This window comes from Acinetobacter sp. WC-743 (assembly GCF_000335555.1).
Lineage (GTDB): Bacteria > Pseudomonadota > Gammaproteobacteria > Pseudomonadales > Moraxellaceae > Acinetobacter > Acinetobacter bereziniae.
Genome location: NZ_AMFQ01000022.1, coordinates 1 through 115,343, shown reverse-complemented (window position 1 = coordinate 115,343; position 115,343 = coordinate 1). Strand labels below are relative to the sequence as shown.

104 protein-coding genes, 4 tRNA genes and 1 pseudogene (1 of these 109 running past the window's edge) are annotated in these 115,343 nt (G+C 39.0%); 39 read left to right on the top strand and 70 right to left on the bottom strand.

What is annotated here, in order from left to right; genetic code table 11:
- From ACINWC743_RS03770 to ispH, 8 genes are all read right to left on the bottom strand, one after another.
- Positions 1-1,058 (bottom strand): IS3-like element ISAba21 family transposase gene (locus tag ACINWC743_RS03770; protein ID WP_085947548.1). Its coding sequence is split into 2 segments (ribosomal slippage): positions 1-800 and positions 800-1,058, totalling 1,167 coding nucleotides; it reaches 108 nt to the left of the window's first position; the frame shifts between segments, so codons are not numbered across the junction.
- A gap of 63 nt (positions 1,059-1,121) precedes the next feature.
- Positions 1,122-1,598 (bottom strand): prepilin-type N-terminal cleavage/methylation domain-containing protein, encoded by a 477-nt coding sequence (locus ACINWC743_RS24730; RefSeq protein WP_009584401.1) that lies wholly within the window; start codon positions 1,596-1,598, stop codon positions 1,122-1,124.
- Positions 1,599-1,606: 8 nt separating this feature from the next.
- The gene (locus ACINWC743_RS03755; RefSeq protein ID WP_009584390.1) at positions 1,607-5,269 is read right to left on the bottom strand and encodes a PilC/PilY family type IV pilus protein; all 3,663 of its coding nucleotides are present in this window, start codon (positions 5,267-5,269) and stop codon (positions 1,607-1,609) included.
- 156 nt (positions 5,270-5,425) lie between these two features.
- Complete coding sequence (locus ACINWC743_RS03750) at positions 5,426-6,133, bottom strand: hypothetical protein (RefSeq protein ID WP_035300205.1); 708 nt, start codon at positions 6,131-6,133, stop codon at positions 5,426-5,428.
- On the bottom strand, positions 6,133-7,110 hold the full coding sequence (locus ACINWC743_RS03745) for a PilW family protein (RefSeq protein WP_009584422.1): 978 nt from the start codon (positions 7,108-7,110) through the stop codon (positions 6,133-6,135). The genes ACINWC743_RS03750 and ACINWC743_RS03745 overlap by 1 nt, the downstream gene beginning before the upstream one ends.
- Positions 7,103-7,588, bottom strand: coding sequence for a type IV pilus modification protein PilV (gene pilV / locus ACINWC743_RS03740; protein ID WP_034708077.1), 486 nt, complete (start codon positions 7,586-7,588; stop codon positions 7,103-7,105). Before pilV ends, ACINWC743_RS03745 begins: the two co-directional genes overlap by 8 nt.
- Positions 7,589-7,601: 13 nt before the next feature.
- Positions 7,602-8,036, bottom strand: coding sequence for a pilus assembly FimT family protein (locus ACINWC743_RS03735; RefSeq protein ID WP_009584409.1), 435 nt, complete (start codon positions 8,034-8,036; stop codon positions 7,602-7,604).
- A gap of 882 nt (positions 8,037-8,918) precedes the next feature.
- Entirely contained in the window at positions 8,919-9,869 is a 951-nt protein-coding gene (gene ispH, locus ACINWC743_RS03730) for a 4-hydroxy-3-methylbut-2-enyl diphosphate reductase (RefSeq protein ID WP_005035414.1), read from the bottom strand.
- Positions 9,870-10,003: 134 nt separating this feature from the next.
- Between ispH and gmk the strand changes: the two genes are divergently transcribed.
- The 6 genes from gmk (at position 10,004) to bfr (ending at position 14,985) form a co-directional block, all read left to right on the top strand.
- Complete coding sequence (gmk, locus tag ACINWC743_RS03725; protein ID WP_009584373.1) at positions 10,004-10,624, top strand: guanylate kinase; 621 nt, start codon at positions 10,004-10,006, stop codon at positions 10,622-10,624.
- Positions 10,625-10,736: 112 nt separating this feature from the next.
- Positions 10,737-11,018 carry a DNA-directed RNA polymerase subunit omega gene (gene rpoZ / locus ACINWC743_RS03720; protein ID WP_004718302.1) on the top strand — a complete coding sequence of 94 codons (282 nt, stop codon included), beginning with the start codon at positions 10,737-10,739 and terminating at the stop codon, positions 11,016-11,018.
- 210 nt (positions 11,019-11,228) lie between these two features.
- Complete coding sequence (locus ACINWC743_RS03715; RefSeq protein ID WP_004826400.1) at positions 11,229-13,340, top strand: RelA/SpoT family protein; 2,112 nt, start codon at positions 11,229-11,231, stop codon at positions 13,338-13,340.
- Between the two features lie 92 nt (positions 13,341-13,432).
- Entirely contained in the window at positions 13,433-13,816 is a 384-nt protein-coding gene (locus ACINWC743_RS03710; RefSeq protein ID WP_004826398.1) for a RidA family protein, read from the top strand.
- A gap of 197 nt (positions 13,817-14,013) precedes the next feature.
- On the top strand, positions 14,014-14,208 hold the full coding sequence (locus ACINWC743_RS03705; RefSeq protein ID WP_004718308.1) for a bacterioferritin-associated ferredoxin: 195 nt from the start codon (positions 14,014-14,016) through the stop codon (positions 14,206-14,208).
- Between the two features lie 312 nt (positions 14,209-14,520).
- On the top strand, positions 14,521-14,985 hold the full coding sequence (bfr, locus tag ACINWC743_RS03700; RefSeq protein ID WP_004826395.1) for a heteropolymeric bacterioferritin subunit Bfr: 465 nt from the start codon (positions 14,521-14,523) through the stop codon (positions 14,983-14,985).
- A gap of 401 nt (positions 14,986-15,386) precedes the next feature.
- On the opposite strand, the gene ACINWC743_RS03690 is transcribed toward bfr, so the two are convergent.
- The 17 genes from ACINWC743_RS03690 to tpiA form a co-directional block, all read right to left on the bottom strand.
- Complete coding sequence (locus ACINWC743_RS03690) at positions 15,387-17,036, bottom strand: PglL family O-oligosaccharyltransferase (RefSeq protein WP_009584376.1); 1,650 nt, start codon at positions 17,034-17,036, stop codon at positions 15,387-15,389.
- A 55-nt stretch (positions 17,037-17,091) separates the two neighbouring features.
- Positions 17,092-17,448 carry a type IV pilin protein gene (locus ACINWC743_RS03685; RefSeq protein WP_035300197.1) on the bottom strand — a complete coding sequence of 119 codons (357 nt, stop codon included), beginning with the start codon at positions 17,446-17,448 and terminating at the stop codon, positions 17,092-17,094.
- Positions 17,448-19,094: a PglL family O-oligosaccharyltransferase gene (locus tag ACINWC743_RS03680; protein ID WP_009584419.1), complete on the bottom strand. Its 1,647-nt coding sequence runs from the start codon at positions 19,092-19,094 to the stop codon at positions 17,448-17,450. Before ACINWC743_RS03680 ends, ACINWC743_RS03685 begins: the two co-directional genes overlap by 1 nt.
- A 50-nt stretch (positions 19,095-19,144) precedes the next feature.
- On the bottom strand, positions 19,145-19,501 hold the full coding sequence (locus tag ACINWC743_RS25180; protein ID WP_009584362.1) for a type IV pilin protein: 357 nt from the start codon (positions 19,499-19,501) through the stop codon (positions 19,145-19,147).
- 222 nt (positions 19,502-19,723) lie between these two features.
- Complete coding sequence (locus ACINWC743_RS03670; RefSeq protein WP_004826383.1) at positions 19,724-20,284, bottom strand: TPM domain-containing protein; 561 nt, start codon at positions 20,282-20,284, stop codon at positions 19,724-19,726.
- Complete coding sequence (locus ACINWC743_RS03665; protein WP_009584366.1) at positions 20,278-21,402, bottom strand: TPM domain-containing protein; 1,125 nt, start codon at positions 21,400-21,402, stop codon at positions 20,278-20,280. The genes ACINWC743_RS03670 and ACINWC743_RS03665 overlap by 7 nt, the downstream gene beginning before the upstream one ends.
- 78 nt (positions 21,403-21,480) lie before the next feature.
- Positions 21,481-22,071: a LemA family protein gene (locus tag ACINWC743_RS03660; RefSeq protein ID WP_009584403.1), complete on the bottom strand. Its 591-nt coding sequence runs from the start codon at positions 22,069-22,071 to the stop codon at positions 21,481-21,483.
- Between the two features lie 250 nt (positions 22,072-22,321).
- Positions 22,322-22,717: a ribosome-binding factor A gene (locus ACINWC743_RS03655; protein ID WP_004826375.1), complete on the bottom strand. Its 396-nt coding sequence runs from the start codon at positions 22,715-22,717 to the stop codon at positions 22,322-22,324.
- On the bottom strand, positions 22,717-25,425 hold the full coding sequence (gene infB / locus ACINWC743_RS03650; protein ID WP_009584374.1) for a translation initiation factor IF-2: 2,709 nt from the start codon (positions 25,423-25,425) through the stop codon (positions 22,717-22,719). Before infB ends, ACINWC743_RS03655 begins: the two co-directional genes overlap by 1 nt.
- Before the next feature lie 10 nt (positions 25,426-25,435).
- A complete protein-coding gene (gene nusA / locus ACINWC743_RS03645) occupies positions 25,436-26,920 on the bottom strand; it encodes a transcription termination factor NusA (RefSeq protein ID WP_004826370.1) in 1,485 nt (494 codons plus the stop codon).
- A 34-nt stretch (positions 26,921-26,954) separates the two neighbouring features.
- On the bottom strand, positions 26,955-27,479 hold the full coding sequence (gene rimP / locus ACINWC743_RS03640) for a ribosome maturation factor RimP (RefSeq protein ID WP_004826368.1): 525 nt from the start codon (positions 27,477-27,479) through the stop codon (positions 26,955-26,957).
- A gap of 201 nt (positions 27,480-27,680) precedes the next feature.
- A tRNA-Met gene (locus tag ACINWC743_RS03635) sits at positions 27,681-27,757 on the bottom strand.
- 103 nt (positions 27,758-27,860) lie between these two features.
- Positions 27,861-27,937, bottom strand: a tRNA-Met gene (locus ACINWC743_RS03630).
- Between the two features lie 75 nt (positions 27,938-28,012).
- Positions 28,013-28,089: transfer RNA gene (locus tag ACINWC743_RS03625), tRNA-Met, on the bottom strand.
- A gap of 45 nt (positions 28,090-28,134) precedes the next feature.
- Positions 28,135-28,219: transfer RNA gene (locus ACINWC743_RS03620), tRNA-Leu, on the bottom strand.
- 53 nt (positions 28,220-28,272) lie between these two features.
- Positions 28,273-28,614, bottom strand: coding sequence for a preprotein translocase subunit SecG (secG, locus tag ACINWC743_RS03615; protein ID WP_004826367.1), 342 nt, complete (start codon positions 28,612-28,614; stop codon positions 28,273-28,275).
- A gap of 9 nt (positions 28,615-28,623) precedes the next feature.
- Positions 28,624-29,418: a triose-phosphate isomerase gene (tpiA, locus tag ACINWC743_RS03610; protein ID WP_009584365.1), complete on the bottom strand. Its 795-nt coding sequence runs from the start codon at positions 29,416-29,418 to the stop codon at positions 28,624-28,626.
- Positions 29,419-29,696: 278 nt separating this feature from the next.
- On the opposite strand from tpiA, the gene pilB reads away from it, so the two are divergent.
- The 4 genes from pilB to coaE are packed head-to-tail and all read left to right on the top strand — an operon-like array spanning position 29,697 to position 34,178.
- Entirely contained in the window at positions 29,697-31,409 is a 1,713-nt protein-coding gene (pilB, locus tag ACINWC743_RS03605) for a type IV-A pilus assembly ATPase PilB (protein ID WP_035300190.1), read from the top strand.
- 27 nt (positions 31,410-31,436) lie between these two features.
- Positions 31,437-32,669: a type II secretion system F family protein gene (locus ACINWC743_RS03600; protein ID WP_009584381.1), complete on the top strand. Its 1,233-nt coding sequence runs from the start codon at positions 31,437-31,439 to the stop codon at positions 32,667-32,669.
- 2 nt (positions 32,670-32,671) lie between these two features.
- Positions 32,672-33,553, top strand: a complete 882-nt coding sequence (locus tag ACINWC743_RS25055; RefSeq protein ID WP_035300187.1) for a prepilin peptidase — start codon at positions 32,672-32,674, stop codon at positions 33,551-33,553.
- Between the two features lie 25 nt (positions 33,554-33,578).
- Positions 33,579-34,178, top strand: coding sequence for a dephospho-CoA kinase (gene coaE / locus ACINWC743_RS03590; protein WP_009584399.1), 600 nt, complete (start codon positions 33,579-33,581; stop codon positions 34,176-34,178).
- A 46-nt stretch (positions 34,179-34,224) separates the two neighbouring features.
- Here the strand turns inward: coaE and ACINWC743_RS03585 are convergent, their stop codons facing one another.
- From ACINWC743_RS03585 to ACINWC743_RS03575, 3 genes are all read right to left on the bottom strand, one after another.
- Complete coding sequence (locus ACINWC743_RS03585; RefSeq protein WP_009584402.1) at positions 34,225-35,145, bottom strand: DMT family transporter; 921 nt, start codon at positions 35,143-35,145, stop codon at positions 34,225-34,227.
- Positions 35,146-35,185: 40 nt separating this feature from the next.
- Positions 35,186-35,938, bottom strand: coding sequence for a 23S rRNA (guanosine(2251)-2'-O)-methyltransferase RlmB (rlmB, locus tag ACINWC743_RS03580; protein WP_009584411.1), 753 nt, complete (start codon positions 35,936-35,938; stop codon positions 35,186-35,188).
- Between the two features lie 143 nt (positions 35,939-36,081).
- Positions 36,082-36,405, bottom strand: coding sequence for a pyrimidine/purine nucleoside phosphorylase (locus tag ACINWC743_RS03575; protein ID WP_004718357.1), 324 nt, complete (start codon positions 36,403-36,405; stop codon positions 36,082-36,084).
- Between the two features lie 528 nt (positions 36,406-36,933).
- On the opposite strand from ACINWC743_RS03575, the gene recN reads away from it, so the two are divergent.
- The 4 genes from recN to ACINWC743_RS03555 all read left to right on the top strand — a co-directional run bounded on the left by recN (position 36,934) and on the right by ACINWC743_RS03555 (position 40,571).
- Positions 36,934-38,595, top strand: a complete 1,662-nt coding sequence (gene recN / locus ACINWC743_RS03570; protein WP_009584361.1) for a DNA repair protein RecN — start codon at positions 36,934-36,936, stop codon at positions 38,593-38,595.
- Between the two features lie 257 nt (positions 38,596-38,852).
- The gene (locus tag ACINWC743_RS03565) at positions 38,853-39,407 is read left to right on the top strand and encodes a YqgE/AlgH family protein (protein WP_009584387.1); all 555 of its coding nucleotides are present in this window, start codon (positions 38,853-38,855) and stop codon (positions 39,405-39,407) included.
- A complete protein-coding gene (gene ruvX, locus ACINWC743_RS03560; RefSeq protein WP_009584400.1) occupies positions 39,400-39,843 on the top strand; it encodes a Holliday junction resolvase RuvX in 444 nt (147 codons plus the stop codon). The genes ACINWC743_RS03565 and ruvX overlap by 8 nt, the downstream gene beginning before the upstream one ends.
- A 14-nt stretch (positions 39,844-39,857) precedes the next feature.
- Positions 39,858-40,571: an SDR family NAD(P)-dependent oxidoreductase gene (locus tag ACINWC743_RS03555; protein WP_009584368.1), complete on the top strand. Its 714-nt coding sequence runs from the start codon at positions 39,858-39,860 to the stop codon at positions 40,569-40,571.
- 53 nt (positions 40,572-40,624) lie between these two features.
- Here the strand turns inward: ACINWC743_RS03555 and ACINWC743_RS03550 are convergent, their stop codons facing one another.
- The 3 genes from ACINWC743_RS03550 to ACINWC743_RS03540 all read right to left on the bottom strand — a co-directional run bounded on the left by ACINWC743_RS03550 (position 40,625) and on the right by ACINWC743_RS03540 (position 43,997).
- Positions 40,625-41,635, bottom strand: a complete 1,011-nt coding sequence (locus ACINWC743_RS03550) for an HlyD family secretion protein (protein ID WP_005035363.1) — start codon at positions 41,633-41,635, stop codon at positions 40,625-40,627.
- A gap of 68 nt (positions 41,636-41,703) precedes the next feature.
- Positions 41,704-41,910: a DUF1656 domain-containing protein gene (locus tag ACINWC743_RS03545; RefSeq protein ID WP_009584428.1), complete on the bottom strand. Its 207-nt coding sequence runs from the start codon at positions 41,908-41,910 to the stop codon at positions 41,704-41,706.
- A 2-nt stretch (positions 41,911-41,912) separates the two neighbouring features.
- The gene (locus tag ACINWC743_RS03540) at positions 41,913-43,997 is read right to left on the bottom strand and encodes an FUSC family protein (RefSeq protein ID WP_009584405.1); all 2,085 of its coding nucleotides are present in this window, start codon (positions 43,995-43,997) and stop codon (positions 41,913-41,915) included.
- 495 nt (positions 43,998-44,492) lie between these two features.
- On the opposite strand from ACINWC743_RS03540, the gene ACINWC743_RS03535 reads away from it, so the two are divergent.
- Together ACINWC743_RS03535 and ACINWC743_RS03530 are read left to right on the top strand one after the other, a co-directional pair.
- Entirely contained in the window at positions 44,493-45,296 is an 804-nt protein-coding gene (locus tag ACINWC743_RS03535) for an IclR family transcriptional regulator (RefSeq protein WP_009584423.1), read from the top strand.
- 319 nt (positions 45,297-45,615) lie between these two features.
- Complete coding sequence (locus ACINWC743_RS03530) at positions 45,616-46,314, top strand: NAD(P)H-dependent oxidoreductase (protein ID WP_009584418.1); 699 nt, start codon at positions 45,616-45,618, stop codon at positions 46,312-46,314.
- Between the two features lie 44 nt (positions 46,315-46,358).
- On the opposite strand, the gene ACINWC743_RS03525 is transcribed toward ACINWC743_RS03530, so the two are convergent.
- Entirely contained in the window at positions 46,359-46,988 is a 630-nt protein-coding gene (locus ACINWC743_RS03525) for an alpha-ketoglutarate-dependent dioxygenase AlkB family protein (RefSeq protein ID WP_009584385.1), read from the bottom strand.
- A 127-nt stretch (positions 46,989-47,115) separates the two neighbouring features.
- Here ACINWC743_RS03525 and ACINWC743_RS03520 point away from each other — a divergent pair, with 127 nt between their 5' ends.
- From ACINWC743_RS03520 to ACINWC743_RS03505, 4 genes are all read left to right on the top strand, one after another.
- The gene (locus ACINWC743_RS03520; RefSeq protein ID WP_009584414.1) at positions 47,116-48,918 is read left to right on the top strand and encodes an ABC transporter ATP-binding protein; all 1,803 of its coding nucleotides are present in this window, start codon (positions 47,116-47,118) and stop codon (positions 48,916-48,918) included.
- 950 nt (positions 48,919-49,868) lie between these two features.
- Complete coding sequence (locus ACINWC743_RS03515) at positions 49,869-51,032, top strand: acyl-CoA desaturase (RefSeq protein ID WP_009584393.1); 1,164 nt, start codon at positions 49,869-49,871, stop codon at positions 51,030-51,032.
- A gap of 109 nt (positions 51,033-51,141) precedes the next feature.
- Entirely contained in the window at positions 51,142-51,471 is a 330-nt protein-coding gene (locus ACINWC743_RS03510) for a DHCW motif cupin fold protein (RefSeq protein WP_009584367.1), read from the top strand.
- A 78-nt stretch (positions 51,472-51,549) separates the two neighbouring features.
- Positions 51,550-53,007, top strand: coding sequence for a protein adenylyltransferase SelO (locus ACINWC743_RS03505; protein WP_035300202.1), 1,458 nt, complete (start codon positions 51,550-51,552; stop codon positions 53,005-53,007).
- Between the two features lie 46 nt (positions 53,008-53,053).
- Here ACINWC743_RS03505 and ACINWC743_RS03500 read toward each other — a convergent pair whose 3' ends face one another.
- Positions 53,054-54,676 carry a carboxypeptidase-like regulatory domain-containing protein gene (locus tag ACINWC743_RS03500; RefSeq protein ID WP_035300177.1) on the bottom strand — a complete coding sequence of 541 codons (1,623 nt, stop codon included), beginning with the start codon at positions 54,674-54,676 and terminating at the stop codon, positions 53,054-53,056.
- Positions 54,677-55,210: 534 nt separating this feature from the next.
- Here ACINWC743_RS03500 and ACINWC743_RS03495 point away from each other — a divergent pair.
- Positions 55,211-55,810: a L,D-transpeptidase family protein gene (locus ACINWC743_RS03495; protein ID WP_004824970.1), complete on the top strand. Its 600-nt coding sequence runs from the start codon at positions 55,211-55,213 to the stop codon at positions 55,808-55,810.
- A 21-nt stretch (positions 55,811-55,831) separates the two neighbouring features.
- On the top strand, positions 55,832-56,212 hold the full coding sequence (locus tag ACINWC743_RS03490; protein ID WP_004824971.1) for an MmcQ/YjbR family DNA-binding protein: 381 nt from the start codon (positions 55,832-55,834) through the stop codon (positions 56,210-56,212).
- A 203-nt stretch (positions 56,213-56,415) separates the two neighbouring features.
- Here ACINWC743_RS03490 and ACINWC743_RS03485 read toward each other — a convergent pair whose 3' ends face one another.
- Both ACINWC743_RS03485 and baeS read right to left on the bottom strand, forming a co-directional pair.
- On the bottom strand, positions 56,416-57,102 hold the full coding sequence (locus ACINWC743_RS03485; protein WP_004824972.1) for a response regulator: 687 nt from the start codon (positions 57,100-57,102) through the stop codon (positions 56,416-56,418).
- Positions 57,103-57,117: 15 nt separating this feature from the next.
- Positions 57,118-58,851: a sensor histidine kinase efflux regulator BaeS gene (gene baeS / locus ACINWC743_RS03480; RefSeq protein ID WP_035300174.1), complete on the bottom strand. Its 1,734-nt coding sequence runs from the start codon at positions 58,849-58,851 to the stop codon at positions 57,118-57,120.
- 138 nt (positions 58,852-58,989) lie between these two features.
- Here baeS and ACINWC743_RS03475 point away from each other — a divergent pair, with 138 nt between their 5' ends.
- Positions 58,990-59,610 carry a hypothetical protein gene (locus ACINWC743_RS03475; protein ID WP_009584408.1) on the top strand — a complete coding sequence of 207 codons (621 nt, stop codon included), beginning with the start codon at positions 58,990-58,992 and terminating at the stop codon, positions 59,608-59,610.
- 316 nt (positions 59,611-59,926) lie between these two features.
- Here the strand turns inward: ACINWC743_RS03475 and yjgA are convergent, their stop codons facing one another.
- The 9 genes from yjgA to mazG form a co-directional block, all read right to left on the bottom strand.
- On the bottom strand, positions 59,927-60,466 hold the full coding sequence (gene yjgA, locus ACINWC743_RS03470) for a ribosome biogenesis factor YjgA (protein ID WP_004824975.1): 540 nt from the start codon (positions 60,464-60,466) through the stop codon (positions 59,927-59,929).
- 2 nt (positions 60,467-60,468) lie between these two features.
- Complete coding sequence (locus tag ACINWC743_RS03465) at positions 60,469-60,738, bottom strand: HPr family phosphocarrier protein (RefSeq protein ID WP_004824976.1); 270 nt, start codon at positions 60,736-60,738, stop codon at positions 60,469-60,471.
- Entirely contained in the window at positions 60,735-61,586 is an 852-nt protein-coding gene (gene rapZ, locus ACINWC743_RS03460; protein ID WP_009584383.1) for an RNase adapter RapZ, read from the bottom strand. Before rapZ ends, ACINWC743_RS03465 begins: the two co-directional genes overlap by 4 nt.
- A 25-nt stretch (positions 61,587-61,611) precedes the next feature.
- On the bottom strand, positions 61,612-62,457 hold the full coding sequence (gene panC, locus ACINWC743_RS03455) for a pantoate--beta-alanine ligase (RefSeq protein WP_004824978.1): 846 nt from the start codon (positions 62,455-62,457) through the stop codon (positions 61,612-61,614).
- Between the two features lie 3 nt (positions 62,458-62,460).
- Positions 62,461-63,270, bottom strand: coding sequence for a 3-methyl-2-oxobutanoate hydroxymethyltransferase (gene panB, locus ACINWC743_RS03450; RefSeq protein ID WP_009584378.1), 810 nt, complete (start codon positions 63,268-63,270; stop codon positions 62,461-62,463).
- Between the two features lie 45 nt (positions 63,271-63,315).
- Complete coding sequence (gene folK / locus ACINWC743_RS03445; protein WP_009584386.1) at positions 63,316-63,801, bottom strand: 2-amino-4-hydroxy-6-hydroxymethyldihydropteridine diphosphokinase; 486 nt, start codon at positions 63,799-63,801, stop codon at positions 63,316-63,318.
- A complete protein-coding gene (gene pcnB, locus ACINWC743_RS03440; RefSeq protein WP_004824981.1) occupies positions 63,798-65,288 on the bottom strand; it encodes a polynucleotide adenylyltransferase PcnB in 1,491 nt (496 codons plus the stop codon). The genes folK and pcnB overlap by 4 nt, the downstream gene beginning before the upstream one ends.
- A 211-nt stretch (positions 65,289-65,499) precedes the next feature.
- Positions 65,500-65,973 (bottom strand): ComEA family DNA-binding protein, encoded by a 474-nt coding sequence (locus ACINWC743_RS03435; RefSeq protein WP_009584369.1) that lies wholly within the window; start codon positions 65,971-65,973, stop codon positions 65,500-65,502.
- A 7-nt stretch (positions 65,974-65,980) separates the two neighbouring features.
- On the bottom strand, positions 65,981-66,745 hold the full coding sequence (gene mazG, locus ACINWC743_RS03430) for a nucleoside triphosphate pyrophosphohydrolase (RefSeq protein ID WP_009584412.1): 765 nt from the start codon (positions 66,743-66,745) through the stop codon (positions 65,981-65,983).
- A gap of 106 nt (positions 66,746-66,851) precedes the next feature.
- Between mazG and ACINWC743_RS03425 the strand changes: the two genes are divergently transcribed.
- Positions 66,852-67,625: an SDR family oxidoreductase gene (locus tag ACINWC743_RS03425; protein WP_009584417.1), complete on the top strand. Its 774-nt coding sequence runs from the start codon at positions 66,852-66,854 to the stop codon at positions 67,623-67,625.
- Positions 67,626-67,824: 199 nt separating this feature from the next.
- On the top strand, positions 67,825-68,199 hold the full coding sequence (locus ACINWC743_RS03420) for a hypothetical protein (protein WP_035300171.1): 375 nt from the start codon (positions 67,825-67,827) through the stop codon (positions 68,197-68,199).
- Positions 68,200-68,286: 87 nt separating this feature from the next.
- On the opposite strand, the gene ACINWC743_RS03415 is transcribed toward ACINWC743_RS03420, so the two are convergent.
- From ACINWC743_RS03415 to cysM, 4 genes are read right to left on the bottom strand one after another with little or no spacing between them, the layout of a single operon-like run.
- Positions 68,287-70,593 (bottom strand): RelA/SpoT family protein, encoded by a 2,307-nt coding sequence (locus ACINWC743_RS03415; protein WP_004824987.1) that lies wholly within the window; start codon positions 70,591-70,593, stop codon positions 68,287-68,289.
- 27 nt (positions 70,594-70,620) lie between these two features.
- Positions 70,621-72,015, bottom strand: coding sequence for a 23S rRNA (uracil(1939)-C(5))-methyltransferase RlmD (gene rlmD / locus ACINWC743_RS03410; protein WP_009584404.1), 1,395 nt, complete (start codon positions 72,013-72,015; stop codon positions 70,621-70,623).
- Between the two features lie 8 nt (positions 72,016-72,023).
- On the bottom strand, positions 72,024-72,845 hold the full coding sequence (locus tag ACINWC743_RS03405; RefSeq protein ID WP_005033866.1) for a 3'-5' exonuclease: 822 nt from the start codon (positions 72,843-72,845) through the stop codon (positions 72,024-72,026).
- A gap of 56 nt (positions 72,846-72,901) precedes the next feature.
- Positions 72,902-73,822, bottom strand: a complete 921-nt coding sequence (gene cysM, locus ACINWC743_RS03400) for a cysteine synthase CysM (protein ID WP_004824991.1) — start codon at positions 73,820-73,822, stop codon at positions 72,902-72,904.
- 314 nt (positions 73,823-74,136) lie between these two features.
- Here cysM and ACINWC743_RS03395 point away from each other — a divergent pair, with 314 nt between their 5' ends.
- The 5 genes from ACINWC743_RS03395 to rsfS all read left to right on the top strand — a co-directional run bounded on the left by ACINWC743_RS03395 (position 74,137) and on the right by rsfS (position 80,253).
- Positions 74,137-76,941: an ATP-binding protein gene (locus tag ACINWC743_RS03395; protein ID WP_009584420.1), complete on the top strand. Its 2,805-nt coding sequence runs from the start codon at positions 74,137-74,139 to the stop codon at positions 76,939-76,941.
- Between the two features lie 220 nt (positions 76,942-77,161).
- The gene (locus tag ACINWC743_RS03390; protein WP_005033870.1) at positions 77,162-77,950 is read left to right on the top strand and encodes a crotonase/enoyl-CoA hydratase family protein; all 789 of its coding nucleotides are present in this window, start codon (positions 77,162-77,164) and stop codon (positions 77,948-77,950) included.
- Positions 77,951-77,988: 38 nt separating this feature from the next.
- On the top strand, positions 77,989-78,858 hold the full coding sequence (locus tag ACINWC743_RS03385; protein ID WP_009584360.1) for an NAD(P)-dependent oxidoreductase: 870 nt from the start codon (positions 77,989-77,991) through the stop codon (positions 78,856-78,858).
- A 97-nt stretch (positions 78,859-78,955) separates the two neighbouring features.
- The gene (locus ACINWC743_RS03380; RefSeq protein ID WP_009584407.1) at positions 78,956-79,750 is read left to right on the top strand and encodes a hydroxypyruvate isomerase family protein; all 795 of its coding nucleotides are present in this window, start codon (positions 78,956-78,958) and stop codon (positions 79,748-79,750) included.
- A 101-nt stretch (positions 79,751-79,851) separates the two neighbouring features.
- Positions 79,852-80,253 carry a ribosome silencing factor gene (rsfS, locus tag ACINWC743_RS03375; RefSeq protein ID WP_009584388.1) on the top strand — a complete coding sequence of 134 codons (402 nt, stop codon included), beginning with the start codon at positions 79,852-79,854 and terminating at the stop codon, positions 80,251-80,253.
- Positions 80,254-80,769: 516 nt separating this feature from the next.
- Here rsfS and ACINWC743_RS03370 read toward each other — a convergent pair.
- The 20 genes from ACINWC743_RS03370 to ACINWC743_RS03275 form a co-directional block, all read right to left on the bottom strand.
- Positions 80,770-81,993, bottom strand: a complete 1,224-nt coding sequence (locus tag ACINWC743_RS03370; protein ID WP_009584389.1) for an ammonium transporter — start codon at positions 81,991-81,993, stop codon at positions 80,770-80,772.
- A gap of 335 nt (positions 81,994-82,328) precedes the next feature.
- On the bottom strand, positions 82,329-82,976 hold the full coding sequence (locus ACINWC743_RS03365) for a 4'-phosphopantetheinyl transferase family protein (RefSeq protein WP_009584363.1): 648 nt from the start codon (positions 82,974-82,976) through the stop codon (positions 82,329-82,331).
- Positions 82,977-83,059: 83 nt separating this feature from the next.
- Positions 83,060-84,469: a ribosome biogenesis GTPase Der gene (gene der / locus ACINWC743_RS03360; RefSeq protein ID WP_009584395.1), complete on the bottom strand. Its 1,410-nt coding sequence runs from the start codon at positions 84,467-84,469 to the stop codon at positions 83,060-83,062.
- A 184-nt stretch (positions 84,470-84,653) separates the two neighbouring features.
- Complete coding sequence (bamB, locus tag ACINWC743_RS03355; RefSeq protein WP_009584396.1) at positions 84,654-85,802, bottom strand: outer membrane protein assembly factor BamB; 1,149 nt, start codon at positions 85,800-85,802, stop codon at positions 84,654-84,656.
- Positions 85,802-86,503, bottom strand: coding sequence for a YfgM family protein (locus tag ACINWC743_RS03350; protein WP_009584416.1), 702 nt, complete (start codon positions 86,501-86,503; stop codon positions 85,802-85,804). The genes bamB and ACINWC743_RS03350 overlap by 1 nt, the downstream gene beginning before the upstream one ends.
- A 30-nt stretch (positions 86,504-86,533) precedes the next feature.
- Positions 86,534-87,829 carry a histidine--tRNA ligase gene (gene hisS / locus ACINWC743_RS03345; RefSeq protein ID WP_009584421.1) on the bottom strand — a complete coding sequence of 432 codons (1,296 nt, stop codon included), beginning with the start codon at positions 87,827-87,829 and terminating at the stop codon, positions 86,534-86,536.
- Entirely contained in the window at positions 87,826-88,941 is a 1,116-nt protein-coding gene (gene ispG, locus ACINWC743_RS03340) for a flavodoxin-dependent (E)-4-hydroxy-3-methylbut-2-enyl-diphosphate synthase (protein WP_004825009.1), read from the bottom strand. The genes hisS and ispG overlap by 4 nt, the downstream gene beginning before the upstream one ends.
- A 21-nt stretch (positions 88,942-88,962) precedes the next feature.
- Complete coding sequence (locus ACINWC743_RS03335; RefSeq protein WP_009584380.1) at positions 88,963-89,751, bottom strand: helix-turn-helix domain-containing protein; 789 nt, start codon at positions 89,749-89,751, stop codon at positions 88,963-88,965.
- Entirely contained in the window at positions 89,742-90,545 is an 804-nt protein-coding gene (pilW, locus tag ACINWC743_RS03330; protein ID WP_004825013.1) for a type IV pilus biogenesis/stability protein PilW, read from the bottom strand. The genes ACINWC743_RS03335 and pilW overlap by 10 nt, the downstream gene beginning before the upstream one ends.
- A gap of 59 nt (positions 90,546-90,604) precedes the next feature.
- Positions 90,605-91,855: a 23S rRNA (adenine(2503)-C(2))-methyltransferase RlmN gene (rlmN, locus tag ACINWC743_RS03325; RefSeq protein WP_005033888.1), complete on the bottom strand. Its 1,251-nt coding sequence runs from the start codon at positions 91,853-91,855 to the stop codon at positions 90,605-90,607.
- Between the two features lie 176 nt (positions 91,856-92,031).
- On the bottom strand, positions 92,032-92,463 hold the full coding sequence (ndk, locus tag ACINWC743_RS03320) for a nucleoside-diphosphate kinase (RefSeq protein ID WP_004725878.1): 432 nt from the start codon (positions 92,461-92,463) through the stop codon (positions 92,032-92,034).
- Between the two features lie 142 nt (positions 92,464-92,605).
- Positions 92,606-92,806: a Fe-S cluster assembly protein IscX gene (gene iscX / locus ACINWC743_RS03315; RefSeq protein WP_004725877.1), complete on the bottom strand. Its 201-nt coding sequence runs from the start codon at positions 92,804-92,806 to the stop codon at positions 92,606-92,608.
- Positions 92,807-92,979: 173 nt separating this feature from the next.
- Entirely contained in the window at positions 92,980-93,531 is a 552-nt protein-coding gene (locus ACINWC743_RS03310; protein ID WP_004825017.1) for a phosphatase PAP2 family protein, read from the bottom strand.
- 30 nt (positions 93,532-93,561) lie between these two features.
- Entirely contained in the window at positions 93,562-94,848 is a 1,287-nt protein-coding gene (locus ACINWC743_RS03305) for a glycosyltransferase family 4 protein (protein WP_009584398.1), read from the bottom strand.
- Between the two features lie 86 nt (positions 94,849-94,934).
- Positions 94,935-95,771 (bottom strand): XAC2610-related protein, encoded by an 837-nt coding sequence (locus tag ACINWC743_RS03300; RefSeq protein WP_009584384.1) that lies wholly within the window; start codon positions 95,769-95,771, stop codon positions 94,935-94,937.
- A 105-nt stretch (positions 95,772-95,876) separates the two neighbouring features.
- Entirely contained in the window at positions 95,877-96,674 is a 798-nt protein-coding gene (locus tag ACINWC743_RS03295) for a tetratricopeptide repeat protein (RefSeq protein WP_009584426.1), read from the bottom strand.
- Between the two features lie 84 nt (positions 96,675-96,758).
- Positions 96,759-97,775 (bottom strand): ketol-acid reductoisomerase, encoded by a 1,017-nt coding sequence (ilvC, locus tag ACINWC743_RS03290; protein WP_004825025.1) that lies wholly within the window; start codon positions 97,773-97,775, stop codon positions 96,759-96,761.
- Between the two features lie 147 nt (positions 97,776-97,922).
- Positions 97,923-98,414 (bottom strand): acetolactate synthase small subunit, encoded by a 492-nt coding sequence (gene ilvN / locus ACINWC743_RS03285; protein ID WP_004825027.1) that lies wholly within the window; start codon positions 98,412-98,414, stop codon positions 97,923-97,925.
- Positions 98,411-100,138 carry an acetolactate synthase 3 large subunit gene (locus ACINWC743_RS03280; protein ID WP_009584413.1) on the bottom strand — a complete coding sequence of 576 codons (1,728 nt, stop codon included), beginning with the start codon at positions 100,136-100,138 and terminating at the stop codon, positions 98,411-98,413. The genes ilvN and ACINWC743_RS03280 overlap by 4 nt, the downstream gene beginning before the upstream one ends.
- Positions 100,139-101,301: 1,163 nt before the next feature.
- Positions 101,302-101,949 (bottom strand): TetR/AcrR family transcriptional regulator, encoded by a 648-nt coding sequence (locus ACINWC743_RS03275; protein WP_009584425.1) that lies wholly within the window; start codon positions 101,947-101,949, stop codon positions 101,302-101,304.
- 186 nt (positions 101,950-102,135) lie between these two features.
- Here ACINWC743_RS03275 and ACINWC743_RS03270 point away from each other — a divergent pair, with 186 nt between their 5' ends.
- The 8 genes from ACINWC743_RS03270 to ACINWC743_RS03235 all read left to right on the top strand — a co-directional run bounded on the left by ACINWC743_RS03270 (position 102,136) and on the right by ACINWC743_RS03235 (position 112,705).
- Complete coding sequence (locus ACINWC743_RS03270; protein WP_009584370.1) at positions 102,136-102,552, top strand: hypothetical protein; 417 nt, start codon at positions 102,136-102,138, stop codon at positions 102,550-102,552.
- Between the two features lie 371 nt (positions 102,553-102,923).
- A complete protein-coding gene (locus ACINWC743_RS03265) occupies positions 102,924-103,310 on the top strand; it encodes a DUF4124 domain-containing protein (RefSeq protein WP_005033900.1) in 387 nt (128 codons plus the stop codon).
- A 121-nt stretch (positions 103,311-103,431) separates the two neighbouring features.
- On the top strand, positions 103,432-106,068 hold the full coding sequence (gene leuS / locus ACINWC743_RS03260; protein ID WP_009584394.1) for a leucine--tRNA ligase: 2,637 nt from the start codon (positions 103,432-103,434) through the stop codon (positions 106,066-106,068).
- A 210-nt stretch (positions 106,069-106,278) separates the two neighbouring features.
- Positions 106,279-106,812, top strand: a complete 534-nt coding sequence (lptE, locus tag ACINWC743_RS03255; protein ID WP_004825039.1) for an LPS assembly lipoprotein LptE — start codon at positions 106,279-106,281, stop codon at positions 106,810-106,812.
- A gap of 4 nt (positions 106,813-106,816) precedes the next feature.
- Positions 106,817-107,809, top strand: a complete 993-nt coding sequence (holA, locus tag ACINWC743_RS03250; protein ID WP_004825040.1) for a DNA polymerase III subunit delta — start codon at positions 106,817-106,819, stop codon at positions 107,807-107,809.
- Positions 107,810-107,929: 120 nt separating this feature from the next.
- Complete coding sequence (locus ACINWC743_RS03245; protein WP_009584429.1) at positions 107,930-109,288, top strand: MacA family efflux pump subunit; 1,359 nt, start codon at positions 107,930-107,932, stop codon at positions 109,286-109,288.
- Positions 109,289-109,290: 2 nt separating this feature from the next.
- Complete coding sequence (locus ACINWC743_RS03240; protein ID WP_009584406.1) at positions 109,291-111,279, top strand: MacB family efflux pump subunit; 1,989 nt, start codon at positions 109,291-109,293, stop codon at positions 111,277-111,279.
- 22 nt (positions 111,280-111,301) lie between these two features.
- A complete protein-coding gene (locus tag ACINWC743_RS03235) occupies positions 111,302-112,705 on the top strand; it encodes an efflux transporter outer membrane subunit (RefSeq protein ID WP_009584410.1) in 1,404 nt (467 codons plus the stop codon).
- Between the two features lie 36 nt (positions 112,706-112,741).
- On the opposite strand, the gene ACINWC743_RS03230 is transcribed toward ACINWC743_RS03235, so the two are convergent.
- Both ACINWC743_RS03230 and ACINWC743_RS03225 read right to left on the bottom strand, forming a co-directional pair.
- Entirely contained in the window at positions 112,742-113,749 is a 1,008-nt protein-coding gene (locus tag ACINWC743_RS03230; protein WP_035300167.1) for a DUF6708 domain-containing protein, read from the bottom strand.
- 92 nt (positions 113,750-113,841) lie between these two features.
- Positions 113,842-114,825 carry a hypothetical protein gene (locus tag ACINWC743_RS03225; protein WP_009584364.1) on the bottom strand — a complete coding sequence of 328 codons (984 nt, stop codon included), beginning with the start codon at positions 114,823-114,825 and terminating at the stop codon, positions 113,842-113,844.
- A gap of 164 nt (positions 114,826-114,989) precedes the next feature.
- On the opposite strand from ACINWC743_RS03225, the pseudogene ACINWC743_RS03220 reads away from it, so the two are divergent.
- Positions 114,990-115,343, top strand: a pseudogene (locus ACINWC743_RS03220) (hypothetical protein); the annotation flags it as partial.

Sequence of the window (115,343 nt, the reverse complement as noted above, 5' to 3'; positions counted from 1 at the left end):
ATCTGCTTTAGCTTCATCTCTGGTTTTATAGTTGCAATGATGCACTAATTCATTCTTGAGTATGCCCCAGAAACTTTCAATCGGTGCATTATCGTAACAGTCCCCACGTTTGCTCATTGAACCTTGAAAATCACATTTTTCCAGTATCTTTCGATATTCATGGCTGCAATATTGGCTGCCTCTGTCCGAATGAATAATTAAGCCTTTCGTTGGTTTTTGATTACGAATCGCCATAGTCAGTGCATTGCAAACAAGTTGTGCGGTCATACGCTCATTTAAGCTATAGCCAACCACTTGTTTCGTGTACAGGTCTTTTACTGCTGCCAAGTATAACCAACCTTCAGCAGTCCAAATGTATGTAATATCGCTTGACCATGCAAGATTGGGCTTAGTCATTGAAAACTGTTGCTCTAGTAAATTTGCGTAGATCGCTCGATTATGATCACTCTTCGTAGTTCTTTTGAAACGCTTATGACGCTTACAATACAGCTGGTTGAGCTTTTTTATTTGACGTACAGCATACGTACTGATTTTGATACCTTGCGCTTGTAAATGCTTAGTTAATCGAATATAGCCATAGCTTTGTTTAGTTTCCTCATGAGCTATTTTGACCAAAATTGTCTGTTGATTTCGCTGAACCAATCTTTTATTCATGCCTCGTTTTAGCCAATCATAAAATCGTGACACTGAAACGTGAAGTAATCTAGCCATAAAGCTAATCGGGAATAAATATCTTTGCTGTTTCATATAGGCGTACCTTACTGACTTTCTTTCGCAAAGTACGCTGCTGCCTTTTTTAGAAATTCACGTTCCATTTCAGCTGTTTTGAGCTGTTGTTTGAGCTTTTTATTTTCTTCGAGTAAGGCATTTAGATCAGGTGAATATTGTTTAGTGCCTGCTAAGGTGCCAGTCTTTGCTTTATTATTCCAATTTGAAAGAGTTTGCATTGAAATGCCAAGTTGTCTGGCTGTTTCCGATACATTGCCTTGATTGGCTTCAATCAATTTTATTGCTTCAACTTTAAATTCTGCGGTGTAAGTCTTCTGTTTCTTGCTCATGGTAAACTCCTGATGAGTGTCTATAGTTTACCAAGTTAAAACCTCCTGTTTTCTCAGCACACATCACGGTTCTCCACTGTTTCCTTTGACACGTTCAACGGCAATTGCCCAACTCAATCCTTTTACGCTTGTAGAGTCAGGAGTTTCAGTACCATTTGCACCTTTCTTAATTGTCAAAGGTTGATGTGTAGTGCCATCAACCAGAGTCAATTTATATTTAGCATTATTGGTATCAACACCTATTGGTAATAAAAGCTGCCCTGTTGAAGGATTATAATGACTACTTATGACTGAATTACCATGCGCATCGGTATCAGTAAAACGATAAAGATAACTTGCATCGAAGCCCTTATAGCTAAAATTTTTTGATTTAAAACGTTCTAATTCTGCTGCAACCTTTTGTGCCTCCTGTTTTGCAATAGCCTCATCCTTACGTTCTATAAATTGCGCATAATTCGGAATCGCAATTGCAGCGATAATCGCCACAACCACCACCACGATGACAAGTTCAATCAGTGTAAAACCATATCGATTCTTCATGATTTCACCTATCTCATTTCATACCAGCGCAATTGCTGGCTTTTTGGAACAACATTAAACTTCTGACATTCAGGGGCATTCGAGGTTGCTGCACAACCATGGGTAGGTGCTCGAGGAACAACCAAACCAATATTGGTTGCATTATTATCAAAAGCCTGCCCAATTCCACCGCCTAATATTCCGGCGCCAATTTTGATTCTATTTGGCGTATTCACATTTGTTGTAGGAAATGGACATTTTCCTGTAGGTAAACAGAATTGGTAGATATATGAATCACCTTTTACCCCCGCACCACATGAACCACCAATACCAGCACCATCACGGTGGAATACATTAACATAGAGCATATCGTCTATAGCATAGAGTTCGTTCATTCCCTTATAGGCGCCAGAAATATTAGAAAAGGTATATTTCCAGCCACTGTTATTCGCTATCGCAATACCTGTCGCCATATTGCCATTTAGACTTGCTAAGCCGACATGTTCTGTCGTTAATGAATAATTTGACTGATATAAGTTACTGTTGGTGACATCTTTATCATAAACCACATATATACCATCAAATATTGCTACCTTATTACCTGATAAAGGTGAACTACGATTTCCAGAACTAAAAGCCACAGCTCCAATCAGACGATTATTTCCATCATCATGCACTGAAAAACTTGGCATCTCATAGAAACGCGGTACTGGATTGACTAGGTCTGAATGATAAAACAAGCGGACAACACGGGTTACAAAATCAGCTTTGGTGGTTGCGAGATTATTGAGATCAACACGAAAGGTCTGCCCCCGTAAATCACCAAAATAAAGATGATCCACCAAACCATCGCTATCACGGTCAATCGCATTGATTTGGCTGACCACACTGTATTTCATATTGATCGAGTTGGTGCTGGTATTTGTATAAGCTTCAGCACCCCTTGCCTCAGTTGAATTGGCACTCGTCCACCACAGTAAATCCCCGGTATTGGCGTCAAACATATATACACCAGCACCACCACCTACAGTATTGTTTTGCACATAATTTTCACTTTCATAACCAGTATCGTAGCCACCTCCCACAAACATGACTAATTTTTTAACTCCACCAAAATTCACATAAGCCAGTGTTGGCTTAGACCAACTTTGCCCCATATAGCTTAATGCAGGAACACTGACTGGCGTGGAGGAACCAGATTTATAAATTTTTGCATTCTCTGGATCAATATGAAATTTAAGACTAGGCTGCTCTAAATCAGACAAATCTAAAGCATAATAGCTTTTACCGCCCATCCGTAGCCCGCCAAACACCCACTGCAAACCTTTAAGTGCAAGGTTTTGGTCAGAACTTCCATCACTGGTACGGTCCGATTTATTGACCGTTAATGTTCCATCAGCTTTAGCAACGTATTGAGTATGTGCTGTCCACGGTGCATCGACACCATAAAACAAATTATTTTTTCCACCCGTACTGCTTGTTTCAGATAAAAAAGCAGTCTTTTGATTTTGCATCATTTCATTCGGCGCGAAAGCAAATTTCTCGATCCCCGTTTGCGCATCCACAACATGTAACAACCCTTGTGAACTACCAAACAGTAGATAGTCATCACGATTTGATGTGTCGATACTGCCAGAAGTGTATGTCACTTTCCCTTTTTGGGTGAGTAAAACAGGTTTTGAATGCATTATCGCCCCCACTTGACGTAATTCAGGTTGGGTGGGCAGATTCGCTAAGGTAACACCTGTTGCAGATTCACTAATATTGTAGCCCAGCACATTCAACCAATAATTTTTGTCAGGATCATTGGCAAATAATCCTGTTGCACCTGTACCAAATAAGGTTTCCACATTCACTTTTTTTAAGGTATTAGAATCACTTGCAGTATAAGGCGCAGCAGTGCTAATTTTACGATTGGTAAAAATTGTACGATTCATAATGGGTTGATTCGTGGCTGAAGTGCCTAAACCTAATGGCAGTTGTCCTTTCATACCATTCGTCCATAGACCATCTGCATCTTTATTTAACGAACCATTCGCCAAAATTAACTTTTTGGTTTTATCAAAATTATATAACTCACCATTATAAATATGATATTTATTGATATTTCCCAACCACAATTGAGTGGATTCCTGTGGTTTGGGGATAAATGCAGCATAATAACCAAATGGTTGGATACGTAAAGGATTTAAAGCATCTTTTGGCAAAGATGGTGAACCTGTCGCAACTGGATCAAAATCGGGTTTTACTTCATCCAAAAACTTCATCACACTTTCGATGACATCTGCAGTCGATTGAGCAGAATAAAACCCACCTTCCCCATAACCACCAACACCAGGTAAATCAGGATGTGATTTTTCACCCCAATTACATGCATTACGCGCATCAACATTTTGAATTAAGGCACAATTGTAATAATCCCGTTGCTGATTGGTTCGCTCTCCCTTACTGTTAATATAATCTAGGGAGCGTATAATCCGCTGATTTTCTGGTTTTGCTGCATCCGCGGCTCGATTTACATCAAATACTGAACCAAATCCAACCACGGCGGTTTTAATTTCAAGCCCTAAAGGGTTACGATCTGGTGCACTTGGTGACGCTTTTTGATTACGTAAGGCTTTGGCAAACTCACCCACCGCAGGCATCGCATGACCTGCTTGAGTGCCGTCTGGTAAGGTTCCTGTTGCAGGAACACTAAAAGATGCGCCTGCTGAACCTAAAGCACGTTGCATCACTGATACAGGATCATACGAACTATTCGGTTCACCGTCGGTAAAAAAGTAAATTCCGCGACCATCGCATTGTGTATTGTTTGTTGACAAAGGGCTGATATACCTGCCACCACTTTTAGAGGATGTTACCGATTTATGAAATCCTCGATCCCCTTTCTCCGCCAGAAATAAGCGCCCACTATACCCAAATAAATTAACTGTAGCGCCAGGTGTATATCCATTTGGAACCCATCCTGGGCTGAAATACCATCCATACCAATTGGCGCAGTTGGTTCCCGTCCATGCCCCACATATTAAATACCGACCATCAGTACTATTTGCTATAAAATATCCTGGATAGTTTAGACTACCCGTTGCTGTAGTTTCTCCTAACATATACGCCGCCACTTCGGCATAGGCACTGGCGGTAGGTGTGCCATTCCAGCCTTGAAAATTTGCAACCGCCGTTTTAATCGCTAAACGTTGTGCAGGCGTTAATGGTGCTGCGGGAACTACAATTTTTCCACTGAAACCGTCAGCAGCGGTATAGACATTGTTACTCTCGCTTTGTGATGAGAACTGACCTATTCCGATCGCCACGTTGTTTGAGTCAATTTGGTTACTGTCCATCAAGGTAAATAGCGCATCTTTTAATCGTGTTAAACGATCATAATATCGTGCAGTCGGGTTCCCTTGGATCGTGCAGTATCTTCTTGGGTATGAAGGTGTTGTATTTGACATTTCACTGAACCAAGAATTATAAACGGCCCCATCTGGTAAATCACAAGCACTCTGCCTGACCTGTTCAACACTCATACTTCCTGAAGTATCCAACATCATGGTAATGGTGGTCTTACCCCCAGTAGCATTACTGTAAATATCAATATCACTGGCATTTACAGATACACTTTGACAAATCGTCCATGTCATCATCATGGACACCGTTGTTGAAAATAATTTTTTTCGGTCAAAATTTTTCATTTACTGCCTCCCCTTTTTTTGTAGGCATTAAAAAGCTCAAATATTGTTAAGTTTGAATTCATTGCTGTGCGTTTTATGTTTCCAAATTCTGCGTATCCAATAGAGAGGCACTATTGCAACGATATATCTCTGATTTACTTTTCTATTTATCCATTCTTAAGGCACTAATTTCGGTTGCCCGCCCACCACATAGTCTGCATGTTGCATGTTATAGGGCACATCTAAAGCTTCAAAACATTCGTGTACGGTAGTGCCTGTCGCAGGTTTAATCGATGGACGTTTAAAGCAACTTTCAATCGCTGAACTTGAAGCACCAGAAAAACTCGGTAAAACAGAGATCACTGTTGCTCCAATATTATTTGTAGTCATTGGAATATTGCTTTGTCCTAGACTGGTGCCTTTTGGTACAGAGCCAAAAGGTACCGACGGAACCTTACTCTTGGTTAAGTACACCTGTGACAGTACAGCGGAACGACCTGTTGCAAACTGATTTGCCTTACAAAAACCATCAACACCAATTTTGGTAGTTTTGGTACCACCATCCGTAATAGCACTGGCTTTAGGCAGTGCAAAAAAAACGTTTTCCGATGCACGATAGCAAAAGGTAAGTTCATCATCGGCATTTTCCACGGCATTGAAATACGCAAACATACCATCCAGTGCCAATTGCCTTGCAACGTCTTTTGGGTTTTCAATATTGAATAACGCTGCATCAGAGTTCTTAAGTAATAATGAATTTACTTGGCTATTGGTTGCAATTTTCAAACCTAAAATACCTGACTTTATGGCAATCGTTCCCAGTATCGTGATAATCACCAAAATAATTAAAACCGTAATCAGTGTCGCACCTCGTTGACTTTTCATCATGATGCTCCCAATGTATTGCGAATGGCGACGACCTGATTTACAGCCTGCCTTAAATATTTTTTATTTAATGTTGCATCTCCAGACAAAGTGACATCCGTACCTGCAAGTTTGAAGGTTGTTTGAGTATTTAGGCTCGCTTCAGCCCCAATACCCGTTGTTGAACGTGACAAGATTCCCACATCAATCGAAATGACTTGTAAATACATTTCGGAACAGCCGTTAGGTGCCGTACAAGCTGAACGAATAACATCCATTGCAGCAAGATATTCATTGATTGTCATATAACGAAATTTATAACGGAGTTTAGGATTAGAATTTGTTGGATCATCCAACTTTTTAACCCCTAGACGAACTTTAAAAGCATCTACCCGTTGCATGATCTGCTGTGCCTGAGTATTTAGACCTGTAACTACAGTTGCACCACTTTTTGGATACTCACCAGCATCGCAATAGAGTGAATATGCTATGGGTTCACCTGCAGTTTGTTGTGGACTTTGCGCTAAATAATATCGTTGTACAACCACCTTATCCGAGGCATTGGTCACTTCTGCGCCTTCACAATTGATAATACGGCTTTCTTCAGGGGTATACTGGATCGTTAAACGATCACTTTTGCCTGTGGTATTGTCATTATCCTTTGATTCCAATGTGACCAAATCTGTTTCTAGAGCACTGACTGATTGTGAAGATGCGGGTAGATTTTCTTTTTTAAAAATAATGCCAGAGCCTTTGACCAAATTATTCACTTTCTGCGAAGAATCTGTATTTAGATTGGTCTGCCGTAAATCATAGGTCACTAAAGACAGACCAAAATTAGCATTTTGCTGCAACTCCCCCATGCCAAATTGTAGACCCAATGAACGTTGACTGCTTAGAAATACAGCAAATCCAGCAGCAACAATAAGCAATCCCAAACTTAGAGCTATCATGAGTTCAAGGAGGGTAAAACCTGAGGTATAACGGCGATCAGCCATAGTTATATACCTCCATGATGATACATTTGGCATTGGGTATATAGGCTGTACCATTGGTGCAATCTGTTGGGTTTGTGCCATCAGTTGCAGTTGTACGTTCCCATGCAACGTAAATACATTTACGCACGAGTGTAGTACCTTGACAATCTAATACATTGATACTCATCCCCATGCTATTGGCACGAGCTTTTACCTGCGCATAATCATATTGTGCCATTGCATCCACACTACAAAACGTAGTTGCACATTGAGTTGGTGGAGAAGTAACATCTTTATATTCAGACAAACCTTCCCGATTCATACGCATTCGTTCTGCCAAATCATGTGCGATATTGGTTGCCTGAACATGATTAGAAGCCTCATTACTGGCTGCGACAGCTCTCACCTGTAATGCCACAAACCCCAAAACTGCAATACTCAATAGTATCAAAGCCACCACAACTTCAACGAGTCCAGCTCCTTTTTGAATTTTCATTATGCTTTCCTCCCTATTAAGAAGTTGGACAACTTGTTGCTGTTTTTTTATAAAATACAGCGCCAGCTCTTTCTACATATACGTAGGATTTTAGTGAGGTGTTATTTCTATGTTGAAAGATAAAACACTGACCGTTTGTTGTAATCGTCGATTGACCTAAACGATTAAAAGTAACACTAGAATCTCCACTAGACTTTTCAACATAGGTCGGTGACCATTTTTTATAAAAGACTGCGGCATTGGCATCTAATGTTAAGACCTTCTCCGCTTGTTTAAAGATGGCTTCCGATCTTGTTTCAGCCAATAAATCTATAAAATTACGGGTATCCTTGGTGAGCTGATTGCTTCGAATCATCTGCATAAAGGAAGGTGCAGTAATCGTCGCAATAATCGCTAAAACAGCAATCGTCACGATCAGCTCAATCAAGGTAAATCCCCTGTTCTTTCGCATTAGTTCACCAACATAAGCAAAACCTTACTTGATTAAAAATCATAGCCAAAACACTTACAAAACCAATACAAGTTGGATAAAAGGTATTAAAAACCAGATGATCGAATTAATATATCTATTTGAAAATTAACACTTATTTTTTATTTTTATTGAAAATTTTGGCATATTCTTAGGCATTTTGTGTGCATACAAACAGCAGTATTAAAAAGCTATAAAATTGTCAAAATATTTTTCAAACTCGCGACTATATAGACTTATTTTCCATTTTTTTGAATTTAAAAAGCTTGCTTGTTTAACTGATAATTAACCTGTAAAACTCAGTGGCCTAATGAAGTAGAAAATGCCCATCTAATGAACTGAATGCGTTTATACAAATTGATAGAAGATTTGCCGATTCATTTATTTTTACTTCTCACTCACAGATAGTCTTTGTATTATGGGGTGACATGGATATCATCATATTGAGCAAAAATATATCAGTAAAAACAAAGTATTGTGTTATTTTCAGCGCAAGAATAATGTTAAATAAAAAATGGATGAGCAAAGTGAGACATCGCCTATGCAAGTCTATTTAAACTTTAGATGTAAAGTGTGGCAATGAAAACTTTAGTTCATGCAACAATATATTCATCACATTGATTAATTTAAATTATATTTTCATGTATGCGTTTTTCAACAGATTGACTATATCTTTAAATGTTGGAGCAAATGAAATAGGCGAACTCATATTAAATATTACCAGACGCCTACAACATTTAGCCGATCGGTTATCAGCATATGATATGTTAAATTGAAAAGTATACTTTCAATTTAACTCCAATCTATAGAATGACTTAGAGTTCTATACCTTTAGCTGGACAGAATAACTCAAAGCGATAGCATTTACGCTTGAGTTACATGAATCCGTAGCTCTTTTGGTAAGCTAAATGTGATATTTTCCTCACGACCATTGAGTTCTTGTGGTGCTGTTGCACCCCAGTCCTGCAAACGTTGGATGACTTGCTTAATCAAAATCTCTGGTGCAGAAGCTCCAGCAGTCACCCCAATTTTATGCTCAGGGCTAAACCATGCTTGTTGCAACTCATCTGCATTATCCACCAAATAAGCATGTTTCCCCATTCGCTCCGCCAACTCACGTAAACGATTTGAATTGGAGGAGTTTGGAGAGCCTACCACCAACACTACATCACACTGGGTTGCTAAATCTCGTACAGCATCTTGACGGTTTTGAGTGGCATAACAAATATCATCTTTTCGAGGGCCTTGGATATGCGGAAATTTATGACGTAAGGCATCAATGACTTTGGCTGTATCATCAATAGATAACGTAGTTTGAGTAACAAATGCGACTTTTTCAGGATGTTTAACGCTTAATGATGCAACGTCTTCTTCATCTTCAACCAGATAAATTTCACCACCATTTTTTTTATCATACTGTCCCATCGTCCCTTCAACTTCAGGGTGACCTTCATGACCAATGAGAATTGCTTCTGTGCCCTCACGAGCATATTTGGTGACTTCGATATGGACTTTAGTGACCAACGGGCAAGTTGCATCAAAAACTTTTAATCCACGACGTTCAGCTTCTTGTTGTACGGCTTTGGATACACCATGTGCACTAAAAATAACAATATTATCATCTGGAACTTCATCCAACTCATCAACAAAAATTGCACCACGTTGACGAAGATCATCCACCACAAATTTGTTATGTACCACTTCATGACGAACATAGATTGGTGGGTTAAAACATTCAAGTGCACGATTGACAATGGCAATTGCACGATCTACACCTGCACAAAATCCACGTGGATTAGCCAATACAATTTCCATAAAATCCTCGTTGCTCACTTCAATGGTTGGATATATTTTAGCGATTAAACACAAACAATGTGTAAAAACTATTTTGTTTGTCTGCGCTCTACTCTAAAATAGAGAAGATATTTTATCATATCAGGAAAAATATCATGTCGGGTCTATTGTTTGTCGTTTCTGCGGCTTCAGGAACAGGCAAAACATCTCTCGTGAAGGCGCTACTTGAACGTGTAAGCAATTTACATGTTTCTGTTTCTCATACGACTCGTGGTCAACGACCTGGCGAACTCGACGGTGTTCATTATCATTTCACATCTAAAGAAAGCTTTCTTGAACAAGTCAATCAAGGTGGTTTTATCGAATATGCAGAAGTATTTGGCAATTACTATGGTACTGCACAGGCAACAGTAAAAGAACAATTGGCTAAAGGTCATGATGTGCTTTTAGAGATTGACTGGCAAGGTGCTGAACAAGTTCGTAAACTTTTTCCTGAATCTAAACAAATCTTTATCCTCCCACCAACTCAGTTTGATTTACGTCAACGTCTTTCAAATCGAGGAACTGACTCTGTAGAAGTAATTGAGCACCGTCTCAGCTGTGCTGTTGAAGACATGCAACAATATGTTAATTTTGAATACATTATTATCAATGATGATTTCAATAAAGCTTTGCATGACTTAGAGTCTGTGATCAACGCCAATCGCTTAAAAATAGAGCAGCAAGCGAACCGCCATCAAGCTTTGATTACAAAGCTCATTACCCCACAAAGTTAATTTTTTGAGTTGAAGTTTATTCAATAAGCTTCGATTAAAACTTGAGTATGTGATGAAAGCATTTTATACTGCGTAGTCTATTTAAAAATTTTGTATCCAAACGAGAATTCCTATGGCACGCGTAACCGTTGAAGATTGTTTAGACCATGTAGACAACCGCTTTGAGCTTGTACTAGTGGCAAGCAAACGCGCGCGTCAATTGGCACGTCAAGGTATTGAGCCTACTGTTGAGTGGGACAATGACAAGCCGACTGTTGTTGCATTACGTGAGATTGCGATTGGTCATGTGACTAAAGATATTTTGAAACAACGTGATCAAGATTATCAAACATCAAGTCTTGACCTTGCTTTATCTGCAAACAATCTTAATCTTGAAGGCTTTTCTTTCCAATAAGATCAGCTTTTTCTAAAAGCCTAGTTTTTCAACTAGGCTTTTTTATTGCAGTCGCTTCTCAACAAAAATCGCCTATTGATCGACAAATTTCAAAATATTTGTTAAAAAAATAAATATTTTTTCGATCTAGAAATTGACAAGTCGCTCAATATGCTTTTCATTAAGCATTAGGAAAAGATTTCAAATTTGTAATTTAGGATAGGTGTTTTTATGCCAGGCCAAGAGGTCAGCCAAGCCAAGCAACAGCTTAACGTAATTATCGACGCTTACTTAAAACCAAGCGATGTCGAGCGGGTTCTTACGGCTTGTGATTATGCTGATATTGCGCATGATGGTATTACACGTAAAAGTGGTGAACCCTATATCCTACATCCGATTGCTGTGAGCTGTATTTTGGCGCATATGCGTATGGATGCTGAAACATTAATGGCAGCTTTGCTGCATGATGTCATTGAAGATACTGATTTTACCAAAGAAGACATTACCGAAAAATTTGGCAAGACTGTTGCAGAATTGGTTGATGGTGTCACCAAACTCAGCCATTCCAGTGACAAAGAATATAATAAAGCCGCATCTTTCCGTAAAATTCTCCAAGCCACCTTGCAAGACCCTCGTGTAATTATCATCAAGCTTGCAGATCGCTATCACAACATGACCACGCTCGGCGCTTTACGCCCAGATAAACGTGCACGCATTGCTCAAGAAACCTTTGATATTTTTGTACCTATGGCACGTCTTGTGGGTATGAATGAAATGGCAGATAACTTAGAGCATCTGTGCTATCAAAATCTTGATCTTGATATGTACAATGACGTCCAAGAGAATCTACTCAAAACCAAACCAGAACGATGTAAATATCAATCTGTTTGGGAACAAAATTTAGCTGAATTGCTGAATAATTATAATATTCAAGGGCGTATTAAAAAGAAGAATAACAATATCGAATTATTGCGCCATTTTGTTAAAAATGAAATTGATTTGCAAGAACTCACCCATAGCCATGCTTTTGAAATTATTTTACAAAGCATTGCCGACTGTGACCGTCTGGTCGATGCATTACGGGAAAACTTCCAAGTTTTAGACTATGAAGATCATATTCGTCGCCCACTCCCCGGTGGTAATCAATCGTTAATGATCAAGCTCAAAGGTGAACGCACTACACTGTCACTGACCATTCAAACTGAATTGATGCGTAAAGCAGCACGATTTGGTGTGGTCCTAGGAGAAAATGCACCGCAAGCTTGCCGTTCAGCAATTCAAGCATCCATGAAGAATCTAGATCTCTTGGTGGGTAATGAATGTGCTAAAACTACATTTAGCGACTTATTGGATTATTTACATCAAGAAAAAATTTGGGTTTATACCCCACATGGTCAATTGCACGAATTACCGCAAGGCGCGACTGCTGTTGATTTTGCCTATTCAGCAAGTTTGTTTTTAGGTAACCATGCTGTGGGTGCCAAAATCAATGGGGAAATTAAGCCACTTTCAACACCACTGGTCAGTGGTCAAGTGATTGAAATCATCACAGATGTATTGGCAACGCCAAACCCAGATTGGTTAAGCTTTATTAATACCCAAAAAGCACGACGTGCGATCCAAAATATTTTGCGAGATCAAGATCCTGATGAACAACGATTGGTAGGACAACAAGCATTAAACCGTGCTTTAAAATTGTTCAATCGTTCAATCAAAGATTTATCAGAAGCAGATTGGGCTGATCTGTTGGAATGGCGCCATATTCAAGATAAAGACACCTTATTTGAACAAATTGCTGTAGGTGATTTGCTTCCTCAATTGGTTGCCAATCATTTATATGCTCAATCGCAAAATACCGAAGAACATGCTTCAAATCGCTTAATCCAAGGGACAGATGGCGTAGATGTTAAATATGCACATTGTTGCAACCCTGTATTAGGCGATCCAATTCAAGGGCATTTATCACGTCGTGGTTTAATTGTTCATCGTGAGCGCTGTCATAACCTGTTGCATGAACAACATTTACATCCTGAAAATATCATGTTGCTCCATTGGACTTCTGAACAAGAAGACGATGTAAACTTCAATGCTTACTTAAGTATTGACTTGGTGCTCACTGATGAGCAAATTTCGGAATTAATTTATCTCTGCCGTAAAGCAAAAACGGGCGTCGAATCAGTGCGTACACACGAAGATAAAACTTATGTGAATATCGTGGTGAATAATCGCAAACAAATTGCACAAATCATTCGTGAGCTCCGTATGCAGTTTGGCTTCCCTCGTATCAGTCGATTGGCAATGCCCATTGCAATGAATGAAACACTGAAAGCAAAAGCATGCTAAATTAAGCTGTATGTTATTTATCGTCATTCATCGATGAATGGTGTCTCGTTTATGTGTCATGATGAAATGATTTAAAAATCAAGGAGAAATCAATGTCCCGCCAAGTGATTCATACTGAAAATGCCCCTGCTGCGATTGGAACTTACTCACAAGCGATCCTCGTAGACAATACTTTGTATCTTTCAGGGCAAATTGGCTTAGATCCATACAGCATGGAATTGGTTGATGGCATTGAAGCCCAAATTCGACGTGTTTTTGACAATTTAAAAGCGGTTTGCGAAGCGGCAGGTGGCTCCTTGGCTGATATCGCAAAACTCAATATTTTCCTGACAGATTTATCAAATTTCCAGTTGGTCAACCAAATCATGGGAGAGTATTTTGCTCAACCTTATCCAGCACGCGCTGCGCTAGGTGTTGCTGCATTGCCGAAAGGTGCATTGGTTGAAATGGATGGTGTGGTGATTATCCCGCAATAATTGCGAAAAAAGCGTTTTTAGCTAAGCAATTGATTTAAAATGTATTAAAAATATACAAAAAATACTACCGATCAGGTGGTATTTTTTTATTCAAAAAGCCAATCATGATCAGTCGTATTTTAAATAAACACTATTGACAAGTGATAATAATTATCAATAATATTAGTTATCGCATTTAACCGCTAGGTTGAGTTTTCATGTACGTATGCTTATGTCGTGGTATTACAGATCAAGATATTAAAGACGCTATGGCTAATGGTGCGGAAAGCTATCGTGAAGTGCGTGAATTATTAGATTTGGGTACCTGCTGTGGTCGTTGCGCACCTGAAGCAAAAAGCATTATCAATGAAGAACTCTCACTAATTGCTGCACGTATTTCTGTAGCAGCTTAGCAAAGCGATACCAAGAATTTCCCTATAACGATAATAAATAAGTTTTCTAATGATCTTCGGATCATTCTCCTCCCCCGCTTCGACTCAAAGCGGGTTCATTTTTTAAGATCGTTGCTCATCATAAAACGACATCCCTATTGTTTTTGATTGCGATTTTCATTTGCCGTTCTATAAATAACTCGTCAGCATCTCAAAAGTTGATTAATATAGACTGATATCAGATTGCCTTAATTACTATATTTCAATGACATCCTTTTGAGTGAAACATTTTGGATAGGATTTAAGGCAGAAATTTAGAATGGAGCTTTGACCATGAAAGGCAATCGTGACGTTATCAACCAACTCAACCAAGTGCTTTTTCACCACCTGACTGCAATTAACCAATATTTTTTACATTCTCGTATGTTTAATGATTGGGGAATTGAACAACTGGGCTCAGCTGAATATAAAGAGTCTATTCGTCAGATGAAGCATGCCGATAAAATTATTGAGCGTATTCTTTTTTTAGAAGGCTTACCAAACCTTCAACATTTAGGAAAACTGTATATCGGTCAACATACTGTTGAAGTTTTGAATTGTGACGTTCGCAAAGTAAAAGAAAATATTGAAGCATTAAAAACTGCCGTTGCATTGGCAGAAACACATTTAGACTATGTGACACGTGATTTGGTTCAAGAAATTCTAGAAAAAGAAGAAGAGTATTGGGATTGGACCACTACTCAGTTAGATCTTACTGAAAGTGTGGGCATCGAGAATTATATTCAAAGCCAAATGTAAGTTTGAGTCTGTAAAAAACCCCCAATTAACTTGGGGATTTTTTATTTCAAATACAAAATACGATAGTCAACTTATCAAAAAGCACATACACCGAAATATAAGCTTCATTTTGGATTAATGATCTGAATCAAATACTTGTTTTGGTCATTAAGCATGATTGAACATTTAAAGCTTTCACTGCCATACCTTACATTCAAAGTTTAAATATCTTTGCGTAGGCGATGCCTCACTTTTCAGAGATGAAAAGATGACAAAAATCTTTCGTTTAACAGGGTTCTTGCGCTGCAAACAAAGCAGTGCTTTGTTTTTGCTCATATACCCCTGCCCAACGGCGACATCCATGTCGCCCCGCGATAGGATAACCATCTATGATTCAACAATGCAAAAAGTAAAAAAGAATTTTATTTCCCTACAATAGACACAGGCAATAATTCCTGATAGCTTTTATCTTGTCCATGCAAAGTCTTTAAAATCCATAATTGATGCTCAGCTTCAGACTTTTTACCATTAAAAGCTAAGACCTGTGCATATTTATGAATATCATATGCAGACGCTAAATTCGCCACCATACGCCCCATAGACTGTAATTGTTGATCTGTCATTTTTGTATAAGGATTTAAACCAATCCACCATACACGCTCTTTAAACTGCGTCAGCAACCAAATATCTTGATTCATCACTGCTTGTTGTGAAGCACTTAAAGGTGTCTTTTTCGTTACAAAAACACTTTGTTGACGGTATAAAATATAGTCTCGATAAATCACACCGACCAATACCAGACCGATCACAATAATACTCACAATGATCGACGATTTCAGCTTCACTGTTGGTAGTCGAGGGTATTGCGCTTGAATCAGCCCCAATAGAAAACCCAAAGGCAGTAAAAAATAAGCATAGTGAATCGGATATTCTAATAATGCATGAATCAGAATCGCACAGACCATCAAACTGGCTGCAATTGAAACAGGTTCTTTAATCCCTTTATTCAACCAATATAACCAAAAAACGACATAGAGAATGATCAACCCACCCAGCGGAATACCATTCCAGATCAATAAATCTAAAATCACGTTATGTGCTGTTTTATACCATTCGTGCGATGGATATACATCAAAAGCAGCGATTTGTGCCATTCCTGTCTGATTCCAACCATAACCCAACCACGGCTTTTCTGAAATCGCAATCAAAGCTTGGTTCCACATATCCAATCGCAGATAGCCCGAACTTGCCCGCTCTACTACTGAAGACGCTTGTGCAATGTCTTGTGTTGATACCGCAGCAAGCCATTGATTAATCAGTGGTAAACTAGTGATAAGAACAACGAATACACCGCTCCATAGCAGCAGTTTTGCAAAACCAAAGCGTTTGGTTTGACCAAATTGCTTTATTGTTAAATAAATCAGTGTAAATAAACAGACTACCCATGCAGTACGGGATTGGGTTAATGCAATGGTCAATAAAAAGATAAATGCAGTAGGTACAAGCAGATAATTGGGTAAGATTTTCTTTTCATAAAAGTACAAGCATGCAAACACGCCCATACAAATAAATGTCGCTAAATTGTTGGGTTGAGCAAAGTTTGCATAGGGGCGATTACCATTGAGAAGATTGACCAAGGGTCTAAAATATTCATTGATATCCAACCATTGCGTGATTGCAATAAAGCTCGAAAGTATTCCACCCGTAAATACCACCAAACAGAAAATTTTAAATACCTGTTCTCTTTGACCTTTTTCGCCAGTTGCTAAGTTATAACCCACCACCACCATCAACCAAAACATGGCAATATAGGCTGTACAGAGTAGTGCATTACTCAGGTATAGAATCTCTCCAAAACCCCATTGAATCAGAGGAATTGTGAGTACAGGCAATATAAGTAATTGAGGTCTGGGTATTTTTAAATCTTGATGATAAAAAGCACTTAACAAAGCCAATGCTGAGAGAAAAGTCAGTGCTTCACTACCAAATGTCGTCCATGGCATTTTATGAATCGGCAAAAGCCAAGCAAGTAAAAGCAGTAAGGCTGAAAGGATATAAGGAATGGCTTTCATATGAAAAGTAAACAGAAAAACTGGGGCTATTATAACGCCTATAATACCGTTCTGCTTAATGAATGATAGTACAACCAGCACCCTTACTTAAGTCACAACGAATATCGACTGTAGATGAATGTTTACTTTTTGCCTCAATCACCAAGTTTGTTGTTGAATCATTCCATGAAGAAGCATCGGTGATAACCTCACATGCTGATGATTTAGGTGAATCAGGAAATGTATTTGCTTCAGAGACAAATATTATATAAAAAACACTATTTGCATAAGCTTTCGCTTCTGAAAGACATGCAGTTTGTTTCGCTTTCCGGCTATAATTATTATAAGCTGGGTAAGAAATTGCAACCAGAATACCCATTATTGCAACAACAATAATTATCTCTATCAGACTAAATCCATTATTTTTTTTCATCATCTTTCGCCATTTTCATTCACATGAATAGGTTGATTATTTTTTACAGATTTATATATATCATCATATGTATAATTTACATGATACAAATCATACAAAATCCTATAATAATCACTTGCCTCATCAAACCTACCATTAAGAATTAATATTTTAACAATATTGATAAGATTATACTCAGTAGGTGCCGTTTTTATAAAATTTTCATAATATTTAATCTTAGCATCAGACATGATAGATGGTTTTTTTTCAAAAACCCAATTTTTCATTACATCTAACCGATCTAAAATTAAAATATTTTCCTTTATTTCATTTTTTTCGAACTCTTCACTATTATAATTCACTATTATATATTTTATATTCAAATAATCTCTAACTATTGCGCCAAAAACAATAATTGATAAAATAAAAACAATTGAAAAAATATTCTTACTCAAGGGGAAAGTTCTCAAATTAGAATTCCCTCTTAACAAAAAACCAACTAAAAAAGATATAATAAATAAAAAACAAGCGTAATTTTGTGGAAACTCCAACAAAGCATGAACTATAAAGCTAACAATTATCAACTTAATAAAAACCATTTTCTGGTTATATTTTAAAAAAACCAACTTCAACAAATATAATGTATAAAATATAATAATACTTCCGATCAATATACCATTCCAAACTAGAAGTTCCAAAATAATGTTATGTGCACTTCTAGTCTGCTCACTATGAAACACAGTTGCAGAAGCGATTATCTGAGCATATGCTGTTTGATTCCATCCATAACCAAACCATGGTTGCTGATAGATTGCGACAAACATTTGTTTCCATATCCCCAATCTCAATGAACCAGTGGATAAACGATCATTTATATTCTGTGTAGATAATAAACCTAGACCAAAATCATTTAAAAAATTATTTAGATAGGGTATAGCAAACAAGAAAAAAAGAAACAATAATGAGAAAAAACAAACCGTCTTTTTTCGAATTAATCCATCATTAACAAAAATTAAAACCACACTAACTATAAGTAATTCCACCCAAGCCGCTCTTGAATAAGTCAATGCTATAGCAAACAAAATTAAAATAGAAAAAGTAGTTGCTGCTTTATTTGTAATCTTTAATTCTTTTAATAAAAAAAGATTACTCAACAACCCAAATACTAAAAAGGTTGCCATATTATTAGGTTGAGCAAAATTTCCAAATGGACGATCATGATGTAATGGCGCTATCAAAAAAATATTTTTTTCTAAACCAAACCACTGTAATAAAATAATAATCACACTTATTAATGAAGAGATTAAAATAGAGCCTGAAAGCAATATTAATGTTCTTTCTTTAAGTTCTATACTTGCAGTATTAAATCCAATTATCATTGATAAGAAAACACAAAATAAGTATGAAAAACATAATAAAGCTGTTTCAAAGTATAATTCTATACCCCAAAAATATTGAAAAAATGGTATAAGTGAAAAAAACAAAACAGGTAAAATTACTCTAGGAATAATAATATTTTTATCTTTAAAGAAAAAAATTAAGCAGAATAAGCTCAGAAAAGCACAAATCTCACTCACTATCATCAACCATGGATTAGCGTGGAAAGGGCTTAACCATGCACAACAAATAAACAATAATGAAAGTATAATAATTATTTTTCTTAACAAAACATTCTCCAAAAAAAAAGGCTCATAAATGAGCCTTTTTTGTTTTTAAATTATTGATTACCAGAAGTAGAAGATGCTGAACAAGAACCTGTTTGGTCACAAGTGATTGATGCATCTCCATTACCTTTAGCTTGAGCTGTTACACCAGTGAAAGTCGCTATTGTTTGACCACCAGTAATTTGTGTATTTTGACATGCTTTATTAGCAATCGAAGGAGCTGAAGCACCATCACTGAAAGCAGCTACTACTGCATTAGCAAAACCTTTCGCTTCAGCCAAACATGCACGGTTTGCAGATTTGATCGTATAATTTTTATACGCAGGAATCGCAATTGCAGCAAGAATACCGATAATCGCAACAACAATCATTAATTCGATTAGGGTAAAACCCTTTTGAACTGATTTCATAACATTTCTCCAATGTTTTTAAAAATTTATTAGCCTTTTTTCGAGCAATTTATGTGGCTGTTTTTGTGGAAAAAATCAACAACCAACTTACACACTTCGATTTTAGAGAGTATGTAACAGTTTACAAGTTTTTTTTAACATCTCATTTTTTTAAGTAATTAAACGTAAAAAAGTGACATTTCCTGTCACTCTTGTTTAAAAACATTTCATTTTTCTTTGACATTAATTCAGAATAATCGGCTGATTTGCCAATTCATTCATATTATCAGGTTTTTGTTGTTTGTAAAACAAATTCAATACTTTGCCTATTTCATTCACACCACTTTCTACCGCCAAACGATATTGTTTATTTTTTAATTGCACAATCATTTCATCACAAATCTGTTGCCACGTTTGCTGTGTAGTCGCCTGATGGATACCACGATCTACGACAATTTCTACAGCCTTTTCACACAAGTTTAAATAAAGTAAAACACCGCTGTTATATTCGGTATCCCATACCCCCAATTCGGCAAAGAGTTGTTGCGCTCTTAGACGCGTATTTTGATGATAGGCTTGATGGCTGGGGATATGCCCCTCGATCACCACCTGTATTTCACCCACATGACCTTCTTCGGCTTGTTGAACTGCTTGAGCAATTGCATGCTGATCTTGCTTGGAAAAGTAGCGCTTTGATGCAGGCATATAAAGACAATGCTTGAGCCAGCGTTTAAAACTCGGCTGTACTTTTTCCTGTAATTTTGGTTCAGTCAAAATTTCTGTTGTATCAGTTTTTGTTACCATGAGCCTGATGCGCCTCCCCCACCAAAACCACCGCCGCCGCCGCTATAGCCACCACCTCCACCAAAACTACCACCGCTGCCTCCACCACGCCCACCGCCAGAGAGAAACATTTGTAAGATCAGTTGAGCTAGAGAAGTGATCAATAAGAAAAACACACCAAAGCCTAAAATCAGGCTCATCACAATGCCAGAACCATATATCAGCCCAGCTGCTGTTGCTGTCACCCCAGCTACTGCTGCACTTAAGCGATTACCAACGATAAATGAAGCAAATATACCCACCACCAAAATAATCATTGCCGTAGTTAAGGTGCGATCCTTTGCTTCTTGCGCTTGTATTGCTTGGTTTTGTCGCTCTTTGAGCTCATCGGCAGCTTGTTGCGCAATTTCAGGATCTAAATTTAGAATACGTTCAATTTCTCCCACAGCAGCTTGTAAACCTTGTGCATATTGCCCTTGTTTAAATGCTGGAGAAATTTGATTGCGTATAATCCGACTGACCATAATATCAGGCAATACACCTTCTAAACCATAACCTGTGGCGATATGAATTTTATGGTCATTCACAGCAACAGCGATCAATAGACCATTATCTTGTTTTGCTGAACCAAGTTTCCATTGCTCTGCAACACGCATTGCAAAATCAAAAATACCTTCTTGCCCTGTGGTTGGAACAATAATAATCCCAATCTGTGCTTTGCCTTGACGATAAATGTTACGGATTTGTTGCTCTAAATTTTGCTTTTCAGCCACAGACAAAACATTGGCTTGATCAACCACGGGTTGATTCAATGTAGGGATATTTCTTTCTGTCTCACCCTCTGCAATATCATTGGCGACTTTTACTTGATTTGATGCAGAACTCTGTGACGTTTGTTGAGATGTGGCTGTCGGTTGATTTTGCTTTTGACCATCTACTGGTGATGAACCAAGCACATTTGGCAAGTTGGTATTTGGAGCAACTTTTCCTAGAACAATGGCTTCTTGTGCTTGTTGTTCATCTGTCACAGTTGCTGTTTCAGCCCAAACCTGAGATTGAACAGAAAGGATCAGCGCCAAAAGCACATAGAATAATGTACTGATTATTTGAATTGCTGATTTTCCTTGCCGTTCAAGCATAACACACCTTTGTTTAGATCATTGTTATCGCCTCATCTTATTTCAAACCGTGATAAAAATAAGATAGAAAGCCGATAATTAATTAAAATTCACTGTTGGTGCTTTCGATGCGCCTGCTTCAGCACTAAAGTTTGGTTTGGCTTTCATGCCAATCACTTTTGCAGTCATTGCTTGTGGGAACTGACGTACATAAGTATTGTAGTCTTGTACCGTCTGAACATAACGTGTTCTTGCTGTACTAATTCGGTTTTCAGTCCCCTCTAATTGCACTTGTAAATCACGAAATTGCTCATTGGCTTTTAAGTCAGGATAGTTTTCAGTGACGGCTAAAAGTCGAGATAATGCACCCGTCATTTGTGACTGTGCTTCTTGATACTTTTTAAACAATTCTGGATCGTTCAATACTTCTTTATCTACTTTTAAACCTGCAACATTGGCACGCGCCTCAGTCACTTCAGTTAAAACTTTTTCTTCATGGGTTGCATAACCTTTGACGACATTCACAAGGTTAGGCACTAAATCTGCACGACGTTGATATTGGTTTTCCACTTCAGACCAAGCCGCATTGACGGACTCATCTTTGGCTTGCAAAGTATTATAACCACAACCTGAAAAAGCCAAGGTACTCGCTAAAGTCAGTGCCACCAAACCATTTTTCATTGCATTCATTGCTCATTCCTCAGAGATATTTATTTGTATTTGTTGATATATCTGCATTCTATACAGTTTCAGGCAAAGTTTTGTTTACTTTCTGCTATCTATTCGCAATTAAGCTTTTTGGGAATGACATACATTTTTTAAGAAAAGTGCGTTAAGGCGAAACTACTCATTATTTTAGAATATAGTTTAAAGATGGGGCTTGATAACCATATTTCCTCAGATATAAGAAAGCCACCCTGAGGTGGCTTTCTACAAATACTTATTCTTCGTCTTTTTGCTCAGGTAAATCTTTTACTGCTTCTGCAATTAAACCAAACATATAGTTACCATAAGCATTGGTTTTATCGTAGTGAAAACGCAAACGAGGCGTTATACGTGTTTTGATCCGACGACCTAACTCGTGACGCAAGAAGCCAGAGGCTTTATTTAATACATCCAAGGTTTCTTTATTTGCTGCTTCACTTTGCTCATCACCAAGTTCACGCCCCATAACAGTCACGTAAACTTCTGCATAACCTAAGTCAGCACTGACTTTCACCGCAGAGATGGTCACAAGACCACCTAAGCGTGGATCTTTAAGCTCTTGACGAATCAGTTCTGACAACTCACGTTGTACTGTATCCGCCATGCGCTTAAGACGTTGACTACCCGCCATTAAAGACTCCGTTTAATCAACTGAACATCATATACTTCGATTTTGTCGAGCGCCTTGATGTCATTATAGCCTTTAACTGCAAGACCACATTCCATACCAGCACGAACTTCTTCAACAACATCTTTATAACGACGTAATGATTCAAGCTCACCTTGGAACACCACCACATCATCACGAAGTACACGAATTGGTTTATTACGATGTAAAACACCTTCAAGTACCATACAGCCTGCAGCCGCACCAAACTTACTTGAATGGAATACTTCACGTACTTGGGCAACACCCAGAATTGTTTCACGATGTTCAGGTGCAAGTTTACCGCTCATTGCAGCTTTAACATCATCAATTAATTGATAGATCACGCTGTAATAACGGATATCCAAACCATCTTCATCTGCCTTTTGACGTGCTGTGCTGTCTGCACGAACGTTAAAGCCAAGTAGAACAGCTTCAGAAGACTCCGCAAGACCAACATCAGACTCAGTGATTGCACCTACACCCGAGCTAATCACACGAACTTTAACTTCGTCAGTCGACAACTCAGAAAGTGCAACAATCAATGCTTCTAAAGTACCACGTACATCTGTCTTAAGTACCACATTGACATAAGGCACATCTTTTTTGCCCATAGATGCCATAATGTTTTCAAGACGCATCGCACTTTGACGCTCAAGACGTTTTTGACGTTCACGGTCTAAACGAGCATCTGCAACTTCACGCGCTTTCTTCTCATCATCAACAACAAGAACTTCATCACCAGCCATTGGTGCTTCTGGAAGACCCAAAATCTCTACAGGAATAGAAGGACCTGCTGACTTAATACGATTACCGTTTTCATCTGTCATCGCACGTACGCGACCATATGATGCACCTGCAAGCACCAAGTCACCAACATTCAAAGTACCATTTTGTACAAGAATAGAGGTTACAGCACCACGACCTTTATCAACACGAGCTTCAATCACAACACCTTGTGCAGCACCCTCTTCAGATGCTTTCAATTCTAGCATTTCTGCCTGGATTGAGATCAAGTCTAAAAGCTCATCAATACCTTGACCTGAATGTGCAGAAACCATTGCCACTGGAACATCACCACCCCATTGTTCAGGTACGATTTCCTTAGTGGTCAATTCATTCAATACGCGATCTGGATCTGCAGATTCTTTATCCATTTTGTTGATTGCAACAATAATTGGCGTACCTGCAGCACGAGCATGGTCAATTGCTTCTGCGGTTTGTGGCATTACACCATCATCTGCTGCAACAACCAATACCACGATATCGGTAGCTTTTGCACCACGTGAACGCATTGCTGTAAATGCTGCGTGTCCCGGAGTATCCAAGAAAGTGATAATGCCTTTATCGGTCGTTACGTGGTAAGCACCGATATGCTGGGTAATCCCCCCCGCTTCGCCTTGCGCCACTTTAGCACGACGGATACGGTCAAGCAGCGATGTTTTACCATGGTCAACGTGCCCCATGATCGTCACCACTGGAGGACGTGTGGTTTGTACACCACGTGCTTCTTCAGCCGCTTCAAGAAGGTTATCTTCTGCCTGTGTATCAGAAACAAGCACTGGATTGTGCCCCATTTCTTCAACGATCAATGCTGCAATTTCTTGATCAATGGCTTGGTTTTGTGTAACCAACTCACCCATTTTCATGAGCGACTTGATCACTTCACGGACTTTAACCGCCATTTTTGCAGCTAAATCAGCAACCACGATTGTTGAACCAATCTCAACATCATAGATTTGTTTTTTAACTGGTTTTTCAAAACCATGTTTGTTTGCTTGGCTTGATTTCAAACCACGTTTATGTGGATTATGGCTGAAAGATTGCTCTTCCTGACCACGACGTCCACCTTTTTTCTGACCGCGTGTGTCCTTAGTATTACCGCCACGTTTGATTTCGCGGTCTTCTTTTGCAAATGAGTCTTCATATGCCTGACCAACCAAACCTGCCGCCAAAGGTGAATCATCAACTACACGAATTGTGGTTGTTGTTTCATCAGAAGAATACTTAGACGCCATTTGACGCATTTGCTCAAGTGTACGTTGTTGTGCTTCTTCTGCTGACTTACGACGAGCCGCTTCCTCAGCAGCTTTTAATTGGGCTGCCTGAGCTTCACGCGCTCGCTTTTGTTCAGGTGTTTCAATTGTTTTTACCGTTGCTTTGGTAATCGGCTTGTTGGTCGATTTACGTTTAACAACCACTGCTGCTTTTGGTGTTTCTTTTGCTGCAGTTTGCTGTTTTGCCGCAGCACGCATTTTCTCTAAATTGGCTTTTGCAGAGCTTTCTGTTTTTTCAGCTTCATTTACCACAGGAGCTTCCTGTACTTTTGGTGCTGAATTCGCTTGCGCAGTGGCTTGAGCTTTTGCCAATGCTTCTGCTTTAATTTGTTCAGGATCTGGCTTAGTAAACGTATGTTTTTTACGAACTTCTACGTTGATGGTTTTAGCTTTACCTGAAGTACTCGCCACTTTCGCGGTACTTGTCGTTTTACGTTTCAACGTGATTTGTCCTGCTTGTCCCGCGTCTTGACCATGTGCTTTTTTCAAATGGTTCACGAGCACACTTTGCTGTTCAGTAGAAATTTTATCTTCAGCCTGCTTTTGAGGTAATCCAGCTTCACGCACCTGATCTAGGAGCTTTGTAACTGGGAGTCCTACACTGACTGCTAACTCTTGAATTGACTTATCCGTCATGTATTACCTCCTAGTTAAACCATGATTCACGTGCTTTCATAATCAATTGACCTGCTTTCTCAGCGCCCAAGCCTTCGATATCAGAAATATCATCCGTTGCTTGATCTGCCAAGTCATCGACTGTGATTACACCGCGTGCTGCTAAAGCCTGTGCAATTTCAGAAGTCATACCTTCCATCGCAACAAGTTCTGGACTTGGGTCCTGAATATCTTCTTGCTGTTTTAATGCATCAGCCAAAGCGGCTTCTTTTGCGCGACTTTGTAGTAATTCAACTGTATCTGCATCCAATTCGATTTCATCGAAAGTTTCCGCAGGTACATAAGCAATTTCCTCAAGTGAGGTAAAGCCCATTTCTACCAAAGCCATTGCGAGATCTTCTTCAATATCTAGACGTGTAACAAACATATCTAAATACTGTTGAGCTTCATTTTGTTGACGAGCACGATACTCATCTTCAAGCATCATATCTAACTTATAACCTGTCAGCTCTGATGCTAAACGAACGTTTTGTCCTTGTGAGCCAATTGCACGAGCAAGTTGATCACTGGTTGCAAAAATAATATCCGCTGTGTGGGCATCTTCATCAATCACGATACCCGATACATCTGCTGGCTCTAAAGCACTTGCGATATATTGAGCTGGATCATCAGACCACACCACAACATCAATACGTTCACCATTTAACTCTGATTGTACCGCTTGGATACGTGTACCACGCATACCAATACATGCACCTACAGGGTCAATACGATGGTCATTGGTTTTGACCGCGATTTTTGCGCGTACACCCGGTTGACGTGCTGCTGCTTTAATTTCAATGATTTCCTCAGAAATTTCTGGAATTTCTTTTTTCATTAAAGCAATCAGCATTTCAGGTTTAGCACGAGACAATAGTAACTGTGCGCCACGACCTTCACGATTCACATTATAAAGAATCGCATTCATACGTTGTTTTGGACGAAGAATTTCTTTTGGAATCATTTCTTCACGTGCCAAATATGCTTCTGCGTTATCACCTAAGTCAATGATAAAACCATCTTTGGTTTGTTTTTTCACTTCACCGTAGATTAACTCGCCCACTTTAGACTCATAAGCATCAGCAACCAATGCACGCTCTGCTTCACGAATTTTTTGTACAATCACTTGTTTAGCAATTTGCGCAGCAATACGACCGAAATCAATTGATGGCACTTCAAGTTCACGAATATCGCCGATCGACCATTTTGCAGGATCTACATCAGAAATCGCATCCTGACATGCTGGCATTTCGTGATCTTCATCTGCAACCACTTCCCACTGACGAAAAGTACTATAATCACCGGTTTTGCGGTCAATTTCTACACGCAACTGCGCTTCTTCCGAATTCGTTCCTTCGTAGAATTTCTTTTTAGTCGCTGCAACTAAAGCCTGTTCAAGTGCTTCAAAAATTGCTTCACGACTCACACCTTTCTCATTACTAACCGTTTCAACGACGGTGAGAATTTCACGTGCCATAAGTCACCTATTTATTCAGATTTCTATTTCTGGATTAATCCTGAAAGATCAAATTCGCTTTGTCTATGTTGTTACTGTCTATCTCAAGTACCTGCTGTTTTTCAACTTCGACTTGAATCATTTCATTTTCTAAATCTACAGCAACCAACTTGGCTTGGAATTTACGACGATTTTCAACGGCTGCAATCAAACGCAATGCAACTTGTTGTCCGATATATTTTTCTAACTGCGCCAACTGAAAGAATGGACGATCCCAACCTGGAGAAGACACTTCCAAAGCATATTCACCTGAAATTGGATCATGCACATCTAAGATTGCACCCACCTGTTGAGTCACACGCACACAGTCCTGTACACCAATACCACGACCCAACTCAACCTCACCATCTTCATTTATGGTTGGCTCAGCATTTTCAGCAACGTCTTTATCAATATAAATACGCAATAAAGAACGCTTACCTTGAGGAATGAATTCAATCCCCCAAAGTTCTACATCACAAGCTTGCACTGCAGGAGTTATTAAATCTTGAAGTGCTTGAGTTTTATTTGATAGCTTCATTTACTCTCGTCATATTTGTGCGATTCAATCGCTCACTGGACTTATTCAACTTACTATAGTGAAGCATGTCTTTTTGACCAATTGATGTCCACACCACACGATAGCCAATAAAAAAGGGCGTAATCGCCCCTATTATCGCACAGTAAATCGTAATTCACTATGCAAAAAGACCCACCTATCTGTGAGCCCTTTTTAGAAACTTGGTAGCGGGAGCTGGATTTGAACCAACGACCTTCGGGTTATGAGCCCGACGAGCTACCAGACTGCTCCATCCCGCATCAGCGTTGCAAAATTATATACAAGAACTTTGAATTTTTCAATCAATATTAAAACATTGATCATTCTATTTTCTTGCTTGATCAAGTTGCACCTTAATCAAAATGGTAGCGGGAGCTGGATTTGAACCAACGACCTTCGGGTTATGAGCCCGACGAGCTACCAGACTGCTCCATCCCGCAACAATACTGCAAATTCACAAATAAAATAGACTTTTGATCTACATTACCTTTAATTAAGTTGCATCTTAATTAAATTGGTAGCGGGAGCTGGATTTGAACCAACGACCTTCGGGTTATGAGCCCGACGAGCTACCAGACTGCTCCATCCCGCAACAATGTTTTTTTAGCCGCTAGCACCAACAATACTGGTTTATTGTTGGTGCGGAAGGGGGGACTTGAACCCCCACGCCCGAAAGCACTACCACCTCAAGGTAGCGTGTCTACCAATTCCACCACCACCGCAGCTGTGACGCATTCTAGTCGCATCCCTTAGAAAAAGAAAGGACTAATTGACATTATTCGCCAGTTTTTGGTGCAGTTGGCGAAGTTTCACCCGTATTTGTTGGTACAGGTGCAGTTGTTTGGGTTGTCGTTTGTACTGTTTTCAAGCCATAAGCATCTGTCGTTTGTTTTTTCGCAAAGACTGCTAGGCTTAAGCTGGTAATAAAAAATAAAGCCGTCAAAATTGCAGTTAACCGGGTTAAAAAGCTTGCTGAACCTGAAGCACCAAATACCGTAGCTGCGCCACCACCACCAAATGAAGCGCCTGCATCTGCACCTTTACCGTGCTGAACGAGAATAAGCCCGATCATTAAAACAGCCAAGATGATATGTACAACCAGCACAAATGTATGCATGCTGAACTCCTATTCTTTTGTATTAGCAAATGCTTGAGCAATTTTATAAAAAGACTCTGCATTAAGTGATGCACCACCAACCAGTGCACCGTTGATATCTGGACACGCAGCCAACTCTACTGCATTTTCAGCTTTCACACTACCGCCATATAAAATAGCCGTTTGTTGTGCTTCAACTGCAATTTGAGTTAAACCTTCACGAATTTTTGCATGCATCGCTTGAGCATCTTGTGGCGATGCGGTCTTGCCTGTTCCAATCGCCCAAATTGGCTCATAAGCAATAACAATATTGTGCCACTGCCCTGCTTTTACAACCGCAGCAAGATCACAAATTTGTTGTAAAACCACCTGTTCAGCTTGACCCGTCTCACGTTGTTCGAGGCTTTCCCCAACGCAATAAATGACAGTTAGCCCAGCATTCAGCGCATTGGTCAGTTTCGCTTTTACTTTCACAACATCATCACCAAAAATTTCACGGCGCTCAGAATGCCCAATCAATACATAATCAATCTGACTATCTTTAAGCAATTCCGCACTCACTTCACCAGTATATGCGCCAGTACCTGACATCTGAGACAAGTCTTGAGCAACAACTTTAACGGGTGAATGAGCATCTTGAAGTTGTTTTTGTACCGACAATAAAGCAATAGAAATCGGCGCAACCCCCAAATGACATTGTTGTTGTGTAATTGGGTTTTGTTGTAAATACTGTTTTAAGTCTTGTATGAGCTGTTGCGAATTCGCTTGCATTGGGTTCATTTTCCAATTGCCGACAACCCAAGGAATAATAGTCGAACTCGACATACATCTAACCTTTTATCGAAAATGTGCACATTCTACACGGAATTTAGATTTTTAAAGTATTTTTTCTTTATCAATTCGCACTTCTGTTCTAAAGTCTGTCAGTGAATATATGCGCTAGAAATATAAAACGTTTCAAAGATCGTCAACAAAAGTCAAATTGGCGCAAATTATGGTTAAAATATGTTTTTAGAAGAATACGTTTAATTCTAGATATTTTTAAGGATCATCGTATAATTTTATTATTCCAATTATAAAATTAAATTTAAAGTGTTTTGGGGATGTCTATGCAAAATGGTTCACCTAAGTTTTCGGGTTATATCCGTCGCTTAGTCGATGAAGGCTTTTTATCTGCTCAGCAAATGAAAGATGCCTTAACAAGTGCTCAAAAAAGTAAAACCCATTTGGTGCCTTACCTGATTGAGAAATTAGCGATCTCACCATTGCTGATCGCTGAAATGATCTCCTCCGAGTTCGGTGAGCCTATTTTTGATCTAGACAGTTTTAATCCTGAAATGTTGCCCAAGGACATTGTGGACGCCGGTTTAATCAGCAAACATGGGGTGATTCCATTGGTGCAACGCGGCAATATCTTATATGTTGCCACCAGCGATCCCACCAATATCGAGGCACTTGATGCGATTCGTTTTAGTTGTGGTCTAAACATTGAGCCAATTATCGTTGAACAACATAAATTAGACAAAGCTTTAGCCAAACATTTTACTGTAGAAGAAAGCTTTAATTTTGGCGATGAAGATTTTGATGTTGATATTATTGCAACAGATGAAAATGAACCCGCCGAGCTTGATGAAGAAACTGCTGAAGAAGAAGCGCCGATTGTTAAATATGTCAATAAACTATTGATTGATGCCATTCGAATGGGCGCCTCGGACTTACATTTTGAACCTTATGAAAAAAGTTATCGTGTTCGTTATCGTGTAGATGGTGTACTCAGAACTATCACCAATCCCCCTCTGCAATTGGCGAATCGTTTAGCATCCCGTTTGAAAGTCATGTCTCAAATGGATATTTCAGAGAAACGTATTCCTCAAGATGGGCGGATCAAACTAAAACTGTCTAAAACCAAAGCTATTGATTTCCGTGTCAACTCCCTGCCAACATTGTTTGGTGAAAAATTAGTTTTACGTATTCTTGATCCTTCCAGTGCCATGTTAGGGATTGATGCTTTGGGCTATGAAGAAGACCAAAAAGCTTTATTTATGGAAGCCTTAGAAAAACCGCAAGGCATGTTATTGATTACTGGTCCAACAGGTTCTGGTAAAACCGTATCGTTGTATACAGGCTTAAATATCCTCAATACCGAAAGTTCCAATATTTCAACCGCAGAAGACCCTGTCGAGATTAACTTGGAGGGGATTAACCAAGTAAACGTCAATCTAAAAGCAGGATTGACCTTTTCGGTCGCGCTAAAATCATTTCTTCGTCAAGATCCAGATATTATCATGGTCGGGGAAATTCGAGACCTTGAAACGGCTGAAATTGCAATCAAAGCAGCCCAAACAGGTCATATGGTGATGTCCACACTGCATACCAACAGCGCACCTGAAACCTTAACCCGTTTGCGCAATATGGGTGTGCCATCCTTCAATATTGCAACATCGGTCAATCTTGTGATTGCACAACGTCTTGCTCGGCGCTTATGCAACCACTGTAAAGCACCTATTGAAATTCCGAAACAAAGTTTGTTAGAACTGGGCTTTACTGAACAAGACTTAAACCATCCTGATTTACAGATTTTTCAGCCTGTGGGCTGTTCTGAATGTAGAGAAGGTTATAAAGGACGAGTCGGTATTTATGAGGTGATGAAAGTAACACCTGAAATTTCAAAAATTATCATGGAAGATGGCAACGCACTACAAATTGCAGCAGCATCTGAAAAATTGGGGTTTGATAATTTGCGACGTTCGGGTTTAAAAAAGGTTATGAATGGTTTAACGTCTTTACAAGAAATTAACCGCGTAACCAGCGAATAAATATAATCAATATTTAAGGAAATTGTTATGGCAGCTAAAAAAGCGCAAATGATGCCTACCTTTGCTTATGACGGGGTTGATCGTAAAGGAATCAAGGTCAAAGGAGAATTGCCTGCACGGAATATGGCACTTGCCAAAGTCATGTTGAGAAAGCAAGGCATTACCATTAAAACCATTCGAGAAAAGAAAAAGAATATTTTCGAAGGCTTAATGAAGAAAGGAATATCAACTTTAGATATTACCATTTTTACCCGTCAACTTGCCACCATGATGAAAGCAGGTGTGCCCTTGGTGCAGAGTTTTGAAATTGTTGCTGAAGGTTTAGAAAATCCTTCTATGCGAGAAGTGGTATTAGGCATTAAAAGTGAAGTTGAAGGCGGAAATACCTTTGCTGGCGCACTGAGAAAATATCCCCGCTACTTTGATAACTTGTTTTGCTCCCTAGTCGAGTCGGGTGAGCAATCAGGTGCTTTAGAGACTATGCTAGATCGTGTTGCGATCTATAAAGAAAAAAGCGAATTATTAAAGCAAAAAATTAAAAAAGCCATGAAATATCCAATCTCAGTGATTGTGGTTGCAATTATTGTCACCATTATTCTCATGGTTAAAGTTGTCCCGGTGTTTCAAGAGCTGTTCAGCTCTTTTGGTGCAGATTTACCAGCTTTTACTCAACTGGTGGTGAATATGTCCAACTGGATGCAGAAGTATTGGTTTATCTTTTTAATTATGATTGGCATCATTATCACTGCTTTTTTAGAAGCCAAAAAGCGAAGTCAAAAATTTCGCGATTTTTTAGATAGAACCGCACTCAAACTGCCTATTTTTGGAGATCTGGTCTATAAAGCGATTATTGCGCGTTATAGCCGTACCTTAGCCACCACCTTTGCGGCAGGGGTTCCCCTCATTGAAGCACTAGAATCTACTGCGGGTGCAACCAACAATGTGGTTTACGAACAAGCTGTGATGAAAATTCGTGAAGATGTTGCCACAGGTCAACAACTGAATTTTGCCATGCGTGTCAGTAATAAATTTCCTGCTATGGCAGTGCAAATGGTGGCGATTGGAGAAGAATCTGGTGCATTGGATGGGATGTTGGATAAAGTGGCTTCACATTTTGAAAGCGAAGTGGATAATGCGGTAGATGGTCTCACCTCAATGATGGAGCCCTTAATTATGGCAATCTTAGGTGTAATCGTTGGTGGTTTGGTGATTGCAATGTATCTTCCAATTTTCCAAATGGGTTCAGTTGTTGGCGGATAATGATGAACATATTCAACGATTTTTTAAACCTTCTGAATCAATCATCGACTGCACTTTATATTGTTGTCGGTCTAGTCAGTCTATGTGTCGGTAGTTTTCTTAATGTGGTGATTTATCGCACACCAAAGATGATGGAAAAGGAATGGCGCCAAGAGTGGCAAGCAGAATGTCAATTGCTTGCTGGTTCTCAACAGATCGTCATTGACGAAGAAAAACTGAGTCTGAGTCAACCAGCATCCACCTGCCCACAATGTAAAACACCGATTCGCTGGTATCAAAATATCCCCGTGATCAGTTGGTTGGCGTTACGTGGTAAATGTGCTTCATGTCAAAACCCCATCAGTATCCGCTATCCTTTGGTTGAACTACTGACAGCAATCTGCTCCTTAACCGTTGTTGCAGTATATGGACCAACACTGCAAATGGTGTTTGGTGTATTGCTGACTTGGGTGCTGATTACTCTGACCTTTATTGATTTTGATACACAATTACTACCTGATCGTTTTACCTTAACACTCGCGGCTGTGGGTTTAGGAATTAACTCATTTGAAATATATACCACGGCAAACGCTGCAATTTGGGGTTATATTATTGGTTTTCTTTGCCTATGGATTGTCTATTACCTGTTTAAAATCGTGACAGGTAAGGAAGGCATGGGTTATGGTGACTTTAAGCTTCTTGCTGCACTGGGTGCTTGGATGGGACCGTTGATGTTGCCTTTAATTATCCTACTTTCTTCGGTTGTCGGGGCAATCATTGGCATCATCCTGTTAAAAATTCGTAAGGAAAATATTCCTTTTGCTTTTGGACCTTATATCGCCATTGCAGGCTGGATTGCATTCTTATGGGGCGAACAAATCATGAAGATTTACTTAGGTCAATAATTTAAACATCAATGAGGATGACAACATGACTTTTATCTTGGGCTTAACAGGTGGCATTGGAAGTGGTAAATCCGCAGCAAGTCAATGGTTTGAGTCCCAAGGAATTGTTGTTGTAGATGCAGATATAGTGGCACGAGAAATTGTTGAAAAAGGTCAACCTGCGCTTAAAAAAATCCAAGAGGTATTTGGCGATTGGACTTTAACGGCAAATGGTGAATTGGATCGTCGCGCATTAAGAGAACATATTTTTAAAGATGCTAAGGCACGCCAACAGCTCGAGTCGATTACCCACCCTGCGATTCGAGCTTCAATCATTCAACAATTACAAGCAGCTAGCAGCCCCTATGCGATTTTGGTTTCTCCACTGTTGTTTGAAACCAATCAGCACGAACTGACTCAACGTACTTTATTGATAGATGCCAGTGAAGACTTACAAATCTTACGTGCATCGCAACGTGATGGACAGTCAATTGAACAAATTGAAAAAATCATTGCAGCGCAAATGCCACGACTTGAAAAGCAAAACCATGCAGATGATATTATTTTAAACGATGGTCATATTGATCATCTATATGCAAAATTAACACCCTTACATCAATACTATCTAGAGCTTGCAACAGCTTAATTCTGCACTATCACCTACCAAATCAATAACATGTAATTAAAAACACTCATTGATTATGTTTACTAATATCTAAACGTTGTTGCAAACTGTCTTTATGGCTAAACCAACGCCAAGGCTGTAATGCCCCAACTCCCATGCCAATTAAACCGCAGATCATTGCCAAACTTAATGGCTCATTTAACAAAGGCACCGCGATTATTGCCGCGATAAAAGGTGCAAGTGTTACGATACTGCCTGTCTTAAATGCACCAAGACGCTTAATCGCTTCTACATAGGCTAAGGTTGCCACGATCACGACAAACACACCATGAAAAAGTGTCTGCATCAATAAATGCGGTGTTGACGCTTGGTCCAAATGCTTTGGTAAAAATAATAGATAAATTGGTACATAAACGATAGCGGACCAGATCGCTACACCTGCCATAGAATGCCATGCAGAAAGCTTCCACTGACGCAGTAATACTGTAAAAATTCCCCACCAGATTGCACTGAGAAAAAATAACAAATCACCAAAACCAAATGCCACACCCGTTTGTTGATACATCAAGAAACTCATCATGGAGATCGCCAATAACATAATAATCAAACTGATCCATGTATGTTTGTCAAAAGGTTGGCGATAGAGCAAATAACCTGCTAAGGCAGTACATAATGGAATACAACCATTTAGAAAAATTGCGGCATGGGCTGCTGGTACAAAATGGAATGCACTATAAGAAGTTAAGCAATAAACAACACCACCGACCATAGCCAAAATAAAAGGTTGTTTTTTAAATAGAAAAGCGGTGTCTTTTTTATAAATTAAAATAGGCATCAAAATACAAAATGCCAAAGAAAAACGTAATGCGGTAATATCCCAAGGGCTGATATGCCAAAGCGCATTCAGCCTTGAGGTAATGGTAAATCCGCCCCAAATACACATGGTGATTGCCACATAAATGTAGCCTTGGGTACGAACAGTCATCATGATGTTTTCTCAAATACGATCAATCATCGCAATGATCGTATTAACTTGCTTGACGTTGGCGACATGCTTCGTACAATGCCATACCTGTCGCCACACTGACATTCAAACTTTGCAAATTCCCAGACATAGGAATAAATACAGTTTGATCACATTGTGATTGGGTAATTGGACGCAAACCCGTATCTTCGGCACCCATCACCACACATACAGGCGTTCCTGTAAAATCGAACTTGTGAATAGGTAAGGCATTTTCGTCTAACATGGTGCCCACCACACGAACATGATAATGCTCTTTAATATGACCGAGTGTTCGCGCTAAATTGGTCACTTGAATAAATTTCACTTTTTCAGCACCACCCGCAGCGACTTTACGCGCAGTCGGCGTCAATGTCGCTGAACGATCACGTGGTACAATCACGGCTTCAACCCCCATCGCTGCTGCTGTACGAATACATGCACCAAGATTATGAGGATCTGTGATGTGATCAAGTGCCAACAACAATGGTGAATCAGTGCTTTCTAAAAGTTGCTCAAGATCTTTTTCGTTCAACACAGGATGTGGGCGTACTGCCGCGACCACCCCTTGATGAAAAGGTTGTCCTGCAAGTTTTTCCAAACTATCACGACTGGCTTTTTGCACACTGATCCCAAACGGTTCAGCAAGCTGTAAGATACGTTGCAAACGCTGATCATCACGCCCTTTTAACGTAAATAAGGTTAAAACACGTTCAGGTTCCAACTCTAATAATGACTCCACTGAATGAACGCCATAATAATATTCGGACTTCGCCATGAACAACCTCATTAACAACAGGATGATAGAAATGAAAAATCCTGCAAAGCCAACTTTACAGGATTTTATTTGATGATTCAGTTTAACCGATTTAGCTGAGAAATTCTTTGCTTAATTTCAAAACACTCGCATTGTTACAGTGTTTAGCCTTCCAAATGACAAACGTAATCGAGTACATCATCTGTTTCAATTTTAAAACGGCTATTTCCAGGGACATAAAAAGATTGTCCGGCACGGAACAGCTCACTTTCTTCGCTGTCGGCAATCTTGACACGACATTCACCAGAAATAATTTCCATACGCTCTGGGACATGTGTTTCAAATGTTAAAGCTTCCTCAGTAGGAAGAATAACGCCTAAAGTCTTTTTTGTTCCGTCTTCAAATTGCACAGTGTGACTAATACATAGACCACCAAAATATACATTGGATTTTTTAACTACGGATACGTGATCGTACTGAGCTGACATGCGTATTCTCCAGATAATGCGCATTTATAAAAATTATGTTCGATGTAGTTTAATGTCGTGCTACAAACTAATCAATCGAAGATTTTATTGTGGTGGCTTCGCGCCTTTACAAATTGACATGGGTAATCGTCATCAGTTCATCTCTTCACTGAAGCTAAGCCTGAAAACGCAACTCTAATACAAGCAAAGGATATGCCTATTTTTAGTCTCAATTTGCGTTCGATATAAAGTGATTGAAGAATTGTGATATTTACTACTTTATCTTTAACTGTTCGAGGCTCCCTCACTTCTAAGGCATTATGAATGTCATGATTGGATAGATGGATAAAGCTTAGGTTTATTTAGAAATATTCCCTCAATACTCACTTTATACACAGTCTATCGATTGTTTAAACTCAAGACATTTTATTTTCAGCTTAAATCTATTTAAAATACTTAAAAATATGCCTATTAGAATATTTTCTGACTTGTGACTAAAACAAAACTTCACTATCTTAGAACTTCACCGTTCGCAGCTTGGATGCGTTTATGCTGACACACTTAAATCTGATCAATTTTGCTTTAGCGGATAATCTTGCCATTGATATTGAAAAAGGCTTCAATGTCCTCACAGGCGAAACAGGTGCAGGTAAGTCATTATTGTTAGATGCACTATCAGCCTGCCTAGGAGAGCGTACGGACACCAATTATGTGCGTTATGGTTCAGAAAAAGCAGATATTACTGCAGTTTTTAGTTATCAACCTGAAAGTCCTGAAGCAGCATGGTTAACCACCCATGAATTAGATGATGAATCTGGTGAAATTCATTTAAGACGTGTGATTTTTGCCACAGGTCGCAGTAAAGCATGGATTAACGGGCGTCCAAGTAGCCTTGCTGAACTGAAAGAACTAGGACGTTTGTTGGTACAATTATATAGCCAGCATAGCCAACAACAACTTTTGGAACCACCTTATCCCAAACACTGGTTAGATCGTTATAGTAATTTTTACCAAGCCGCTCAAGATGTTCGTGATGCCTATAGCACATGGCAAAAAAACATTCGCATTCATCAAGCAGCTATAGATGCACAAGCCAATCGCCTGCAACGTATCGATACTTTAAAACTGCAACTCGAAGAGCTTGAAGATGTGATTCGGGTTGACTACAAAGAAATAGAACAAGAATTTGACCGTTTAAGTCACCACGAACACATCATGCAAGATTGTGGATACAGCTTAAATGTGTTGGATGAGTCAGAACAGAATATCACCCAAGAAATTTCATCGATTATTCGTCGTCTTGAATCGCATGCGGGTCGTAGTGAGCAATTGTCAGAAATCTACAACTCTTTGATTAATGCACAAAGTGAAATCGATGATGCAACAGCCAATTTACGTCAGTTTATAGATCGTCAAAGCTTTGACCCTGAGCGTATGGATGAACTCAATAAGCAACTTGAAGTCTTCCATCGTCTGGCACGCAAATATCGTATTCAGCCTGATGAGCTTAAACAGCAATATGAAACTTGGCAAAATGAATTAGAACAATTACATCAACTTGAAGACCCTGAGACATTGGCAGAGCAAGTTGAACACGCCCATCAAGCTTTTATAGAAAAAGCGCAGTATCTAGATCAAATCCGTCGCCAAGCTGCTGAACCTTTAGCCAAACAACTGACTGAACAAGTTAAACAGCTGGCACTACCTGAGGCGCATTTCGAGTTTAAATTTGAACCTTTAGAACCTGTTACTGCGGAAGGATTAAGCTTTATCCAACTGCTGTTTACAGCCAATAAAGGCATTCCTCCTCAACCGCTCGCACGTGTTGCTTCAGGAGGTGAATTATCACGTATCGCACTTGTCATGCAAGTGATGAATGCTGAAAAAACCGAAGCTGAGGTTTTGGTTTTTGATGAAATTGATGTCGGTATAAGCGGTGGTACTGCTGAAATTGTTGGGCGTCTATTGGCTGGTTTAGGTCAACATGTACAGATTCTTTGTATTACCCATCAGGCTCAAGTCGCAGCACAATCAGACCAACATCTATTGGTGAAAAAGCTCCAAACTGACCCTGCAAGCAGTACCATTGTGGAACTTGAAGAAGAGCAACGAATTTTAGAGTTGGCACGCATGACCGGTGGTATTGAAATTGGTGAAACCACATTACAACACGCCAAACAACTCCGACAATTAAAATTCCAGCATTCGTAACAAATGCATTTATAGTGTCTATTGCTACTTCAATCATGATGTGAAGCGACCATATAAATGCTCCTCAATCGAGAAACATTTAACTTAAAGTATGTTTTTTTGATTAATTTTTCATCAAACCCATTGCAAAACCTCACTGTTTTTGTAGGCTTTTGAAATATTCACAACCTATTGATATTAATTGTGCTATTTATATAGTTATAGATTTTCTCAAAATTAAAATATTTAACCTGAGTTCGACAAGGAGCTGCATATCGGTGACCAAACAATATCTTTCTCATCGTTGCCTAATCGCCCCTCCTGATCTTGCGGATGATTTCTTTGCGAATACCGTAATTTATATTGCCCGCCATGATGAAGATGGAGCACAAGGGATTATTATCAATCGCCCTTCTGGCATTCAAGTCAAAGAATTGCTCAATGACTTAGACATCGCAGCAGATAATGTCCATCCACATGAAGTTTTACAAGGGGGTCCTTTACGCCCAGAAGCAGGCTTTGTTCTGCATACTGGACAACCGACTTGGCATTCTTCAATTGCAGTGGGTGAAAATCTTTGTATCACCACCAGTAAAGATATTTTAGATGCGATTGCCCATAATGAAGGGGTCGGGCGTTATCAAATTGCTTTGGGTTATGCCAGTTGGACTAAAAATCAATTGGAAGAAGAAATTGCTCGTGGAGATTGGTTGATTTGTGACTCAGATATGGATCTGGTATTTAATTTACCTTATACCGACCGTTGGGATGCAGCTTATCGTAAAATAGGCATTGATCGTACTTGGTTAGCTTCTGAGATTGGACATGCCTGATTTAAATTCACCGCAACTCATTATTGCATTTGATTTTGGTACACAAAAAATGGGCATGGCGGTGGGTTCATCTCTCATTGAAAGTGCAACACCGCTTGCACTTTTCCCGATGAAAGATGGCATCCCCAATTGGGATGAGCTGTTAAAAATCGTTAAACAACATCAACCAAATTTATTTTTGGTCGGCTTGCCGCTCAATATGGATGATTCTGAATCTGAATTATCAACCCGAGCACGTAAATTCGCACGGCGCATACGCCATCAAACTAATATTGAAACAGTTATGGTTGATGAACGTTTGACCACCCGTGAAGCACGAGATGAACTTGAACATTATCAAGCTCAGGGGCGTGCAAAAAAATTAGCCGCTGACAGTATCGCAGCTGCATTATTTATCGAAAGCTGGTATCGAAATCCTGAAGGGATTACGCCATAATTTGAGTCATTTAAATGTCAAAGACCTTTGTAATTTATGGTGTCAGTAAGGGCTTAGGGCAAGCCCTTTTACAAACAATTCCGCAAAGACAAGATCAGGTTTTTGGCGTTTCTCGTTCAAAACCTGAATCAGATCTGCCAAATTTTCATTGGATTTGTGCTGATCTTGCTCAACCTGAACAAGCAAGAGATACTGTTAAACATCAAATCCAGCGTCAAACGGTCGACTATCTGATTTACAATGTCGGTATTTGGGAAGAAAAAGCATTTGATACAGATTATGCATTTGAACAATGTTCAGATTTAGAAATTTCCAATTTAATTCAGACCAATATTCAATCCTGCATTTTGGCAATTCAGTCCTTACTAGAAAATTTACGCCTTTCTGCAAATGCCAAAATCATCTTAATTGGTTCCACATGGGGACTTGATAACCATTCTGGAAAAGAAGTGGTATTCTCTGCCACTAAATTTGCTTTGCGAGGGATTGTACATGCTTTACGTGAAACATTACGCAAAGATCAAATTGGGATTAGTGTTTTAAACTTAGGTTATTTAGCCACGGAATTTGATATCAGCACCCCCATAGATGAAGTAATTTTGCAGAGTGATGCTCAACTAATCCCTTTGCAAGACGTAGTGCTTGCCATTCAATTTATATTATCAACCAGCAAAGCAAGTTGTGTAAAAGAAATCGATATGCCTGCAATGGCAGATTTGAATCTATAAAAAAACCCATCATCTGATGGGTTTAAAATTTAAAGTTTAATGACTGAAATTGATCATTTCTTATCTTTTTCCAAAATATGTACTGTCACTGTACGCCCTGCAACAAATGCCAATGAATCATGCGGAACATCATCTAAAACAATTTTAACAGGAACACGCTGTGCTAAACGTACCCAACTGAACGTTGGATTCACATTCGCCAACAATCCTGAAGAAGTGGTTCGCTCACGGTCTTCAATCCCAGATGCAATACCTTGAACATGCCCTTTATATTTGATGGAATCACCCATTAACTGTACAGTTACTGGATCATTTAAATGAATTTTATTAAGCTTGGTTTCTTCAAAATAACCAACCACATACAATTGTTTTCGATCTAACAAGGCCGCAACAGCTTGACCAACTTTGACATAGTTTCCGACGCGTAAATCGAAGTTGGATAATGTTCCATCCGCAGGCGCCAATACCTCTGAACGTTGTAAATTCAGTTGAGCAAGGTGCACACTACTATTTGCAGCTTCAATCAAGGCTTTTTGTTGCTTGATACTGGCTTCTGCCTGTTGCACAGCAGCTTCAAGTTGTTGATGCTCAGCATGAGTTTGATCTCGTGTCGCAAACATTTGATCTTGCTCTTGTTTAGAAATTGCACCATCCATTAAATCCGAATATCGGCGTGCATTTTTATCAGCAAGATTAATGTTGGCTTTCGACTTCACAATATTGGCTTTTGCCTCAGCAAGTGCAGCTTCCGCTTCAGCAAGTCCAGATTGTGCTTTGGCGAGATCGGATTTGGCCTGCTCAACATCTAAAGCCTGACGAGCCACATCAATTTTAAATAACACCTGTCCCTTTTTCACCGTTTGGTTATCTTGAACCATCACCTCTGTGACTAATCCAGCAATATCAGACGATACCTGAATGACATCTCCACGAATACGACCATCTCGTGTCCATGGTTCAGCATTGTAATAATTCCAAATATGTCGTGCGCAAAGTATCGCAATAATGATTACAATAGCTAAGGATATTGGGCGTATTGCCTTACGTATATCAAACGTTTTCATTTCACAAATCCAATCATTAAACTTAAATTTTTAAAACCTGAAACTTTAAAACCAACAATCTATAGACGCTAAGTCGTGATCTGAATAAAAAACCAATGTATTGACCACAATAAAATCAAATAGGTACAGATATTGAAGATGCCTGGCAATGCAATCCATTCTTTTTCAACCAAGCGATCTGTACCAATACAAACAATTTTCCAAATCAAAAAAGCCACCACAGCTTGGATTAAAAATATTGGGACATAAACACCATAAATATTTAGCTCACCCATATTTATGCTCCAAGTAAAGGTATAGAAGACTGTCGCTCAGCCTGTTGAATATGACACATACTGCTTCGAATATTATTCACTGAAATTTCAATACGATGTCGAATGTCTTCATCACCAACAGCTTGCACATCATCGATCACTTGATCAAATTGTTGGATCAATTGCTGTTTTATATGATCGGTAGATTGGCTATGCTTTTTCTCCGTCCACCACCGTTCAAGCAAATCTTGTAATTTGACAATCGATCTTGTGCTTGCTGATTCTGGAGAAAGCTTTTGCACCAGCTCTTGTAAACGAGTTAAATCAATTGCAGCACTTGATTCAATTAATGCGTTATTAATTTCTACTTTGAGTTGTTCTGACTGAATCTGCTTGGTATTTAAAACACCAATACGATCGAGAATACTTCTTAAATGAATTCTAAAGCCTGTACCATAAGGCATCGTGATACTTTCACGCATCGCTTTATAGTGTAAGGTCAACATGCGTTTTACGGTCATTTCAGGTGACATCGAACGGACCATTTGCATGACACAAACTGAAATAATCGGTCCAATCACCGTTGCAATTGAAGCATCGAAAAAGGTGACTTGATCCATCATATAGCGGTTTTGTAAATTCAATCCCATGACAGTACTCATGATCAGCGGCAAACCCAGTGCATGTAAAGGTGGATGCAAATACAACATCACACAAAACATAATGAAAGGTGCCAATACGATAGCTAATTCCCAAAAAGCGGTCACATGAGGAAAAATGCCATAAGCATAAATAAAAACCAGAAATGCAGCATAAACACTGGCACGAATAAAAATTTTTAATGCAGGTACAGGATCATCCATGAATGTCAGAATACAGGCAGTAATTGCCGCCATCTCAGCCAACATAAAGCCCATTTTCCAACCGCTTAAAATCCAGAATGTACAAGCAAGTAAGGTGGTAAGAAATGCAGAAATTCCACCTCGAACAGCAACACCATAATCACGATGCAAACTTGGATAGGTGGTGGTTAATGGTGTAATGGATTCTGGTAAGGTGTTGTCTCCCCGTTGCATACATTGCCAAATCAATTTCACCGCACGAACATTTTGAATAAAATGACGAATATCCATTTTCAAACTGCCCAAAATAATGTGTTGCTCAGGAGATGCATGATCAACAATGGCTTGAAAATCAGACTCAAAATGCTCAGGTAAATGTTTTAGCTGATGTTCAAGAATGACACGTTCATTGTCTAAAAAGTCATCTACATTACGATGAAACTTTTGCAAATACGGACGATAGTTCAGATCAATTTGATCCAACTGTTTCATTCTTTCAGACATCGCGACCAAATTTGCCACCAACATTGTCACTTGATGCAATAGTTCCTGTAATGGCTTGGTCATCCCTTTAAATTTAGATGTTTCATAACTTAAATGCACCGCCATGGTATGAATATCAGTGGTGTCACGTGTGATATTTGCCAAGAGCTGAGTATAATTTTCAGAATGTTGAGCATCTGACAAAATAGAGTCAAATGCCTGTTTGGTGTCTTGCATGGTTTTAGATACACGCATTTGAATAACAGGTCCAATATGCATGGGAAATATCGTTGCTGAGACAACTGCACTACACACAACACCCAAGGAGATTTCTAAAAATCGCCCCACTGCCATATCAAAAATTGAAACCGTATCGATGTAAAAAATTGAGTTAAAACAAATAATAACTGCGGTATATCCTGCCAACATCACCACATAACTGCGTGGTGAGCGATCAATTAAAGACAAATAAAGACACAACCCTACCCAAGCTGCCAAGACAAAAGTAAATAACCACGGCGTATTGACCAAATGAGGCATCACGGCAATTGCAAAAATAGCCCCAAACAAGGTCCCTAAAATCCGATAAATACTTTTAGATGCCAGCATTCCCGAATACGGATTGGCAATCACAAAAACTGTACCAATCGCCCAAATGGGATAACTGAGGTTGAGTTCAAACGCAATATATAACGCCAACATGCCAGCAATAAATGTTTTAGTCGCAAAAATCCAATCCAGTTTATTGGGTCTAAAAGCCAATAGTGGTTTGATTAATAACATGTTTGCGACTCACGATGATTGAATAATGTTGGTTTTTGAGCTGTACGATTTATCTTTTGTTTTATTCACGACCAAAAAAACGCACTGCTTAAAGAAATAAACAGTGTGATGAATAAAAACTGAATAGAGGAACAAATTTAGGATTTTGCTCAGTACAACCATTGAGTAGAGAAAGACTCAATTGACAATGAAAATTTATGCTCAAAATTTAAACTATTTTTCAACAGATAAATTTCGTCATTGGATATTCATGTAGACAATTTTTTCAAAAAACATCAAATAAGTCAATAAAAATATCTTATTTTGATAATAAACCACAATATAGTTTAAATCATTGCTTAAATGTAGTGCATTTTCTCAAAATTAGCACTAAAGTAATAAATCTAGAATCATTTGCAATTACATTGCAAATTCGGCTGTTTTTTCTTGAACAATTTGTTATAAAGTAACATTAATTTTTTATTTTTTGATTCTCACTTATTGAGTAGGTCATCAATGGCACTTTCAAGTTTTGGCAAAATTCTCACCGTCTTAGATTTATTTTCGGTGTCTCGCCCAGTAATTAATGTCGATGTGATTTGTGAAGAGCTTGGTCTATCGAAACCGACCAGCTATCGTTATTTGAAAGAATTAGTGTCGGCTGATATTTTGCAACGTTTAAATGGAACCTCAGGTGACTATACACTGGGTCCTAAAATTGCAGTCATGGATTATATTTCTAGAACGACAGATCCATTGGTGCGTATCAGTAAGCCATTTATGCAGGAAATCTCAGAACGTACAGAACTGTGTTGCCTGTTGACACATTTAAATGATGACTACTGTATCGATGTTCATCATGAGGTTTATCGTGATGAAACGTTATTATCTTATGGGCGTGGTTGTCCTCGTCCAGTATTTATGGGTTCATCACCCAAAGTGATCATTGCCCATTTACCTAAGCAAAAAATTCATGACTATTACAATCGTTTTGCGACCCAACTGGCAGAGGTCAATTTTGCTGAAAATGCTGAAACCTTTATCAATAAAATGAAAAAAATCAAAAAACAAGGCTTCTATTTTTCGCAAGGTGAATTAGATCCTAATGTTTCAGGTCTGTCTATTCCCGTTAAATTCTCAAGCAAAGAAGCACCTTTAGCGCTTACTGTACTTGCCTCTAAAAATCGTTTTGAATACGTCAATACTCAAAAACTGATTGAAACCTTACAAGATTCAGCCACTCAAATCGAAAAACGTTACCAGGCTCTTTCTGCCAATGATCAACTTTCTGCCTTTCATCCACAAGAAGGGATAAATTGATAATTTAACATTTTGTAATGTTTTTCTCTATTGATAATGTTTTTACATTCTCATAATATGATTATGTTCTTCAGTAATCCATGATATTTTGGCATTGTTTTTTAGAAGACAATGCCTCCTCAGAGTAAGAAAGCCTATGCCCTTAAACATAGGCTTTTTTTATGCGTACTGGTTTATTTATGATTAGACCACTTGTATTAAAAATTTGATTTACCCTGATGACCTAAAAAAAATAATTCAGGTGATTGGCGAATCATGCTTTTTTAGAAATAATCCAAATATCAAACAATAAAATCATCATTATTTTTCAAGGACTGCTATGAATATTCTTATCGTTCACGCTCACCCTGAACCACTTTCGTTTACCACAGCACTAAAAGATCATGCTGTTGATACCCTACATAATTTAGGACATCATGTAGAAGTTTCAGACTTATACGCAATGAACTTTAATCCCGTTGCATCTCAAGCAGACTTTGATAGTCGAAGCAACCAAGAATATTTGAATTATGCTTTAGAACAACGTCACGCATCGAAAACCCATGATCTTGCACAAGACATTCAAATTGAAATTGAAAAAGTGCAAAAAGCAGATTTATTAATTTTCAGTTTTCCCATGTATTGGACTTCTGTACCTGCCATTTTAAAAGGATGGATTGATCGAGTCTTTGTTTCAGGTATTTTTTACGGTGGTAAACGTTTTTATAATCGTGGTGGTATGTTAGGCAAAAAAGCAATGCTCAGTTTTACCCTCGGTGGTCGTGACCATATGTTTGGGCAAAACGCAATTCATGGCGCTATAGACGATTTATTGCTTCCTATTCAGCGTGGCACACTGGCTTATGTTGGATTTGAGGTGCTACCTCCATTTATTGCCTATCATGTACCCTATATTACCAATGAAGCTCGCCAGCAATTATTACAACAATATCAGCAACATTTGCAGAATTTAGAACAGTTACAAGCTTTAGAATTTCCAAAACTAGAACAGTTTGATGACAAACTTTATCCACTTTAACAAGTATTCGTTGAGATAAAAAAACCATTATTTCGTAAATATCTTTACTGCGATTCAGTTGGATAAAAATAGCGAAAAGTCAAATTTACCCGTGGCTCCACCACACGTGTAGATTTGGCGAGCATATGTTTCCAATAACGTTGTGTCCTTCCTTGCATCACAATCAACTGTCCACTTTGTAAGCTTAAATCTACCTTTTCAGCTTTCCATTTGTGTTTGAAACTAAACTTTCGTGTTGCACCAAAACTCAGTGAGGCAATCACAACATTTCTTTCTGGCGACTCCAAAGAAGGTTCATCATCACTGTGCCAACCTACGCCTTGTGTGCCATTTTCATATAAATTGGCAAGACATGAATTATAAGTATACCCAGTCAATTGCTCAATATGTTGCTTTAGTCGGAATAATGCGGGATTCCAAACATGTGCCTGTTTTGCCATGCCTGAATAATGATATTGATAATGATCATCACCATACCACACCACTTTACGCTCAGTTTGATAATATTGCCCATGCAAATACACTTCATCGTGCTGCCAAGCCAAATGTTTTAAGAAATAAACTAAATATTTTTGACTCTGTTCATGGTCTAAGATCAAGCCAAAATCCTTCACTTCCCCATCACAAGGCAGTAAATTATCTTTCGCTTCAGGTTCAAACAGTTCTAGATTCATCGCTAAACAATCATACACATGTCTACTTAAAGTTTACTTTAGCGCTTCACAATTCAAAACACATGAAGTACTTGTGACAAAATTTATTCAGTTCTAGACTAAAAGCAAACCTAAAAAGCAAAAACTTATGAATTTATGGCAATTATTTCTAAAACTACGCCCCTTTGTACGTCCCTATCGCTGGCTCGTCATCGTGACCTTATTTTTAACCTTGGTCGGTTCACTGACTGCACAGGTCAATGCACTGACTCTTAAATATGCCGTAGACAGTATCAATCAACTGATTCAAGCAGGGCAAGGATTGGCGGATGGCTGGCATATCATTATCACCATTAGCCTTGTTTTATTGGGAAAGGAGGTCATCAATGCCATTGTGCAATTTGGGCAAAAGTCATTTGGTGAAAAGCTAAGGATTTTAATTTCACAAGACCTTTCGCAAGGAATCATTGAGAAATTCATTACCTATAGACTGGCTTTTTTCGATCAACAGAATAATCAAGCAGGCAAATTACAAACACGTATTGATCGTGGAGTCAGCTCACTGACTCGTCTTGTACAGATCTTTTTTATTGATATTTTACCGCTATTTAGCAGCGCAATTATCGCTTTGGCTTTAATGTATTATGCCAATTTTTGGGTCGGTTTAGTTGCTACCATTATTGTTCCTATTTACTTCTGGTTGACCTTTAAACAGTCGCAAAAACTGTCTGGTAAACGGCGTGCATTGCGCGATAATTTTGAAAAAAAGAATCAAGGCATTCTCAGTATTATCAATTCGATTACAGTCATTAAATCTTTTAATAAAGAAAGTGTTGAGTCAACCAAACAGTTGAATCTACAAAAATCACTCACCGAAAATCAAATGCAAACCCGCCAAACCAGCTATCTTTTTGATGGTTTGAAAACGTTTATTGAACAAGTAGGTGTGGTTTTCATCATCATTTTAACAGCTTATTTTGTGTTAGATGGACAAATGAGTATCGGTATGATCATGTACCACGTGTTGTTGTTTAATAATGTCTCTGCACCTATTCGTTCTTTACATCGTATTTATGATGAAATTAACTCGGCAATGATTTACTCCGAAAGCTTCTTTAATATTTTAGAAGCGGACAATGAGATCGAAGCCAGTGGCTCACAACAACCTAAAATTCTAGGCAAATTTGAACTTGAACATGTCGACTTTACCTATCCCAATGGTTATCAGGCTTTGCATCATATCAACATGACCATACAGCCTAATAAAATCACTGCATTGGTGGGCTTATCAGGTGCAGGAAAATCGACCCTGATCAGTTTATTAGATAAATTTTATCTTCCGAATGCAGGCTGTATCAAACTAGATGGGATTGATTTAGAAGAAATTGACACCCACTACCTCCGTGAACATATTGGTTTAGTGCTACAAAAAAACCATATTTTTCAGGGTTCTATTTTAGAAAATATTCGTTATGGCAAACCTCAGTCCAGTAATGAGGAAGTGATACAAGCTGCAAAAAAAGCTTCAATTCATGAACAGATTTTAAAACTGCCACATGCTTATGAAGCCGATGCCCTTTTATTATCAGGTGGACAACAACAACGTATTGCCCTTGCCCGTATGTTTCTTAAAAATCCACCCATTATCTTTTTAGATGAACCTACAGCAAGTTTAGATGCAATCGCGGCTGAACAAATTAAACAAAGTCTGGACGAAATCAAGCAAGGTCGAACGGTGATCATGATTTCACATAGTCTTTCGCAAATTATTGATGCTGACTACACTTATGTCATGAAGGATGGTCAAATTGTCGAGCATGGCGAACATCATGAGCTTTACCATCAAGATGGCACTTATAAAGAAATTTTTGATGCCATGGCAAAAAGTTTGAATATTGAAAAAATTGCTCAAACTTTTGAAGATGATACTGAGGAAGAAACACATAGCTAATAATAGTGATGAACTATTGTTCAAATCAGTGTATTTAAACATTCAGTATTCAATCGCACTATGATGAAAATAGTCTCGTTCTATCATTATGTTATACAGTTATTAAACAATGATTTGATTGAATAGCTTCAACCCTAAATAGAACAAGATAACCTGAGTTCGATAAAAATCCTTGATGAAAGATGATACAGCCAAACCGCCTGATTATTCATACAAGTGATTTGGATGATTCATTTATTTTGTACTTTTGAATCATAGATGGTCTTGCTATCGTGAGGCGACATGGATGTCGCCATGTTGAGCGGGGGTATGAGGATGTACCCCTCGCTCAACGAAAGATTTTTGTCATTTTTCATCTCTGAAAAGTGAGGCATCGCCTAAACTTTAGCACTAAAGCGTGGCAGTCTAAGCTTTAGATCATCAAAACAATCTATTGATCGCTTTCATTTTATTGATCAAGAGAAATGAAACGCTATTGATGGTTGCGCTTGCGGAGCTCCGCTCCTCATCCTAAAATTTGATGAAAACGCAGCAAGACTCCATAGAGATTTATTATTTTTCAATGAGTTGAGGATTTAATTACATCGAACTCAGGTTAAAATAAATTGAGTCGCATAAAATCAGATTTTCTTTACCGTGTTGGAAGTGATTTAACTCAAAACTTTCGTGCATTCAATCACGACCAAGTATGAAGTTGTGGCACTTATTCTGGGTAAAATTTTTTACGCACTTTTGACAATCAAGTACGACTTTTTAATCATTCATTTTTTTCGATCAAATCGCTAAAATCTGTGTTTTATTCTGTTACTGTTTTATACAATACAGATGTACACTAATACTAGTGAACATCTGTTCGCTCATGATACTATTCGTGAAAGTATAGCCTAGAAAAATGCTGAAGCTATGCGTTTAACTTTACCTAATGAAGGTTCTTAGGAGTGCTGTTGGAGATGAATGCTCCCCTACCCAAAGCCCCAATAAATTGGATCGGTGTTTTTGCTCTGGTATTCTTACCACTTGTGGCATTAATTGCGATTCCATTGTATGCCTACCATCATGATTTTAGTGTGGCAGCTTGGATTAGTTTATTCGTTTTACTCGGTCTCAGTAGTTTAGGCATTACTGCGGGTTATCATCGCTTGTGGGCACACCGTGCTTATGAAGCGACTTTACCTCTTAAAATTATTCTGATGATTATGGGAACATTTGCTGTTCAAAACAGTATTTTGTTCTGGGCTTCAGGTCACCGTACTCATCACCGTCATGTAGACGATGTTGATCAAGATCCATATTCAATTAACAATGGCTTTTGGTATGCACACATTGGCTGGATGTTACGTAACTATCCTGCTGCTGAATCAAACTATAAAAATGCACCAGATTTGTTAAATGATAAAGTGGTGATGTTCCAAGACAAATATTACATTCCATTGGTCATTGCAGTTCACGCAGCTATTCTCCTTCCATTGGGTTGGGCTGTAGGTGACATGTGGGGCGTATTGCTCTTAGGTGGTTTACTCCGCTTAATCATCAGCCACCATGTAACCTTCTTTATTAACTCTTTATGTCATATGTGGGGCAAACGTCCTTATACAGATGAAAATACTGCACGTGATAACTTCCTGCTTGCCATTGCGACATGGGGTGAGGGTTATCATAACTACCACCATATTTTCCAATACGATTATCGTAATGGCGTGAAATGGTGGCAATATGACCCGACGAAATGGTTGATTTGGTCATGCTCTAAAATTGGTTTAGCAAAAAATCTTCGTCGTATTCCGAGCTTTAATATTAAAAAAGCAGAATTAGCAATGAAGTTTAAATATGCTGAACAGGACTTAGCAATTTACGGTCACAATGTAAATGCTGACATTTTAGCAATGAAACAAAAAGTCTCTCAAGAATATGAAGCTTTCACCCATACATTAAACGATTGGGCAGCTTTAAAAGAGCAAGAGTTACAAGCTAAAAAAGCCTCGGTTGCGGAAAAAATTCACCAAATGGATGTCAAACTTAAAGTTGATTTTCAGTTGGTTGAGCAAAAATTGGCTTTCCACCGTGAGCGTTTAGAAACATTGATGCGCGGTATTAAAAAGAACGTTGTTTCTTAATCTATCGATCATCAAATCAGTAAAAATCCACATAAATAGAAAAGCTCCAACTGGAGCTTTTCTTTTGCCTAATTTTTATAACCATCTAAATCTAAACCGAGCAACTGACATGCAGATCAATAATATCCCTTTTGGCATCACCAACTGGACAGAGATTCCGACCACCCGTCACCAAGGTGAACAAGGTTTTGCACTTTGGCGAACTCAACAATTTGATCAAATTCGTGTTCGAATGGTCGAGTACTCAGCAGGATATTTAGCAGATCACTGGTGCTTGAAAGGTCATATCCTTTTTTGTTTAGAGGGTGAGTTATATACAGAACTTGAAGATGGACGTACATTTACTTTAACCGCTGGTATGAGTTATCAAGTTGCAGATCAAGCGGAAGCACATCGTTCTTCAACCACATCAGGCGCAAAGTTATTTATTCTCGACTAAATTAGTCAACATTCTCCCACAGCATTAAAATTTTGCTATATTGATCAAGTCATGATTTATCCAGTGCGATCAACTTCTATGTACTTCAATCCTCGTTATCCCACGTTGAATTCAAAACTATACCATGAGCAAATGCCCAACCCGCTCAAAGGTGCAAAAGCAGGACATTTTAATCTTGCACTCGCTGATGAATTACAATGGTCGGAGGAAGAAAAAGCACAGTGGGTGGAGATTTGCAGTGGACAAAAAACATTCCCAGAATTCCATCCTTTAGCGATGGTCTATGCAGGACATCAGTTTGGTCAATGGGCTGGACAATTGGGGGATGGGCGAGGTTTGTTGATTGCACAAATTCTCAATCGTCATCATCAAACCATTGATCTGCATTTAAAAGGCGCAGGCTCTACGCCCTACTCTCGCATGGGCGATGGACGAGCTGTACTTCGCTCAGTCATTCGTGAGTATTTGGCAGGTCATGCCTTAAATTCGCTTGGTGTCCCATCAAGTAATGCGGTAGGTTTTACCTCATCAACTCAAGGTGTTCAGCGAGAGAAGCTTGAACTTGGTGCAATGATGTTACGTACATCAGATTGTCACATTCGTTTAGGGCATTTTGAATGGATCAACCAATACCAACCTGACCTATTGCCAGAATTCACCCAAAAATGTATCGAATGGCATTATCCTGAGTGTTTGGAGCTTCAGCAAGCTGGCACTGAAAATCATATCTTGGCTTTTGCACGCAAAGTGATTCAAAATACAGCCATCATGATTGCCAAGTGGCAACTAGTTGGCTTTGCGCATGGGGTGATGAATACTGATAATTTAAATATTACAGGTTCAACTCTCGATTTTGGTCCTTATGGTTTTATGGAACGATTCCGTCCAAACTGGATCAATAACCACAGTGATTACAATGGACGTTACACTTATCAAAACCAACCTAGTATCGCACATTGGAACTTATGGAATTGGTTAAATCATTTAATTCCACTTGCTCAACCTGAAACAAAAGAAAAATTTAAACAGGATTTGGTCGAATGCTTAGAAGATTTTGAACCTACCTTTCTTAAGCACTATACAGATGGGCTATGTCAAAAACTTGGACTTCCAAACTTTCACAAAGACAGCTTTGACTGCGGTATGAGCTTTTTAAAAATTTTACAAAGCGAACAGCTTGACTATACCGATAGCTTTATACGTTTACAAAATAAGCAGTATGAAGCCATTCAAGATGATTGCCTAGATCGCCGTCAATTTGAATTATTTTTGACTCAATATGAAAGTATTCGTGAACATCAAGATTTAGATGCATTGGATGCTAATATGAAACTTGCCAATCCAGTTTATATCTTAAGAAATCATATGGCTCAAAAAGCCATTGAACTAGCTGAGCGTGATGATTTTTCTGAAGTTGATCGTTTATTTAAGTTACTCAGCCAACCTTTTACACGTCAAACTGATTTAGAAACCGCTGCAGATTTGGCTCCCTTAGCAAGTGATTTACCTGAAGTTATGGTGAGTTGCTCGTCTTAGATAAAAGCTCCCTAGAAATTTAGGGAGCTTTTTAAATTATGCTAAATTAACGCTGTGGAACATCTAACCAACGAGGTGATTGATAAGACATTTTCATCTTTTTCATCATTGGTGATGGTAATTCACTCGTCTCTCCTTCATCAGATTCGTCTTTTCCTTTAAAGAGCGGGAAAGTTCCTTGCGTTTTTTTGATTTGGATGTCGTCAATCATCCAACCTCTAAAACCATTGTATAAACCATCTTCTGTGCTGAACTGGAATCTTAATTTTACATTTGCTTGACCAGCAAATTCATCTAAAGATATAGGTTCTTGTTGTGATACCGCTGGCGCATTGTTAAAACCAAAATTAGTAAATGGTCGTGGTATTTTCGTCTCTAGGTCCACAACAGGGTCAGATAATGGATTTAAACGCGCAATCGTTTTATAGTTTTTTCCACCATCCGTGGACACTTGAATATCCATCAGATCAAATCCTTTATTATTTGGATTGACTGATTCAATTTCCCACCATGTTTTAAAATTTAAACTGATTGGTTTAGATACTTTGCTTAAATCAATGGATGGTGATGTCAACTGAGCATCATTCAGACTTACAGAGGTACCGCCATCTAATAATTTATCTGTCTGTTTTTGTTTACCAATAAAATTGCCTTGTTGAATATCACCAAACCAATATGCTTGAATACCTTGTGGCGGATTCGGTACAGCGCCTTGACTACTGTCATTGGGTGCTAAAAGTACAGATATATCCACTAATTTATTTTGAATACTATGACCTGTTTTGATTAAATTCCACATCGGTTGCTGTAAACTACTTTCTTTAGTCCACATATTTACTGTGGGTGAATCTTGCTCAAAAGTTTCTTTCCAAACGATATCATTTAATGGCTTTGTTATTGGTTTTAAATTCAAATGGTTACCAAAAGATGCTGAACTGTTGACTGATATTACTTTATATAGTGTTTCATAACCATCAGCACTAATCTGTAAGCTTGCATTTTTCAATGTCGATTCAAAATCTTTGGATACATTAAAACTTAGATTAAATTGACCTTTATCATTGGTTAAATCTGTGATAAATGCACCATTGGTTCCACTAGTACCAGACAAAGAAACTTGTGCATTTTTAATCGGTTTCCCATTATAGGTAACATACCCTGATAACGAACCAACAACTGCATCAACCTTTGCACATTTTATTTCCGCTTGTTCTTTTTTCGAACATGCGAAAGGTATCTTGAGTACAACATTTTCATTTGTATTTTTTGCTTTTAAGACGAAGCTTGTCATCACGGGTGACTCTGCTTCATTGACCAAAACAAAATATTGATCAGGACTTAAATTGTTGACTTTAATAAATCCTTGCTGATCTGTGGTGAGAACCGTTGTAGTAAAACTTTGCGCATCTGGTAATTTTTCATTTGATGCAAATATATCATTACTCTCAGAATAATTTATCCCTAAACTTTTTGCAGAAGCGATTTTTACTGCAAGATTAGCAAAGGGCTGGTTATTCGAATCTAAAATCTGAATACTATTCACATTCATTTGCTGTAGAGCAGGGTTCGTCGGCTTACCATTGTCCGTTTTAGAATCAGTGGAATCATTTCCACAAGCTGTGAGTAGCATCGTTGATCCAACGAGCACTGCGATTAGATTATTTCTCATATCATTAGCCTTGGATACTATTAATCCTTGTTGTTATTACATATTTAATTAAATCTACTCTTTAACATAGTTTGATAACGCCTAGAAATAATGATATTGGTGTGCTAAAAAAACTTTGCATTTAAGACATGATAAACTTGTAATTAACGTTTTTTCTGTGATAAACACCACATTTCATTATTTATATAAATTCTTTAAGTGATTAATAAAATTGACTTTATAAAATAATCTCAATATATTTTTGCTCGAAACCCAGATTTCAGAAATTAAACAATGTCAAAGTCAATAAGATTAATTGTATTTGCCAAAAACGTTCATGCTTTGAAGAAATTGAATGGCTCTATATAGTACAAATGTAGATGTATGATCTGTTTTTAAAGATTCCTAAGTGTAATTAGAGTTACCCACAATTTCTGTGGATAACCATGTGTTTATCCACAGGATAAATCCACAATCACAATTCAACTACAGCTTCCCAGTTTAATTTGGGTAAAATTTAGACAATACATTGCTTTACAACATTCTTAATTTAAAATGAATAAAAAATATCTCTTTTCAATTTTTGCTATTTTCATTGTGATGATCGCTGGTGGATGGTTCTATCAAAAATATAATCAATTTATTCCAACAGCAAATGCTGCCATACATGTCAAAAATTTATCACAGCAAGACATCACCCTTATTCGTCAAAACACTCCGATTACAGAGGTTAAAGTTTATAAGTCTGCTCGCATTGTCCAATTGATGCACCATGATCAAAAAATTCAAAGCTATCCAATGCGCTTAGGCTTTACCCCACAAGGTCATAAAGTACAAGAAGGTGATGGAAAAACACCTGAGGGACAATATATTTTAGATTGGCGCAATCCGAATAGTGCCTTTTATAAATCTCTGCATGTGTCTTATCCAAACCAGCAAGATCTCGCACAAGCCAAACAGTTGGGTGTTTCCGCGGGTGGTGATATTATGATTCACGGTTCTGCAACCACTTCACAAATCGAGAAAATGCCAAGTTTAATGAACTATTTACCTCGAAATGACTGGACATGGGGCTGTATTGCCGTTAGAAATGTTGATATGGATGAAATCTGGAAACTGGTGGATGATGGAACCATGATTCGCATTTACCCATAATTGAATTAAAAAGAGAACATAATGACTGGTGAAGAAATCCGAACTTTAGCATTTAAGATTGCGTCACATTTGCCTAAATCCGAACTTGACTATCCTTTTGGTGAGGATGTTCCTGTTTTTAAAGTGATGGGAAAAATGTTTATGTTAGGCTCTGAACTGCATGGCAAAAAACTGATTAATTTAAAAGTTGAACCTGATCATAGCGAAATGTTGAGAGATCTCTACCCCTCGATTCAGGTGGGCTACCATATGAATAAACGTCATTGGATTTCAGTCTATGAAGGCGAACAGATCAGTGCTGATCTGATTCAAGACTTGGTTGAAGGCTCTTATGAGCTTGTGAGCAAGAGCCTGACCAAAGCCCAAAAGCAGGTATTGGCGGTTTATCAACACATTAAATAATTAGCGGGCTTTGGATCGCACATTAGATCAACAGAGCTAACCTCTATCTATTCACGATTCAGTCAAAATTAGAATGTATCAATAAATATAAAGTTATATGTTTATTTTTCAAACATAACTTTTTACATTTATAAACATTTACCCACAATATCTGTGGATAAACCTGTGTTTATCCACAACGATGAACTTAAAATGTCGAAAACTTAATCTTCTGGATATTCAAAACGATAGCCTACGCCATAAACAGCTTGTACCCATTCATGACGATTTCCTGTTTCCGCTGCTTCAGATATTTTACGACGTAAGTTCTTGATATGACTATCAATAACACGGTCAGCAACATCAAAACTATCTGGGTTAATATGGTCTAAAAGTTGCGCTCTAGAATAGACTTGTCCCAAATGTTCGAGGAAAAGCTCTAAAAGACGAAACTCAGTTGGTGTTAAATTCAACGATTTTTGTTGATACCAGATGCGTTGTTGTGCTTTATCAATCCGGAATAAATCATTGGCTTCAGGTTCAGCTTTACGTTCTAAACGACGTAACACAGCTTGTACACGTGCAACCAATTCCTTAGGGCTAAATGGCTTACAAACATAGTCATCAGCACCCATATTTAAGCCCAACACACGGTCAATTTCTTCAGTACGCGCTGTGACCATAATGATCGGCAGATCGGTTTGTTCACGCACTTTACGACAGATCGTGAGACCATCCATACGAGGAACCATCAAGTCCAAAACCATGAGGCTTGGCTTACGTTGTTGAAAGCTTTCATAGGCTTCTTGACCATCATGAAACATACTGACTTCAAAGCCTGCCGCTTCTAGATAATCCCGCACCAATTGCGCAAGTTCAACTTCATCTTCTACCAGCATGATATGTTTCATGTTGTGCTATTCCTTTTAAACTTTCGTATGTTTTGAAAATGTCAATTTGCAACGCAAACCGCCTAAAGGTGAATGATCAAAAGTTAATTGTCCACCCAGTGCTTGCGCAATTTTACCAGATAAAGCCAAGCCTAATCCTGTGCCACCTGTACTACGCGTACGTGAATCGTCAACACGATAGAATCGCTCTCCTAAACGTGCAATCTGTTCATCACTCAAACCAAGCGGGCTGTCGTCCACAATGACACTCCAAGATTCAGCGTCTTGTTCAGTATGTACCTGAACTTCACCACCCGCTTCAGTATAACGAATACTATTCCCCAGTAAGTTGACCATAATTTGCTTAAAACGATCTATATCTAATTGTAATTTCGCCCCCTCACCTGTTGCTGAGGCATTGAGATTGGCTTGTTCAAACTTTGGTTTAAAATTATCAATCTCTTGCAAAACCACAGACCACGGATCAACTTCTGCAAAATAACATTTTAATTGCTGCGCTTCTGCCTGTGCTAAATCAGCCAAATCTTGAGTGAGTTTTTTCAAACTCGTCACCTGACGCAACATCGCAGCAAAATGTTCAGGTGTAGGTTTACGAATACCATCCTGCATTGCTTCAATTTGTGCTTGTAATACAGCCAATGGTGTTTTTAATTCGTGTGAAGTATCTGCGACCCATTGTCGACGAGACGTTTCATGCTGATCTAGAATCACTGCCAATTGATTTAATTCTGTTGATAAATCACCAAGCTCATCATTTCGTTTAATTGCAACTTGATGCTGGAAATTACCTTTGGTGAGTTCACGTGTACCATTAAGTAAGCGTTGAATTGGCGTTTTAAAATAGGTCGCTAAAAGTAATGCTGCAACCAAACTCGACAAGAATGTAAAAATATAGATCAGCACCAAATAGCGTTTTTGGCTACTAAAGAAATTGATGCTCGAAGCATCATCTTCATCCAAAACAGGTTTAAGCCCTAAGTAACCTACCACTTGTTCATTGACAATAATTGGGCGATAAGAGACTTGATCATCTGAAGGCTCACCCAATACAAACTGATGTTTGGCATCATATAAAGAAAGACGTGAACTCAATCCTAAACGGTCTGGCATGGATACAAACATCTTCTTGCCATTTTTTGGACTGACCATGCGCATTGGATCACGCATAGACGATTCTTTTCCTTCAGCAGGAGGGTTTTCTTGGCCTCCCGCGATATGCCCTTTGTCCATTGGAGGCTTAGCTTTGCGATCAGAAGGTTTAAATAAGTTTTGATTTGAACTGAGCGGAAATTTCAAACCTTCAAAAGGTTGATAGGCTGAAGGCAAGTTTTCTTCAAGAATTTTTATTTCTTCTTTGTCTAATTGGGATTTTGGCGTAGCACCTTCGGTCTGCCCCAAAGTTGCCATCATCGTATGTTCTTTAAAATAACGTTGCTGCAAAGCAATATCGTACTGACGACGTAACCACCACCGCGATAACTTGTCATAATCATCAGGTGCAGCATCACCTTCGATTTGTAAAATTTGCGCCTGAACTGCATTGCCCCAGTCTTGATATACACCATAAACATCTGCCAAATTCTCAATCAAATGATCAAGTTTTTGCATTTCGACATCAGCAACATATCTGGCAAAGTTTTTCTGCATGGTCCAATGCAATACACTCAAACTCACTGTCGTGATGACTAATGTCGTCAACAACACAGTGAGAAATAAACGTAAAGCGATGGGGACTCGGCGTATTTTCAAAACTGATCTCTCGTTTTTCTTCTCATTTCAATATTGTACCCAACACTTGCTTAAAATACTCTCCATTGTTTCTACATCATTATTATTTAATCTTTACTGTATCCACAAATATACAGAACATTCATTGGAGTAGTAACAATGAAAATGATCACAAAAATCACATTATTGTCAGCAAGTATTCTAAGTATGGGGGCTTTAACTGCCTGTCAATCTAATCCAGGTCCCAAAGACGGTCCAGAAGGTCGTCCAATGATGCATGGCGGACATCATAAAATGTCACCTGAGCAACGTGAAGAAATGAAAAAAATGCGTGCGCAACATAAAGAGATGCGCCAGCAAATGCAAAAAGCCTGTGACGGTAAAGCGATTGGTCAAACTGTTCAGGTCAAAGCTGGTGAACAAAGTATTGATGGAACATGTAATATTGTATTCAAAGCTGATCGTAAAGCGATGAAAGAAATGAAACATGATTTCCGTCGTGATGGAGAAGATCGTGGACGTATGATGCGTCACGATGGACCACGTATGAAAGATATGACAGATGAACAGCGTGCTCAAATTCAGCAGGAATTTGCGCAAAAACGCGCAGAGCGTAAAGCGCAATGGGATGCAATCCAAAAGTCTTGTGCTGGTCAAACTGATGGAAAAGCCATTCAAGTGAAAATCGGTGATAAAACTTTAGCTGGTCAATGTGTTGTGAAATTTCAACCCGATTTTAAAGCAGACCGTGCAATGCCGACCATGCCACCTAAAGTATAAAAGATATGTGGGATAAGACGGCGTAACTTGTTGATTATCCCGATCATAAAACCTGAATCTCAGCACTGAGATTCAGGTTTTGTTTTATAGACAAAACGCCTGGTTTTTCATACAAGTGATTTGATTTCAATCATTCAAAAATATATTCATCACATTAATTTTATTGATCAAGAGAAATTGTTTTTACTGTATGAGCTTTCAACAGATTGGCTATATAAATACCCCCTAATGGATTTTTCCTCGAAGCATCAGTCATATTTCATCTCTCATAAAAAAACGATCCTTTAGGATCGTTTATTCTATTTTAGCAATTCAATTACTTTGAATTGTCTGAAATCAATGCCACTTGTTGAGCGTAATTTAACAACTTCAGTTTTGAAGCTGCTAATTCTTCAGCAGAAGCCTGACGCGTAATATCACGGTGAATACGTAATACATGCTGACGTAAGGAATGCCCTTCTGCCGCATTATAAGACTTACAAAACTCTTTAATTGCAGGGTCACGTTGTTCAATCATACGTTCAACCCAACGATCAAGCTGTGCGAGCTTTTTAACGCCTTGTTTTGGCGTTAAATACGATAAAATTACAGCTTCATCTTCATTACGTAAAAGCTTTCCAATGCGTTGAAATTGACGACGGCGCGCTTCAAAAGATGTAATCAACTGCACATCTAATAAAGCCTCAATTAAGCGCTCTTCAACAGGTAAAGATTGAATTTGTTTTTTTGACAACTCAGCGAGTTGCTCACCTAAAGCAGCCATACGCTGTACAGCTTTTTTCTGTTCGGTTTTACTTGCACGCCCTTCTAAAGACTCAAAATCATCTTCAGTAAAACGTTGCGGACGACGTGCCACGATTATTCTGCCTCGTAAAATTTATCTGCAAAAAGTGCTTGAACTTCAGACAAAGCTTTTTCTTCATCTACACCGTCAATCACTAAACGCAAGGTTGTTCCTTTACCAGCTCCCAGCATAAGTAAAGAAAGGATATTCTTGGCATCAACCAACTTGTCACCTTTCCCAATTTGAATAGAACATTTAAATTTGGTAGTGACTTCGATGAGTTTTCCAGATGCACGCGCATGTAACCCTAATTTATTAATTACGTCAACAGTTGTGTCAATCATGACCAGTGCTTCATTTCTCTATGTAATACTTGAATGGTCCATTTCGACTCAAGAGCCTTTTTCAACCGATCCACAATATAAACCGAACGATGTTGACCGCCCGTACAGCCAATTGACACTGTAATATAGTGACGATGACCTTCCGCAAAAGCAGGCAACCACTTATTTAAAAACTGATAGATGTCTTGATACATCTCATTTGCTTGCTCGCTGGCTTCTAAAAAATTACGCACAGGTTCATCCAAACCCGAATATTTACGCAACTCTAAATCCCAATGTGGATTAGGCAAATGCCTTACATCAAAAACAAAATCTGCATCTAATGGAATACCATGTTTATATCCAAAAGATTGCAAAATTAAAATTAGTTTATCGGACTGTCCCAGTTTGGACAATAAGGTATCTTTTAAATCATGTACACTTTTGTCAGTGGTATCAATATGTACTGTTGCCCGCAGTTGAATCGGCAACAATAGATTTTTTTCTTCTTGGATACATTCATTTAAACTTTGAAAACGATTTGAAAGCGGATGAGGACGTCGAGATGCACTAAAACGTGAAATTAACTCCTGATCACGAGTCGTTAAATAAATAACATCTACACTGCCATGTTTTTGTATTTGTTGAAAAACATCATCAAAACCTTGTAAATCTTCTTTTGCGCTACGAACATCTACACCTAGCGCTAACAATTCTAAATTATTTTCTCGGTCAAGTTTTTCAACAATTTCAGGAAGCAATGCCAGAGGCAAATTATCAATACAGTAATAACCCAAATCTTCCAGTACCTGCAAAGCAGAGGATTTACCTGAACCAGATTGTCCTGTCACGATAAGTATACGCTTCATGGCATAGCGATCCTAAAAGCAAAGTTTATGCAGAATATTTCACTTGTAAATTGTCAATCAGACGGGTTTTGCCTAATTTCGCTGCAACAAACAATACAACATCTTGGTCGAACTGTTCAACTTTTTGTAAGGTTGGGCTACGTGCTTCAACATAATCCACCACTAATCCTGCATCAGTCAGACTTTGACGAATCTGTTGAAGCACGTTTACAAGTGTTTTACCCGCATGTAGATCATCTGCAGCAGTTGTTAAAGAATTAAAGATAACAGGAGCTGTTTGGCGTTCCTGCTCAGATAAATATCCATTACGAGAACTTAAAGCTAAACCATCTTCAGCACGAGCAATCGGTACACCAATCACTTCAATCGGCATATTCAAATCACGAACCAACTGTTTAATCACAGCCAATTGTTGATAATCTTTTTGCCCAAAGAATGCAAAATTGGGTTGTACAATATTGAATAGCTTGGTGACCACAACTGCAACGCCATCAAAATGACCTGGACGTTGTAAACCACATAAATCATCTGTAATTTCACCAACACTAATATTGGTCAATCGTGGATATTTACCATACATTTGCTCAACAGATGGCGCAAAAACAATATCACATCCCACTTCAGCCAATAAGTGGCTGTCATGCTCTAATGTGCGAGGATAGTTATCAAAGTCTTCATTTGGTCCGAATTGGATCGGATTGACAAAAATACTAACTACCACCACATCACACAACTTACGTGCTTCACGAACCAGATTTAAATGACCTTCATGTAAATTCCCCATCGTTGGTACAAAACCAATGATTTTACGCGCTGATCGAGCAGGATTCAGTGATGCTGATAATCCTTGAATGGTCGTTTCTGTTTTCATCTTTTACAGCTCTACTTGGAAAGTATGTTCTTTCGAAGGGAAAGATTTGTCTTGCACAGCAAGATGATATGCTTTGAATGCATCTACAATTGCTGTTTCACCTGTTTGCTCTGTCATAAAGTTGCGTACAAAACGTGCCACTTTTCCAAAAGTCAAACCCAACATATCTTGCACAACCAATACCTGACCATCTGTATCAGCACCAGCACCAATACCAATTATAGGGACATGTGGGAATAATTCAGCAATTTCTTTACCCATTTGTGCCGGAACACATTCGAGCAGTAATATTGCCGCACCAGCTTCAACCACAGCTTTACAGTCTGCAATCAATTGATCTGCAGCTTCACGTGTTTTTGCCTGAAGTTTATAACCACCGAAAACATGTACCGATTGAGGTGTTAAACCTAAGTGTACACATACCGGAATACCATTTCGTGTCAGCACTTGTACAGTTTCTGAAAGCCAAGCACCACCCTCAATTTTAACCATTTGCGCGCCTGCTTGCATGACAGTTTTAGCATTCACTAAAGCATCATTGAGCGTTGCATAACTCATAAATGGGAGGTCACATAAAATAAAGGCATGCTGATTCGCACGACGTACAGCGGCAGTATGATATGCCATATCCGCGACCGTAACAGGCAAGGTTGAATCATGCCCTTGAATGGTCATCCCTAAAGAATCGCCAATTAAAATAGTATCAATTTCGGCAACTTCCATACCTTTTGCCATACTTGCATCGTAGCAAGTCAAGCATGAAAATTTACGACCCTGAGTTTTAAATTGTCTTAAATCACTTAGACTGATCATGACGATATCCTCTATCAATGAGAGTTCTTTAGCACATCCAACAGTTCAGCCTGCCCAACCTTGATCAGCCAAAACAGTCAATGTTGAATGTTGCACAAGTTCTAGGTTTTGTAATGATTGTCCGTTTACCTTTAACTCAGTATCCAAGTCTAATAAAGGAATCACCACAAAATCACGCTGCAAAATACCAACATGTGGTACTGTGAGTCGCTCATTTATAATGTTTTTTTCAGCATAAAGCAAAAGATCTAAATCCAAAGTCCGCTCACCCCAATGGCGTAAACGCACTCGACCTGATTCATTTTCAATCCGTTGCAACTCATTTAATAAATCTAATGGCGCTAAATGGGTTAACAATTGGGCAACTGCATTGTGGTAATGCGGTTGATCTTGTGGACCCATGGGTGGGCTGTGGTAAAGCTTGGAAACCTTCACCTCACCCAATTGTTTTAACTGCTCAACAGCTTCACGCAAAATCTGTTCTGAATCACCCAAATTACTGCCTAAACCAATATAGGTTTTATTCATCATTGCGTTGGTCCAAAGATCACTTTGCTCAAATCACGTTGTACACGTCTACGCTTGGTGATCGGGTGATCCGCTGTAATTTCACCTTTGTTGACTGCTGCTCTGCTGTCATTTCTGCTTTTAAAATCATGTGATGCTGCAGATGGTGTATGGCTAGCATTGGCTTTTTGACGAGAACGGCGACTACGTGACTCTTGTTCTTTGACTAGCGGTTCAATCTCGGTTGAAACAGTTTTCACTTCTTCAACAACAGGAGATTCAGCTAACTTTTTACGGCTTTTAGCTCGTTGGCGATTATAACTACTGATTGCACGCTCTTTTTCATCGCTAGACATGGTTTGGTAAGCTTCCCACCAAGCCCCCATGCCGTTGGTCGTCGAATCACCAGACTTTTCTCTTAACAGTAAAAAGTCAAATCCAGCACGGAAACGCGCATGCCCTGACAGCGCTTCAATTTGTTGCGGTTTTGGATTTAACAGACGTGTCTGCATTTCCCAAACCTCACGGATAAACGTCTCCGCAAATCGAGGGATAATGGTCCGCGTCGCTTGTCGTTTTAAAACATCCAAACCTGCTTGTGCACGGGCTTCTGCCGCAACTACACCTTTAGCCTGATAAAAATCACAACGTGCTAAAAAATTGTTCCAAAGTAACACGGCATAGAAAAAAGCAGGATTGATGGTTTTGCCAATTTGAATTCGCTGGTCAGTATTTTTTGCTGCACGCTCCATAAATTGAGTAATTTCAGGGCTAATATCAGCAAATAATTGTTTCCAAATACCAAACTCGATCAACATTGGCATGACACGATGTAAATGTCCCATCGTGAATAGTTTTTGTGATTCATCGTATAAACGGTGTGGAGAAACATCACGCAAGAGCTGAGTCATCTCTTGGGTAAAAATTTTTAAAATTTTAGGATCGATACTGAAATTTAATTTTGCCGCAAAACGCAATGTACGTAACATACGTACAGGATCTTCTTCAAAACGTAGAGTCGGATCACCCAATAATCTTAAAGTTTTGGTTTTTATATCATCAATGGCATTACAAAAATCAAGCACTTCACCCTTACGTGGCTGATAATACATCGCATTGATAGAAAAATCGCGACGTGCAAAATCTTGCTCGATGGTTCCCCAGTTATTATCACGCAGAATCATGCCTTGAGCCGAAGTGATCGCTTTCTTGGGTGGGGCACGAAATGTTGCGACTTCAATCAATTCACGACCAGAATAGACATGTGCCAATTCAAAACGTCGACCGATAATTCGACAACGACGACCGAAAACTTCTTTGACTTGCGATGGCGTTGCATTGGTCACAGCATCGAAGTCTTTCGGGTTTAAGCCGAGCATTAAATCACGCACACCTCCACCGACTATATAAGCCTCATAGCCAGCTTTGGTTAAAGAATCAATAACATCTAAAATGGAAGAAGGTAATTGAGCGGTGGATAATCCACACTTTGACGCACGCAAAGTTTGCAAAAGACACTGTCTCCTACGTCAGGACGTAAAAATCATAATTGTGCTAATCATATCGCTTACACAGCTAAAGGGCAATTTGATTCTCGCAATCTTGCATTGAAATTGTGATCCTTAAATGATTGATCTCAATTTTAAGCTTGCATGTTTTTTAACAATACTTTATTTCAGATCAATGACGCTTTGATCCACGTTAGGAATTCAGTTCTACGCATCATAATCCAAGTTGGCTTCGATTTTTCTCATAAAGTGAAGGACCAATCCCTTTAACATTCTTTAGCTCTTCCACATTTTTAAACTTTCCGTACTGATTTCGATAATCAATAATGGCTTGTGCTTTCTTTGCACCAACCCCACTTAACTGCTGCAATTGCATGACATTGGCACTGTTCAAGTTTATTTTTGGACTGGAAGCGGATGGAACCTGTGCTGAAGAAGCCTGTCCTTTTCTTCCCAAATGAGTTTGGGAAGGCTGGATATTGGGGCGTGAAAGATAGTAATTGTCATCTACTTTTTTTAACTGAGCATCTTGTGCTTGTTGCTCAGCTTTCCATTTTAAATAAGCCTGATCAAATTTCTGTGCATGTGACATCACGGTCATACCCAATAAAGCTAGGTATAACCCACTCAAAAGTACAGATTTATTTAATTTAACTATACAATTTATCACATATTTAAAACGACTCATGATGTTCCTAATGTTGTAATTTTTGCTTTGCTTCATCCCATAATTGATCCATTTCAGTCAAAGTCACTTCTTCTATTTTTTTGTTTTTAGAATTGATTTGTTCTTCAATATAAGCAAAGCGTGATTTAAATTTAAAAATGGTGGTTAAAAGTGCCATTTCGCTCGAGATATTCAGTTTACGCCCAACATTGATTAAAGAAAATAAACAATCACCAAATTCTTCGATAATTTTTTTAAACTCTCCCGCTTGCATGGCTTCTTCAAACTCAGCCAACTCCTCTCTGACCTTGTCATAAGCTTGCGCAACATCGGGGAAATCGAACCCCACTTTTGCCACATTTTTTTGAATATTTTCTGCCTGAGTCAACGCTGGTCCATGTTTTACCGTATCTAATCGGGATTGAACTTTACCCTGCTTTTCCTGTTTTTTTATTTCTTGCCATAATGACGATACTTGTTCTGGGGTTAAATTTTCAAATTTTTGCTTTTGGAATACATGTGGATGACGTCTAATTAATTTCTGACAAATTGCATCAACCACGTCGTTAAAATCAAATGCACCTTGTTCACTGTACATTTGTGACTGAAAAACGACTTGGAGTAATAAATCCCCCAATTCATTTTTAATCTCATCAATATTTCCAGAACGCACAGCCTCTTCGACTTCATAAGCTTCTTCAATCGCAAATTGAGTTAGGCTTTCTGGGGTTTGTTCACGATCCCAAGGACACTCTGTACGTAACTGTTTCATGATGGCTAATAACTGTTCCATTTTATGTCCTTTAAGATCAATAACAAATGACGGTACAACGCTTGTTGTTGCGAATATTTTATGTTCAACTCTTTGCAATTAAAAAATAAAATTGAAGGATGTTGTAATGAGCCAAAGTATATTCATTAGTGGAGCAGCACAAGGCATTGGGGCTGCAATCGCACGTCTATTCTACCAACAAGGTTACCAAGTTGGTATTTATGATATTAATGAAGTACAAGCTCAGGCATTAGCAGATCAATTGGGTCATAACGCCAAAGCTGGAAAATTGGATGTTCGTGATTATGCACAATGGCAAAATGCATTAGCAGAATTTTCTGAATGGGCTCAAGGCTTAAATATTTTAGTCAATAATGCGGGCATTCTTTATTCAGGTGATTTTGAAAAAACAGACATTCAAGCACATCAGAGAACGATTGATATCAATGTGAATGGCGTACTCAATGGTTGCCATGCTGCATTTCCCTACCTTAAAGAAGCTAAATTTGCTCGTGTCATCAACCTTTCTTCAGCATCAGCCATCTATGGTCAGGCTGATTTAGTTTCTTATTCTGCCAGTAAATTTGCGGTACGTGGCATTACAGAAGGTTTAGATATCGAATGGCAAAAATATGGCATTCGTGTACTTGATGTCATGCCACTCTTTGTTCAGACGGCGATGGTCAAGGATATGGATTCTGGTGCGATTCAAAATATTGGTGTTAGTCTTTCTCCGCAAGATGTTGCAGATCAGGTATTTGCTCAAGTGAAAGCCAAAGGTACACTTTTCACAGCAACACATCGCCCAGTGGGATTAAAGACCAAGGTCATGTTTACACTTTCTGCGATTAGCCCTCAAATTGTGAATCGATTTGCCAATTTATTATTAAGTAAAAAGTGAATTATTTATTTTACTGAATAACAATTTCATAGCCCTAAAACAAGAGTACCTCCACCAAAAGGAATGAAATAATCTTTTAAAAAATAATAACATATTCACATTAAAAGTTTTGTGTTTTAAGGTTCATGACGGCTTTGTAATCATTTTTTTGATGAATTTGATTTATAGTTTTATTTCCAATGTATATATGGAATAAACAATGAAAAAAAAATTGCTAACAATGATTATACTTATTGTACCTTCTTTCACAATGGCTGCTCTAATCAGCACGTCTGAGCTTAAAAACATGGATTGTGATGCGCTTGCTGTCGAAAAAGCCAATGCAAATCGTGTATTAACCTCTTCAAATAGTAATGCAGCAACGAAAACGATTAGTAAATGGGCGAGTCTTGCAAGTAGTGCTTTAAGTTCTTTTGGTGGGGATTCTGAAGTTGCAACAAAGGCGGGAGGTTTTGCCAATAAGGTGGCAAATCAATCAGAAGCTGGACAAAAAGATGCACAACTTTTTGCAGATGCTCAAGCCAATGTTGAAAATATCTCAATTTACCAAAAATCAAAAAAATGTAATCTTTAAGTATATGAGGTATTTTAAATAAAAAACTCGCATTTTAGCGAGTTTTTTTATGGCTTCAATGAGTGAGTCTAATCAATGCGATCCTGTTTAGTTCCCTTGAACCAAACGGCGTGCACTGATAATACCTGGTTGTTGCTCCAAACGAGCGAGCAAGCGAGACAATTGCGCCAAGCCTTTGACCTCAATCAATAATTTCATGTTCGCAATACCATCTGCTTCTGAAATCGTATTGACTTGGCGAATATTGATTTGGTCAGAGAAAATCACTTGAGTCAAATCTTTGAGTAAACCACGACGATCATAGGCTTCTACAACGATTTGGACACTTTGCCCACGTGTTGGTTGCATTTCCCAATCCGCTTCGACTGCACGATCAGGTTCTAACTTGATCATCCGCATATAATCAGGGCAAGCAACTTTATGGATACTTACACCACGATTTAAGGTGATATAACCTGCAATCGACTCACCATGAACAGGTTGGCAACATTGCGCAATGTGCAATTCAACATTATCCAAACCATCAATTAAAATACCATGTGCAGACAACGTATGGCTTGCGCGTGGATTTAATGTAGGTTTCAGTACAAGTTCTGGTTCATCCTGATCCAAATGCATATGGCGGTTGACTTGATTAATCAACGCATGAAGACTGATATCACCACTGACCAGTGAAACCAAAATATCATCGCCAGATTTCACATTGAAGTGATTGCAGTAATCACTTAAATCAATACTTTTTGGATGAATCGCTAAACGTGAAAGCTCTTTATTTAACAACTCACGTCCAACTTCCAAGTTCTTACTACGATCTTGTTGTCTAAACCAATGACGAAGTTTATCTCGTGCACGAGCAGTCTTGATATAACCTAGTGAATTGACCAACCAATCACGGTTTGGCTCACGGTCTTTTTTTGTTAAAATCTCAACCTGTTCTCCCGTTTTCAAGGTATAAGTCAATGGTACATAACGTTGATTTACCCGTGCTGCATAGCACTTGTTACCGACTTCTGTATGCACATGATAGGCAAAATCAAGCACTGTAGAGCCACGGGGTAACTCTTTAATATCTCCATCACGGCTGAATACATAGATCTTTTCAAAACCCTCAAAATCTTGGATTTGTTCAAAATCTTCAGTTTCATCTTCATTAGGATGTGCACTGGTTTCAGTACGTTCCTGATAATGTTCCAATACCGCACGTAAAGAATGTAGACGATGATTAAATGAATAATCTGTCGTTTTAGAACCTTCTTTATAATTGAAATGTGAACATACCCCAAGTTCCGCTTCTTCATGCATTTCTTTGGTACGAATTTGAATTTCCAAAGATTTGTTTTCAGCAATTACCGCCGTATGCAATGAACGATAACCATTTGCTTTCGGATTGGTAATATAGTCATCAAATTGATGTGGAATATGACGCCAAATTTGATGAACGATGCCCAAGGCGTGATAACACTCAGCAACCGATTTGACCAACACCCGTAAAGCACGAATATCATAGAGCTGATCAAAGCTTAGATTTTTACTCTTCATCTTCCGATAAATTGAGTAAATATGTTTCACCCGCCCTGATATTTCAGCTTCAATATCATGGTCAGCCAGTTCGCTTTTAAGTTTTTCTACCACGAATTGAATATATTGCTCTCGTTCTAAACGCTTTTCATTCAGTAATGAGGCAATTTCTTTATAGCGTTCAGGTGCCAGATAACGGAAAGCGAGATCTTCCAATTCCCACTTTAACTGAGCAATCCCCAGACGATGTGCCAATGGAGAGTAAATGGTTAAAATTTCTCGTGCGACACGCTCTTGGCGCTCTTTAGAAGAATGTGCCAATTCACGAAGCGCAAAAGTACGTTCAGCCAATTTAATCAACACCACACGCACATCTTCTGTGACAGAAATCAGCATCTTATAAATGCCTGTCAAATGCTCACGTTGATTGTTATTAAAATGGTCTTCTAAACGTTTATTTTTTTCAATCAGTTCAGACAGTTTACCCATTGCCAAAGTGCCTTTGACAAGATTATAAACTTGCTCCCCACACTGCTGCTGAATTTCCTCTAAAGTGGTGAGATCTTCACGCACACTACGATAGAGTACTGCTGCTGCCAATGTGTCTTCATCTACATGCAAGTGTGCAAGAATATCTGCCATTCCAATACCCGTAGCAAAGGTATTGGTTCGTGAATTTACTGTGGTCGCCAATTCTTTTTGTAATACTAATTGTGCAACTTCTTCTAACTGTTTTAGTTCAGCACCGTCTAAAATTCCACGCACCCGATCTAGCCAAGTTGCTAGAGCTTGTTGCGCTTCATCGGCATGCTCTACAGTCGCTTCCTCTGATAGCTCATTGAGCTGATCAGGAAGTTGCTCACGTACTGTGACCATACCCTACTCCTCTAACTCTATATTTCATTATAAATCGTTTATCTCTAGTTTCTTTTCAAATAAAGCGATGGATTCAACATGTCCAGTATGTGTAAACATGTCCATTACACCTGCCTTTTTTAGCTGATAACCGTGTTGCACCAAAATCCCTGCATCCCTCGCTAAAGTCGCTGGATTACACGATACATAAACGATTCTTTTCGCACCAAATTTAGGGAGATAATGCATAACCTGCTCAGCTCCCGCACGAGGTGGGTCAATCAATAATGCATCAAATCCTTGATTTGCCCAAGAATAATGCGAAAAGTCTTTTGTTAAATCTTGTGAATAGAATTTAACATTGCTGATACGATTGTTCAGTGCGTTTTCTGTACCACGCGTCACCATCGCCTCACTTCCCTCCACCGCAACAACTTTACCTGTGTCACCCACACATTTTGCAAGCGGAAGAGAAAAATTACCTAATCCACAAAAAAGATCTAAAACTTTTTCACCTTGCTTTAACTCAAGCAAATCACATGCCAGTTTGACCATTTGCGGATTTACTGTCGGATTGACTTGGGTAAAATCGGTAGGATTAAACGCAAAATCGACATCAAAATCATTTAAGCGATAATGTAAATACATCGCTGCATCAACATCGTCGACCCGATGGACACTTTCAACCCCTGCAGGTTGCAAATACAACTGCCATTGCTTCTGTAACGCATATTGTTGCAATAGGTTGACATCATGCTGTTTTAATTTTTCAGTATGGCGAACCAGTAAAGAAATTTCACAATCCCCTTTGGCTAATTCTATATGACCAATACTGCTTTTGCCTTTTAGACTTTCGAGTAATGCCTTAATTTCAGGTAAGGCTTGATCCAGTTGAAGGTCTAAGATTTTACAGGTCTGGATTTCAGTGAGATGGTTGCTTTGAGCTTCCCGAAAGCCCATCAATAATTTATTTTGTTTGGGCAAAAACCGTACACCAATCCGTGCTTTATGACGATAATCGACACGTGTAGAACGCAGTGGTGACAACCATTGCGCTGGCTCTAAACCTGCAAAATGACTGAGATGGGATTTTAACACATCCTGTTTTAAGCGAATTTGCTCATCAGGATGAATGTGTTGCATATTACATCCACCACAAGTCCCGAAATGCGGGCAAATGGGTTCAATACGATAAGGGTTTGGCTTACCCAATAATTCAATACTGTCAGCTTCTTCAAGTTTTGAAACCTGACGTGTGATTTGAGCTTTAACGGTTTCACCAGGCAATGCGTAGCGAATAAAAACTTTTTTACCTTGTTTTTCCGTTGGGTGGGAAAACTCTGCCCCGTAATGTGCAATCCCTCGCCCCTCATGTGACAATCGTTCAACTTTAAAAACATATTGAGGAAGTTGAGATGGTCGAGGTTTGGCTCTATGCTTCAAAGGAATACCTAATTGGGTGTGGAGGAAAAATCTGCCTGAGTAAATTCAGTAAGTTGTGACATTTCACGCCAAACATTTAAAAACTCATGTTGCTGAGGTTGTCCTTGTAAATAATGAATCGAAGCTTGAACCCACAAACGGTGATCTTGCAAAGTGATCTGTCCTTTTAACAAGGACCAACGCAAATAAATCAACCAGGTATTTAAAACATCACCCTCGCAATAACTGGTCAATTTTAGCCATTGCTGGGTCTTCACATATTCAGGGACAAAATAACCTGAGATACCACGTTTGCCGGGATAACCTAGCAAATGCGCAACATCATCCAATTTCTGAAAATGACGCCCATTAAACATCGCCATCACATCCATTAAATCAACATGACGGTTGTGGTATCGGTTCTGGTAGTTATTATACCTTTTTTGCGTGTCAATCTCACCTTGATCGAACAAACTTGGTGCAGATAATCCGTGATACATCGAACGGAATAAAATCACAGGTAAATCAAACTGTGAGCCATTCCAACTCACCAAAGTCGGATGACGCTTATCAAAAATAGATAAAAATTTTTGTAAAATTTCGGCTTCGGTATAATGTTCACGGCTAAATGAAAAGAGCTTCATCGCCCCATTTTCATCAATCCATAAACCTGAAATGCAGACAATTTCATGCAAAGCCAAACGTTGAAAATCCATACCAGATTCTTGACGGCGTAACTTGGCAAGTGCTTGCTCTAAATCATCTTCAGCTAAGTCCAATCCATACAAATGCGCCCCAGATTTGAGATCTGTTAGGGTTTCAATATCAAAAACTAAAACAGGAAGACGCATATAACTTACTCAATTACTCTCTAGTGATCATGAAATCATGGATCGACTTAAAACCATTATTCATCATCTTCAACAGAGAATAAACCTGTAGATAAATAACGATCACCACGATCACACACGATACATACAATCACCGCATCTGGATTTTCTTCTGCAATTTTTACTGAAGCCCACACTGCCCCACCAGAAGATGTTCCTGCGCTAATACCTTCTTGACGTGCTAAACGGCGAGCCGTTTTTTCCGCTTCAATTTGCGGAATATCCATAATTTGATCAACACGCTTTGGATCAAAAATCGTCGGTAAATATTCTTGAGGCCAACGACGAATCCCTGCAATATTTGAACCTTCAGAAGGTTGCAAACCAATAATTTGAATCTCTGGATTTTGTTCTTTTAAATATTTTGAAATACCCATAATCGTGCCTGTAGTTCCCATAGAACTCACGAAATGGGTAATTTTGCCGCCTGTTTGTTGCCAAATTTCGGGACCGGTGGTCAGATAATGCGCTTCGACATTATCAGGATTACCAAATTGATTGAGAACCAAACCCAAACCTTCAGTTTGCATTTGTAAAGCCATATCTCGTGCAGCTTCCATATTCGGTGCTTCAATCAATTCTGCACCATAAGCACGCATTGCGTCCTTACGTTCCTGACTTGAATTCCCCGGCATGATTAACTTCATTTTATAACCACGCATGGCAGCCACCATTGCCAATGCAATCCCTGTATTTCCACTTGTCGCTTCGATCAACGTATCGCCTGGCTTGATTTGACCACGTTGTTCAGCTTTCATAATCATGTTATATGCTGGACGATCTTTTACCGAACCTGCGGGGTTATTCCCTTCCAGTTTAGCCAATACTGTTGCTTGAGTATGACTTGCCAAACGCTGTAGACGTACTAATGGTGTTTTCCCAACATAGTGATCTAACAAAAATTCGTCGGCTAAGAAATCAGGTTGTGTGTTACTCATGGACTGCACCTATATTGAGGTGGGCATATTGTATGAAAAAATAAATGTCACTGCACATCTTTCCATTTGATTTTTACGAGAATGATCAAACAAAACCCATTCTAAACAATTCAGTTAAAACCAGGAAAAAAATTGTTTATCCAATAAAATTAGATAGATATATAAAAAAAATCAAGACTTAGAATTAGAAGTGATAAGGTTATCTATAAAACAGCATAGCTGGAACGTAATTTGCAAGATTTTTAATCATATTGTCATGCAGGATCATTAAAGCATGTTAATATCTTGCGCATGGTCAATGAGTTGCTGGAACCATGTCGAATTTCAATAAAAAGCTCTTTAAACGTTTAAAACTCAATCACGCTTATGGTCAACTCATCGCGTTAATTTTCGTGCCGATCATGATTTTGGCATGTGTTGGAACAACACTTGTACTTTCCGAAACATCTGCAGCTGCAAAGTCTAAACAACGCTTTCAAGCCATTGCAATATTGAGCCGTTATCAATACACCGCGGAACAACTCACCGCAGTGATGGAGAAAAGTCCACTACAGCACACCAAAGCTGAAAATATTCTACAAAAAATATTTAATGAAAAACATTTGCTCAGTGCGGCAATCTTAGATGGAAACAATGTCAATCATTTAAGTGTCGGTTATCAAAATCAGCGTGAATGGCCCAAAATACCTAAAACAGGAACATTTTTTGGACCTATTCATAATAAGTACAACAATATTTATGGAATCAAACTCAATCCAATCAATAATGCGCAAAATATGTGGTTAGTGATTGAATTAGATAATCAACCTTTAGAAATCTCACATTATCGCGTCATGATTGTTTTGATTACGACTGCGCTACTGACATTGCTTTTGCTTTTATTGTGTTTGAATTTTTATTCACGTCGCTGGATCGCCCCGATGTACGAAATTCGGATGCAATTACAACGTTTAAATGCCGATACTCTTGATCAACACATGGTGATTAACAGTACAGGTGAGTTACGTTTGTTACAACGTGACATTGCCAATGTGGTTAAACGCCTGCATTTCAGCTTTTTAGAACTTAAAGAACATACTGAACAAACAGAAGATGATTTAAGACGTACTTTAGACACCTTAGAAGTCCAAAACATCACGTATAAACAAGCACGTGATCAGGCAATTTCTTCAAATCAGGCAAAATCCGTATTTCTTGCAAACATCAGCCATGAATTAAGAACACCATTAAACAGTATTGACGGTTTCATTCATCTGATGCTACGTCAGGATAATCTGAGCAATGATCAAAGTTTGTATTTACAAACCATTCGAAAATCTTCTGCACATTTATTGGCATTGATTAATGATGTACTCGATTTTTCTAAAATTGATGCGGGTAAATTAGAGTTAGAAACAGCACCATTCGATCTTGAAGAAGCGATTTTCGATGTGATGGATATGTTGTCGCCATTAGCCGCGCAAAAACATATTGAAATGGCATTCTATTTTGCCGATAACGTGCCAAAACATGTGATTGGTGATGCCTTACGCTTTAAACAAGTCCTGACCAATTTAATTTCCAATGCGATTAAATTTACCCCTGATGGTGAAATTATTGTTCGTGCGCGTATGGAACATGATGATATTGGGCAATGCTTATTACATTTCAGCGTACAAGACAGTGGTATTGGGCTGAGTGGTACAGACCGTAAAAAACTATTTGAATCATTCTCGCAAGGTGATGCATCTGTTACTCGTCAATTTGGTGGTACAGGTTTAGGGTTGGCAATTTCTAAACAATTGGTTCACTTGATGCATGGTCAGATTGGTTTTGAAGATAATCAAGAGCGTGCGCCTACAGAAAAAGGCTCAACATTCTGGTTTACCGCGATGTTGACGACCAATGAAAATGAAGAGATAGTCCATCCATCATTTAAAGATTTAAATGTGGTGTCCTTCTTGGCACATCCAGCCACAGCCAATGTTTTACGACACTATTTAGAAAATTATCAAGTTCAGCACACTGAGGCACAATCAATTTTAGATTTGTTCAGCCGTCTAAATAGCTTAGAAAAAAATATTGAAAATACGTGGTTAATCGTTGATCACAGTGGCGATACTGAAGCATTATTGAAAGAGATTCGTGGTCGTTATCAAGGACATCTGGCTGTTTATGGTTATCAGATGTCGCTCGACCCGAATATGCTAAATGAATATATGGCGCGTCCATTATACCAACCACTTAGCCGTAGCTCAGTGATTCAACTACTCAGTAACAAACCAATCTTTGAACAAGAACAACATAAAGACTTTAAAGGTCAAGACTTACATATCTTGGCGGTTGATGATCATTTACCGAACTTAATTGTACTGGAAGCACTCCTCGGTGAATTGAATGTAAAAACCACCAAGGCGCAAAGTGGTCAAGAAGCGCTCACCATTATTCAGCAAGCTGTTGAACAAGGCTCAAAACCATTCGATTTAATCTTTATGGACATTCAAATGCCTGTTATGTCAGGCATTGATACCACACGAGCGATTCGATCATTAGAATCGACTTTAGATGGCATGCGTATGCCAATTATTGCCTTAACTGCTCATGCATTAGCAGATGAAAAACAGAAATTACTTAAAGTTGGCATGGATGACTATGTCACCAAACCGATTCAAATCGAACAAATTATTCAAATCTTAACCAATTGGACATCGGATAAATTTATCCAACATCAAACACCTGTTGAAAATACAATTTATATTGAGGCTTTTGATACAGACATTCTCGATTGGAAACAAAGTCTTGCCCTCGCAGCCAACAAAGAGGATCTTGCACAAGATCTTTTAAAAATGCTGGTCGACAGTTTCCCAACTGAACTGGATGAAATTTCACAGCTGATCGAGCTTGAGGACTTCCCTCAGCTTGAACATGTATTACACCGTTTATATGGTGCAACCCGTTATGTTGGCACACCAAAATTGCAGAGAGTTACAGGTGATTTTGAACAATTTATCTCAACCTTACGCAAAGAACGTCGGAAGGCAGATGAGGCATTCATTCAGGATGTGATGCAACGTTTGGATGAGTTGCAATTGGTGATTCATGAAGTCGAAACTGCGGCGCAGCAAATCTTAGTGAATTAATTTCTATATCAGTCGCCCATGATTACCAAGTAGCTATAAATCATCTGCTATCGAATTTCTAATGCCGAATAAATGTAGAGAGATATCGTTCATCTAAATGATGCTTAATCAAGCTTAGAATTCAGCATTGACTTCCGCTTTAACTTTCTGTGACTGTACTGTCATGTAACTCTTCCATCCACATGCTATGCTGATGACCAAGGAAAAATGAGTCAAGATCATGGCACTATTACATATAGAAAAAAACAATGGTATCGCAACAGTTACATTAAATCGCCCAGATAAACGCAACGCCATGAGCTTTGCTTTACTGCGTGAACTCGTCAAAGTCGCAGAGAAAATTAAAAAAGATCGAAGCATTCGAGTAGTGATTTTGACAGGCGCAGCCAATGTATTTAGTGCAGGGATTGATTTAGCTGATTTAAATAGTCCTAAAAATACTGCATTTGCAGCTTGGGAATTGATTAAACCGGGGCAAAGCCTGTTCCAAAAAGCATTCCTAATTTGGCAAGAATTGCCTGTTCCTGTCATCGCCGCCATTGAAGGATTTTGCTTTGGTGCGGGAATGCAACTGGCTTTAGCTGCTGATATTCGTATTGCGCATCCAGAGACTAAAATGTCAATCATGGAAAGTCGTTGGGGGCTTGTACCAGATATGGGGCTTACACGTTCTATCAAAGGCGTAATCGGCATCGATTTAGCCAAAGAGCTTACACTGACTGCACGTATTTTTGATGGACATTATGCCAAAGAAATTGGTTTGGTTACGCATCTAAGCACCTCACCCTTAGAAAAAGCCCAAGCCATTGCTGAAGAAATGTTACAACGCTCTCCTGATGCTTTGATGGCTGCCAAACGTGTTTTAGATGCCATGGAGCACCAGCCTAAAAAAGCGCTACGTTTAGAAAAGATTTGGCAGTTAAAATTACTTCTAGGAAAAAACAGTCAAATTGCGCGTAAAAAAGACAAGAATCCTGAAGTACAATTCTTACCACGCCAATATAAATAGTTTAAAAACATTTCTGTACAAGGCTTGGGAACAATAAGATGAATTTTGATCGTAACAGTAAAATTGCATTTCTTGGTATGGGCTTGATGGGAAGTCGCATGGCAGCTCGATTAATTCAGGCTGGATTTGATGTGGCAGTATGGAATCGCACAGCAACAGCATGTGAACCCCTGATTGATATGGGTGCGCATACTCTAGAGTTCGGGCAAATTGCAGACTACCCCATTATTTTGACCTGCCTCGCGGATGACCAAGCCGTTCAACAGGTTTACCAACACATTGAACCTTACTTACGCGCTCAACAAGTTATTGTGGATTTTTCAAGTTTATCTGTGGTAGTCACCAAACAACTTGCAAGTCAGGCAGCAAACAAACAGGTGATTTGGATTGACTCACCTGTTTCGGGTGGTACGGCAGGTGCAGAAAATGGTACGTTGGTGATTTTCGCAGGGGGGCATCGCGAAACCATCCAAGACTTGAGTTTGGTTTATAACGTTCTTTCGCAAAGAGTGACTTGCATGGGGGAAACTGGCACAGGACAAGCAACCAAAATATGTAATCAATTGATCGTTGCTGCAAACAGTACACTGATTGCGGAAGCCGTTGCACTTGCTGGTCAGGCGGGTGTTGATACTACTCTGCTTGCACCTGCATTAGCCGGTGGATTTGCAGACTCTAAACCCTTTCAAATTCTTGCGCCACGTATGGCGAGTCATACCTTTGAACCCGTACAATGGAAAGTGCAAACCTTATCCAAAGATCTCAATAATGCCGTTCAATTAGCCCAACAATTTGGTTTAGACATTCCTGTTGCTCAACGCGCCTTAGACCAGTTGCACAGCCACCAAAGCCGGGGTTATGCAGAAGCAGATCTTGCTACAGTCATTCACCAAGTCGACAAAATTTAGGCATATAGGCGCTTTACTTCATACAGAAATAAGTTGAAAAATAATCTATTGCCGTCTACATTGAAGATAAAAGCCAAGAAGAGCACGGAAGATTGCCATGACTAAACTCGCAGTAAACCTATCGATGATTTTTACTGAAGTTCCACTCATTGAACGCTTTGCTTTGGCACATTGCCACGGCTTTCAACATGTAGAAATTCAATTTCCCTATGAATTGAGTATTGAAGAAATTCAAGCACAATTGGAACAATATGATTTGCATATCTGTCTCATCAACGCACCTGCCGGAGATTTGATGCAAGGCGGTAATGGACTTGCAGGCGTACCCGGTAAAGAACTTGAGTTTCACCAAGCTTTAGAACAAGCACTCGAATATGCCGATGCACTGAATGTTCCAAACATCAATATATTGGCAGGTAAACAACCTGAAGATGCAGATTTACTGCCATGTTTAAACACTTTGGCAAATAACCTGAAACTGGCGTGCCATATGTTGTCTGAATACGATATTCAACCAGTTTTTGAAATGATCAATGGGACAGACATGCCTCGCTTTCTGGTACAAAATATTGCCCAAGGGCAAGAAATGTTAGAAGCGGTGCAACACCCTGCTTTAAAAATGCAGTTTGACTGCTACCATATGGCGATGATGGGCGAAGATGTTCTTCCTGCTTTGCAAGAAAATATTGACTGGATTGGACATATTCAATTTGCAGATTGCCCAGGGCGACATGAACCAGACACTGCACAGATTGATTATTCATCCATTTTTTCATGGTTAAAACAAAGTCATTACACAGGTTTCATTGCGGCAGAATACAAGCCACAATCTCATTCGAATCAATCTTTTGCATGGAAAGAAAAATACTTTTCAAACAATCATAGCTATTAATTGAAGAATATCTTGCATCATTATTGGCACTGAATAATTGTATTTTTTAGCCAAAAGCGCTATATTAGAAGATGAGATATTTTCTGGAAAATATACCTTATATGAATTTAGAACCATCGCCCAGCGCTTCTAATTCTCACGAACTTGCAATGAACACTCAAAATCAAGACGTACAGACCTGTTTAAATGTCGTACAAGAAGCTCTACTTGATGTAAAAGCCAAAGATATTATTCAACTTGATGTAAGCAAAATCAGTAACGTAGCAGATGCTATTGTTATTGCGAGCGGAACATCAACTCGTCATGTTAAAGCCCTTGCTGATAATGTTGCTGACGAAGCACGTAAAGCAGGTTTTCGCCCAATTGGTGTTGAGGGTGAAAGAGATGCTGAATGGATCCTTATTGATCTCGGTGTTGTGGTTGTACATGTAATGCTTCCAACAGCACGTAAATTTTACGATTTAGAAAGTTTATGGCGTGCAACACCTGAAAGTGTAGCCTAAACTTTTTCTGAACTTGTAAAAATAGAAAAAGCGACTTTATGTCGCTTTTTTTGCATCTATAATCTTCATTAATAAGCGCTAGTCGATCTATTAAACCCCATAAGATACTATAAATTTTTTCTTGATCTCTCACATCAATCCAATGAATCTATCATCAAATGATCTAAAGCGTTCATTGTCACACTTTAGCTCTAAAGTTTAAATAAATTTGCTTAGGCAATATCTTACTTTGCTTCACCCATTTTTTGCTTTACTCTTTTTTGGCTTTACTCTTTTTTTTAACCACATTGTTGAGCAGCAAACACAATTAAGCTTTGTTTTTGTTCATATACTCTGTTTGACGTTACAACATCTATGTCGCCTCACCATAGAAAGATTATCAATGATTTAAAAGTACGCAATAAATGAATCACTTATGATTTTAGCAATCTTTACAAAAGTATAAAGCCGATTGAATATGAATGATTGAAATAAAATCATGCATATCAATCATCAGGCAGTTTGAGCATAAGGGTCTTAAATCTGAGCTTTAAATCTTGAATTGATGCTACAAATCAGCTTAAAAACTAGGAATGCAACGCCAAAGCTCCAAATAAAATTCACACCAATTCCCATAATTTGATCCAGTACGCTGGCTCTATGAGTGAGTTGAATGTTTGGATTGTTACTCAATGATACTGCCAAAGTTCCCCAAATGCCGCATATTCCATGTACCACGACAACTTCGCGAATATGTTTTGAAGCGATCCAACGGGTCAACAAATGAGGAAGATAGTTTGTCAGTGCACCTGAAACCAAACCAATAATCAATGCAGATGAAAAGCCCACCAAGCCACAACTGGCGGTAATTGCAACTAAACCACCTAATGCAGCTTTGATCAATTCAGCCCATGAAATGATTTTATTATTCATCAGCAAAGATAAAGCCCAAGAAGCCAGCATTGCACCAAATAAAGCGGCAAAAGCATTGACGACAATCAAGCCAATATCAATACGGTATGTCGAAATATAAACAATATTTAAGCCCGACCACGCTAACCAAAGAATAAAACCCGCCAAAGCCAAGGATAAAATTTTGTAATCTTCAAAGATTAAGTCTTTCTTAGAAATTTCCTGCTTATCATTTGATTTGGAGGTGAAATATCCCGCCAAGACAATCCATGCCGCAGTTGAATGTACTACAGTTGAGCCAGCAAAATCGATAAAACCTAGGGCTTTTAACCAACCACCACCAAAAGCAATATTCCCCCAAACCCAACTACTGAAAAATGGAAAAATAACCCCTGCGATCATAAAGCCGACAATCCAGTTGACCCATAAAGAAGTTCTATTTGGAATAACCCTTCCAACGACAGTGGTTATCGTCGTTGCCATCAGCATATAGAAAAACAAAAGATTCCAATGCCACCCCCGTAACATGGCACTAAGATAATTGACTGAATCCACCACATCAGCATGAAATATTTTGGAACACACCAAGCTAAAAAACAGTGTGCCTAAAATCGCTGAAATATAATTCACAATCAGTGCATAAACGGATTTTTGGGTATTTTCATAACCACCTTCAACAACAGCAAAACCTGCTTGCATCAAGATGACAAATACACCACCAAGGAATAGAAGTTTATAATTTGTAATAAGATTAAAAGCAGCAATGTCACTTTCTATCGCGGAAGCAAATGCAAAATTTGGGCAAACAAATATGAGAAAAATTAAACTGAGGAGATATTTTAATTGCACACATTGACCCTAATGTATTGATCATTTATTACTCTAAATTCACAATAATTAATATTTCAGAGACTTGCTTTTGATTTAATTTATCAAGTATAGAGAATTTCCAGAATAAATAAACTCTTTTTTAAGAAATTATCACGACTTATCGGCTTGAGGATCTTTATATATTTTAGATGATATTGATAATATTCAATTTGCTTGGTGATTTGCAAAAACCAGTCCTTGACTCACACAAACAAACATCAAAATTTCTGTCTATAATGCAGTGTATATTCAAGAAAATAGATGTATTCCTCTTATTCAACCATTCAATTGAGTCAGTGCTTTTGAGTCGTATTTTAATCATGCTGAATAATTTCAATTTGTGGAAAAGCAAAACCTTTGCAGGATAATTCTGAACGCCACGCAACCGTAAGCATGACCCGACTGAGATTAAAATTCTGATAGGCAAAACTGCCTAATAATGGATGAGTACATAATCCCCCATCATTTATACGATGCACATGCGTATTAAGCTCATTTAAACTTAAACGAATCCCCAAGCCAGAAGCTTTTAAAATCGCTTCTTTGGTTGTCCAGACTTTAAACCAAAATACTGGATCAAAATCTAACGACTGCCAAGTCTGATATTCTTCAGGATGAAAAGCATGTTTTGCCAGTGCTTCAAAACGCACTTTACGATCTAAATCTTCGACATCCACCCCTAAATCATGCATGTGTTGGCTACTTGCCAATGCATAATGTTGCTGGCTGTGCGAATGATTCACGTGAAACTTTGGATAATCAATTAAGTATGGTTTGCCAAATTCAGTCTGAGCAAAACTGGGGTTTGTGATTTCTGTGCATAACAAATCAGAGATCAATTGATTACGGTATGCATAAATAGCATGTTTGAGTTCTTGAATTTGGCTTTTACGATCAGGTGATTGAAAAGTGGGAAGAATATTTTGAATAGAATTAAGGTCAAGCCGAATAGTACGATTCACAATATATTCCAAAGATTTTTTCTTAGTTTAAATCAAAAAAACCCAAAGATCACTTTGGGTTTTTATCAACATAAAGGGCTGTATTAACGGCTAAATTTTTTCTCAGCCTTTTTAAACTTCTGAATATAACGACGGCGACGTGCTGCTGTACGTTCATCCACTTGGGTTTTACGCCCTTCGAATGGGTTTTCTGAGGTTTTAAAGTCAATACGAACAGGTGTTCCTTCAAGCTTATAGACTTTACGGAAAACATTTTCAAGATAACGACGATAATCTGCTGGTGTCTTATCCACTTTGTTACCGTGAATCACGATCGTTGGTGGATTTTGCCCCCCCATATGTGCATAACGCATTTTAATACGTTTACCACTAATCATTGGTGGTTGATGTGCATCAGTCGCATCATTCAAAATTTGAGTCAATTTTGCAGGTGAGACTTTCAAATGAGAAGAATCATAAGCACGATGAATGGATGGATAAAGCTCCCCCACACCTGTGCCATGCAAAGCAGAAATTAAATGGATTTTTGCCCAAGGAATAAAATCAAAACGACGTTCAACATCTAATTTACATTGTTTACGGTCATATTCGGTCATGTTATCCCATTTATTAATGGCAATTACCATCGCACGACCAGCTTCAAGTGCATAACCAATTAAATGCAAATCTTGTTCAACAATCCCTTCACGTGCATCAACCACCACCACAACAACATGTGCATCTTTCATGGCTTGTAGCGTTTTCACAACTGAGAATTTCTCAATCATTTCGTCTACTTTACCTTTACGGCGCACCCCTGCCGTATCAATCAAGGTATATTTGCGCCCATCACGTTCAAAAGGAATATAGATTGAATCTCGCGTTGTACCTGGTTGGTCAAAAGCCACTACACGCTCTTCACCCAATAAACGATTGACCAGTGTTGATTTACCCACATTTGGGCGACCAATAATTGCTAAGCGCAAACCTGTGGCTTTATCATGCTCATCTTCATTCTCATCTTCAGGAATATCCGTCAGGACGTCTTCAAGCATTTGTTGAACACCACGCCCATGACTTGCAGCCACTTGCAAAGGCTCGCCCATACCCAACTTATAGAATTCAACTAAAGCAGCTTCCGCATGGACACCATCGACTTTATTGGCAACCAAATACACTTTTTTGCCAAGCGTACGTAACTCGCGTGCAATCTGCTCATCTGAAGCCAATAAACCTGCGCGCGCATCCACAACAAAAATAATAATATCCGCTTCATTTATCGCAGTTTTTGATTGTTCTGCCATATATGAATCGATACCGCCTTCATTTTCACCAATACCCCCAGTATCGACAACAATGAAAGATTTATTTTGATACGTTGCATCACCATATTTGCGGTCACGGGTTAGACCTGCAAAGTCAGCAACAAGTGCATCACGGCTCTTGGTAATCTGGTTGAATAACGTTGATTTGCCGACGTTTGGACGACCAATGAGCGCAATTACGGGTTTCATAAAATAACCTTTATTCAAGATCAGCCAGTATGACTGGTCTGAACATCAGAAATGTATAGGAAGAAAAGTAGGAAAAACCTAAAATAAAAACACGGGGTATTGATTTGCAATCACCCCGTGCATGAAATTCTTACGGATGGCTCTATTTTAGCACAAGACTAAAAAAATAGAGAATCCTAATCAGTTAACGACTTTGCCAAATACTTAAAGCACCTTTACGTGTCGAAACATAGAGCTGATTATCAATCACTCTTAAGGTACGGACTTCACCACTGGTTTTAGCGCGCCCCAGTGTAGTTCCACTGTTGAGATCAATTTGATGCAAATAACCATCCAAATCACCAACAACAAGATTTGAACCGAGTAACACAGGATTACTCAGGTTACGATTTAGCAATTGCTCATTTTTCCAGATTTCTTGCCCAGTAATCAAATCATACGCAATAATTTGACCGTCTGTTTGTGACACGATGACTTTACCAGCTGTCACTTCTGGACGATTGATACTGCTTGAATTTTCACTCCACAAAATACGTTGTGTCGCTAAATCAAGCACAGTAACTTGCCCTTGAAAACTTGTTGTTACGACATACTGCCCAGAAACCACAGGCTCACTATCAACATCAATTAAACGTTGAATATCCGAACGCCCTTCTGAAACGGCAACGCGACGTTGTAAGCGAGGCACACCTGCAAGACTATCAATTGCGAAAAGGTAACCTGTAGATGTTCCTATAAGCACTGTGCGCGGATCCAAACTTACTGGGGCAGCTTGACCACGTAAGCTCAACGAAGCATTTGGTAATTTGTAGGTCCAAGCTTGTTGACCTGACTCAACATCTAACGCATAGACAGTGCCATCATTTGCAACCACGATTACTCGACCAGATTGGATCAATGCTGAACTAATGATTGCGCCCGATAACTGTGTAGACCATTTGGTTGCACCCGTAGCTTGATCTAAAGCAAAGATGCGCCCTTTTTGATTGCCCACAATCACCACACCGTCAGCAGCTTCAACACCTGAGCTTAGACCTTCTTTGGTCACTTTAGCTTCCCATAGGCGTTGTTTACCTTTATAGGCTGACACCTCACCTTTTGGATCTAAAGCAAATACGACACCATTGTCCGTATCCAAACGAAGACGCAGTGCATCTTCACTGCTGGTCGACGAAACACTGGTCGAAAAAACTTGAACCAAGCTTGATGCTTGTGCAACTTTAGGGAGTGGATTCGGCTTAATCTTAACTTCTTTCGTCTTATTGCTTGAACAGCCGATTAAAGCGATTGATAAGATTGCTAAAGCAAAAGGTATTTTAAAGTTTCTATCCATTAAGACTCATCCACTTGTGTTGCTAAAATTGGGCGCTCAAGATCAGGATCTTCTACTAATACGCCAACACTTTCGAGTTTAATTTGTAAAATTTGTCGTTCTTGCTTACGCTCAACAACTGCATTCCATGCTGCTTGATACGATTTTTTGGCATTTTCAGTATCATTTTTTGCTACATAAATGTCACCTTTCATCTCATCAGCACTGGCTTGAAATGCAGGATCATTCACAGCTGACAAGGTTTTTAAAGCATCATCAAACTTTTTTTGCGCCAATTGCGCATCAGCCAACTTGATTTTTACAACTTGTAACAAACCAGCATCTTTAATTTTGGAATTTTCGACTTTTTTCAACTCACGTTCAGCCAAGGCATAATCATTTTTATCATAAGCAAGTTTCGCCATGATAATTTGAGCCTGAATCGCCTGCACTGAATCTGGATTGTCTTTCACAATTCTATCTGCGGATGACACCAATGCAGCCGTGACTTTAGCATCACCATTGGCTGCTCTTGCCTCATCCATCAATTGTTGAATTTTAGCTGTTTGGTTTTGATTTTCAGCCAAAGTTTTCTTTTGCCAATATTCCCAACCGAAAAAGGCAATCAATGCAATGAGCACACCAGTGACCATAGCCGAGCCATATTTTTTAAAGAATGACTTCACACTATCCAGTTGTTCTTCATCAGTCATTGCGCTCATTTGACTCCCCTTTTCCTTATGATTATCGGCTTATTTTGACGAAAGTTTTTCAATGAAAAACGGTACTATTTCAGACACCTGAATTTCATGTTGTTCTGCTGTAGCAAGTTCTTTAACTAAAACTTGCTGTGCTTCAGCTTCACGTTCACCAAAGATCAATGCATAGATCGCACCAGACTGGTCTGCTTTCTTCATTTGACTCTTCATAGAACCTTGTGAACCTGTTTTTAAACGGATTGCACTGTTTGCCTTTTCGATTTGATCTCGCATTTGCTCAGCCAGAACCAGAGCCTGCCCTTGTGTCGCCGGGTCAGAAAGCAAAAACAGCTCACACTCACGCGTTGGAGTATTGTCTTCAACTTGCTCAAGCAACAACAATAAACGTTCCATCCCCATGGCGAAACCCACAGCTGGCACAGATTGATCCGGCTTACCTTTAAGCTGCCCAACCAAACCATCGTAACGACCACCTGCGCAGACAGTTCCTTGAGAACCCAAATGCGTTGTAGTCCACTCAAATACTGTTTTGTTGTAATAATCTAAACCACGTACCAGTTTTTGATTGATCACAAAACTAATTCCAGCATCCGTTAAATACTGTTGTAACTGGGCAAAATGATTCAAACTGTCTTCTTTCAAGAAGTCATGCAACTTTGGCGCATTTTCAAGAATTTGTTGGGTACGTGCATCTTTTGAATCTAAGATACGTAAAGGATTAGTTGTCAAACGGCGTTGTGAGTCCTCATCCAAGTCTGCTTGATGAGCTGTCAAAAACTCAACCAATGCTGCACGATACTCGGCACGCTCATCAGATTCACCCAAAGTATTCAACTCAAGTTGAACTTTATCTGCAACCCCCATGCGCTTCCACAAACGTGCCGTCATCAGAATCAGTTCAGCATCTTGATCTGGCGTTGCCACACCAAAAGTTTCAACACCAAATTGGTGGAATTGGCGATAGCGTCCTTTTTGAGGTTTCTCATAACGGAACATTGGACCCACATACCAAACACGTGGATTCGCACCACGCAACAAGTTATGCTCCAACATCGCACGCACACAACCCGCAGTCCCTTCTGGACGCAATGTTAAAGATTCAGGTGGATTACCTTTATCCAGAAATGTATACATTTCCTTTTCAACGATGTCAGTTGCATCACCAATTGAACGTTTAAACAAATGGGTATGTTCAACGATCGGCAAACGGATTTGCTGATAACCATAAGCATCCATAAGTGATGCTAAATGTTGCTCAAGACGTCTCCATGCAGCAGTTTGCGTTGGAAGAACATCGTTAAAACCTTTAATTGCGACAATTGAACTCATGATGAACTACGGATAATCTCTTTAGCTTTAGCTTTTTCAAGCTCTTGAACACGTTGACGAACCATCGTTTCGATTTCATCAACCAACTGATTTGTATCTATTAAATGACTCTTTTCGCCATTACGATACACGAGTGAGCGAGGACTTGCACCGACAATACCAATATCAGCTTCTTTGGCTTCACCCGGACCATTGACTTTACACCCAATGACAGATACATCCATCGGTGTACGAATATCTTCCAAACGTTCTTCAAGGGCTTGCATGACCTTAATCACGTTAAACTCTTGACGTGAACAGCTTGGGCAAGCAATAAAATTGATCCCATTTGAACGAAGACTCAATGATTTTAAAATATCAAAACCAATTTTAACTTCTTCTTCAGGCTCTGCTGCCAATGAAATACGCATGGTGTCACCAATGCCTTCCATCAACAAACCACCTAAGGCAATCGCAGATTTCACAGAACCTGTACGATATACCCCTGCTTCAGTCACACCCAAATGCAGTGGGTTATCAATCTGTGCAGATAATAAACGATAAGCATCCATTGTCAAAAATACATTTGACGCTTTTACCGACACTTTAAACTCATGAAAATCCAAACGATCCAAGATATCAATATGACGCATCGCAGACTCAAGCAAAGCTTGTCCTGTCGGTTCACCATATTTCTTTTGAATATCTTTCTCTAAAGATCCAGCATTGACCCCAATACGCATCGAAATATCGTGATGACGTGCGGCAGCCACAACCTCACGAATTTTGGCTTCAGAACCAATATTACCAGGATTGATACGCAAACAATCTGCACCCATATCAGCGACTTTCAAAGCAATCTTATAATCGAAATGAATGTCCGCCACCAAAGGAACGGTAACACGCTTACGAATTTCACCAAAAGCTTCGGCAGCTTCCATCGTCGGTACTGAAACACGCATGATATCAGCGCCCACATCTGCACAGCGTTGAATCTGCGCAACCGTTGCATCAACATCACATGTTTCAGTATTGGTCATACTTTGAATACTGATCGGGGCATCACCACCGACATACACCGAACCCACACGTATTTTACGTGTTGGACGACGCTTGATTGGATTCTCAATCATGATCTTATCTACTCTTGCCCATTAACGTGACAAACGGAATTCTGCTTTTCCGTTCACTGTATATGGAGACAATGAAATCTGTTCATTATTAAGGCTTAATGACACAGCAGTTGCATCATCGAGTCGAATTTGGAATGGTGACTGACCACTCAGTGTCAATGTCGCAGATTGACGACCAGTTGCCAAAACTTTTCCTGTGCTGTCCACAATATGCACAGAAGTTGGATGGCTAAAATTCAACACCATCTGGTCACCAGAAGTCGCAGTTGCATTGTTTAAGTTCAATACCTCTACTTCAGACTCTTGTGGTTTAGCATCAGTGTCATTACTTTTACTTGATGTAAACTTTTGAATTCCTGCGATCAAGACCCAAATCACGGCAATCGCAACAATGGCAATCAAAGCACGCTTCACCCATTTTTTATTACGATCGCTGTTTGAACCAGGAAGCTTACCCATGATCTTGATCGGAGAATTGTTCAATGCATGGTTCGGCAAAAGCCCTGTATCATTTTGATAAATTTCATCAAAACGTTGAATGATGACCGTTGCATCAACACCCAAAAACTTCGCATATGAACGATAATAGCCTTTAATAAAAGTCGCTTCTGGCAAAGATTTATATTCATCTTGCTCTAATGCTTGTAAGGTTTTCACAGGCATTTTCAGCTCTTTTGCAACATCTTGAATGTCTAGGTTCTTCGAGACTCGAATTTGACGCAAGTACTCACCTGGACGTTGAACATTTCCTAAGCCATTAGATGCTACGTTTGAACCTGTAGGTTGCTGTGAATTAGGATTTACTTCCATACGGCCTCAGTACTGTACTGTAATTGCAGATAACGTTGATATTCTTTACTGTCAGGGAATAATGCCCGCAACTGGTTCACCAGTACTTGCATTCCCATCTGGTCATTATTGGCACGTGCAATACGTAAACCAATCCAGAGTGCTCTTGCGCCCTGTTTGTCCTGACCTACTAAACGAACATATTGTTCATAGAGTTGACTTGCTTGCGCATTTTTTTGTTGCAAATAGAAAATCTCAGACAACTCTACCAAAGAAATGATCGAATCGCGATTGACTTGTAGGGCATTTTTGAATGCTTTTTCGGCATTTGCTGTATCACCAACTTTTAAATATACCCGCCCCAAATTTTCTAAAGCCTTATAACGCTGGTCGTATCCAAGAGATGCGCCTGCGATACTCAACTGCTCAATCGCATCATTATAACGCTCGCTAACAAATAAATATGTTCCATAATTATTACGAGCCTGCGCATTTTTCGAATCACTGGAAATCGCACGCTTAAAATAGCCATCCGCTTTTTCCATGCTGATCTTACTACCTTCTTGTTGTAGTAAAACCCCCATCATCATATTGGCAGCTGAATCTCGTGAATCTGTTTCAAGGGCTTGATCAAGTGCACGTTTGGCTGCATCCAGATCGCCTGATCGAATATACTCCGCAGCTAACTGGGTACGAACTTTGACGGCTTTCTCAGGATCTTTTTTTATAATTGTGTCTGAGTTTGTCGTTTGACAACCCTGTACCACCAATGCAGATAAACCAATTGCCAATATTACAACTGCTTTTTGATACATCGATTTTCTCAAAGTCAGCCCCTGATTCATTGTTGATATAAATCTATGTCTACAGATCTTTAACCTTGTGAACGTATAATTTCACCACGTTCAGCCACTTTCTTTTTCCACTGTTCAGCACGACGTGTACGGTCTGCAACCTGCCCCACCAATTGTCCACAAGCCGCATCAATATCATCACCACGTGTCTGACGAATCGTACACACAAAACCTGCATCAGACAAAGTTTTTTGGAAAGAAATAATTCGATTTCGGCTTGAACGCCCATAAGGCGCATGTGGAAATGGGTTAAATGGGATTAAATTAATTTTGCTTGGTAAGTTTTTCAGCAATTTAATCATTTGTTGTGCATGTTCAGGTTGATCGTTCACACCATCCAACATCACATATTCAATCGTCACATGCTTGCGTGAACTTTCATTGCCATCTTTGGCAATATAACGCTGACATGCAGCAATCAATTGCGCCAAAGGATATTTTTTATTGATTGGTACCAATTCATTACGCAATTCATCATTTGGCGCGTGTAAGGAAATCGCCAAAGCAACATCAATATCTTGTGCCAATTGGTCAATTTTCGGAACTACACCTGATGTCGATAATGTGACACGGCGTTTTGACATTCCGTAAGCAAAATCATCCAGCATGATATTCATCGAACTCAAAACTGCATCATAGTTCAACAGTGGTTCGCCCATTCCCATCATAACCACATTGGTCACAGAACGTTCGCGCTCTGCGACTGGTACATCTTCCATATAAGAATAGTTCGCCATCCACAATTGCCCAATGATTTCATCTGGCAATAAATCACGCTGAAAACCCTGCTTACCTGTTGAACAGAATGAACAGTCAAGCGCACAGCCGACTTGTGAAGAAATACATAAGGTTTTACGTGACCCCGTCTTATCCTCAGCAGGAATCAACACGGTTTCTACCAGTGAACCTGCACCATCGCCCACTCGGAAAACCCATTTACGTGTGCCGTCTTTTGAATAGTTGCGATGAACAACCTCTGGTGCCTTAATTTCGCAAATTCGTTCTAATTTTTCTCGAAGTTTGCCTGAAATATTGGTCATTTCAGCAAAATCAGTGACAAAAAACTGATGAATCCATTTCATTACTTGCCCAGCACGGAATTTTTTCTCCCCCATTTCTTCGAAGAATTTTTCCAATTGCGGACGTGACATGCCAAGTAAATTCACTTTCTGTGCATGTGCAGACTGAACACGGTCAGCCTGTACTGTATGTGACGATGCAGGCTGCTGTTCATCTAAATTTAACGATGAAGCGACAACTTCAGAACTCATGGGGATTACCTAAATCATGCCGTAGAATGAAAAATATTGATCAGTATTTAATCAATAAAAACAACAAAAATAAAAAAACCAGACAAGCAGTATATCACCTATCTGGTTTCGGGTCTGTTATCAATTCATAAATCGAAGATTTATTGGATAAGAAAATAGACCCTAAATACGTCGAATTAACGAGTACGTGGACAAACTTCAGTTTGAGCGAAGAAGTAGTTTACTTCACGATCAGCAGATGCAACTGAGTCAGAACCGTGAGCAGCATTTTCATCGATGCTTACAGCGAAATCTGCACGGATTGTACCAGGAGCAGCTTCTTTAGGGTTTGTTGCACCAAGAATTTCACGGTGAGCAAGAACAGCGTTTTCACCTTCAAGAACAGATACAACTACTGGACCAGAAGTCATGAATGCAACTAAATCACCAAAAAAACCACGTTCTTTATGCTCAGCATAGAAACCTTCAGCTTCAGCTTTAGAAAGGTGTTTCATTTTAGTCGCAACGATTTTAAGACCAGCTTTTTCGAAACGAGCAAAGATGTCACCGATGTGGTTTTTAGCAACTGCATCTGGTTTTACGATAGATAAAGTACGTTCAATAGCCATGATTGGCTCCTTAAGTCAATTTGACACGAAATTTTTGGCGCATTATACCGAATAATGAATAATTTTCCGCTTTTAATCTGTAAAAAAATTGGATTTTTCGATGTGTAGTGAGATTCCACCATTGAATTACATCGAGAAGCGATTAATTTGCTTCATCAATCCATGCCATTTGAATAGCTTCCAACAAACCTTCTGTCGATTTTGTTGGATCATCACTAAACTCTGGCAAAGCACAAATCCAAGCATGCATATCGGTAAAACGCACCCATTGTGGATCCACATCTGGGTGCGCTTCACTGAGTTCAATTGCGATGTCAATCGTGTCTGTCCAACGTAAGCCCATGCTCATGTTCCTTTGCTTTATTTAATCCTGCTACTTTACCAAATCTTAGGGGCTGTGGACAATTCGTCTATATTTGCGACTAGGTGTAGACCATCATTCAAAATTAAAACCTTGATGATCAAAGTCATCTGATTCTTTAAAAATGAAGTTACACACCACCAATAAATAAACCATCATAGAATAACTCCTAAATAAGGCGCAGTTAAAACAATCAAGCTTGCGACACTTGCACCAATCAGTGCCCCAACAATCACATCACTTGGATAATGCAAGCCCAAAACCATTCGTGACAGCGCAATCAACACAGTGAAAGGTGTCATGATAAATAACATCAGGGGTTGGATATAACCAAAGACAATCGTTGCCATCACAGCATGTAGTGTATGACCTGATGGAAAACTAAAATGATCTAAAGGGCGCTCACCTAAAATAATCACCTGATGGACTTGATAAGGTCGCGGGCGAACTGTTTTATGTTTTAGAAATTTATAAATCCCCGTTCCTAACAGACCAGCAACCACGACATAGAGCAATTGCAGTCCATACATCCAGCCTTTTTGCAACCATACCAGCATTAACATTGCGCACCAAAATGCACCATCACCTAGACGACTAATGGTTTTAAAAAACGTTGCAACACTTTGCGTATGCGATAAGTTATTGAGATATAAGCAACCTCTAAGATCGAGATCGAGCATTTTTATTTTGGTATTTTTAAAATTCATTTTCACTCTCCTCTCATTATTTGAGATGAACTAGGTCAGCCGTTTTGCATACTGCGTAACCTGATATAGTGCTTCTTCGAATTGATGAACTGGATGTTGCCATCCGATGCTTTGAACATCTTGCATGGCTTGTTGCCCCATGCGTTTCAGCATGTTGTTATCTGGAATTTGCAACACATGTTGTGTTAACTGTTGAATATCGCCAATTGAACATAACCAACCTGTTTGTGTATGTTTGCCATGAAGTTGGGCACAGGCATAATCATAGGCAATAATCGGTAAGCCACTTGCCATCGCCTCAATGACCACATTACCAAATGTTTCGACTTGGCTGGCAAATACAAAAACATTGGCACTTGCATAAGCCTCAGCAAGTTGCGTGCCACTTAGGCTACCCATGAAAATCACATGTTCTGCACCTGGCATTTTTTCTAATCGGCTACGATCAGGACCATCTCCCACCAACACCAATTTGACTTGACGCTGTGATTGCTTACGTAACGCGGAATAAGCATCAATTACCACATTAACTTCTTTTTCCGAAGATAAACGCCCAACATAAATCAACACCGTAGTGTTTTCATCTGCGCCCCACTGCTGTCTAAGCTGTGCTGAATAACGTTGTGAAGAAAATCGATCTGTATCAATCCCCCTGCCTACGACAACCAATGGGCAGGTCACACCAAATTCACGTAAAGCGATTTCAGTGTCACGGCTAGGGACACAGGTCAGTTGTGTTGCATTATGAAACCATCTCAAATAACTTTGAATCGGCTTGACCAAGAATGCCAAATCAAAGAACCGACTAAACTCTTGGAATTGTGAATGAAAGCCACTTGAAACGGGGATACGTCGTGTTTTTGCAGCGTGTAATGCTGTAAATCCTAATGGTCCTTCAGTCACGATATGCACGACATCGGGTGTAAATGCTGAAATCGCTTGAGAAACTTTGAGGAATTGTGGCCAACCGAACTTCATATCTGGATATTTTGGAATTGATTGCCCATTCACCAAGCATTCTTTATTGGGAACGAAGTCATAGCATTGCGCTTTTTGCTCAGGACGAATAAGCAGAATTTTATGCCCTTGATTTTGCAACCCTTTACACAGTTGCATCAAAGATAAAGCAACACCATTAATTTCTGGTGGCCATGTTTCAGTCACGATTGCAATTTTGAGACGAGGTCGAGATAAATCACGAATAAGGTCATCATTATTGGTTGTCGTTTTCTTGTTGTTTGGGTTGAAATAATACTGAATATTATCGGGAAAATCTTGTTGTTTAAATTGCAAGGTGTTCGTGAACGGTTTATTCATACGATACCTAATCTGTTCATTTTTTTAACAGATTAGGTTATTTTCTTGACAATTTAATGATTATTTTATGACAGTTTTTTGACCAATCACTGATCACCTTTCACGCGAATGAGTAGACCGTTTTCCACTTGGTAAACTTGTCCATTGCCAAAATCAATCTGTTGCTTTTCACCATGCAGGTTCGGAAAGCCTGCAATCTTTTCCAGTTGTGGAGAACGCTGAAACTGTTGAGTTTTTGGATTATACATCCAGTAAATATAGCGTTTATCCTCTACTGTGCGCCCTTGAGATAAGTCAGAAACAATTACATCATAATAACCATCAAAATTGATATCCATATAACCGACACTGTTTGGATAGCCTGTAAACCCAGTAAGGCTTTGCACGACAGTATTGTTGTTTTTATTCAATACATCTACACGTTTTAAAGTTTTGCCAAATGGGCTATTGGCATCGTCCTGACCATAGAATTTAAAGATAAAAACTGGTTTATTCACGACCTTAAAAGCAGGTTCAAATTGTATGGATTGCCTAGCTGTTTTGCCTGCTTCTAAAAGTGTAGCTTTAAACAATCCACTATTTGCATTCAACAAACCTGTCAGTTGATACTTGCCAACAGTCGTGTTATCTGCTTCTGAAGCCAGTGATTTTAAATCTAACTGATCGCCTTTTTGAGTTCCTTTAAAGTCTATCGTTGTACCATTCATTAAATCAGTCAGTACGCCATGCGGATGTGCAATCCCTGCATAAAGGTTCATATAATAACGACCTTCACCTGATTTAAGCATACGCTGCATCGACACACGCACACCACTTAATGGCTTTAAACTGGTATTTGCCTGTACAGAAGTAGACTGAGTTTCAGCATAACTAAAACATGAAATAGACAAAGTCATCATAGTGAGAAAAAGTTTAAATTTCATGATTCAAAACCATATTCAACGATAATCAATAATGTGTAATTTATCACAAAATAATTTTTCATAAGTTAATTATTGCGACCCTTAGATGATTTAAAAGATCGAAATCTAAACGCGACCAATTGGCTGTTTGGCAATATCACCTTTTTTCTTCAACTCATCAATGTATTTTAATTCATTACGCGCCTTTGAGTCAGACGGATCAGCTTCTAACACCTGATTAAAATATTTAACCGCTTCATCCAGTTGATTTAATTCAATTAAACTCACTCCTAGACTACGCCTTACACCCTGCTGAATCGCCAATCTTTTCTGCTCAGGCTCAACCAAATACACATACTCTTCAGCTGCTTTAAAACTTTCTAATGATGCTTGCCACTGTTTTTGTGCTTGCTGAATAAATCCCAGTTCTTTTAAATACCCACTATTAAAAGGAGACAATAACAATGCTTTTTGTAACGCAGACTGTGCATTGCTCCAATCACTCATTTCAATATAGGCATAAGCTGTTTGAAAATATAAGTCAGCCCAAGTTCCTGAAAAGACTCTAATATCTTTTTGCTTTCCGATATCAAGCGTTAGATACAGTAAGGTTTCAGCTGTTCCGCTGGCAGCATAAAGGACATATTGACGACTATTTTGATATTTTTCAAAATATTGAATTGCAGTATGTAAGGTTACAATCGCCTGCTGCGGATGTCCCGCGATTAAATACTGATTGGCTTTTTCTAAAGCATCATAGGCAAGCTTTTCATCAAGCACATTCTTTTCCAAATTTTGAACATTACTCGATTCAGACTGAGATGTATGCCGAGTAGCTTCTACAACTATATTTTGCGCAAACGTCAAACTTATAGCAAAATAACTCAGCAAACCAATCAAGGTAAATTGTTTTTTTAATACCATTTTGTGCGACTTTATTATTCAATTTATCTAAAATATAACATAAAAAAACCCACTCAAATGAGTGGGCTTTGGTAAAACTAAAAATTAGTTCTTTTCTTTATCAACGATTTTGTTCGCTTGAATCCAAGGCATCATTGCACGTAACTTAGAACCTGTTACTTCGATACCGTGCGCTGCATTTTGACGACGGCGAGCAGTCATTGATGGATAGTTCAACGCACCTTCTTGAATGAACATCTTCGCATATTCACCAGATTGGATACGTTTAAGCGCATTACGCATCGCTTCACGTGATTGCTCGTTGATCACTTCAACACCAGTCACATATTCACCATATTCAGCATTGTTTGATACTGAATAGTTCATGTCTGCGATACCGCCTTCGAACATCAAATCAACGATTAATTTAAGTTCGTGTAAGCATTCGAAATAAGCCATTTCTGGTGCATAACCCGCTTCAACAAGCGTTTCATAACCCATTTTAACCAATTCAACCGCACCACCACAAAGAACTGCTTGCTCACCGAATAAGTCAGTTTCAGTTTCTTCACGGAATGAAGTTTCGATGATTCCTGTACGACCACCACCTACGCCAGAAGCATAAGAAAGTGCAACATTACGTGCATTACCAGAAGCATCTTGATGGATAGCGATCAAATCAGGAACACCTGAACCACGTTGGAACTCTGAACGTACAGTGTGACCAGGCGCTTTTGGTGCAACCATGATTACATCTAAATCTTTACGCGGAACAACTTGGTTATAAAGAACAGAGAAACCATGAGCAAATGCCAAAGTTGCGCCTTCTTTGATGTTTGGTTCAATCACATCACGATAAAGTTGTGATTGGAACTCATCCGGCGTCAAAATCATGACTAAATCAGCTTGAGCAACAGCAGCTGGAACTTCAGCAACTTTAAGACCTGCATTCTCAGCTTTTTTCCAAGAAGTTGAACCAGCACGTAAACCAACAGTAACGTCTACACCTGAATCTTTAAGGTTAAGCGCATGTGCGTGACCTTGTGAACCGTAGCCAATGATCGCTACTTTTTTACCTTGGATGATAGATAAGTCGCAGTCTTTATCATAAAAAATTTGCATTGCTGTCTCCGCTATAATGCTGTGTTTCCTCTTCTTATCCTGAAGATTTTTGTTTGGAATCTTCTAGTCTAAGTCCCTCTTCTATTCCGAGAAGAGGTTATACATGAGGGAATAAAAAATCAAATAATTAATTAAGGGTTGAATAAATTACAGTGAAAGAACTTTTTCACCGCGAGCAATACCTGATACGCCAGAACGAACCACTTCTAAAATTGTGTTCTCTGCAAGCGCATCAATAAAGCCGTCAATTTTTTCTGTTGTACCCGCAATCTGAATGGTATAAGTCGTTGGTGTTACATCGACAATTTGCGCACGGAAAATATCCGCAGTGCGTTTGATCTCAGCACGTGCAGAACCTAATGCTTTGACTTTAATCAGCATCAGTTCACGCTCAATGTGCGCACCCTCAGACAGATCAACCACCTTAACCACCTCAACCAATTTGTTGAGTTGCTTGGTAATCTGCTCGATCTTGTGATCATCACCATAAGTCGTCAATGTCAAACGCGACATGGTTGGATCTTCAGTTGGTGCTACATTTAAAGTTTCGATGTTGTAGTTACGTTGAGAAAACAACCCCACCAAACGAGAAAGCGCACCAGCTTCGTTTTCAACGAGTACAGAAATAATATGTCTCATTCAGTACGCTCCCCTTTAGATAACCACATATCTTTCATTGACTGACCTGCAATCAGCATTGGATATACATGCTCTGTACGGTCAACCATGACATTGATAAACACACATTTATCTTCGATCGCCATCGCTTCTTGAAGCTTAGATTCAAGCTCATCTGCATGGTCAATCTGGATACCAACATGCCCGTATGCTTCCATAAGTTTTGGAAAATCAGGTAAAGATTCAACATAAGAACTTGAATGGCGTCCTTCATAGTTCATATCTTGCCACTGTTTAACCATTCCTAAAGCACGGTTATTTAAGCAAAGAATTTTCACATTTAAGCCGTATTGCTTACATGTAGAAAGCTCTTGGATACACATCTGAATAGATGCTTCACCTGTAATACACACCACCTGTTGATCTGGGAATGCCAATTTTGCCGCCATTGCATAAGGCAAACCTACACCCATTGTCCCCAAACCACCTGAGTTAATCCATTGGCGTGGGCGAGTATACTTATAATACAAGGCACCAAACATTTGATGTTGACCAACATCAGAAGTAATGATTGCTTGACTATTGGTAATCTTATCCAATGCTTCAACCACTTGTTGTGGCTTCATCACACCATCTTGACCTGCTTCATACTTCAAACCATGAACTTTGCGCCATTCATTGATTTGTGTCCACCAATCTGCAATCGCTTCTGGATTTGGCTTTGAAACATTCATTTGCTTCAACTGAACCAACATCTCTTGAAGTACAGGTTCTACCGCACCCACGATTGGAATATGCGCCATAATCGTTTTCGAAATGGTCGCAGGGTCAATATCAATATGAATGACTTTAGCATTTGGACAGAATTTAGCAGGATTGTTGGTTACACGGTCATCAAAACGTGCGCCGATTGCTAAAATAACGTCAGCATTTGCCATGGTCATATTGGCTTCGTAAGTACCATGCATTCCGAGCATGCCTACGAATTGCGGATCATTTCCAGAAAAAGCACCTAAACCCATCAAGGTATTGGTCACTGGATAATTTAATAAATGCGCCAATTCCGTGAGTAATTCAGAAGCATTGCCCTGAACAACACCACCACCTGTATAAATCACTGGGCGCTTTGCATTCACCAATTCATCAATTGCTTTACGAATTTGACCTGAATGACCTCTATGCGGAGGCTGGTAAGAACGCATTTTTACTTTTTCAGGATATTCATACGCAAATTTTTCTGCAGGATTGGTCGCATCCTTTGGAATATCAACAACAACAGGACCCGGACGTCCAGAAGAAGCGATATAAAATGCTTTTTTAATTATTGCAGGAATTTCACTTGCATGACGCACTTGGAAACTATGTTTTACGATTGGACGAGAAATCCCCACCATATCTGTTTCTTGGAATGCGTCTTCACCAATCAGATGGCTTGCAACCTGTCCAGACAAAATCACCATTGGGATTGAGTCCATATAAGCTGTGGCGATTGGTGTTACGGTATTGGTTGCGCCAGGTCCAGAAGTGACCAGTACGACACCTGTTTTACCTGTCACGCGTGAGTATGCATCTGCCATGTGACCAGCAGCTTGCTCATGACGCACGAGGTAATGATTAATTTTATCTTGTTTAAATAGCGCATCATAAATATGTAATACTGCGCCGCCTGGGTATCCAAAAACATGTTCAACGCCTTCGTCCGCCAATGCACGAACAAGCATTTCACCACCAGATAAAAGTTCCAACGTATTCACCCTAATCTTTTTTCCACAGCACTATGGGAGACATAGACTGTGTTTCATTCATTGATTGTGCGCTCTGTTATAGCACACATATTGACTCGTTTTTGCAGCAATAAAAAAATAAATCGTCACGCAACCGTGTGGGCTGTATGAATCACTGAAATATGTTGGGATAAACATGTTTCGGTATTGGTCATTTTCTCGGCTTAGAGAAAATGTTATTGCTTGCTTTGATACTTTTATTCGAAGGGTGATCGAAAAAAACATCTGAAACTTGAGCAAGCATTTTTGTAGTTTTAGCGAACAAAGTCAAGGTTTCTCATAAGGTTTTTATTGATTATTTACCAACCGATTATTTTTAAAACTATTCCTTTTTTTTAAGTGTATTATAAATAAAATTTCAATCACTTATAACTCAATAAAATTGCAAAAGAATTATTTTAAAACTTATATTTTTGTATGAAAAATACCCTCTCACCAAATAACGATGGTTTTGTAAAATTGATATAAAAATTCATTCAGGTACACTATTTTTTTCTAGCCAAAATAATAATGATCAAAATACTCTAAAACTTCACTTAAAGTATTTATTACATTCCGATCAATAACGTTTTTGATATATCAATAACGTTTTTGATATATCGCTAAATAATATGATTAACCTGAGTTCGATAAAAATCCTTGATGAAAGATGATACAGTCAAACCGCCTGACTATTCATACAAGTGATTTGGATGATTCATTTATTTTGTACTTTTTGAATCATTGATGGTCTTGCTATCGTGAGGCGACATGGATGTCGCCATGTTGAGCGGGGGTAAAGGATGTACCCCTCGCTCAACGAAAGATTTTTGTCACTTTTCATCTCTGAAAAGTGAGGCATCGCCTACGCAAAAGAATTTAAACTTTAGCACTAAAGCGTGGCAGTGCAAGCTTTAGATTATCAAATAATCTATTGATCGCCTTCATTTTATTGATCAAGAGAAATGAAACTATATTGATGGTGGCGCTTACGGAGCTTCGCTCCTCATGCCAAAACAAGTATGGCGAGCCCTTGCGGAGCTCCGCCCCTCATCCAAAATCGGATAAAAATTCAGCAAAAACCCACATAGATTTATTATTTTTCAATAAGTTGAAGATTTAATTCCATCAAATTCACGTTATGATTACATTTTAGACAAATGTTTAACAAAAAAATCTAATATTTCCTCCACTGTCTGTTCTGTTGTTTGTTGTGCTATCCCCCATTCTGGGAAATGACCATCCACCATCATTCTTGCTAAGCCATACACCAATGCACGAGCTGTTATGATTGCCAATGCCTGATTATGTTCATCCATCTGCTCACCAAACGCATCTCTTAACAATCGTTGCATCAAATGACGAATGTTCGTATTGCTGGATATTAACTTGTCGGAACTCTCATAATCGATGAGTGAACGATCACTGATAATACGAAAGTGTACGGGGTAAGTTGCCGCCCACTTTAGATAGCTCCGACCAATAGTGGCGAAACGTACCAATGGCGGTTGCTCCTCTACTGCGTGCATCATTTGTTGCACTTCTAGCTCTAAGCGCTCTGTTGCCTGTTCAGCTACAGCTGTAAGTAATGCAGTACGAGTTGCAAAATGACGAAAAGGTGCACCTGGAGACACACCTGCACGTTTAGCGGTCTCACGTACACTCAGTTTCTCCACCCCTTGTTCATCAATCAATTGTACTGCGGCTTCAATTAAAGCTTCACGTAAGTGACCATGATGATAAGTAGTACGTGTACTTGATACTGCTGACTTATCTGAAGACGATTGAGTCATAACTCTCCTCTATTGCAATTCGTTGCGGTTATACGATATGCTATTTTCACAATGTATGCACTGATTACATTAAAATTTCAACTCAACAAAAACAACGGTAAGCCTATGTATTCTTTTAAAACATTACTCTCTACGTCCACTCTTTTTTATTCACTCGCACTATACGTTGGGTCAATCAATCCAGCAATGGCGCAACCCAAACCAACAACACCTCAAGTTGAATCTGCCAAATTACAGATTGTATGGCCTATTCCTCACTCAGTAATCCCTTTAGGCAATGACTCTGAGCGTGCGATCGGAGTCATCGTAAGTAGTAATTTTAAATTATTACCTGCGGGGCAGTGTGGCAATGATTCACATTGTGGTCATATTCATATGAAGATTGATCCACAAGGTGATAGCTGTAATTTACCCAACCGTTCGTATAACAGTATGAACAGTGATTTTGGAGGTCCACTTATCAAAGCCAATTTTGGTGCCTGCACTGAACCTGCTGGAGAACATACAATAGGTGTCTTGCTCGCCAATGATCAACACCAACCTGTTCTGATAGACGGAAAACCAGTAATAGCAACGGTCCAAGTTAAAACAACTCTGCCATGAATAGAAATTAAAAGATGACGATAGCAAAATATAGTTTCAGTCAAGATCACATTTATTGAATATCAAGATGATATACAATGATTTTAATGAAAAAAAACCATGGCTTTTATTCAAAAGAGAAATAAAAATTTAGTGTTGGGTGAGGAGGATATTCTATGTCACCCAACACTAAACCTCGTGTTTCCGTATAAGAGAACACAGATATAACCCAATAAAATTGCAAAAGAATTATTTTAAAACTTATATTTTTGTATAAAATAAATACAATTTAAAAAATATCCAGATCAAGCTAAAACAATCCGTTGTATATTAGACGCTATAACTATTTCTAGCTTTAGTCTGAATAAAAATTGACGCAAAGGTTCTGCACCATGAAACAACACCAACGCTTTACACACACAGTTTTTGTATCGACCATTTTTGCTTTGTTGTCTGTGACTGCTGCAACCAGTCATGCAAAACAGTATTATAAGTGGGTCGACAGTAACGGCTCTACCCATTACACCACGACGCCACCACCTAAAAATGCACGCAATAAAACTAAAGTCGACACTTATGGTTATCGTGGAACGCCTTCACCGACCAACCAACCTACAGCCCAACAGACAGCCCCACAAAACAATCCATCCAATACGCAGCAAAATGCTCCTCAAAATGGACAACCTGTAAATAATGTTCCTGTCGTGAATCCACCACAGCTACAACAACCTACAGTGATTCCACAAAATAATACCAATAGCGATTCAACGCTTCGCTAGTTCAATTAAGAACAAAATTGCAAGTTTTTCATATTTAAAAACGCGCAAAATTCACTTTTAGGTGTATTTTGCGCTATGCTGTGCAACACAGTTTTTTAACCATTGTTCTCAAAATACGTTTATGACTACTCATATTGATCCTGAATATCAAGCTAGTGCGATTGAACCTCAAGTCCAGAAAGACTGGGAAGATCGTAAATCGTTTAAAGTTGCCGACACTGTAGAAGGTCCACGTCGTTATATCCTCTCGATGTTCCCTTATCCAAGTGGCAAACTGCATATGGGTCATGTGCGGAACTATACGATTGGCGATGTGATTAGTCGTTTTCACCGTCTCAAGGGTGAAACTGTCCTGCAACCTATGGGTTGGGATGCTTTTGGTTTGCCTGCTGAAAATGCAGCAATTGCACATCAAGTTGCGCCTGCAAAATGGACGTTTGAAAACATCGCATATATGCGCGACCAATTGAAAAAACTTGGTTTGTCTGTTGATTGGGACCGTGAATTTGCAACATGTACACCAGAATATTATCACTGGGAACAATGGTTATTTGTCCAACTGTATAAAAAAGGACTGATTTATCGCAAACTCTCTACAGTAAACTGGGATCCAGTTGACCAGACTGTTCTTGCCAATGAGCAAGTTGAAAACGGTCGTGGCTGGCGCTCAGGTGCATTGGTAGAAAAGCGTGATATTCCAATGTACTACTTCCGCATCACAGACTATGCGCAAGAACTCTTAGATGATCTCGACACACTAAAAGACGGTTGGCCACAACAAGTATTGACCATGCAGCGTAACTGGATTGGTCGTTCAACGGGTATGGACATCACCTTCCCGTCTGCGAACCCAGAAGTTTATGCCGATGGTTTGACGGTTTATACCACACGTGCTGACACGCTCATGGGTGTAACCTATGTTGCAGTTGCAGCTGAACATCCAATGGCGTTGAAAGCTGCCGCGATCCAATCAGAAGCTGGACAGCCTGAACTTGCTGCATTTATTGAAGAATGTCGCATGGGTTCAGTGGCAGAAGCAGACTTGGCAACCGCTGAAAAGAAAGGCATGGCAACAGGCTTATCGGTGAAGCATCCTGTGACTGGTGAAGAAATTCCAGTCTGGATTGCCAACTATGTATTGATGTCCTACGGCTCAGGTGCAGTCATGGCTGTTCCTGCGCACGATGAACGTGACTTTGAGTTTGCCAATAAATTTAATTTGCCAATTAAACAAGTCATCGATGCCAAAGGTGCAGATGATGCCGAATATTCTGCATCAGCGTGGCAAGAGTGGTACGGTTCTAAAGAAGGTAAATTGGTTAATTCTGGCGAATTTGATGGCTTAACATTCCAAGCTGCTTTTGACGCTTTTCTTGCAAAATTAGAACCACAATCATTGGCAAGTTCTAAAGTTCAATTCCGTTTACGTGACTGGGGTGTTTCTCGTCAACGTTACTGGGGTTGCCCAATTCCAATGATTAACTGTGACCAGTGTGGTCAAGTCACTGTTCCTGAAGACCAACTCCCTGTTGTGCTTCCAACAGATGTGGTACCAGATGGTTCAGGTAATCCTTTAAACAAAATGCCTGAATTCTATCAAACAAAATGTCCAAGCTGTGGCGGTGATGCCCGTCGTGAAACGGATACTTTGGATACATTCGTTGAATCCTCTTGGTACTATGCGCGTTATGCTTCTCCTGATTTTACTGGTGGTATGGTAAAACCTGAAGCTGCACAGTCATGGTTGCCAGTGAACCAATATATTGGCGGTGTAGAACATGCCATTCTTCATCTTCTTTATGCACGTTTCTTCCATAAGTTAATGCGTGATGAAGGCGTGGTTCAAGGCAACGAACCATTCACCAACTTACTCACTCAAGGCATGGTCTTGGCGGACACATTCTACCGTGAAGCTGAAAGTGGTAAAAAAACCTGGTTCAACCCTGCGGATATTGAGTTAGAAAAAGACGAAAAAGGTCGCATACTTTCTGCTAAATATAATGGCGATGGACAAGAAGTTGTCGTTGGTGGGCAAGAAAAAATGTCGAAGTCAAAAAATAACGGCATCGATCCACAAGCAATTATTGACCAATACGGCGCAGATACTGCCCGCGTATTTATGATGTTTGCTGCGCCACCTGATCAATCATTGGAATGGTCGGATGCAGGTGTTGAAGGGGCAAACCGTTTCTTAAAACGTGTTTGGCGTTTGGTAGCTGGGTTCCTTGAAAAAGGCAATACTGCAACTGCGATTGATGCAGCTAAACTTTCAACAGAAGCACAAGATTTACGTCGTAAAACTCACGAAACCATTCAAAAGGTAGGTGATGATATTGAACGTCGTCATGCATTCAATACAGCCATTGCAGCATTGATGGAATTACTCAATGCCAGCAATAAGTTTGAAGCAAAAGATGACAATGATGTCGCTGTTGAACGTGAAGCGATTATTACCCTATTGACCTTGCTTGCACCTTTTGCACCACACTTAAGTCAAACTTTATTGGCTGAGTTTAATGTTGACTTGACTTCGGTCTTGTTCCCGACTGTGGATGAGTCAGCACTCACTCGTAATACACAAACTATTGTGGTTCAGGTAAATGGTAAGCTTCGTGGTAAGTTAGAAGTGTCTGTAGATGCATCAAAAGATGAGTTATTGACCTTAGCGAAAGCACTTCCAGAAGTCCAACAGTTCTTGACGGGTCCAACCAAGAAAGAAATTGTTGTGCCGAATAAATTAGTGAATTTGGTGGTTTAAAAGTTTTAAGCCTCTCTTTCTAAGAGGGAGGTTTGGAGGGATTTTATGAAAAAATCTCCCCTAACCCCTCTTTAAAAAGAGGGAGACTTAATGCGATAAACAAAACCCAAACAAAGCCCGTTGTCATTCAACGGGCTTTGATTCTAAAATGTGGTCAATTTATCAAGATTAAATATTTCATATTTTAATGAAATATCATGAGGACAAAGCATGCATTTGGTTCAACGTGTTGCAGCAGTTGTATTAACTTTGGGTCTGAGTGCGGGCTTAGTCGGTTGTGGCTTTCATTTAAAGGGAACCAATACCCAAGCAACGCCTTTGGTTTATACCAAACTACAGTTGGTTCTACCTGAAAATACAGAAGATCTTGAGAAAAAACTCAGTGTTTATTTGACTGCAACGGGTGTCCAACTCAGTAATGCGAATGATGCCTATGTGTTACGTGTACTCAGTTACAAACCTGTACGCCATGAGCTCAATGGTAAATTGGTTGAAACCTTACTGCGTCTCACTGTAACTTTCCAGATTGAGGACAAACAAGGAAATCCAATTACAGAACCTCGTACATTGACTGCCTCTCGTAGTTATCAATATGATGTTGCGACAGTCAATACCGATGATCAACAATATAAATATTTAAGCCAAATTTTGATTGATGACATCGCTCAACAAATGTCTCGTCAAATTGCAGCCAACCGCTTACCGAAAGCTAGAAATATTACCACCCAACCAGTAGCACAATAAACTTATGAAACTTGACTATTTACAAGCCCTTAAACGTGTTGATGAAGCGCGCGGTGTTTGGATTTTACATGGTCAAGAGCCACTGTTAGAGCAAAATTTGCTTGATGCATTAAGAAAAAGCTGGGCAAAGCATGAAATTGAAAGACAGCGTCATGATTTAAATAGTGTTTCAGACTGGAAAAATGTTTTTAATGCTTTAAACAGTCTGTCTTTATTTTCACAGCATCTCGCGCTTGAAGTGCATGGCAATATCAAGCCAGATGCCAATGGATTGAAACAACTCAAACAATATATTCAACATAACGAACACAATTTACTTGTAATCGTGATGCCAAAGCAGGATTCAAGCAGTTTAAAATCTGCTTTCTTCCAAACGGTTGAAGCCAACGGTGTGGTAGTTGCATTGACGGCGAATTATCCACAAGACCGTCAGCGCATCTTGGTAATCGAAGCAGAACAACTTGGTATTCAACTCAATCAAGATGCATGGGTATGGCTTGAACAACATCATGAACACAATTTATTGGCTGCTAAAAACAGTTTAATGCGTGTTGCAGATACATTCCCTGATCAAAAACAGATTGAAATTGACCATTTACAACAATGCTTACAAGATCAATCCCGTTACAGCACTTTTGATTTAAGCGATGCATTGATCGCTGGAAATTTAGCTTTAGCCATTAAGATTTTCCAATATCTTTTGGAGTCTGGAGAACCTGATAGTTTAATTTTATGGACCATTAGTAAAGAAATGCGTCTTTTGATGCAATTGTATGAACAGCCACAAAATGCTTTACAACTTGGCATTTGGAAAACAAAAATTTCTTTGTACCAACAAGCACTTAGACGTTTAAATCCGCAATCGTTTTTAACATGGCCGACACTTTTATTACGCATTGATGCAGCAATTAAAGGGCTAAGTCAAGAAAAACCCGAACATATCATTCAACAATGTATTGCAGAGTTGTGTGGAAAGTCTTTATTTATCAATGCTTAATTTTTAAGCATAAAGATCAACTAGAATAATTCTCATTTCTATTTATTATAAAAAATTCACGCTTTATCCTTAATTCATCATTATAATTTGATCAATTTTTCTCTCAGTCTCATTATTGCTATGCCAAAAATAAAACCAGCCAAAGCCATTTTTATAGCGGCCTGTGTAGCGATCGTCGCAGCAATCGCATGGTACACATTAAAACCAAAAAATACACAGCCTCAGTATATTACTGCTGAAGTAACCCGTGGAGATATTGAAGATTCTGTACTTGCAACAGGCGACTTGGAAGCAACCAAAATGGTCAGTGTGGGTGCACAGGTTTCTGGTCAGGTCAAAAAAATGTATGTAAAGCTGGGAGATCAAGTCAAACAAGGACAATTGATCGCACAAATTGATTCTGTACGACAAACCAACGATTTAAAAACAGCAGAAGCAAGTATTAAAAACCAACAGGCACAATTGACCACAAAACAAGCCACTTTAGCCAAGGCTGAAGCTGAATATAATCGTCAGAAGAATATGTATGCACAAGATGCGACATCTAAGGCTGATTACGACAGTGCGTTGGCTGCGTTTAAGACAGCACAAGCCGATATTGCATCGATGAATGCGCAAATTGAACAATCTAAACTGACACTGGCAACCTCACAAGAAAACTTAGGCTATACCCGTATTGTTGCGCCGATGGATGGTACTGTGGTTGCAATTGTGACTGAAGAAGGTCAAACCGTTAACGCGAATCAAAGCGCTCCAACGATTGTGAAGCTTGCTAAACTTGACACCATGACCATCAAAGCCCAAGTATCAGAAGCTGATGTCATGAAAGTTCAGGAAGGTCAAAAAGTTTATTTCACAACACTGGGAGACAGTGAGAAAAAACGTTATGCAACACTCCGTCAAGTAGAGCCTGCACCTGAATCAATCAATACAGAAACAACCAGCAATTCTTCATCATCGTCATCAAGCACTGCGATTTATTATAATGCGCTCTTCGATGTGCCAAATGATGATGGCAAGTTGCGTATTGATATGACAGCTCAGGTTTATAATATTTTAGCGGAAGCTAAAAATGCTTTGACTGTTCCTGCAGCTGCACTTCAAGCCTCAAATCGCCCACAACGTGCCAATAAATCAAATGGTCAATCTGGTGCAAATTCAAATCGCCCGGCTTCTTCTGCTCAAGGTCAAACCCATAAAGAGGGACAAAATGCAGCAGATCGCCCAGAGCGTCTTGAGTTAACCGCAGACGAGAAAGCTTTGCTAGATCAAGGTAAAGCATCCGTTGCAATCGTTCGTGTTTTACAGGCTGATGGCAGCGCCAAACGTAAACAAGTATTAATTGGTTTAAATAACCGTGTTACAGCAGAAGTGTTACGTGGCTTAAATGAAGGTGATCAAGTGATTCTCGCCGATGGTTCAGACACGTCGAATGATTCTGCAAAACGTAGCAACAGAAATGGCCCAATGAGACTCTAAGCATGGATCAGAACAATCATCAGATCAAACCTCTACTCGAGGTTAGTAATCTGATACGTGAGTTCCCTGCGGGTGAATCCACTATTCAGATTTTAAAAAGTATTAATTTAAAGATTTATCCGGGTGAGTTGGTTGCCATCGTTGGTCAGTCTGGTTCTGGTAAATCGACCTTGATGAATATTTTGGGTTGTCTGGATCAGCCAACATCAGGAAGCTATCAGGTAAATGGGCGTGAAACCCGTAAACTTGAACCTGATGAGCTGGCTCAGTTACGTCGTGAGTATTTTGGCTTTATCTTCCAGCGCTATCACTTATTGGGTGATTTGAATGCTGCTGGAAACGTCGAAGTCCCAGCAATTTATGCAGGTATGGACCCCACTGTTCGTCAAAAGCGCTCGCATGAAATCCTGACTGATCTTGGACTTGGTGAAAAAACTGAAAACCGTCCAAATCAACTTTCAGGCGGTCAGCAACAGCGTGTTTCGATTGCCCGTGCCTTGATGAATGGTGGTGATGTTATTCTTGCCGATGAGCCAACAGGCGCATTGGATAAAAATAGTGGTATCGAAGTGATGCGCATCTTGCGCGAGCTAAATGCTAAAGGTCATACCATCATTTTGGTTACACATGATATGAATGTCGCAAAAAATGCGACACGTATTATTGAAATCAGTGACGGGAATATTATTGCAGATAAGCCTAATGTTCCAGAACATGACGATGTGATTGAGGTTGTTGCAGATGCAGAGCCCAAATCCAGTCGAAAAAAATCATCTCGTTGGCGTTCAGCACTAGATCGTTTTGCCGAAGCTTTCCGTATGGCTTTGCTCGCAATGAATGCACATCGTATGCGCACTTTCCTGACCATGTTGGGGATCATTATCGGGATTGCATCCGTGGTGTCTGTCGTTGCACTCGGAAATGGCTCACAAAAACAAATTTTGGAAAACATCAGCAGTTTAGGTACCAATACTATTACGGTCTTTCAGGGTCGAGGCTTTGGTGACAACTCAAAGACAGCTCAATTTAAAACCCTTGTGCCCGCAGATGCTGATGCACTATCTGAACAGCCCTATGTAGAAGCAGTTAGCCCAACAGTGAACAGTAGCGTTACAGCGCGATTTAAAGATACCGAAGCAGCAGCCACCGTAAATGGTGTAAGTGCAGACTTCTTCACTGTAAGAGGTTTAGAGTTTGTCGCAGGTCAACCTTTTGACAAACAAAGTGTGACTCAACGTGCGCAGGATGTCGTGATTGACTCGAACACCAAAAAGACATTCTTTGCTGATGGCACTGACCCGTTAGGACAAGTGATTTTATTGGGCAGTGTTCCGAGTCGAATCATCGGAGTCATTGATGCACAACAAGGCTTTATGAGTTCTGATAGCCTAAATGTCTATCTCCCTTACTCAACCGTGATGAGTCGCATGTTAGGGCAGTCTAATGTACGTAGCATCATTGTTCGTGTCAAAGACACCTACCCGACCGCTGTGGCTGAAAATGCCATTTTAAGCTTGTTAGAACAGCGCCACGGTGCACAAGATGTCTTTACACAAAACTCTGACAGTATCCGTCAAACTATTGAACAAACCACCCAAACCATGACCTTATTGGTGTCTGCAATTGCAGTGATTTCGCTTGTGGTGGGTGGAATCGGCGTAATGAATATTATGCTGGTTTCCGTGACTGAACGTACTCAGGAAATTGGGGTCCGTATGGCGGTGGGTGCACGACAAAGCGATATTCTACAACAGTTTCTGATTGAAGCGATTTTGGTGTGTATTTTAGGCGGAATATTAGGTGTCTTACTTTCATTAGGTATTGGACAGTTGATCGGACATATTGCCAAAGGCAGTTTCCAAATGGCGTATTCAAGTACTTCGATCATCGCAGCATTTGTATGTTCAACTTTGATTGGTGTGGTGTTTGGATTTATCCCAGCACGAAATGCCGCGCAGTTGAATCCTGTCGATGCACTTTCACGTGAATAACCGAAGAATAAGGAAAATATTAATGCAAATGAATTTAAGCAAACTTGCAACAGCCTTGATTCTTGGAAGCTCACTGGTGGGATGTGCTGCTGTGGTAAAAACCCCGTATGAAGCACCTGCGGTACAAATCCCCAATGGTTTTGCTTATGGCAAAGCAAAATCTCAACAAGTTCAAGCTGATCTTTATGCAGACCAATGGTGGACTTTATTTGGCGATAAGCAACTTAATCAATTGGTCAATCAAGTGATTGAACGAAATGCTGATTTGGCTGTCGCAGGGATTAATTTACAAACTGCACGATTAAAAGCTGGGTTAGCACGTGATCAACAAGGACCACGTGTCAATTCAAGTGTTTCAACTGGACATAGCTTTGATCTCAACTCGGGTGATGATGCTGCCAGAGGTCTATCGCTCAGTGCTGGCGTAAGTTATGAAGTTGATTTATTTGGTAAATTGGCTCGTCAGACTGAAGCCTCTAAATGGGAGTCTTTAGCCACTGAACAAGACTTGCAAGCGACTGGGCAAACCTTAATTGGTACAACCGCAAACTTATACTGGCAATTGGGTTATTTAAATGAACGCTATAGCTCTGCACAACAAAGCTTAGCCTCTACCCAAAAAACCTATGAATTGGTGCGCACCCAATACCGTGCAGGTGCTGTTTCAGGGTTAGATTTAACCCAAGCTGAGCAGTCTGTACAAAGCCAAAAAGCAAGTTTAAGTCAGATTGAACAACAGCGTGTTGAAGCACGCACTGCTTTGGCTGTGTTATTGCAGATTCCAGTACAACAGTTGAATATTCAAGAACCTCAACAGTTGCCACGGATTCGTTTACCTGAAATTGCGGCAGGCTTACCCGCCGATATTTTGTCACGTCGTCCAGATTTGAGAGCTGCTGAGTTACGTTTACGTGAGTCTTTAGCTACCAAAGATGCGACCAAAGCAAGTTATTATCCATCTATTAGCTTGACTGGAAATCTAGGTTCGACCAGCACCTCTCTGACCAATTTACTGAAAAATCCTGCGCTTACTTTAGGTGCAAGTCTAAGCTTACCGTTTTTACAATATAACGATATGCAAAAGAATTTAAAAATCAGTGAATTGGACTATGAAAAAGCCATCGTTCAATACCGCAATACCCTATATCAAGCTTTTGCAGACACGGAAAATGCGTTATCGAATCGAACTGAATTAGATAAACAAGTTGCACTACAACAAAAGAATCTTGAACTTGCAGAAAAAACTGAACGTTTGACTGATGTTCGTTATCGTAATGGTGCGATTGCTTTAAAAAATCTTTTGGATGCCCAGGAAACAACACGTAGCGCTCGTTTGGCTTTGGTACAAACCAAACAAAGCCAGTACAACGCTTATGTGACGTTGATGCAAGCTTTAGGTGGTAGTCCGATTCAGCAGATGCCTTAAAAATTTATTGAGATAAGAAAGTCCTTCGGGGCTTTTTTATTTGATTATTTTTCCAAAAGTATCGAGTTGGTATGTTGTCGAAGCATCAACAACATAGGGGTCTTTAGCATCAACCTGACATTCATTTTCAACTTGTTGAGACCATTTCGGTTGTTTATCAGCACGAATAAATTTATTCCGCGTTGCACCTAAAATTTTAATCATTGCCCTTGAGTAGAATGATCGAATTTCACTTTGATAATCTAATGCAACGATTTCCTGACTGGTTTCTAAAGACTCAGGCTGTGCTTCAATATTTAAACAATAGCTTAATTTTTCAGGTACTAAACGAGGACTCGTACCTACTGTATGTTTATTAAAATAAAGCTTTTCAGGTCCATTATTCATATACTCTTTAATAAACTGCCATATTTCTAGCGTTTCTTGCTTTTTATGCTTACTCAGTGCAAAAGCAAAGGTGTAAGTAATCAAGCCATTGTTATCCTTGATAACCCCCTTGATCTCCCAAAAAGTGCCCTCGTAGCCTCCCAGTCGATGATTTAAAATAAAATCAATCTTCTCCCAATTCTCTGAAAAGATTTGACCACTGACATCATAAACATAGACTTTTTGATTTTTTCTATTGAAGCGGATTGGATAATAGTTATAGCCTAATTTTTCATACTTTTTAAAATTTTGATAACCTTTGTAAAAAACATAAAAAATAAAAGAAAATAAAATATGCATTGGAGAAAAAACGACGATGAAGCCGAGTAAACTTTCAGCATCACGAATTACTGTTATATAAAAAAATATGAGCCAAACAATCAAAATAACTGGAACTGCTATAAAAAGAACTCCAAGCAAATTAAAATAGGAATTACCTTTTAAAAAGAAGCTGTTATTTACACATTCCATATAGGTAGAGTTCATTTTTACAAAGTGATAGCCATGAAACACACTTGATTTATAAGCTATTTTCTTCGAAAGAATATTTTGCTTTTCTTTAGGTGTTAGGTACCTAGCATTGTTATACACTGGATATTGTAATGTACCATTAAGCATATTTGACCTATTCAATATGGTTTAAGATAAAATCACCTTCTCGTGCTTTATCTGCTATCTTTAGTTTTAAACTGAATATGTATAAAGCTTCATTATTCATGTTGCTTCTCTTTCACACTAAAAAAACCAAACTTTAAATTGTCTTTTGCTGTCACACTATAGGGATCATTTTCATCTACAACATGCTCCTTTTTTAGTGCTTCACTCCAATAAAATGGCTTTGAAAAAACAACGGTGATTCGTCGTCCAAAGAACCTTACAAATTCAGGTACAGCAAAAATAAGCGCATAGAGTGGTGTCTGAAAATGATTGATAAACACGGTTTGCCAACTTTGCTTCAAGGATTCTTTTTTCTCTTGAATATCATAGCAATAGGTTAATTTACTTTTATAATCTTGCTCAGGGTCGTCTATCCCTTCTCTGTAGTACAAGGGTTCAGGTCCCTGCTCTACATAAGTTTTGATAAATAATAAAAAGCCTTCTATATAGTCTTTATGGATATTCGGTATGCCTAACTGTATATCATGTTTTATCACTTCACCATCAAGTATATAGGCATGTAACTCATACAAAGGTAGTCCAACGATACCTTGTGATTGAACAATATCAAAATAAAGATCACTTAATTGTAATCGCAGAAATTCGTTATTTTCATGAAAAGTTACTACTTTGTTCTTCCTATTTAGCATTATCGAATTGTATAAAGGCTTAAAAAGTTCCTTACTTATCAGGGGGTGAAGCATCGTTATAAGAATGTATAAGCTTGCAATAAAAATAGATATTGCCCCAAACCACATAATGTAATCTATTTCACCATAATCAAAAAAAATCATATATATGAAGAAAATACTCATTACAAGCACAGGAATGCCGATTAGAAAAGAATAGATAAATGACTTCCCAATCCAAATATATTCTTTATTAATAAACTCTATAAATGAAGAATTCATCTGCACAACCGAAAAATTATGATTGATCACTCGTTTCAGTTCAAAAGTATCAATTTTAAAAAGCTGATATTTCTTTACACGCTCTCCAACTTTTGTACGAGGAACGAAATACCATGGATTTTTCATTTTAAACCTATTTATTTAGTACAATCCAAGTTACTCAACAACGCTAATATCATTAAAATATAAGCATTTAAAGACTCAATTCAGTTTTTAATAAGTCTTCTTTATAACATGCCAATTATCAGTTAGGATAAAAACTAAAATATTGATAGTCTTATTTAAAAATGATGAAACACAATATAATTGCTATTTTACTCTCCACTTTAGCCTTATCTGCTTGTGCAAAAACCACCAATGAGACGCATAGCAATTCAACAGCTCAAAAGACCAATGAAAAAAACGATCTTGAGTTACAACAAAGAATTAAAAAATTGGTGGAGAAAACCAAAAAGAATATGATTTTTGTACAAGGTGGCACGTTTATGATGGGTGACTTCGGTGAACTCTTCAATAAAGGAAAATTACCTTTTGATGGTGAAGCTCATAGTAAACCTTTACATAAAGTCACTTTAGATAGTTATAGCCTAAATGCCTATAAGTCCAGTTATGAAGACTTAGATACTTATAGTGCAGCAACAGGG

What these genes read in the sequence shown, in the direction of transcription:
- ACINWC743_RS24730 (WP_009584401.1), bottom strand. Translation starts at nt 1,598, where the DNA reads ATGAAGAATCGATATGGTTTTACACTGATTGAACTTGTCATCGTGGTG.
- ACINWC743_RS03755 (WP_009584390.1), bottom strand. Translation starts at nt 5,269, where the DNA reads ATGAAAAATTTTGACCGAAAAAAATTATTTTCAACAACGGTGTCCATG.
- ACINWC743_RS03750 (WP_035300205.1), bottom strand. Translation starts at nt 6,133, where the DNA reads ATGAAAAGTCAACGAGGTGCGACACTGATTACGGTTTTAATTATTTTG.
- ACINWC743_RS03745 (WP_009584422.1), bottom strand. Translation starts at nt 7,110, where the DNA reads ATGGCTGATCGCCGTTATACCTCAGGTTTTACCCTCCTTGAACTCATG.
- ACINWC743_RS03735 (WP_009584409.1), bottom strand. Translation starts at nt 8,036, where the DNA reads ATGCGAAAGAACAGGGGATTTACCTTGATTGAGCTGATCGTGACGATT.
- ispH (WP_005035414.1), bottom strand. Translation starts at nt 9,869, where the DNA reads ATGGAAATTGTATTGGCTAATCCACGTGGATTTTGTGCAGGTGTAGAT.
- gmk (WP_009584373.1), top strand. Translation starts at nt 10,004, where the DNA reads ATGTCGGGTCTATTGTTTGTCGTTTCTGCGGCTTCAGGAACAGGCAAA.
- rpoZ (WP_004718302.1), top strand. Translation starts at nt 10,737, where the DNA reads ATGGCACGCGTAACCGTTGAAGATTGTTTAGACCATGTAGACAACCGC.
- ACINWC743_RS03715 (WP_004826400.1), top strand. Translation starts at nt 11,229, where the DNA reads ATGCCAGGCCAAGAGGTCAGCCAAGCCAAGCAACAGCTTAACGTAATT.
- ACINWC743_RS03710 (WP_004826398.1), top strand. Translation starts at nt 13,433, where the DNA reads ATGTCCCGCCAAGTGATTCATACTGAAAATGCCCCTGCTGCGATTGGA.
- ACINWC743_RS03705 (WP_004718308.1), top strand. Translation starts at nt 14,014, where the DNA reads ATGTACGTATGCTTATGTCGTGGTATTACAGATCAAGATATTAAAGAC.
- bfr (WP_004826395.1), top strand. Translation starts at nt 14,521, where the DNA reads ATGAAAGGCAATCGTGACGTTATCAACCAACTCAACCAAGTGCTTTTT.
- ACINWC743_RS03690 (WP_009584376.1), bottom strand. Translation starts at nt 17,036, where the DNA reads ATGAAAGCCATTCCTTATATCCTTTCAGCCTTACTGCTTTTACTTGCT.
- ACINWC743_RS03685 (WP_035300197.1), bottom strand. Translation starts at nt 17,448, where the DNA reads ATGAAAAAAAATAATGGATTTAGTCTGATAGAGATAATTATTGTTGTT.
- ACINWC743_RS25180 (WP_009584362.1), bottom strand. Translation starts at nt 19,501, where the DNA reads ATGAAATCAGTTCAAAAGGGTTTTACCCTAATCGAATTAATGATTGTT.
- ACINWC743_RS03670 (WP_004826383.1), bottom strand. Translation starts at nt 20,284, where the DNA reads ATGGTAACAAAAACTGATACAACAGAAATTTTGACTGAACCAAAATTA.
- ACINWC743_RS03665 (WP_009584366.1), bottom strand. Translation starts at nt 21,402, where the DNA reads ATGCTTGAACGGCAAGGAAAATCAGCAATTCAAATAATCAGTACATTA.
- ACINWC743_RS03660 (WP_009584403.1), bottom strand. Translation starts at nt 22,071, where the DNA reads ATGAATGCAATGAAAAATGGTTTGGTGGCACTGACTTTAGCGAGTACC.
- ACINWC743_RS03655 (WP_004826375.1), bottom strand. Translation starts at nt 22,717, where the DNA reads ATGGCGGGTAGTCAACGTCTTAAGCGCATGGCGGATACAGTACAACGT.
- infB (WP_009584374.1), bottom strand. Translation starts at nt 25,425, where the DNA reads ATGACGGATAAGTCAATTCAAGAGTTAGCAGTCAGTGTAGGACTCCCA.
- nusA (WP_004826370.1), bottom strand. Translation starts at nt 26,920, where the DNA reads ATGGCACGTGAAATTCTCACCGTCGTTGAAACGGTTAGTAATGAGAAA.
- rimP (WP_004826368.1), bottom strand. Translation starts at nt 27,479, where the DNA reads ATGAAGCTATCAAATAAAACTCAAGCACTTCAAGATTTAATAACTCCT.
- secG (WP_004826367.1), bottom strand. Translation starts at nt 28,614, where the DNA reads ATGCATACATTTGTGCTGGTTGTACATATCATCTTGGCTGTTTTAATG.
- tpiA (WP_009584365.1), bottom strand. Translation starts at nt 29,418, where the DNA reads ATGTCGAGTTCGACTATTATTCCTTGGGTTGTCGGCAATTGGAAAATG.
- pilB (WP_035300190.1), top strand. Translation starts at nt 29,697, where the DNA reads ATGTCTATGCAAAATGGTTCACCTAAGTTTTCGGGTTATATCCGTCGC.
- ACINWC743_RS03600 (WP_009584381.1), top strand. Translation starts at nt 31,437, where the DNA reads ATGGCAGCTAAAAAAGCGCAAATGATGCCTACCTTTGCTTATGACGGG.
- ACINWC743_RS25055 (WP_035300187.1), top strand. Translation starts at nt 32,672, where the DNA reads ATGAACATATTCAACGATTTTTTAAACCTTCTGAATCAATCATCGACT.
- coaE (WP_009584399.1), top strand. Translation starts at nt 33,579, where the DNA reads ATGACTTTTATCTTGGGCTTAACAGGTGGCATTGGAAGTGGTAAATCC.
- ACINWC743_RS03585 (WP_009584402.1), bottom strand. Translation starts at nt 35,145, where the DNA reads ATGATGACTGTTCGTACCCAAGGCTACATTTATGTGGCAATCACCATG.
- rlmB (WP_009584411.1), bottom strand. Translation starts at nt 35,938, where the DNA reads ATGGCGAAGTCCGAATATTATTATGGCGTTCATTCAGTGGAGTCATTA.
- ACINWC743_RS03575 (WP_004718357.1), bottom strand. Translation starts at nt 36,405, where the DNA reads ATGTCAGCTCAGTACGATCACGTATCCGTAGTTAAAAAATCCAATGTA.
- recN (WP_009584361.1), top strand. Translation starts at nt 36,934, where the DNA reads ATGCTGACACACTTAAATCTGATCAATTTTGCTTTAGCGGATAATCTT.
- ruvX (WP_009584400.1), top strand. Translation starts at nt 39,400, where the DNA reads ATGCCTGATTTAAATTCACCGCAACTCATTATTGCATTTGATTTTGGT.
- ACINWC743_RS03555 (WP_009584368.1), top strand. Translation starts at nt 39,858, where the DNA reads ATGTCAAAGACCTTTGTAATTTATGGTGTCAGTAAGGGCTTAGGGCAA.
- ACINWC743_RS03550 (WP_005035363.1), bottom strand. Translation starts at nt 41,635, where the DNA reads ATGAAAACGTTTGATATACGTAAGGCAATACGCCCAATATCCTTAGCT.
- ACINWC743_RS03545 (WP_009584428.1), bottom strand. Translation starts at nt 41,910, where the DNA reads ATGGGTGAGCTAAATATTTATGGTGTTTATGTCCCAATATTTTTAATC.
- ACINWC743_RS03540 (WP_009584405.1), bottom strand. Translation starts at nt 43,997, where the DNA reads ATGTTATTAATCAAACCACTATTGGCTTTTAGACCCAATAAACTGGAT.
- ACINWC743_RS03535 (WP_009584423.1), top strand. Translation starts at nt 44,493, where the DNA reads ATGGCACTTTCAAGTTTTGGCAAAATTCTCACCGTCTTAGATTTATTT.
- ACINWC743_RS03530 (WP_009584418.1), top strand. Translation starts at nt 45,616, where the DNA reads ATGAATATTCTTATCGTTCACGCTCACCCTGAACCACTTTCGTTTACC.
- ACINWC743_RS03525 (WP_009584385.1), bottom strand. Translation starts at nt 46,988, where the DNA reads ATGAATCTAGAACTGTTTGAACCTGAAGCGAAAGATAATTTACTGCCT.
- ACINWC743_RS03520 (WP_009584414.1), top strand. Translation starts at nt 47,116, where the DNA reads ATGAATTTATGGCAATTATTTCTAAAACTACGCCCCTTTGTACGTCCC.
- ACINWC743_RS03515 (WP_009584393.1), top strand. Translation starts at nt 49,869, where the DNA reads ATGAATGCTCCCCTACCCAAAGCCCCAATAAATTGGATCGGTGTTTTT.
- ACINWC743_RS03510 (WP_009584367.1), top strand. Translation starts at nt 51,142, where the DNA reads ATGCAGATCAATAATATCCCTTTTGGCATCACCAACTGGACAGAGATT.
- ACINWC743_RS03505 (WP_035300202.1), top strand. Translation starts at nt 51,550, where the DNA reads ATGTACTTCAATCCTCGTTATCCCACGTTGAATTCAAAACTATACCAT.
- ACINWC743_RS03500 (WP_035300177.1), bottom strand. Translation starts at nt 54,676, where the DNA reads ATGAGAAATAATCTAATCGCAGTGCTCGTTGGATCAACGATGCTACTC.
- ACINWC743_RS03495 (WP_004824970.1), top strand. Translation starts at nt 55,211, where the DNA reads ATGAATAAAAAATATCTCTTTTCAATTTTTGCTATTTTCATTGTGATG.
- ACINWC743_RS03490 (WP_004824971.1), top strand. Translation starts at nt 55,832, where the DNA reads ATGACTGGTGAAGAAATCCGAACTTTAGCATTTAAGATTGCGTCACAT.
- ACINWC743_RS03485 (WP_004824972.1), bottom strand. Translation starts at nt 57,102, where the DNA reads ATGAAACATATCATGCTGGTAGAAGATGAAGTTGAACTTGCGCAATTG.
- ACINWC743_RS03475 (WP_009584408.1), top strand. Translation starts at nt 58,990, where the DNA reads ATGAAAATGATCACAAAAATCACATTATTGTCAGCAAGTATTCTAAGT.
- ACINWC743_RS03465 (WP_004824976.1), bottom strand. Translation starts at nt 60,738, where the DNA reads ATGATTGACACAACTGTTGACGTAATTAATAAATTAGGGTTACATGCG.
- rapZ (WP_009584383.1), bottom strand. Translation starts at nt 61,586, where the DNA reads ATGAAGCGTATACTTATCGTGACAGGACAATCTGGTTCAGGTAAATCC.
- panC (WP_004824978.1), bottom strand. Translation starts at nt 62,457, where the DNA reads ATGAAAACAGAAACGACCATTCAAGGATTATCAGCATCACTGAATCCT.
- panB (WP_009584378.1), bottom strand. Translation starts at nt 63,270, where the DNA reads ATGATCAGTCTAAGTGATTTAAGACAATTTAAAACTCAGGGTCGTAAA.
- folK (WP_009584386.1), bottom strand. Translation starts at nt 63,801, where the DNA reads ATGATGAATAAAACCTATATTGGTTTAGGCAGTAATTTGGGTGATTCA.
- ACINWC743_RS03435 (WP_009584369.1), bottom strand. Translation starts at nt 65,973, where the DNA reads ATGAGTCGTTTTAAATATGTGATAAATTGTATAGTTAAATTAAATAAA.
- mazG (WP_009584412.1), bottom strand. Translation starts at nt 66,745, where the DNA reads ATGGAACAGTTATTAGCCATCATGAAACAGTTACGTACAGAGTGTCCT.
- ACINWC743_RS03425 (WP_009584417.1), top strand. Translation starts at nt 66,852, where the DNA reads ATGAGCCAAAGTATATTCATTAGTGGAGCAGCACAAGGCATTGGGGCT.
- ACINWC743_RS03420 (WP_035300171.1), top strand. Translation starts at nt 67,825, where the DNA reads ATGAAAAAAAAATTGCTAACAATGATTATACTTATTGTACCTTCTTTC.
- ACINWC743_RS03415 (WP_004824987.1), bottom strand. Translation starts at nt 70,593, where the DNA reads ATGGTCACAGTACGTGAGCAACTTCCTGATCAGCTCAATGAGCTATCA.
- ACINWC743_RS03405 (WP_005033866.1), bottom strand. Translation starts at nt 72,845, where the DNA reads ATGCGTCTTCCTGTTTTAGTTTTTGATATTGAAACCCTAACAGATCTC.
- cysM (WP_004824991.1), bottom strand. Translation starts at nt 73,822, where the DNA reads ATGAGTAACACACAACCTGATTTCTTAGCCGACGAATTTTTGTTAGAT.
- ACINWC743_RS03395 (WP_009584420.1), top strand. Translation starts at nt 74,137, where the DNA reads ATGTCGAATTTCAATAAAAAGCTCTTTAAACGTTTAAAACTCAATCAC.
- ACINWC743_RS03390 (WP_005033870.1), top strand. Translation starts at nt 77,162, where the DNA reads ATGGCACTATTACATATAGAAAAAAACAATGGTATCGCAACAGTTACA.
- ACINWC743_RS03385 (WP_009584360.1), top strand. Translation starts at nt 77,989, where the DNA reads ATGAATTTTGATCGTAACAGTAAAATTGCATTTCTTGGTATGGGCTTG.
- ACINWC743_RS03380 (WP_009584407.1), top strand. Translation starts at nt 78,956, where the DNA reads ATGACTAAACTCGCAGTAAACCTATCGATGATTTTTACTGAAGTTCCA.
- rsfS (WP_009584388.1), top strand. Translation starts at nt 79,852, where the DNA reads ATGAATTTAGAACCATCGCCCAGCGCTTCTAATTCTCACGAACTTGCA.
- der (WP_009584395.1), bottom strand. Translation starts at nt 84,469, where the DNA reads ATGAAACCCGTAATTGCGCTCATTGGTCGTCCAAACGTCGGCAAATCA.
- bamB (WP_009584396.1), bottom strand. Translation starts at nt 85,802, where the DNA reads ATGGATAGAAACTTTAAAATACCTTTTGCTTTAGCAATCTTATCAATC.
- ACINWC743_RS03350 (WP_009584416.1), bottom strand. Translation starts at nt 86,503, where the DNA reads ATGAGCGCAATGACTGATGAAGAACAACTGGATAGTGTGAAGTCATTC.
- hisS (WP_009584421.1), bottom strand. Translation starts at nt 87,829, where the DNA reads ATGAGTTCAATTGTCGCAATTAAAGGTTTTAACGATGTTCTTCCAACG.
- ispG (WP_004825009.1), bottom strand. Translation starts at nt 88,941, where the DNA reads ATGATTGAGAATCCAATCAAGCGTCGTCCAACACGTAAAATACGTGTG.
- ACINWC743_RS03335 (WP_009584380.1), bottom strand. Translation starts at nt 89,751, where the DNA reads ATGGAAGTAAATCCTAATTCACAGCAACCTACAGGTTCAAACGTAGCA.
- pilW (WP_004825013.1), bottom strand. Translation starts at nt 90,545, where the DNA reads ATGTATCAAAAAGCAGTTGTAATATTGGCAATTGGTTTATCTGCATTG.
- rlmN (WP_005033888.1), bottom strand. Translation starts at nt 91,855, where the DNA reads ATGAGTTCTGAAGTTGTCGCTTCATCGTTAAATTTAGATGAACAGCAG.
- ndk (WP_004725878.1), bottom strand. Translation starts at nt 92,463, where the DNA reads ATGGCTATTGAACGTACTTTATCTATCGTAAAACCAGATGCAGTTGCT.
- iscX (WP_004725877.1), bottom strand. Translation starts at nt 92,806, where the DNA reads ATGGGCTTACGTTGGACAGACACGATTGACATCGCAATTGAACTCAGT.
- ACINWC743_RS03310 (WP_004825017.1), bottom strand. Translation starts at nt 93,531, where the DNA reads ATGAATTTTAAAAATACCAAAATAAAAATGCTCGATCTCGATCTTAGA.
- ACINWC743_RS03305 (WP_009584398.1), bottom strand. Translation starts at nt 94,848, where the DNA reads ATGAATAAACCGTTCACGAACACCTTGCAATTTAAACAACAAGATTTT.
- ACINWC743_RS03300 (WP_009584384.1), bottom strand. Translation starts at nt 95,771, where the DNA reads ATGAAATTTAAACTTTTTCTCACTATGATGACTTTGTCTATTTCATGT.
- ACINWC743_RS03295 (WP_009584426.1), bottom strand. Translation starts at nt 96,674, where the DNA reads ATGGTATTAAAAAAACAATTTACCTTGATTGGTTTGCTGAGTTATTTT.
- ilvC (WP_004825025.1), bottom strand. Translation starts at nt 97,775, where the DNA reads ATGCAAATTTTTTATGATAAAGACTGCGACTTATCTATCATCCAAGGT.
- ilvN (WP_004825027.1), bottom strand. Translation starts at nt 98,414, where the DNA reads ATGAGACATATTATTTCTGTACTCGTTGAAAACGAAGCTGGTGCGCTT.
- ACINWC743_RS03275 (WP_009584425.1), bottom strand. Translation starts at nt 101,949, where the DNA reads ATGACTCAATCGTCTTCAGATAAGTCAGCAGTATCAAGTACACGTACT.
- ACINWC743_RS03270 (WP_009584370.1), top strand. Translation starts at nt 102,136, where the DNA reads ATGGCGCAACCCAAACCAACAACACCTCAAGTTGAATCTGCCAAATTA.
- ACINWC743_RS03265 (WP_005033900.1), top strand. Translation starts at nt 102,924, where the DNA reads ATGAAACAACACCAACGCTTTACACACACAGTTTTTGTATCGACCATT.
- leuS (WP_009584394.1), top strand. Translation starts at nt 103,432, where the DNA reads ATGACTACTCATATTGATCCTGAATATCAAGCTAGTGCGATTGAACCT.
- lptE (WP_004825039.1), top strand. Translation starts at nt 106,279, where the DNA reads ATGCATTTGGTTCAACGTGTTGCAGCAGTTGTATTAACTTTGGGTCTG.
- holA (WP_004825040.1), top strand. Translation starts at nt 106,817, where the DNA reads ATGAAACTTGACTATTTACAAGCCCTTAAACGTGTTGATGAAGCGCGC.
- ACINWC743_RS03245 (WP_009584429.1), top strand. Translation starts at nt 107,930, where the DNA reads ATGCCAAAAATAAAACCAGCCAAAGCCATTTTTATAGCGGCCTGTGTA.
- ACINWC743_RS03240 (WP_009584406.1), top strand. Translation starts at nt 109,291, where the DNA reads ATGGATCAGAACAATCATCAGATCAAACCTCTACTCGAGGTTAGTAAT.
- ACINWC743_RS03235 (WP_009584410.1), top strand. Translation starts at nt 111,302, where the DNA reads ATGCAAATGAATTTAAGCAAACTTGCAACAGCCTTGATTCTTGGAAGC.
- ACINWC743_RS03230 (WP_035300167.1), bottom strand. Translation starts at nt 113,749, where the DNA reads ATGCTTAATGGTACATTACAATATCCAGTGTATAACAATGCTAGGTAC.
- ACINWC743_RS03225 (WP_009584364.1), bottom strand. Translation starts at nt 114,825, where the DNA reads ATGAAAAATCCATGGTATTTCGTTCCTCGTACAAAAGTTGGAGAGCGT.